We start from the raw sequence: 115,343 nt of genomic DNA, 5'->3' as shown, positions 1-115,343 counted from the left end.
AAATGCCTTTGTGCAGGTTTTTTCTTTTTAAACAAAAAGGAAAACGGTTGAAAAATTATTGCTAGATTTTTAAAACAATGTTACATTAATGTTACAAAAAGATTTCTGGAGGTAACGAAAAATGAAAAAAATTGCTTTGTTCAGTATGTTAACGTTCAGTGTATTGTCTTTAAGTCTAGCAGGATGTGGAAACAAAAAAACAGCAAGCACAAATGATTCTAAGCCAAAGCAAGAAACAAAGAAAGCCACGCAGAAATCCTCTAGTCAACAAGAAATGAAAAATAGTCATTCGTCTGTCGCGGGTCAAAATTCTAATGTGGCAGGGGAAAATCCGTCAGAAAATGTCACGCAGCCTTCTGCAGGAACTGATGAAACGAATGAAGTCCCTCAAAACCAAGCACCTGATACAAACATTACAATTACCAATGTTGTTTTCAATCCTGAAAGAAATGAAATTAATGGTACTACATTACCTAATGCAACCATTACAGCAACGGTAGTCGGTGATGCTTCTGCACAAGCAGGTGTTTTTTATTCGGATGCCAATGGCAATTTTACAGTAATTAGTCCCAGAGCGGGAGCGACTACTCAATTAATCGCAACCGTTGATCAACGGAATAGTGCACCTGTCCAAATTGATATTCCAAGTTCAGGACAAGAAGCAGCGCTTTCTTTTAGCAATATTACGATTGATCCGAAACAAGGGACAATTTCTGGTAAAACAGCACCTAATGCAACTATTTTAGTGTCACGTGCAGATGATGCGCGGGTGATTTTAGCAAGTTTTACTGCGGATGCCCAAGGGAATTTCACAGCCAGTAATTTAGTTCCCGGCACAAAAAATCGCTTAGACGTTACGTTAAATGGAGAAATAGGGACACCTTACTTGTTTGATTTACCAAATTAAAATAGAAGAGAAGTGATCAAAGCCACCAACGCTAGTTAGCGTTGGTGGCTTTGATGGGTTAAGCTTCTTCTTTTTTATGATTGCGGATATGTAAATAGATGGTATTTTTTGAAATACCTAATCGATCGGCAATCTTTATGACAGAATCTTTGAGATTAAAAATTCCTTGATCATATAAACGAATAACAATTTCTTTATTTTGATTCAAATGTGATACATTTGGATCGCTGTCTACTGCTTGTTTTACTTTTGTCAGTGAAGTAGTGATTAATTCGTCAATATTGTCAGAAAAATGTTCAGAATTTTTAAGCTCTTGGGACATATCATTTTGTTGTCCTGAAGGTAATAAGTCTTGCAAGTAATCAATTAATGGCATTTCTAAATGCATATTGATACAGATCAATCCAATAATACGATCATTTTCACCGATAACTGGAATGGTGGAAGATTTTAAAATAACCCCTTTTTGATTTTTATTGTAGTAGGGTTTCACAGCGTAATCATGTTCCGACTCTACTTGACTTAACATTTTTAATGCCATATCAGTAATGGGGGCACCTTCCTTGCGGTTACTGAAATGGCCATTGATGACTTTGATAGCTGAACTTTCCAAATTTTCTAAACTATGAAGAATGACTTCATGGGTACTACCAAAGAAGTTCCCTAATCCATCAAGCATTAAGGCATGTGAATGTAAGATTTGTTTATCTACTTCACTTAAACGTAAATATGACTCCAAGTGATATCCTCCCCTACACTGAAATTAATTTTAGTGTAATACTTTTTTAATGGAAAAGCAATAAGATTCTTTACGTTAAAAAAATACATTGACTAAACTTTTGTTTAGTCGTATACTCTGAATGTGGAATGAAATTTTTGTTACTCATTGTACTTTAGTTCATCGGAATGCTCGTTCATTCTTTCACTTGTTGAGCAATAAAAATTTTATTCAGGAGTACCATCCGTTATAAAAAAATATAGTTGGAGGCAAAGAAATGAAAACGTTATCAGGAATCTTGATGTTAGTCTTAGTTTTATGTGGCATGTCCCTATTCTCTTTTAAAGCACCGCGAGGGAAAAAATCTTTAAGTGCTTTGTCTGGTGCAGCTTGTGCCACCTTTCTACCAGAGGCATTTTTGCGGTATGCAGTAGGCGGCGTTTTTCATTTATATTATGTGTCGCAAATTGGTGAAACTATGGGTAGTCTAGGTGGTTTAGCAGCTGGAGCTCTTGTGCCGCTGGCTTTCGGGATTAGTCCAGTTTTTTCAATTATTTTAGGTCTGTCATTGATTAAAGTCAGCTTGTTACCAGCTTTTATTACCGCGTATCTTTTATCTTTTGTTGTTGAGCAGATGCAAAAACGTATTCCAGAAGGGATTGACTTATTAGTCGTTATTTTAGTCATTCCAGTCGCAGCCTCGTTAGTTGCTGGTTTTATTCAACCTGTTGTATTAGGTATCCTAGAAGTTATTGGGGGTACGATTTTAAGTGCAGTAGATGGCAATCCATATGTGATGGGCGCAATTTTAGGTGCTATTATCCCGATTGTTGGTATGACACCGTTAAGTTCAATGGTTTTAACTGCCTTGATTGGTTTGACTGGTGTACCAATGGCTGTCGGTGCGTTGACTTGTTACGGCAGTTCCATTGTCAATGCGGCGCTATTTAAAAAGTTAAAACTAGGCACAGCTTCAACCCCGTTAGCTGTGGCAATTGAGCCATTAACACAAGTCGATATCATCAGCTCAAATCCAATACCTATTTATGCAACGAATTTATTTTCAGGAATGGTTAGTGGTATTGTAGTGACTTTCTTTGGCTTAAAAGTACCTGTGACAGGAATGGCAACGCCGTGGGCTGGTTTACTTGTGACATTAGGTAACAATGCCATTCAAACGACTTTACTAGCAGTAGCGATTATCACAGTGGTCAGTCTGATGTTTGGATTTTTAGGTGCGCTGGTCTTTAAACGTTACAGAATTGAAGCGGTGGATAATACACCAGAATTTGAAGGAACGACGGAAGTAACCAGTGAAAAAGAAAAAGAAGCAGTAAAAACCAAAGGAGGAGTTACGTATGAACACAGCTATGGCCATCAATAAACCTAAAAAAGTGAACAAAGTAATGAACTACAAAAGTTGTTTTGACATTATCGGTCCTATTATGATTGGTCCTTCTAGTTCGCATACAGCTGGGGCCTTAGCAATTGGCTTAGCGGCAAGAAAGTTATTCGGCGGAACGCCAGAAAAAATTGTGATTAAATACTATGAATCTTTTGCAGACACGCATAAAGGACATGGGACTGATTTTGCAATTATTGGCGGAATTCTTGGACTAGCAGCAGATGATGCCAACGTAACACAATCCATTGAACTTGCGGAAGAACAAGGAATCGAGATTCAATTTTTAGAAATGAGTGAAGAAAGTCCAGTGAAGCATGCTAATACAGCATGTGTGACACTCAGTGATGCAGCGCACGAAATTCATTTAACAGGAATTTCTGTAGGTGGCGGCACTATCGAGGTGAAATACATTGAATTAGATGGTTTCAATGTTCAACTACATGGTCCTTTACCTATTTTGTTAGTCATTAATCAAGACGAGCAGGCGATGCAAGCTTTTAAAGATACGTTACAAAAAAATAATATTCAAGTGAATGCGGTGTCTCGTTATGTGGAAGGGAATCAAATTTTATTCATCTTTGACTTAGATTCGGCACCAATTTCCTCGGTGAAAGAACAACTGTTTTCACTAGATGACACATCGAAAATAATCTTATTATGATAGGAGTTTGACATATGTACCTTTCGATTGAAGAATTTATCGATAAAGCTGAAAAAACAGGAAAAAAAATCTCTGATTTGATGATTGAGCAAGAAATGGAGCGTAGCCAAAAAAGCTATGAAGAAATTTGGACACAGATGGGTCAAAATTTGGATGTCATGGATGCTGCTGTCAAACGCTCGCAAGAAGGAGCGGGCGTTTTTTCTCCTACTGGGTTAACGGGCGGTGATGCGGCTCGTTTAAAAAAATACCGCGCAGCTGGCAAAACGTTATCAGGTGATTTAATGATGTCTGCAGTTCAAGCCGCACTAGGTACTAATGAAGTCAATGCAGCAATGGGCGTTGTTTGCGCAACGCCAACCGCTGGTGCAAGTGGCACCTTACCAGGGGTTTTAACAGCGATTAAAAATACCTTGAATTTAACGCGTGATCAACAAATTCGTTTCTTGTTTACCAGTTCTTTATTTGGAATGGTCACAGCCAACAATGCGATGATTGCTGGTGCTGTTGGTGGATGTCAAGCCGAAGTAGGCAGTGCTTCAGCGATGGCCGCCGCTGCAGCTGTTGAAGCGGCTGGCGGAACACCACGCCAATCTTCTGAAGCTTTTGCTATGGCTTTAGGGAATTTATTAGGTTTAGTTTGTGACCCAGTGGCTGGGTTAGTCGAAATTCCTTGTGTCAAACGAAATACAGTAGGTGCAGGCAATGCGTTAATCGCTGCAGATATGGCTTTAGCTGGAATTGTAAATAAAATACCAGCAGATGAAGTGGTGGAAGCCATGAATAAAGTCGGCCGTCAATTACCACGAGAATTGAGAGAAACGGGTTTAGGTGGCTTAGCTGGCACAGCGACTGGCCAACGAATGAAGAATGAAATTTTTGAAAAAGTAAAATTCACCATTGTTTAAAATTTAATCATGAAGAGGGAAATAAGATGCTGGATATGAAAAAAATTCGCCAAAATGTAGAAGTGGTACAGAAAAAGTTAAAAACACGTGGTGTGGACGAGGAAGTTTTATTACGCTTTTTGGCTTTAGATGAAGAACGGAGAGCGTTACTTGTTAAAGTTGAAGAACTGAAAAAACACCGTAATCAGGTATCAGGAGAAATTGCACAATTAAAGCGTGCACAAAAAGATGCTTCACAACAGTTGCTAAATATGCAAGAAGTTAGCGAGCAAATTAAAGTTTTAGACCAAGAAGTTGTTCATTTGCAAGAACAATGCACAGCCATTGCAGAACGTTTGCCTAACTTACCTCATGAGAGCGTGCCTGTTGGCGCAGACGAAGCCGCCAACGTAGAAGTTCGGCGGTGGAGTACGCCGAAAACTTTTTCATTTGAACCGAAACCACATTGGGAAATCGGTGAAGCCTTAGGAATTTTAGATTTTGAAAGAGGCGCGAAAGTATCTGGTAGCCGTTTTCTTTATTACAAAGACTTAGGGGCTCGTTTAGAACGAGCGGTCTATAATTTTATGTTAGATCAACATGTTAATGAACATGGGTATACCGAGGTGATTCCTCCTTATTTGGTCAATAGTAAAGCAATGTTTGGCACTGGTCAGTTTCCTAAGTTCAAAGAAGATGTCTTCCAAGTTGCAGAAAGTGATTTGACGCTGATCCCCACAGCGGAAGTCCCATTAACTAACTACTATAATAATGAAATTTTAGATGCGCAAGAGTTACCGATTTATTTTACTGCTTTAAGTCCTTCTTTTCGCTCGGAAGCGGGTAGTGCAGGTCGTGATACCCGAGGATTAATTCGTTTACACCAGTTCCATAAAGTAGAAATGGTTAAATTTAGTGATGCAGAACACTCCTATGAAGAATTAGAAAAAATGACCAACAATGCTGGAGACATTTTAGAAAAATTGGGCCTCCCTTATCGAGTGATTACTCTTTCGACAGGTGACATGGGCTTCTCGGCAGCGAAAACCTATGATTTAGAAGTTTGGATTCCGGCACAGAAAACGTATCGAGAAATTAGTTCTTGTTCAAACTGTGAAGACTTCCAAGCACGTCGGGCGTTGATTCGTTATCGTGATAAAACAGGTCATGTTCAATATGCCCATACTCTTAATGGGTCAGGACTTGCTGTTGGTCGAACAGTGGCTGCCATTTTGGAAAATTATCAAAATGAAGATGGCACCGTAACGATTCCAGAAGTTCTACGTCCTTATATGGGCGGTTTAACGAAAATAGATTAAAAAGAGGTCGGGATAGAAGTGTTTAACTCCGAGAAATAAGAAGGAATTTCCGAAAATTGTTCTATGATTTTTGGATAATTTCGGCTTATTTCCGAAGGAGTTGCTTCTATTCCCGCCGTTTATCAGTTTTTGAGCGTGGAGCAAAAATCCAAAGTGATTTTTGTCCCACGCTATTTTTAATTCGTTAAACCCGTTAACCAATGCCCAATTTCTTGAAAAACTGTTGCTTTTTCCGTTTCTAATAAAATTTCATGACGCAATGTGGGAAATAGTCGTAACGTCACGTGCTGAAAACCTGCATGCTTTAATTGCTTTTGAATTTTTGCTGGCCCCTTGCTGAAATCACCAACTGGGTCTTCAGCGCCACTAATGATTAAAATAGGCAATTCTTTTGGGATCGCTTGGTACCAATTCCTTTGATTGGCTCGTTTAACAAGCGAAAAAAGGGTAGCAAAACCATTATTGGTAAATACGAAGCCCATTAATGGGTCATTTTCATAGTCAGCCACATTGGCTTGATTTTTAGAAAGCCAATTAAAGGAACTTGCTTCAGGAAATTTTTTGCTAAAAGAACCAAATGCCAGCTTATCAATGAACGGAGCTGGTTTTTTCGGCTGTTTCTCGGCCATTTTTTTAATAAAAGGCAATGCGGCGGTTAAAGGTAACGGACTTGTGCCAGTGCCCATGAAAATGACTCCTTGCATAGTCACAGGATAGTCTTGCAGATAGTTGCGCAAGGCGAAAGACCCCATGCTGTGACCCATCATAAAATAGGGCAATTGTGGATAGCGATTCACAGCCCATTGTTTCACTTGATGAATATCTGTAACGACATTTTCAGGCCCTTGTTCTCCAAAAAAACCATAGATCGGTGCGCTTGGTTGTACAGATTCGCCATGACCTAGATGATCATGCCCAATTACGGCAAACCCTAATTGATTTAAAAAACGAGCAAATTCATCATAACGTTGGATATGCTCTGCCATGCCGTGAATCAATTGAACTACGGCTTTGGGTGAAGGACAGGGCCAATGACGTACATTGAGCTGAGTTTGTTGATCGTTTGAAGTGAGTATGAATTGTTCAGTCATAAGAAACCCTTTCTTTGCTTTTTGATTATTATACAAAAAAAAGACGGTGTTCAAAAGAAAAACTCATGAGAAAACGCCTCAGCTTTCACTGAGACGCCTTTTTTTATTTATCTTTAATAAAAATAGCAATGATGTCAAAAAATAGTCGATTTTACTAAGTGACGAATTATGGGTGGTACAAATACTGCTGGAAATAGTTGTTAACTTCAAGGGCATCTTCTTTATTTTTTGAAAGAATTAAGATGGTATCATCCCCAGCGATGCAGCCCAAGATATGAGGGTTGTGGATACGTATGCGATCAATTAAAACCCCAATGGCTTGCCCGTTGCCAGGTAAGACGGTTAAAAGATTTGTGAACTCTATTTGTGTTAAAGAAACACCAGTTTCAATAATAATGTCAACAAGACGTTCTTCATCTGTTTTATATTTTGGACGAAGGGCAGAATTATTCAAGATACGATAATAGGCTTCTCCTTGACCATTGTCTACTTTGTTTAAATTCAGCTCACGAATGTCACGAGAAATAGTTGCTTGTGTGGTGTGAATATTTTCTTTTTCCAATAATGCTAGTAATTCACTTTGTGTATGGATTTCATTTTCTGTGACCAATCGCTTAATCATCGTTTGGCGTTTTAATCGGTTCATTACTTTCCTCCAGTTCAGTTAATCATGCAAAAAAACATCATTGCTGTTATTTAAAACGGTGCCAGTAATTCCCTAAAATCACTGTACAACGTTTTACTAAATTGTGCAAGTCTCACTTTTTTAAATGCGAAATATCCGACAAAATCAATGAGAACCTTTTAGCTAAACGACCCTTTTTCTATTCTAATAAGAGAGATTCTGCTAGTATTGCTTTGTAAATGTCTGGAGGAAGGGTGTTATTTGTGAATAAGCAAACACGCCAAAGTTTGATTAAAGAAATCATTCAAACAACTGTAATTCATAGTCAAAATGAGTTGTTAAGAGAATTAAAAAAGCGCGAGATAAATGTCGCACAAGCAACGATTTCAAGGGATTTATGGGAATTAAAAGTCGTCAAAGCATTAGATGATTCTGGCGAGATGCGGTTAACGATTTTTGAACAATTCACTTCTTTAGAAGAACGAAAAAAAGAACAGTTGATACAAGCAATTCGTGAGGTAGTGACCAAAGTTGAACGTGTCGCCTTTTTACTAGTGGTTCATACATTACCAGACAACGCAACATTGTTTTCAGCTGTACTTGATGAAGTGTCTTTGTGTGAAAAGAAATGTTCTGTCGCTGGCTTCGACACTGTTATTATTGTTTCATCATCCGAGGAAAAAGCACAAGAACTAGAGCAGTATTTTCAACAATTTATTCAGCCAACACTTTTGTCAAAAAGTAACGCATAAAAGTAAGGGAACCAGAAGTCGTTTTGACTTCTGGCTCCCTTACTTTTACCTCTATAAGATTATAACTTTATGAAATGCATGGAGAAATAATTTTTTTTGAATAAATGCATTTTTTTTTATTTAATTATGCATTATTTTTTTAGAATATCTATGAAAGCGCATTCTTTTAGGTTGAAAATATGCATAAGAAAGAATACCGTTGTATATTTGGTATTTTGTTTGGCAAATGGCTCACGTCCTAGGTTAATCAGATCTGTTATTCTGTGTTTGTAATTAAGTTGAGGAGGTTATTTCACATGAGTCATCCAATTAATGTATTTTCTGAAATCGGGAAATTGAAAACAGTGATGTTACATCGTCCAGGTAAGGAATTAGAAAATTTAATGCCAGATTATCTGGAGAGATTGTTGTTTGATGATATTCCGTTTTTAGAAAAAGCACAAGCAGAACATGATGCATTTGCAGAGTTGTTACGATCAAAAGATATCGAAGTGGTCTATTTAGAGGACTTAGCTGCTGAAGCGTTGATTAATGAAGAGGTCCGCCGACAATTTATTGACCAATTCTTAGAAGAAGCCAATATTCGCAGCGAATCAGCAAAAGAAAAAGTTAGAGAGTTAATGTTAGAAATTGACGACAACGAAGAACTGATTCAAAAAGCGATTGCAGGCATTCAAAAACAAGAATTACCTAAATATGAGCAAGAATTTTTAACAGATATGGTTGAAGCGGATTATCCATTCATTATTGATCCAATGCCTAACTTATACTTCACACGTGATAACTTTGCGACAATGGGGCACGGGATTTCTTTAAATCATATGTATTCAGTAACTCGACAACGGGAAACCATTTTTGGGCAATACATTTTTGATTATCATCCTCGTTTTGCTGGAAAAGAGGTTCCTAGAGTCTATGATCGTTCAGAATCAACCAGAATTGAAGGTGGCGATGAATTAATTCTTTCAAAAGAAGTAGTGGCCATTGGGATTTCTCAAAGAACGGACGCCGCGTCAATTGAAAAAATTGCGAGAAATATTTTTGAACAAAAATTAGGGTTCAAAAATATCTTGGCTTTTGATATCGGTGAACATCGTAAATTCATGCATTTAGATACCGTTTTTACCATGATTGACTATGATAAATTTACGATTCATCCAGAAATCGAAGGCGGCTTGGTTGTTTACTCGATCACTGAAAAAGCAGATGGAGACATCCAAATTACAAAAGAAAAAGATACATTAGATAACATTTTATGCAAATACTTGCATTTAGACAATGTTCAACTAATCCGTTGCGGCGCTGGAAATTTAACAGCAGCAGCCCGTGAACAATGGAACGACGGTTCAAATACATTAGCAATTGCCCCTGGGGAAGTTGTTGTTTACGATCGGAATACGATTACGAATAAAGCGCTAGAAGAAGCAGGCGTGAAATTGAATTACATTCCAGGAAGTGAACTAGTACGTGGCCGTGGTGGCCCTCGTTGTATGAGCATGCCACTTTACCGTGAAGATCTTTAAAAAAACACCCAAAAATAGGAGGAATCATCATGAATTCAGTATTTCAAGGACGTAGTTTATTAGCAGAAAAAGATTTTACAAGAGCAGAATTAGAGTATTTGGTAGACTTCAGTATTCACTTAAAAGAATTGAAGAAAAAAGGGATTCCACATCACTATTTAGAAGGAAAAAATATCGCTCTTTTATTTGAAAAAACTTCGACACGGACACGCTCTGCATTCACGACAGCAGCGATTGATTTAGGGGCACATCCTGAGTATTTAGGCGCCAACGATATTCAATTAGGTAAAAAAGAATCTGTTGAAGATACAGCGATTGTTTTAGGTAGTATGTTTGACGGGATTGAGTTCCGTGGGTTTAGTCAAGAAGTAGTGGAAGATTTAGCGAAATATTCTGGTGTTCCTGTTTGGAATGGTTTAACGGATCAATGGCATCCAACACAAATGATTGCGGACTTTATGACAGTGAAAGAAAACTTTGGTCGTTTAGAAGGAATCACTTTAGTATACGTCGGCGATGGCCGTAATAACATGGCAAACAGCTTGTTAGTGACAGGTGCTATTTTAGGCGTAAATGTTCGCATTTGTGCACCAAAAGAATTGTTCCCTTCTGATGAAGTCGTTAATTACGCAAAAGAATTTGCGAAAGAATCTGGTGCAGAATTAATGATTACAGACGACGTTGCTAAAGGTGTTAAAGGAGCCAACGTGTTATATACAGACGTTTGGGTGTCCATGGGTGAAGAAGATAAATTTGAAGAACGTGTCAATCTGTTGAAACCTTATCAAATTAATATGGCTATGTTAGAAAAAACCGAAAATATGGATGGCGATTTAATCGTATTACACTGTTTGCCAGCCTTTCATGATACGAAAACACAATACGGTGAAATGGTTGCTGAAAAATTCGGCATTACTGAAATGGAAATCACGGATGAAGTCTTCCGCAGTAAATATGGTCGTCAATTTGAAGAAGCAGAAAACAGAATGCATTCTATTAAAGCAATCATGGCAGCTACTTTAGGCAACTTATTCATTCCTCGTGTGTAGGAAGCAACTGAAAAAACATTGAAAAAAGAATAGTCGTTTCGCCCTTTAAGAGATTCTTTTGAAGGGCGGCCTATTCTTTATTATGATAGGAAAGAAGGATTTGTAATGGGGAAAAAAATGGTCGTTGCACTAGGCGGAAATGCCATCCTTTCAAATGATGCTAGCGCACACGCACAACAGCAAGCATTAGTTCAAACATCTGCCTATTTAGTTCATTTAATTAAACAAGGGCATCGGTTGATTGTTTCACATGGCAATGGTCCACAAGTCGGAAATCTATTATTGCAACAACAAGCAGCTGATTCTGAAAAAAATCCAGCAATGCCGCTAGATACGTGTGTTGCTATGACACAAGGAAGTATCGGCTACTGGTTGTCCAATGCGCTTAATCAAGAATTAAACAAAGCAGGAATCAAGAAACAAGTGGCTACTGTTTTAACACAGGTGGTCGTAGATCCAGCAGATGAGGCATTCAAAAATCCAACAAAACCGATCGGTCCATTTTTAACAGAAGCTGAAGCCAAAGAAGCAATGCAAGCAGGTGCTATTTTTAAAGAAGATGCAGGACGTGGCTGGCGCAAAGTCGTTCCAAGTCCTAAGCCAATTGACATCCACGAGGCTGAGACTATTAATACCTTAATAAAAAATGATATAATTACCATTTCATGTGGTGGTGGCGGCATCCCTGTCGTAGGACAAGAATTAAAAGGTGTCGAAGCAGTAATCGATAAAGATTTTGCTTCTGAAAAACTAGCAGAATTAGTGGATGCGGATGCACTAGTTATTTTAACTGGCGTGGATTATGTGTGCATTAATTATGGCAAACCAGATGAAAAACAATTAACCAATGTCACTGTAGCAGAGTTGGAAGAATACAAACAAGCGGGTCATTTTGCACCAGGTAGTATGTTACCGAAAATTGAAGCCGCTATTCAGTTTGTAGAAAGCCAGCCCAATAAACAAGCAATTATCACTTCTTTGGAAAACTTAGGAAGTATGAGCGGCGATGAAATCGTAGGAACGGTTGTGACAAAATAAAGTATAGTATTTAGGAGAATTAAGATGATGATAGAGAAAATAATCACTAAAAATAATCAAGATTTTCAATACTTTTCTGAATCAGAACTAACAGAATTGCGCAACGAGAGTTTCGTTCGCTCCTATAAAAAAGGCCAAGTCCTTTTTTATCCAGGTGATCCGAGAAATCATTTAATTTTATTGGTTTCAGGTGTCATTAAAATTGAAAAAAATGATCGCAGTGGTAATTTTTCCTATCTGCATTTTATGAAAAAGCAGGCTCTTTTTCCGAGAATCGGACTGTTTCAAGATGAGGTTCATTACGACTCCGCGATTGCCTATACGGATATTGAGGTTGTGTTTGTGCCAGTTAAACTGTTTGAGCGTTTTCTCCAAAATAATCCCCAGCAATTGATTCATTGGATTCAAGAACAATCGGTCCTTTTAAAAGAAAGCATGATCAAAATCCAAAAAGGAACAACCAATGATGCATGTGAACGGATTGTGACATCACTGGCGATGTTATTAAATGATTTAGGAGAACGAATTGACAACAGAGAACGCGTTGCAATTGCTTGTCCAATTACCATTAATGACATTGCACGGATGAGTGGAACCACGCGGGAAACAGCAAGCAGTGTTATGAAAAAATTAGTCCAAATGAACCGTATTAGCTACAGTCATAAATTCTTAACTTTTCTAGATACGCCATTCTTTATTGATCGATTGAGTAATTAATCATAGAGAAGGGAGATACAGGAAAGTAGGTTCCTGTATAAAAGGATATGGCAGAAAAAAAGAAGAAAAACAAAAAACAGCTTTCGTCTTTTAGTATTTTATTTATTATTTTAATTGTTTTAGGTATCGTAACGGTCTTGCTAAATGGCCAGCCATTTACCCCAAGAGAAATTGATGGCAAAATGGTTGACCACGTGGTAGGGGCAAAATTATCGGATATTATCATGGCTCCATTCAACGGGTTTAAAGATGCCATTGAAATTAATATTTTTATTTTAGTACTCGGTGGCTTTTTAAATATTGTGACACAAACTGGGGCTCTTGAAGCAGGCATTCAATCAGTCGTTAAAAAGTTAAAAGGGAACGAATTGAAAATCATTCCGATTTTAATGATTTTATTTTCTATTGGTGGTTCGACTTATGGAATGGCAGAAGAAACAATTCCTTTTTATGGTTTATTGAGTGCTACCATGGTCGCCGCTGGGTTTGATACGTTTGTCGCAGTGGGTACTGTGCTATTGGGTGCAGGATCAGGTGTTATCGGTTCAACGGTTAACCCTTTCTCCACAGGGGTAGCGATGGATGCGTTACGAGGTATTGGCATTCAGCCGAATACAGGAATTATTTTAATTGTCGGTGCTATTTTGTGGGCGGCCTCTACCAGCTATTCTATTTTCATTGTGATGCGTTATGCGAAAAAAGTGAAGGCTGACAAAGGTTCAACAATTTTATCTTTACAAGAACAAGAGGATATGGAAAAAACGTATGGACAAGCAGCGTCGAAAGAAATGCCATTTACGAATCGTCATAAAAAAATCTTAATGGTATTCGCTTTCTGTTTTGTCATTATGATTGTTTCCTTAATTCCATGGAACGACTTTGGAGTGACGATTTTCAAAGGCTGGACGTCTGTTTTAACAGGCAACAGTTTCGGTGACTGGTACTTTGGCGACTTAGCGATGTGGTTCTTCCTTTTAGGTATCATTGCTGCCTTGATTGGTCGCTTTACTGAAAAAGAAACCATTGAAGCATTTATCGACGGTGCCAAAGATATGTTATCCGTTGTTTTAATTATCGTAGTTGCTCGCGGGGCATCTGTTTTGATGTCTAAAACGTATTTAGATTCATTTATCCTTGATAAAGCGGCAGGCTTATTACAAGGACTCTCCCCAGTCTTATTTGTCATCGGTGCCTTTGTTTTATACTTAGGTTTATCTTTCCTAATTCCTTCAACTTCTGGTTTAGCGTACGTTTCTATTCCTGTAATGGGTGCGTTAGCTAAAAACATTGGTTTAAGTCCAGAAGTGATGGTTATGATTTTTGCTTCAGGTTGTGGCTTGATTAATTTGATCACGCCAACATCTGGTGTCGTAATGGGTGGTTTGGAAATTTCCAAAGTTCAATATGCCACTTGGACAAAATTCATGGCCAAACCAATGATTGTCTTAGGCTTAATTAACCTAATTATCTTAATTGGCGCGATGTTACTCTTTAGCTAATCAAAAATTTTTTATGTTAGGGCTTCGGCTTTCGGAAAAAAGAAGAAGCAATGAAACAACAGCGACTACCTAAAAGTAGTCGCTGTTGTTTCATTTTGATAGTTGTTGAATTAACAATTTTGCGACAGCGCGGACAGAAAAAGGATTTTGCCCAGTGATTATACGGCCATCTTGATACGCAAATTCTTTATAGGGGCGTTTCTTCGCAAAAGTAGCACCATGTTCTTTGGCAATTGTTTCGTTTAAGAAAGGAACAATTGCTTTTTTCATGGCTAAAATTTCTTCTGCAGTAGTGAAGCCAGTAATGGTTTTATCTGCAATCAAATAATTTCCTGACGCATCTTTGACATTTAAAAGACCAGCAATTCCGTGACAAACAGAAGTTAGGTATTTGCCCTGTTCGTAAAGGCTACGAGTGATTGCTTGCAACTGAGGATTATCAGGAAAGTCCCACATAACGCCATGGCCTCCTGTAAAGTAAATTGCTGCGTATTCATCTGGCTCAATTTCTTCAAGAGAGAGGGAATGTGCTAGCGCTCGTTCTTGAAAATCAGCACTTTCATAAACTGCCATAATGGAGGAATCTACATATTTCATACTCCGGGGATCCAAAGGGACATAGCCTCCTTGGGGACTAACATAGTCAACTGAAAATCCTGCTTTGGTTACTTCTTCCACGAACTCCGTGGCTTCACCTAGCCAGAGGCCCGTTGGTTCTTCGGTGCCGTGATAACGGGAGATGTTTGTGAGGACCACGAGAATTTTTTTCATGCTTGCTTCCTCCCTGGCATAATCGACGTAATGTGGGTCAATAGTTGTTGGAGTTGCTCAATTTTGGTGGTATCGTGAGAAAGTGAGTAATAATTTTTAGTTCCTTCACTGCGACAATCAATTAATTTGGCTTGTTTCAAAATTTTTAAGTGGTGAGAAACAGCGGGTCGTGAGAGCTGTGTCGCCTCTGTTAACTCAGTGACACGACGGCCAACACAGGCCTGGTCTTCTAACAGTGCAATAATAATTGCTTGGCGCTTTTCATCACCCAATGCGATTAAAAAATCACTAAGCGCAGTAAATTCTGTTTGAATTTCTTCTAATTCTTTCATATTCTTTCGCCTCTTTGGTTCGTATTTTTAAACGATTAAACCATTTTTCGTGTTTTTTGTCAATAAAATACGCTGAGGGCTGAAACTTGACGTGGATCCCATTCTTCGTTAAGATACTAATTGATTAAAGGTTTAAACTTTTAAACCGATAGAAGGGATAGAAAGAGAGGAAAGATTCAATGATGAAAGCCGCTTTAATTCATAAATACGGACAAAAAGAATTAGCAATCGAGGAGGTGCCCTTACCCACCATTCATGACAACGATGTTTTGGTCAAAATTATCGCTGCCAGTATCAACCCGATTGATTTAAAAACAAAAGATGGCAAAGTAAAGATGCTTTTAAATTATCAAATGCCACTGATTTTAGGCAGTGATTTTGCTGGGATTGTTGTCTCTGTTGGAAAAAAAGTTCAAAATTTTAGGCTGGGCGATGCAGTTTACGGGCGAGTACCCAAAAATCGCGTGGGAACTTTTGCTGAATATATTGCAGTGGATCAAGCGGCTGTAGCTATGAAGCCGAAAAATTTAACGTTTGAAGAAGCTGCGGCCATTCCGTTAGTCGGTTTGACAAGTTATCAAGCGCTACATGATATTATGAATGTGCAGCCAGGCCAGAAAGTCCTGATTCAAGCAGGTTCAGGAGGGATTGGAACCATTGCGATTCAATTAGCAAAACTAGCGGGCGCTTACGTTGCCACCACCACGAGTAGTAGAAATAAAGAATGGGTTCAAGCGTTGGGAGCAGATGAAGTGATTGACTATCGGACACAAAATTTTGAAGAAGTTTTATCAGACTACGATTATGTGTTTGATACAATGGGGGGGACAATCTTAGAAAAAGCTTTCTCAGTGGTTAAACCTCAGGGAAAAGTCGTTACATTGTCAGGCATTCCCAACGAACGTTTTGCTAAAGAGTATGGCTTGCCGCTTTGGAAACAATGGGCCTTTAAAATAGCTACTCGCAAGATTCATCGATTGGAGCAAGCCACAGATGTTAGTTATCATTTTTTGTTTATGCGTCCAGATGGCGAGCAATTAGCTTTACTCACTGAGTTCATTGAACAGGGAAAATTACAGCCGATAATTGACCGAGTCGTTCCTTTTAGCCAAATTCAAGAAGCGGTGGATTATTCACTGACAGGACGAGCACAAGGGAAAATTGTTGTGAAAATCGCCGATGTTAATCACGACTAAGTAAAGGAAACTTGCAAGAAAAATAGGCCCATTTTTCTTGCAAGTCTCAAAGTTTACATTTAAACGCCGCCTAACGAAAGTGATTTTAGGCGGGAAAAGATTTTTATAGAAAATCCTCATTTTTCCAGTTTCTATTTTGCAAATTCGTTATTTTTTGTTATTCTATTGATGATTGTGTATGCGCTTTCTTTTTAGGTAGATACACAAAAATGAACGGAGTGCAGAAAGGAATGGTGTTCAAAGTGGGGAACAATTTATCGACAAGAAAAGGAGAAAACAGAGAAACAATTGTCAGTTGGCTGGGTCTTTCGTTATTGGTTGGCTTGGCGTTTATCTTATTTAGTCTGTTTCATCAACCAATGATCAGCCAAGCCAATGAGCCGACCCAAGAGAAACATTTTATGGTTTATTATCGGGCTTGGCGTGACAAAACGATGCAAGGAGTTAATACAACATTGCCAGATGAAAATTGGCTAACGATGCACGATATTCCTTATGGTATTGACATTGTGAATGTCTTTAGTTATGTGCCAAAAGGACAAGAAGCACTTGCACAGCCATTTTATGATACGTTAAAAAATGAGTATGCGCCAGCACTGCATGCACGAGGTGTTCGTTTAGTTCGAGGGATTGATTACAGCGAGCTATTAAAAGTTCCTTATGCAGGAACAACGCCTACAGAAGCAGAATTTGATGCTTATGCGAAAGAGTTGTTAACCAAATTTGTCGATGATTTAGGAATTGATGGGTTAGATATTGACATGGAAACTCGTCCAAGTGAAAAAGATATTGTTCTATCTAATGGTGTCATTCGTGCATTATCAAAATACATTGGACCGAAGTCGGGAACGGATCGTCCATTTTTGTATGATACCAATGCAGAATATTTACCACCTTTACAAGATGTCAGTGACTGTTTCGATTTTCTCGCGTATCAACAGTATGGTAGCGATGACCAACGCACGCAACGAGCATTAAATAATTTAAGTCCGGTTCTCAATGGGGAACGATTTGTTCCAGGATTAACTTTCCCAGAAGAGCAAGATCGCAATCGCTGGTATGACACAAAAGAGCCGTATATGGAAAGTAACATGTATAAAGTAGCTCGTTATTCTTATGAAAATAATTTAGGGGGCATGTTCCTCTATGCCTTAGATCGCGATGGTCGCACCTATAATGAAGACGATTTAAATCAGATAAAACCTTCTAATTTACTTTGGACAAAAACGGCCATTGCAGAGAGTAAAGGCGTTTCTCTTGGAGAAATGCAAGCGGCTGCGCAACACTATTTAAAACGAATTAGCTACGCCAACACAGACCTTGAAGCACAAAATAAAGCCGCAGAAGCAGTGACACAAGCAACAACGCTTTATGATGTGAATAAAGCTATTTTAGGTGGCGATTATGGCCAAGGGATTTCAAACACCTATGATGCTGAATTAGAAAAAGGCCTGTTAGCCATTGACTTAACCACTTTATATCGTGCGTTAGATCAAGCAGTTACAGCCATTGAAAAGGCAGAAAGCTATACACCAGAAACGATTCAAGCATTACAAACAACAAAAGAGACAGTCGCAACAGAACTTGCGGGAAAAACGTATACAGCCGCGCAAGTGACTACTTGGCAAACGGAGGTCCAAACAGCTTTGGATAATTTAAAAGAGAAACAAACACAACCTTTAAAAAGTGTCTTTTCCATTGATGCGGGAAGAAAATATTTTTCCGTGGAGCAACTGGAAGAATTAGTGGCCAAAGCCAGTCAAAATGGGTACACAGATGTCCAATTAATTTTAGGAAATGATGGCTTACGGTTTATTTTGGATGATATGTCGGTCAATGTGAATGGTAAAAAATACAACCACAACCGGGTTTCAAAAGCAATCCAACGAGGCAACAACGCATATTACAATGATCCTAATGGCAACGCGCTAACACAAAAAGAAATGGATCGGTTGTTGGCTTTTGCGAAAGCGCGCAACATCAACATCATTCCCGTGATTAACAGTCCAGGACATATGGATGCCTTGTTAGTGGCTATGGAAAAACTAGCGATTAAAAATCCCGCTTTTGATGGCTCAAAACGAACAGTAGATTTAGGGAACCAAAAGGCAGTGAATTTCACAAAGGCGATTATCAGTAAGTACGTGGCTTATTTTTCCGCGCATAGTGAAATTTTCAATTTTGGTGGCGATGAGTATGCAAATGATGTCGACACAGGCGGTTGGGCGAAACTGCAATCTTCTGGGCGCTACAAGGATTTTGTCGCTTATGCGAATGATTTAGCTAAAATAATTAAAGATGCGGGCATGCAGCCAATGAGCTTCAATGATGGCATTTATTACAACAGCGACGATTCTTTCGGTACATTTGACCCAGAGATTATTATTTCTTATTGGACAGCCGGTTGGAGCGGATATGACGTAGCCAAACCTGAGTACTTTGTTCAAAAAGGACACAAAATTTTTAATACCAATGATGCGTGGTATTGGGTAGCTGGCAATGTTGATTCTGGCATTTATCAATATGATGATGCTTTAGCAAATATGTCGAAAAAAGCATTTACAGATGTGCCAGCAGGTAGCCCAAATCTTCCAATTATTGGAAGTATTCAATGTGTTTGGTATGATGACCCTCGTCGTGACTATGATTTTGAACGAATTTATACGCTAATGGATACGTTCTCGGAAAATTATCGTGAGTATATGGTGGTTAAATAAAACTAGTTAAAGCTAACGAGTTATCTATAAAGACTGATCCTGGGACAAAACCTGATAAACGGCGGGAACAGAACCAACTCCTTCGGAAATAAGCCGAAATTCTCCAAAAATTAAAGAGCAATTTTCGGAAATTTCTTCTTATTTCTCGGAGCTAAACGGTTCTTTCCCGACCTCAGCCTTCTTTAACGGAAGAAGATTTGTTTGAGGGCCAACAATCAATTTAGGAATGCCTTATTGAAATGTTCCTGTTCTTATTGTAGACTGAAAGAAGTGGTGGTGGAAAGCTATCACCATTAATAGAAAAGCAGGAAAATAAAAAGGAGCTTGTTGGAAGTTTAATGCTTGAAAATGTAAGCGGAATCATTTTGTTGGAATGCTAAAAAAGGGAGTAGAGTTATGAGTAATGAAAATATCGTCTTAGCAAGAAATACAGAGCGTGCACCAAAGCATCCTCTCGCAACCCAAACAGTCGCATTTTCCCACTATAATCATTTGTCAGCACAGTTACCTGTTGAGCCAACCTCTGGACAATTGGTAGAAGGTGGCATTCGGGCCCAAGCGACACAATGTTTGAAAAATATCCAAGCGGTTGTTGAAAGTATCAACCATGTGATGAGTGACATTGTCAGAATGACCATTTTTGTCAAAGATATGCGGGATGCTGCCGCAGTTGAGGAGGTCTATGCGGCCTTTTTTACCCATTATTATCCAGCTAAAACAGTGGTCGCCGTCGCAGATTTGCCGTTAGGCGCTTCTGTTCAAATGGAGGCACTTGTTTCAAATGGGGAAGGAACTATCCCTAATGCACCTCAAGCTGGGGATTTAATTAAATTAACAAATCAGACTGTTCAGGCACCAATTGATGCTCTAGCTAGTCAAACGGTCGCGTTTTCTCACTATAACAATCTGTCTGCACAATTGCCTATAGATCCTCAAACGGGCAGAGTTGTGGCTGGCTGTGTTAAAACGCAAACAAAACAATGTTTGAAAAACATAAAAGCCATTTTAACCAGTATTGATGTGCCTTTTGATGATATTGTGAAGGTCAATATTTATTTAAAAGATTTATCTAAGCTAGAAGCTGTCAATCAAGTATATGCCGCTTTTTTACCAGATTCAGGAATTGCGCGTACGGTCAATTACATGCCAGCACGAACAGTGATTGCTGTTGCTGATTTACCAATGGGCGCAGCGGTGCAAGTAGAAGCGGTGGTTTCTCATGGGGATGGTACGCCACCACAAGCGATTGAAGATCGACATGGATTAATTATTGAAGCAAATAATACAGATCACGCACCGAAGTGTCCATTTTCGACACAAACTGTTGCTTTTTCTCATTACAACCATCTATCAGCTCAGCTACCATTGGACCCTAAAACAAATGCGTTAGTCGCTGGCGGAATCAAGGAACAAACGACGCAATGTTTAGAAAACATCAAAGCGATTATTGAAAGTGTGGATCACAGCTTAGCTGATCTGGTGAAAGTGAATATTTTTGTGAAAGAGATTGAAGAGCTGGCGGTAGTAGATGACGTCTACCAAACGTACTTCCCTGAAGGCATGCCTGCCAGAAGAGTGATTGGCGTGACGGATTTATCAAAAGGTGCCCAGATTCAAATCGAAGCGATTGCTGGAAACGCAGAAGGTACGCCACCAATTGGCTAAACAGTAGAAGAAACAAACGTCAGCTGGCTTCTGAAGCCAGCTGACGTTTTTAGTATCTAGATAAATCAGTAAAGTAAGCTAGTTGCCATTTTTGTGTTTTTTTGGCGGTTTGATTAAGGTTTTGGCACCAAGAAGGATAAAAACGGGCCGCCATTTTGCCTTTTTGCTGATGCGTTTTGAGAATTTTTTGTTGGATTAAACATTCTTTTGGCGGAAGAAAGAGACCTTGCTTTTCTTGATCAGCAATGACAATTGCTAACATTTCAGGGGCTTCCGTAGCATCAAAGGCTTCGTTCTGATTTTGTTGATTTTTTTCCCAGAAGGCTACAAAATAGCCTTCTTTTTTCGGCGTTTTTTTGGCTAAGCGACTGCGGATAAGCTGTTGCGATTCATTAACTTGGCATAAAAAGCCTTCATATTCGGCATTTTGTTTTTCTTCGGAAAGCAGGGTGATCGTGCCCACTGCTTTTTCAAGTATTGGCAATGAATTCATAGGGAATGTCCTTTCTTTTCGTTTAACGTCGGTAAGAGTTCTTGAATAATGGTTAATCCTTTCGCCAATACCTCGAGCTGATTGGAGGCTAAGGAAATTCGTAAAAAAGCATCTGGCTGATTTTGCACAGTAAAGCGGCTCGAGTGAAAAAGACGTACCCCATTTTGGAGAAATTCTTGTTCAATTTGCGGCGCCGTTTTTTCGGTAGAAAGGGGAATAGTTCGGTAGTACGGCAAAGGATTGCTAGGTCTAGCTAACCCAAAAATGGTATCAAATAAGTCATTGGCTTGTTTTGTTAAAGCCAATTTTTCTATCACTAATTCTTCTGCAACTGGTGAGCGTAAGACTTGGGTGACAATTTCAGCATCAAAGCCAGAAGTTTTAACGTTAATATTAAAAATCGCACGCTCTATTTCTTGGCGAAGAAGCGGAGGGAAAACAAGGTACGCAATGCGTAAGCCTGTGCAGACAAATTTTGTCATCCCCGCTAAGTAAATCGTTTGTTGAGGTAAGAGTTCTTGAAACGTTGGTAAAACTGCTTGCTGTGCATAAGTTGTTAAAAAAGAATGAATGTCATCTTCAATTACCCATAAGTGTTCTTGCTGAATGATTTCAGCTAAAGTCATTCGGCGGGCGCTAGACATTTGGAAACCAATCGGGTTATTACATGCGGGCATTAAGAAAATACCATGTATTTTTTTCTTTTTGCATTCTTGCAGTAAATGCTCTGGGTCCATCCCCTCGGAATCATAGCCAATCGGGACGATTTCTAAATGATAAAGCTGGGCGAGTTCAATAAAATTTGAATACGTGTATCGATCTACGGCAATCCGCTGACCTGGAGAAAAAGCGGCGGCTAACGTCACGGCCAGCCCATTCTGGACACCAGATACAATGGCAACTTCTTCGGCATTGGTCCGAACGCCTTGTGTCTGAAGCCATTCGGCAGCGGTTGCTTGTTGAAAGTGCGTACCTAAAGGATCGCGATAATTTAGCAAACTGTTAAGGGCCGCATTTTTACTAACGGATTCAATAAAAGGTAAAATCCGCTGATTACACATATCAAAGGAACTAACCAGCCCTAAATCAATTAGATGGTCCGCTACTTGGTTGGTAGAGATTGTAATTGAGTGAAACGCGTTGGGAGAAACGAAAGTGCCGCTACCGATGTTGGTATAAAGTAAGCCTTTTTCCATAGCGTGTTTATAGGCTTGACCAATCGTCGTGAAATTCAGATCCAAGTAATCAGCTAATTCTCTTTGCGAAGGCAATTTCACATTTTTTTGAAGCGCACCAGATAAGATATCCGCTTCTAATTGTTGAACCAATGATTGGTAATAAGGTCTTGTTAAACGTTCTTTAACAGGGCGCCATGACAACGCATAGTTCTCATAGGAATTAATCGGCATGTGGGGAACTTCCTTTCTATAAAATTGTATTCCATACAATTATAGCATTGAGTGTATTGTTTGTCTGGTTTATGATAGCGCAAAGGGAGGAATTCAGATGGACATTATTTCTTATGAGAGGGTTATTCAACAATTGTCGTTTTCCGAAGCAATTCAAGTGATGAAACGTTGCTTTGCAGAGTTGCAAAAAGGAAAAATTTCGCAAAGTGAGCGCCATGTAGAGGTTTTACCAGATGAGAAAAATCAAAATCTTTTTGCATTAATGCCTGCTTACTTAGGAAAAAATCGCTTTTTTGGGGCAAAAATCATTACAGCTTTTCCAGAAAATCCACAAAAAAATTTGGCCTCACATCTTGGTCAAATTTTATTGTTTGATAGTTCTACTGGAAGACCAGTTGCGATGATGGACGCCAATGCGATTACGTGGCTTCGCACAGCAGCTGTTTCTGCTTTGGCAACCGATTATTTAGCAGCTCCAAAGGCAAAAAGTATCGCTTTGATTGGTGCAGGTCAACAAGCTTCGTCTCATCTCGCAGCGCTACAAAGCGTTCGGGCGATTGAAAAGGTTTTTATATATGACCGCACAGCAGAACGCGCACGAAAATTAATCGCTAAGCAACAGCACAATTACCCCGAATGTACCTTTATTGGTTGTTCTTCTGTCCAAGAAGCCGTCCAGGAAGCGGAAATTATCTGTACACTAACTTCCAGTCAGGACGCATTTTTAGAAGAAAAAGACGTTTTGCCGAATGCCCATATCAATGCGATTGGCACATTCACGCCGACTTCCAGAGAATTAACAAGCGACCTTGTTAAAAACAGTCAAGTGTTTGTAGATGAGTACGCGGCTGCATTAAAAGAAAGTGGGGATCTTTTAATTCCGATTTCAGAAGGTGCCTTTTCAGCTGAAAAAATTGTAGGTTCTCTCGGCGAATTAGTGACTGGCAAAGTTAAACTAAAGGCGGAGCAGAAAGACCGCACGATTTTTGATGCGGTTGGCTTAGCAGTTGAGGATTTATGTTGCGCGGAATACATTTATCAAAAAATACAAGGAGAGAATTAAAATGAGTTATTCCTATTATATTGTCGATGCTTTTGCGGAGGAAGTTTTTAAAGGCAATCCCGCAGTTGTTTATGTTTTGGAAAAATGGTTGCCAGAAGCGGTGATGCAAAACATTGCGATTGAAAATAATTTGTCAGAGACTGCTTTTACAGTCAAAGTGGGACAAAGTTACGCCCTGCGCTGGTTTACGCCGGAACGAGAAATCGATCTCTGTGGACATGCTACATTAGCGACGGCTTTTGTGTTATTTAACTATTATTCCGTTGCGGAAGAAACACTCCATTTTACTAGTCAAAGTGGACCGCTCGCAGTGACCAAAAAAGAGGAATACTATTATCTAGATTTTCCTTATATCCTACCGGAAAGGATTCCAATTTTGCCAGAGTATGAAGTCGCTTTAGGCGCGAAAATTTATGAAGCTTATTTAGGCCGCGATTTATTTTTTGTCTTAAAAAACGAAGAGACAGTGGCAAAAATCACACCAGATTTTTCTGCATTAAAAGCATTGGATTTAGGAGTAGGAGTCATTGTAACGGCACCAGGAGACTCGGTGGATTTTGTTTCACGGACTTTTTTCCCGAAACTAAGAATTAACGAAGATCCAGTTTGTGGTTCTGCGCACGCCAATTTAATTCCTTATTGGGGAAAACGGCTCAATCAAACGACCCTTTCGGCCTATCAAGTGTCCCCAAGAGGCGGCTTTTTAACTTGTGAAGTGAAAGAAGATCGAGTCATTATTGGTGGTACTGCTAAACTATTTGCAAAAGGGGAAGCTTACTTGCCTGTATAAAAGTACACCGACCGCTAGCAATTCGTCGTTAGCGATCGGTGTACTTTTTAAATAGAATAGTTGCGAGAAACAAAGGGGACTTCTTCACCATTTTCGAGCTTATTTAGATACAAAGCTAACATGAAAAAGTAACCTGAGAGTAAGTTGACTACATCATACAGCTGCGGATCAATTTTTTTACCACCATAGTCCATGCGATAAAGTAAACGAACAATATCTTTGGCTTTGGCTCTTAAAATGTGTGCATAAGAGGAACAGATTGTGCCCATCGGTAAAACAAAAGGACGATTTTCTTCGTATGTCAGTTCATTCATAGCATTGACACGTTCCAAAAGCCAGGCTATTTCTTCCTCTGTGACTGTTAATTTTGTTCGGGTCGTTGGATTGACATGGTAGATTAACTCGCAAATTTTGGCTAGTTCTTCTGTTAGTGCAGGCTGTTCAGGGACGTCTAATTGTTGCACATATCCTCGTAGAAGACCTGTCATCGAGGCCAATTCATCAGTCATTAATTCAAAATCACATCGTAAATCTTCTGGTTTAGAAGATAGATACGGGTATGCTTCATACGGACTGCGGTACATTTTTTCCATTCAATTTCCCTACTTTCTAAAAATAAAAAGCCCTCAAAAAGAATGCACGAAAGCCAATCTTTTTGAGCGCCGTTGCTCGACTGTTCACAGTACACCATTGTACTTGCTAAGGTAATCATAGCCAAGAGTGAAGGGAGAGTCAAGGGGGAATCAAGGTTGGAGAAAGAAAATGAAGCTAAGAATTACCAAAAGTAAACCAATCAATAAACTGACAAGACCAGAGATTTGACCTAATCGTTGTTGGGTAGAAGAAGGTTGATCGGTAACAGTGAGCAAACTTGAGAAAAAGTTCATTTTTTTCACGAGTATTAAATACGCAACAATAAGCAAAAGAATAACCGAAAAAAGGTACGAAAGGGGCTCAGAAATAAATTTTTGGGCACGAAGTAAAAAAATTCCTATGAAGAGGACAACAAAACCATACTTAAGAAAAGTTTCTTTTGACATGTTGAAATCGCTTCCTTTTAATTGATGAATTTTATTAATAGTCACTATTCTTATGATTAAATTATAGGACTTTGAGGGCGGTGGAGCAAAGGAAAAATGGAGAATGGTGGGAGGAAAGTGTGATAATGCAAAAGCAAACCCGCTAGAAAACCTATTTTATAGGTTTTCTAGCGGGTTGATTGTTATTCCCACTCCACAGTTGCAGGTGGTTTTGAAGTAATATCGTACACGATACGGTTTACATGTGCAACTTCGTTCACGATGCGCACAGAGATTTTTTGTAAAACATCCCAAGGGATACGGGCAAAGTCAGCGGTCATGCCGTCGATAGAAGTCACAGCACGGATACCGACTGTGTAATCGTAGGTACGGCCATCGCCCATAACACCTACTGAGCGGATGCCAGGTAAGACAGTAAAGTACTGCCAAATGTCACGATCTAAGCCAGATGCTGCGATTTCTTCACGTAGGATAGCATCTGAATCACGAACGATTTGTAATTTATCTTCTGTAATTTCACCAAGCACACGAATACCTAATCCTGGTCCTGGGAATGGTTGGCGCCAAACGATTGCATCAGGCATGCCAAGTTCAGTTCCTAAGGCACGAACTTCGTCTTTGAATAATGTATTTAAAGGTTCAATTAATTCAAATTGCATGTCTTCAGGAAGACCACCAACGTTGTGATGTGATTTAATTGTTTGCGCGGTTTCTGTACCAGATTCGATGACGTCTGTGTAAAGAGTTCCTTGTGCTAGGAATGAAACGCCTTCTTCCCCGGCAAGTTTAGTTGCTTCGTCATCAAAAACATACACAAATTCGTTACCGATGATTTTACGTTTTTGTTCAGGGTCAGAAACGCCTGCTAATTTGCTTAAGAAGCGTTCTTTTGCATCTACTTTAATAATGTTTAAGCCAAATTTACCGCCTAAACTTTCCATTACTTGTTCCGCTTCACCTTTACGTAATAATCCATGGTCAACGAAGATACAAGTTAATTGGTCGCCAATAGCTTTTTGTAAAAGCACGCCGACAACACTTGAGTCAACGCCACCTGATAAACCAAGTAAGACTTTTTTATCGCCTACTTGTTCACGGATTTTAGCGACTTCCATATCGATGAAGTTTTCCATGCTCCAGTCACCAGTACAGCCACACACATCAAAAGCAAAGTGACGTAATAAGTCGTTACCATATTCTGAATGACGAACTTCTGGGTGAAATTGTACGCCGTAGAATTTGCGGTTGGCATCTTCGATAGAAGCGATTGGACAATCATTGCTTGTCCCAACTTTTTCGAATCCAGGAGCGATTTCTGTTACTAAATCACCGTGGCTCATCCAAACGGTTTGTTTCGCAGGTGTTCCTTGGAATAAGGTCGCATCACCAAGGATTTCTAATTCTGCTTTTCCGTATTCACGGTTTGCGGCAGGTTCTACTTTTCCGCCTAAGTTATGAGTCATTAATTGCATACCGTAGCAGATGCCAAGAATGGGAATTCCTAACTCATAAATTTCTGGATCAATGCTAAAAGCATCTTTGTCATACACGCTGTTTGGTCCACCTGAGAAGATGATTCCTTTAGGCGCGATTTTGCGAATTTCTTCTGCCGTAGTTCGGTGGCTTAATAACTCAGAGAATACGCCAAATTCACGAATACGACGAGTAATCAATTGGTTAAACTGACTACCAAAGTCTAAAACAATAATTTTTTCGACAGATGTCAAATCGGCAACGTTAGTCACGTCTATTACCCCTTATCCATTTAAATTTATCTAAAGAAAAGGCGGTTAAAAAGTGGTCAGCACCAAGAATTAAGAAAGGATTTTCAAAAATTATTTTACGATTTTTAGAAAATTTTGGCTTAATTCCGCAGGGGCTACTTTTAAACAGCCGAGAATCAGGCGGTTAAAAAGTGGTTCACTTTTGTTCCGTACTCTTCTTTGTCTAGCTATACTTATTAAAACATTTTACTCCTTGAAAGTCATGCATTCTGCTGAAAATTTTCAAGGATATTTCTACAAAAGATACAGGATATTTCTTAGCTCGTCAACCCTTAATATTTACGTAGATAGATTTGGTCAATCAAATGATTTTCCGTTTTATGCAAAATAATGTCCGCACGTCCGCGCGTTGGCAAGATATATTCCTCCAAGTTCGGCAAGTTCACGGTTTTCCAAACATTCCGTGCCATGGCGAAAGCATCTTCTCGTTTGCCAATTGCATATTGGTAATAATAATTATTAGGATCTAAGAAAGCCGTATCTAATAAGGCCCCAAAACGTTCTAGGTACCATTTTTCAATTAAGGCTGGATCGGCATCCACAAAAATAGAAAAATCAAAAAAATCACTCACATAAATTTGTTGATTGGCGGGTAACTGTAATGTGTTAATGCCTTCAACAATCAAAATATCTGGTTGTTGAATCAACTCATATTCGCCTTCGATAACATCGTAGACACTGTGAGAATAGACAGGTGCTTTAATTTCGTCTTTGCCGCTTTTGACTTCGTTTAAGAAATTAATTAGCTTCTCCATGTCATAACTTTCAGGAAACCCTTTTCGGTCCATAATTCCTTGTTCTTCTAACACTTTATTGGGATACAAAAATCCATCCGTTGTAATGAGTTGAACGTTTCTTCGTTTAAACGTTCGGGCCAGAATTCTTTGCAAAAGACGAGCGGTGGTGCTTTTACCAACGGCGACACTGCCGGCAATTCCAATGATGAATGGTGGTACAGAGACATATTCATGTAGGAATAATCCTTTGCTAAGTGTTAGCGATTCAAATTCTTTCATATATAAATGAATAAGATGCGTTAAGGGTACATAAATTTCTTGTACATCTTTTAGTGAAATTTGGTCGTTCACACTTTTAATGTTATCCAATTCTGCTTCGGTTAACGGTGCTTTGCCGTCATGATAAAACCCATGCCATTCTTCTCTGGAAATTGGGTAGTAATTCATTTTATCGTCCATTGTTCCTCCACCAAACCCTGTTCAATCTTTGTACATTTTACCATAATTTCACAAGGGAAACACAGGATTTTACAAAAGAATTCCCTTCTTCGCCAATTTATGATGAAAATGGTATCATGAAAAGAGAAAACTGTTAGAAAAGAGGGGAAAAGCCATGAGAAAAATTGTATTATTTGGTGATAGCATTACTGCTGGTTATTTAGACGAAGCCGTCTCACCTGTTCTTGTTGACTTAGTGAAACGGGATATTGCTGCGATGGGTCTAGAAGAAGTGGCCGTCATTAATGCTGGAATGCCTGGCGATACAACAGAGGATGGTTTAAAACGATTAAATAAAGAAGTACTAATTGAGAAACCTGATGAAGTGGTGATTTTCTTTGGCGCCAATGATGCGTCACTGGATCGAAATATAACAGTAGCCACGTTTAGAGAAAACCTTGAAACAATGATTCACGAAATTGGTTCAGAAAAGGTGATTTTAATTACGCCACCATATGCGGATAGTGGCAGACGTCCAGAACGGCCACAAACGCGTATCAAGGAATTGGTCAAGGTTGCACAAGAAGTCGGAGCGGCACATAACCTGCCAGTTATTGATTTGTATAAAGCGATGACTGTTTATCCTGGAACGGATGAATTTTTACAAGCGGATGGTTTGCATTTTTCACAAGTGGGCTATGAATTATTAGGTGCCTTGATTGTTCGAGAAATAAAAGGTAGACTAAAACCAAAACAAGCATAGATAGGAAGAACAAAATGGCGAATCATTATTATACAGAAAATCCAGAATTAGCACATGATTTAGAAAGCTGGTCTTTTCCATTACGTGGTCGGACCTTTCAGTTTACGACCGATAGCGGGGTCTTCTCAAGAGGAACAGTGGATTATGGTTCTCGTGTGTTGATTGATGCCTTTGAATGGGAAAATTTACCAGCAGGCCGTTTGTTAGATGTTGGTTGTGGCTATGGACCAATTGGGTTGTCCTTAGCAGCGGCGACTGGTCGACTGGTGGAAATGGTGGATGTCAACCAACGGGCAGTTGGGCTAGCTCAAATGAACGCCCAACGTAACCAAATTACTACTGTGGATATCCATTCTTCCAATGTGTATGAAACCTTAAACGAAACGACCTACGCGGCGATTGTTAGCAATCCGCCCATTCGTGCAGGCAAAAAAGTTGTCCATGGCATTTTAACAGGGGCTTTTCCGTTGTTGAAAGTTGGTGGCACACTAACGGTGGTTATTCAAAAGAAACAAGGTGCACCTAGTGCAGAAAAGAAAATGGCTGAAGTATTTGGCAATGTTGAAATTGTGACAAAAGACAAAGGCTACTATATTTTACGAAGTGTTAAAGAAGCAGAGTAAAAAAGAACCTCCACTTTAGTGGAGGTTCTTTTTTAGAATAGATACGCTTGATCAATTTTTTGGTTCAACAGTTTTTTTTCGTCTGGCGACAAAAAAGCACCTGCAAGCGCATTTTTAGTGAGTTGCTTCATTTCGTCATAACTTAATTGATACCAAGTGGCCAATTTCATGAATTCTTTCGTTAACGTAGTATCTGAAACAGTGCGATTATCGGTATTGATGCAGACGGCTAAGCCAGCCTCTATAAATTGTTGAAAAGGGTATTCAGCCAATGTTTTGACGGTGCCTGTTTGGAAGTTGCTAGTTGGACACATTTCTAAAAGAACCTTTTTTTCTTTTAAGAGCGCCAAATATTCGGGTGTATCTTTCAAAGCAATACCGTGGCCAATCCGAGTGGCACCTAAAGTGACAGCATCAGCGACATTTTTGCCACAGCCGCATTCCCCAGCGTGGAGTGTTAGTGGAATTGACAATTGGTTGGCTAAAGCTAATACGTCTTCAAATGTGTATGGAGGGAAATCGACTTCATTGCCAGCTAAATCAAAGCCGACAACGCCTGTCTCTCTGAAATCATGCGCTAAGTGAACGATTTTTTCTATGGCTTGTTGTTGGTCATGCCGCATGCCGCATAACAGTGCATTGCTTTTTACACCAAAATCTTCTTCGCCTTGTTTTAAGCCAGTTAAAACAGCGGTCACGATTTCAGGTAACCGTAAGCCTTTTTCTGTATGTTGCGAAGGCGCAAAACGCACCTCTATGTAAGCCACGCCATCTTCGGCAGCTTGGCTAATCACGTCATACGCCGCTGCTTGCAAAGCTTCGGCCGTTTGTAGACAGGTTAGCACGAAGTCGAACCGAGTTAAATAATCATTCAAATCGGTGCATTTTTCAGGGGCAACCACTAACTCTTTCAAGGCTTGTTCGTCTTGGGGTAATGGAATGTTTTGTTTTTCAGCAATGGTGCGTAAAGTGGTTGGTCGAATCGACCCATCTAAGTGACAGTGCAGCTCGATTTTTGGTAATTGACGGACACGGGATTCTTCCATGAAAAAAATAGCCTCCATTTTCTTTTGTTTTTTAATCTTTTTAGTCTATTTCTTTTGTCTTTTTTTTGTTAAAATGTAAAAGATTCGATAAGTATTTTGAAGACTGTAACACGTCTACAAATGTCTGTCAATGCAAAAGGAGACGTTGGGAGGGGCGCGATGAAACTAACGATTAAAGAAATTGCTGATATGGCTGGTGTTTCTGTCACAACCGTCTCACAAATTCTGAATAATAAAGGGAGTCGTTTCAGTGAAAAAACCCGCAACAAGGTGTTGGCGGTAGTCGCTGAAAATCATTACAAACCAGATTACTTTGCTTCGAATGTAATCAACCGTCATTCCAAAACCATTGGTATGATTGTGCCAGATGTGACGGATTTCTTTTTCTCAAAAGTGATTGAAGGTGTGGAAACATATTTAAATTCGTTAGGCTACATGATTTTGTTATGCAATTCAAAGCATGATTCCGAGCAAGCGATGCAATATGTTAGCGAGTTGATTCATCGGTCGGTGGATGGCATTATTTTTGCCACGCCGAATGTTTTGCCAGAAAATCATATTTTAAAAGACCGACGAGAACATCCGATTCCTGTCATTCTTGTCGATCGTGGGATTAATCCACGAGATAGTGGACGATTAATCGTTAAAGAGTACGAAGGTGCTTATCAAGCGGTCCATCATTTGATTCAACAAGGGCATCAGCATATTGGCATGTTGCGTGAAAGTGCCGGCTATTATCGTTTGACGGAACGAGTGACGGCGTATCAGCATGCGTTACAGGACAATAATTTACCTTTTCGTCCGCATTATGTTTGTGCTGGGGAATTGAACTTGCATGGCGGCTATGCTGCGGCGAAAGAAGTTTTGAAAAATGAAGAAATCACAGCAATTTTTTGTGGCAATGATGAAATGGCGATGGGAGCTTATCAAGCCATTGAAGAAGCGGGCAAGAAAATTCCTGACGATATTTCGGTGGTTGGTTTTGATGGCTTGGAAATTTCCGAATATTTGGTGCCGAGTTTAACAACCGTCTATCAGCCGAGTTTTGATATTGGCTATTATGCAGCAAAATTTTTGGTGGAAGCTATTGCAGATCCAACAGGGAAAGTTCCAAATAAAGTTTTTGATGCGACGTTTATTGCTAGAAAAAGCACAAAACCGATTTAAAAAACAGCTTAGAAATAGAACGTTCGTGTTGTTTGCGTTTTCACAAGAAAAAAATAATAGTAAACTGGTTTACTAAATGGTTTAAAGCTGAACGATTTTGTTGTATAATACATTATCGGGAAATCGGAGGGAACGAATTCATGAGAATGGTAGACATTATTGAAAAGAAACGTGACGGGCATCAACTAACAAGCGAAGAAATTCAATTTATTATCAACGGATACACAGATGGTTCAATTCCAGATTATCAGGTAAGTGCCTTTTTAATGGCTGTTTTTTACCAAGATATGACAGACGAAGAAATTACACAAATGACGTTAGCAATGGTCCATTCAGGCGAAATTGTGGATCTTTCTTCTATAAAAGGAATCAAAGTCGACAAGCATTCTACAGGTGGCGTAGGCGACACTACGACGCTTATTTTAGCGCCGTTAGTTGCTAGTGTCGGGGTCAATGTAGCAAAAATGTCTGGTCGTGGCTTAGGCTACACGGGCGGTACGTTGGATAAATTAGAAGCGATTCCTGGTTTTAAAGTTGAATTGACAGAAGAACGTTTTATTCAATTGGTGAACGATACAAAAGTGGCAGTGATTGGTCAGTCAGGTGATCTAGCACCAGCAGACAAAAAACTTTATGCGTTACGTGATGTGACCGCCACTGTTGACTCAATTCCATTAATTGCAAGTTCCATTATGAGTAAAAAAATTGCCGCAGGGGCAGATGCGATTGTCTTAGACGTGACTACTGGTGAAGGGGCCTTTATGAAAGACCTAGCAAGTGCTCGTCGATTAGCGGAAACAATGGTTCGCATTGGAAAACTGGCAAATCGCCAAACGATGGCAGTAATTTCAGACATGTCACAACCTTTAGGGGAGGCCATCGGAAATAGTTTAGAAATCGTTGAAGCAATCGAGACCTTGCAAGGAAATGGGCCAGAAGATTTAGTGGAGATGTGCTATGTCTTAGGAAGTCAGATGGTCGTTTTAGCTAAAAAAGCCGAGACGTTAGACGAAGCACGGGCTTTATTAGAAGAAGCATTAACAAGCGGTCGAGCGCTCGCAAAATTTAAAGAAATGATTGAAAATCAAGGCGGCGACAGTTCCGTTGTTGACCAGCCAGAAAAATTATTAACCGCAACTTATCAATTTGATTTACCTGCCAAAGAAACAGGCGTGGTACAAAAAATCGTTGCCAATGAAATTGGCGTTGCCGCAATGTTGCTGGGCGCTGGTCGTGCTACGAAAGAAGATACGATTGATTTTGCAGTTGGCTTGAAACTTCACAAAAAAGTAGGGAGCCCAGTTGAAAAAGGCGAATCATTACTAACCATTTATGCCAATCGTGAAGACGTGACAGAAGTCGAACAATTGCTTTATAAAAACATTGAAATTGGACCAACCGGCGAAGAGCCTATTTTGATTCACGATATTATTACGGAATAAAACAAAAAGAAAAGAGGAATTCTCATCATGGAATTAAACCGCATGATTGACCACACTATTTTGAAACCAGAAGCGACAGAAGCCGCTGTCCAAAAAATTATTGACGAAGCTAAGGAGTACAACTTTTTCTCTGTATGTATCAATCCTTGTTGGGTCGCTTTTGCTAGCGAGCAATTAGCAGATACCGACGTCGCTGTGTGTACCGTTATTGGCTTTCCTTTGGGGGCAAATACACCAGAAGTTAAAGCATACGAAGCAGCTGATGCGATTAAAAATGGTGCGAATGAAGTGGATATGGTGATTAATATTGGTGCATTAAAATCACAACAATACGATTACGTACGTCAAGACATTCAAGGCGTAGTAGATGCAGCCAAAGGAAAAGCGTTAGTCAAAGTGATTATTGAAACAGCATTATTAACAGACGAAGAAAAAGTTAAAGCTTGTGAATTAGCCAAAGAAGCAGGTGCCGATTTCGTTAAAACATCTACTGGCTTCTCAACAGGCGGCGCTAAAGTAGCAGACATTCGTTTAATGCGTGAGACAGTTGGTCCTGACATGGGCGTTAAGGCTTCTGGTGGCGTGCATAATGCAGAAGAAGCGTTAGCAATGATTGAAGCGGGGGCAACACGCATCGGTGCAAGTACGGGTGTAGCAATTGTTTCTGGCGCAACTGGCGAAGGGTATTAATTCGTATTTCAAATTAAACGAAGGTGTGGCGAAAAAGATGACAGTAAAACAAGAATGGCTTGATTGTGCCGTAGAAGCATTGGCACACGCCTATGTACCGTATTCTAATTTTCCTGTGGGCGCTTGCTTAGTGACTGCAGACGGGAAAATGTATCAAGGAGTCAACATTGAAAATGCCTCCTTTGGTTTAACAAATTGTGCAGAAAGAACGGCGATTTTTAAAGCCATTTCAGAAGATGAACGGACCTTCCAACATTTAGTTGTAGCAGGTAATACAGAGGCACCCATTTCTCCATGTGGCGCTTGTCGTCAAGTAATGGCTGAATTCTTTGATCCACAAATGCCGGTCACGCTAGTTGGTAAAGATGGCGCGACTAAAACAATGACAGTTGAGGCATTATTGCCCTATTCATTTACAGATAAAGATTTTTAAAAAAAGGACATAAGGTTTCGTTGGGCTCAAAGTAGATTTCAATAGCATAAATGCGAATGAAATAATAGATAAAATAGTAGGGGGCTTTTCGGAAAGTGAAACAAGCAAAATTTTTAGGTCTAGGATTGGCAGCAGTTGCCTTAACCATTGGGTTAGCTGCATGTGGCGGCAATAGCAAAAAGAACGCCAACACAAAAGGTGATCCACAACATAGTGTCGTAATGGTCACAGATACAGCCGGCATTGATGACAAATCTTTTAACCAATCTGCGTGGGAAGGAATGCAAGAGTGGGGCAAAGAGCACAAACTTCCAGAAGGACCTCAAGGGTATGCGTATATTCAATCAAATGAAGCATCTGATTATACATCAAACATTGACCAAGCCATTTCAAGTCAATTTAAAACGATTTTTGGCATTGGGTATTTACTAAAAAATGCAGTAGTAGATGCAGCGGACGCCAACCCAGAAACGAATTTCGTTCTAATCGACGATACAGTTAATGGGAAAAACAACGTCGCTTCTGCAACATTTAGAGATAATGAATCTGCGTATTTAGCAGGTGTGGCAGCAGCTAACACTACGAAAACCAACAAAGTAGGATTTATTGGCGGGGTTGAAGGACCCGTTATTGGCCGTTTCCAAGCTGGTTTTGAAAAAGGTGTAGCAGACGCTGGCAAAAAATTAGGCAAAGATATTCAAATTACGTCTACTTATGCAGGGACATTTGCAGACGCTTCAAAAGGACGGGCCTTAGCTTCTTCTATGTATCAAGCAGGTGCCGACATTATTTATCACGCAGCGGCGACTACAGGACAAGGAATCTTCCAAGAAGCCAAAGCGCTAAATGAAACAGGTTCAAAAGATAAAGTTTGGGTGATTGGTGTTGACCGTGACCAAAACGAAGACGGTAAATATACAACCAAAGATGGCAAGGATGATAACTTAACGTTAGCTTCAACCATAAAAGGTGTAAATATTGCTGTGAAAAAAATCTCTGATCTTGCATTAGAAGATAAATTCCCTGGCGGCGAACAATTAACTTATGGATTGAAAGATGGCGGTGTTGATTTAACAACAGAAGCCCTAAGCGATCAAGCCAAAACGGCAGTTAAAGAAGCCAAAGAACAAATCATCTCTGGTGACGTAAAAGTCCCAGACCAACCTTAGAAACAACTTAGTTGTTTAAATACATTAAACTATTTTTAGGAGGCTTTACAGAAATGAAAAAAGCAAAATTATTCGGTTTTAGTTTGATTGCATTAGGTTTATCAGTTTCACTTGCAGCATGTGGTGGTGGCAAAGGAAAAACCGCTGAAAGCGGCGGTGGCAAAGGGGATGCAGCGCATAGTGCTGTAATCATTACAGATACAGGCGGCGTGGATGACAAGTCGTTCAACCAATCTTCTTGGGAAGGATTGCAAGCTTGGGGTAAAGAACATGATTTACCAGAAGGTTCAAAAGGGTATGCATATATTCAATCGAATGATGCAGCTGACTATACAACAAATATTGACCAAGCGGTATCAAGTAAATTCAACACAATCTTTGGTATTGGCTACTTGCTAAAAGATGCAATTTCTTCTGCAGCAGATGCCAACCCTGATACAAACTTTGTTTTAATCGATGATCAAATCGATGGCAAAAAGAATGTCGTTTCTGCAACATTTAGAGATAATGAAGCAGCTTACTTAGCCGGTGTTGCTGCTGCAAACGAAACAAAAACGAACAAAGTCGGTTTTGTTGGTGGTGAAGAAGGGGTCGTAATTGACCGTTTCCAAGCTGGTTTTGAAAAAGGTGTGGCTGATGCTGCGAAAGAATTAGGTAAAGAAATTACTGTTGATACAAAATATGCGGCTTCATTTGCTGATCCTGCCAAAGGGAAAGCTTTAGCTGCTGCAATGTATCAAAACGGCGTTGATATCATCTTCCATGCTTCTGGTGCGACTGGACAAGGGGTCTTCCAAGAAGCAAAAGACTTGAATGAATCAGGTTCTGGCGACAAAGTTTGGGTAATCGGTGTTGACCGCGATCAAGATGCTGATGGCAAGTACAAAACAAAAGACGGCAAAGAAGACAACTTCACGTTAACTTCAACGCTTAAAGGTGTCGGCACAGCGGTTCAAGATATTGCCAACCGTGCGTTAGAAGACAAATTCCCTGGTGGCGAACATTTAGTTTATGGATTAAAAGATGGTGGCGTTGACTTAACAGACGGCTATTTAAACGACAAAACAAAAGAAGCTGTTAAAACAGCAAAAGATAAAGTAATCTCAGGTGACGTAAAAGTCCCAGAAAAACCAGAATAATTTAAGCTCCTAAATGAAAAAAGAATGGCTCATTATTGTTCCTTCTAAAAATAAAGTGGTCCTTGGCAGCGACGGCTGCCAAGGAAACCCTTTATGATGTTTGGATTTTTAACTAAATAGTTGAGGTTCTTCAACTACTTAGTTAAGGGTCAAAATTACCCTCTAAAGTATTGCCAATATAATTTTGTTAGGAAGTGAATAGACCTTGTCTCAAGAAGAAAACGTAATTGAGATGCGTAAAATCACCAAAGAATTTGGGACGTTCAAAGCCAACGACCAAATTGATTTACAAGTAAAACCTGGTGAAATCCACGCACTGCTAGGTGAAAATGGTGCAGGCAAGTCGACCTTGATGAATATCTTATCAGGGCTATTGGAACCGACCTCAGGTGAGATTTATATGAATGGCGAAAAAGTCAACATTACAAGTCCTACTGCAGCCAATCGTTTAGGAATCGGAATGGTCCATCAGCATTTTATGTTAGTTGAAGCCTTTACTGTGACTGAAAATATTATCTTAGGTAGTGAACCTACCCATGGCGGTATTTTAGACCGGAAAAAAGCGAAAAAAGAGATTGAAGAAGTGTCTAAGCAATACGGGTTGGATGTAAATCCCAATGCCTATATTCGCGATATTTCTGTAGGTATGCAACAACGGGTTGAAATTTTAAAGACCTTATATCGTGGTGCGAACGTTTTAATTTTTGACGAACCAACCGCAGTATTAACGCCACAAGAAATTGATGAATTAATGATTATTTTGAAAGAACTAACCGATGAAGGCAAATCGATCATTTTAATTACACATAAGTTAGATGAAATTAAAAAAGTAGCAGACCGTTGTACGGTCATTCGCCGGGGGCAAAGTATTGGCACCGTCAATGTGAAAGATGTTTCTTCGCAACAGTTAGCCGATATGATGGTGGGTCGTTCTGTTTCCTTCAAAACAGAGAAAAAACCAGCGCAACCGAAAGAAACAATTTTATCAATTAAAGATTTAGTAGTGAAAGAAAGCCGCGGCTTAGATGCAGTGAAAAATCTTAGCTTAGATGTCCGAGCAGGGGAAGTTGTTGGAATTGCGGGGATTGATGGCAATGGACAAACAGAATTAATCCAAGCCTTAGCAGGATTAACCAAAGTCGAAAACGGGTCCATTCATTTGAATGAAAAAGAGATTACTAATCGCAAACCTCGGGAAATTACGGAAATGGGTGTCGCCCACGTTCCTGAAGACCGACATAAATATGGCTTAGTATTAGAGATGACATTGGCTGAAAATATTGGCCTACAAACGTATTACCAAAAACCATACAGTTCAACAGGTATTTTAAACTATCGAATGATTAACAAACACGCCCGTGAATTAATTGAAGAATATGATGTACGGACTCCTAATGAATTAGTACCAGCTCGGGCGCTTTCAGGTGGGAATCAGCAAAAAGCGATTATTGCCCGAGAAGTTGACCGCGATCCAGATTTGTTGATTGTTTCTCAACCAACACGCGGTTTAGATGTCGGAGCTATTGAATACATTCATCGTCGACTAATTGAACAAAGAGATAAAAATAAAGCTGTTTTATTAGTAAGTTTTGAATTAGATGAAATTTTAAATGTTTCTGATCGTATCGCTGTTATTCATGCGGGGGAAATCGTCGGAATTGTTGATCCGAAAGAAACGACAGAAAATGAATTGGGCTTGTTAATGGCTGGCTACTCATTGGAAGAAGCCCGTGCTGAGTTATCAAAAGTAGAGGCAGGTGAAACTGTTGAATAATCGTTCTGAAAAAATAAGAAATATTTTAGTCCCTGTGTTATCTGTTATTATGGGTTTCCTCTTAGGGGCAATTATTATGGTTATCTTTGGCTATGACCCAGTGGCTGGGTATCAAGCGATGTTTGAAACAGCTTTCCAAGGAAAGAAAAGTATTGGTGAGATTTTTGTCACCGCAGCACCGTTGATTTTTACCGCTTTAGGATTCTCAGTGGCTAATTCGGCTGGATTCTTTAATATCGGGCTTTCTGGACAAGCCTTATGTGGTTGGGTGGCTAGTATTTGGGTCGCTTTATCCATGCCTGATGCACCCCGGATGATTGCGTTGCCGGTGGCGATTATTGTTGGGGCAGTTGCAGGAGCTTTAGCAGCAGCTATTCCAGGTTTCTTGCGTGCCTATTTTGGGACGAGTGAAGTTATTGTTACGATTATGTTGAATTATATTTTATTGTACACAGGAAATCATATTGCTAATAATGTCATGAAACCAAGTATTATGGCGAACAAAGGGATCACCAAAATGATTGGTGCGAATGCATCATTACGCTCACCGTTTTTAACAAGTATCAGTGATGGCTCTCGTTTGAACATCGGCATTTTCTTGGCCTTCATTTTCCTTATTCTTGTGTGGTTCTTGATGAAAAAAACAACGCTTGGTTTTGAAATTCGGTCGGTGGGGTTAAACCCATTTGCTTCTGAATATGCTGGAATGAGCAGCAAGCGAACGATTATTTTATCCATGATGATTTCAGGAACGCTGGCTGGTTTAGGTGGTGCGGTCCAAGGATTGGGGACTTTCCAAAACTTCTTTATTCAAAACACATCGTTGAGCATTGGGTTCGATGGTATGGCTGTGTCTCTATTAGGAGCAGGTAGCTCAATCGGGATTTTACTTTCCGCATTACTGTTTGGAATGTTAAAACTTGGTGGACAAGGAATGCCGTTGATAGCTGGTGTACCAACCGAATTAGTTGATGTTGTTATTGCAGCAATTATTTTCTTTGTGGGAATTAGTTATTTAATTCGTTTCTTGTTAGCAAAAGCGTCTGGTAGTAAAAAAGAAGTAGCGATTGTAGAAACAATTGAAGCGGCGCCAGACAAAAACAATCAAGAGGGGGGAGACATCTAATGGATTTAGCAACAATTTCCTCAATCATCACGCAAACATTAGTGTATGCAACTCCGCTCATCTTGACAGCATTAGGCGGAACGTTCTCAGAACGAAGTGGTGTGGTTAACGTTGGTTTGGAAGGTATTATGGTAATGGGCGCTTTCAGTTCGGTCGTTTTTAACTTGACGTTTGCTGATACATTTGGCGCGGCGACACCATGGATTGCTTGTTTAGTAGGAGGCGTTGTCGGGATTGTCTTTTCTCTCTTACATGCCGTTGCAACTATTAACTTACGAGCAGATCATATTATCAGTGGTACTGTCATTAACTTGATGGCACCGGCGCTAGGGGTTTTCCTAGTAAAAGTTATTTATCAAAAAGGACAAACAGATATGATTACACAATCATTTGGCTATTTTTCTTTCCCAGGATTGTCAAAAATTCCAGTGATTGGTGAACTATTCTTTGCAAAAACCTCTTTGCCAGCTTTCGTAGCAATTTTGATTGCGATTTTAGCTTGGTTTGTCATTTATAAAACACGTTTTGGCTTACGGTTACGTTCTGTGGGAGAACATCCACAAGCGGCAGATACATTGGGAATTAATGTCTACTTAATGCGTTATTCTGGCGTCTTGCTATCCGGCTTCTTAGGCGGTATGGGCGGAGCTGTCTTTGCTCAAAGTATTGCGGGTCGTTTTGGGATTACCACAATTGCAGGACAAGGGTTTATTTCAATGGCCGCAATGATCTTTGGTAAATGGAATCCACTTGGGGCAATGGGCGCAGCCTTATTCTTTGGCTTTGCACAAAACTTGAGTATTGCTGGGGAAAACCTACCAATTATTTCAGAAATTCCAAAAGTTTATCTACAAGCAGCACCATACGTATTAACCATTTTAGTCCTAGTTGTGTTCTTCGGAAAATCATCGGGACCAAAAGCGAACGGGAAAAATTACGTCAAAACGAAATAAGAAAAGAAATGGGCCCTCCGTCAAAGCGACGGGGGGCCATTTCTTTTCTTAGGATAATCAGTTGAACACAAGCGGCATTAGGTACTGCTTCACTGCAAAAAAGCGAGTTGATAAAGGTAACTTTTCTTTTGGCTGTTTTTTACAATTCGAAGGAAGTGTCGAAATTTTGAAAAAAACCAAACAGGTCTAGCAGCTTTTTTTCAAAAATCGTTGGTTTTTCTGCTATACTTTTGTTTGTAGTAAGCATAGGAAAAGTGGAGGACGTTCAATGAATAAAACACGTGTAGAAGCATTTAGTGATGCAGTCATTGCCATAATCATGACCATCATGATTTTAGAAATTAAAACCCCTCAAGTGGGTGTTTTGGCAGGTTTGATAGAAAATATCCCATATTTTTTATCGTTTATTGTCAGTTTTATTTTTATCTGTATCGCATGGTACAATCATCATTACATAATGTCCGTAACTCATTGGTTTTCTAAAAAAGCGTTTTGGGCAAATAATTTTTGGTTATTCTCCATGGCCTTCATTCCGGTAGCAACTGCTTGGGTGAGTGAATTTTGGTGGATGCGGGCACCTGTTTATTTTTATCTTGTTGTGTATACGGTTTGGGATTTTGCCTACTTCTTGCTAACAAGGATCATTTATGAAGACAATGTAGTGAAAGATCCACAAGGTGCAGCTAAGTTAAGAAAATCGAAATCTTATAGTAAGGCAACAAAAATCATTCATCTTTGTCTTTTCGCAATCGGATATATCGGTATTTATTTTTATCCGCCCATTGGCATTGGTGTGATTTTATCAGAAGCGGTTATCTGGTATTTAAATGTGCCAAAAGAGGGAGACCGCTTGGAGTGTTAAAAGTTTTGATTGTATAAAGAGTCGTGTTCTTTTTAAAGAGCAGGCTATTCGAAAAAAACAATAAAAAAGTTTCCTAATTACGGTGGGAGACTTTTTTTCTTTCAGTTTTTAAGCCCTGCTAAAATCGAAGGAATCAGTGAAAATTTTAATGCTCTTTCAGGCAATAATAGCGGATTCATGGTATAATTGAAGAGCTGAGAATAAATAGATTATTCTGTTTGATTCTCGAGACTATTTAAAAGGCTAGCGTAAAATAATTGTCATTCTTGACGTATTTACGACCTTAGAGGAGGAAGCAAGTGTGTTTAAACGTGTTCATTTAATCGTACTAGATTCAGTCGGTATTGGTGAAGCACCAGATGCTGAAAAATTTGGAGATGTCGGCAGTGATACACTGGGTCATATTGCCAAAGAAGCGGGACTAACCATTCCTCATTTAGAAAAACTTGGATTGGGAACTATTGCTCCTTTAACAGGTGTCAAAGCAGTGGCAGACCACGATGGCTATGCCACCAAATTAGAAGAAATTTCTGTTGGAAAAGATACTATGACCGGTCACTGGGAAATTATGGGCTTGAACATCAAAAAACCTTTTCGGGTATTCCCAAACGGATTTCCTGAAGAATTGCTGAAACAAATTGAAGATTTTTCTGGGCGAAAAGTTGTTTGTAACAAACCATATAGCGGGACAGCGGTCATTGATGATTATGGCGAACATCAAATGAAAACTGGGGATCTAATCGTTTATACTTCAGCAGACCCTGTTTTACAAATTGCGGCGCATGAAGACATTATTCCATTAGAAGAATTGTATAAAATTTGTCAATATGTTCGTGACATTACGAAAGACGAACCTTATATGATTGGTCGGATTATCGCTCGCCCGTATGTTGGTGAACCAGGTAATTTCACTCGAACCAGTAACCGTCATGACTATGCTCTAGATCCTTTTGGCCATACTGTTTTAGATTCGTTGAAAGAAAACGGCAATGATGTGATCGCTGTTGGGAAAATTAACGACATCTTTAATGGACAAGGAATTACTGAAGCTATCCGCACGAAGAGCAATATGGATGGGGTGGATCAATTATTAACGGTCATGAACAAAGATTTTACAGGTTTAAGTTTTACTAACTTAGTGGATTTCGATGCGCTGTATGGCCACCGTCGTGATGTAAAGGGCTATGCAAAAGCCATCGAAGATTTTGATGGTCGTTTGCCAGAGATTATGGCAGCTATGGCCGAAGATGATTTGCTTTTAATTACAGCAGATCACGGGAATGACCCAACTTTCCCAGGAACAGACCACACACGTGAATATGTGCCTTTATTGGCTTATAGTAAAAAAATGACAAAACAAGGCAGCTTGCCACAAGGATTTTATTCAGATATTTCAGCAACGATTGCTGAAAACTTTGAAGTTCCTGCAACGGAAAACGGTCAAAGCTTTTTAAATCAATTACAATAATTCGAGGAGGCAACACATGACAACGTTAACGAACCATTTAAACGAAACAACTGAGTTTTTGAAAGAAAAAGGGGTGCAACAAGCAGACTTCGGTCTAATCTTAGGTTCTGGGTTAGGTGAATTAGCTAATGAAATAACCGATGCGATTGCTATTCCTTTCTCTGAAATTCCCCATTTTTCTGTTTCAACAGTCGTTGGACATGCTGGACAATTAGTTTACGGAACGCTTTCTGGAAAAAAAGTTTTGGCGATGCAAGGACGTTTTCATTATTATGAAGGACATTCGATGCAAACGGTCACTTATCCCGTTCGTGTGATGGCTGCTTTAGGCATTCATTCAATGATTGTAACCAACGCAGCTGGTGGCGTAAATGAAACATATACACCGGGGAATTTGATGTTAATCAATGACCACATTAATTTTACAGGCGATAATCCGTTAATTGGTGAAAATGATGAAGAAATCGGGCCGCGTTTTCCAGATATGAGTCATGCTTACACGCAAGAATATCGGGAAGTGGCAAAAAAAGTAGCTGCGGAACAAAATATTGATTTAAAAGAAGGCGTGTATATGGGCTTTTCTGGCCCGACATATGAAACGCCTGCAGAAATTCGGATGTCACGGACGATGGGTGCAGATGCAGTTGGCATGTCAACTGTTTCGGAGGTCATTGTAGCTGTGCATAGTGGCATGAAAGTACTAGGCATCTCTTGTATTACGAATTTAGCAGCTGGTATGCAAAGTAGCTTAAATCATGCAGAAGTAGTTGAAACAACTGAACGCGTTAAAGGACAATTCAAAGAGTTAGTGAAAGCAACACTAGCAGCTTTATAAAAAAGGAGTAAACCAGAATGAGTGTGCATATCGAAGCAAAACCAGGTGAAATTGCCGATAAAATTTTACTACCAGGGGATCCCCTCCGAGCAAAATATATTGCGGAAACTTTTTTGGAGAATCCTGTCTGCTATAATCAAGTTCGTGGGATGTTAGGTTACACAGGAACATATAAGGGACAGCGTGTTTCGGTCCAAGGAACAGGGATGGGGATGCCTTCAGCAGGTATTTATGCCCATGAGTTAATTAACTCTTACGATGTGAAGAAGTTAATTCGTGTTGGTACGTGTGGTTCTATTTCAGAAAAAGTCAACGTTCGTGAATTAGTTATCGCACAAGCAGCAGCGACACCTTCTTCCGCGATTCGCAATGATTTTCCTAAATATGATTTTCCACAAATTGCGAGCTTCGACCTTTTACTCAAATCTTACGAAATTGCTAAAGCAAAAGGCTTTACTACCCATGTTGGTAACGTATTGTCAGATGATGTTTTTTACAAAGATAGCTTAGATGATGTCTTTCGTTTAGGTCGATACGGGGTATTAGCGATTGAAATGGAAGCGGCAATGTTATATTATTTAGCAGCAAAATTTGATGTAGAAGCATTGGCGATTATGACGGTGAGTGATAGCTTGGTGACAGGCGAAGAAACAACGGCAGAAGAACGCCAAACGACGTTTAATGAAATGATTGAAGTTGGTTTAGAAACGGCAATTGCTAATTAAAAAAATGCTTGGATGATTATTTTCATCCAAGCATTTTTTTGATTTAAGAGCGCTTTTTTTACATCTTCAACAATTTGAGTATTCGCAATAGGTCCGTTGTATAACCAACTACTTTTTTTATCATAGGTATGAACTTGGTTATTTTTCACAGCAGGTAAGTTCTTCCAAATTGCTTCTTGGAAAAGAGGTGCTGATTCATCGCTGTTTACAAGGAAAATGTGGTCTGCGTCAAGCTCAGCTAATTTTTCTAAAGAAACTTGATTCCAATCCGCAGTAGCATTTTTAGAAATTTCTTCCACTAATTTTGGAACTTGGAGGCCTAAGTCCTGATAGAGCACGGTTCCGCTTGAGCGATTATCGCTAACCATAAAGACTTGGTTGTTGGTTACCCATAAGACTGCCGCAGATTTGCCAGCATCCTTTTTGCCGAGGTCTTCTTGGACGCCTTTGGTTAAGGTATCATAATCTTCTAACACTTTTTTCGCTTGTTCTTTTTTATCTAAAACAGTGGCAATATCTTCCAATTGATCACGCCAGGTGACATTTTCGCCGTTTTTGACTACATAAGTTGGCGCAATTTTACTGTATTCTTTGTATTTACCGCCTTCAACTAGAGCAGATGAACTGATTAATAATAAGTCAGGTTCAAATTTTAGAACCGCTTCATATGGCAAGTCATAGGAAATAGTGGGGACATCTTTCAATTCTTTCGCTAAATAATCTTGAATGCTGCCTTGTCCAACTGTCCATTGTGCCACTGGTTTTTCTCCTAATGCAACTAGATAATCTTCTAAATAACTCGCAATAATCCGTTTGGGTTTCGCGGGGACGGTTACTTTATTGCCTAAGGTATCTGTTACTTCATGTGTTTTGTCAGCGTTGTTGGCTTCTTTATTCGTATTACCACAAGCTGCGAGTAAGAATGAACCAAGAAGAAGGGTTGTACCAATTAGGACCGTCTTTTTTAAAAGTTTCATTGTGTAACTCCTTTATTTTTAGTTGATAACGATTCTCATTATCAGTTAAAAACGACCGTTTGTCAATCATCGCTTGCTTTTTTGAGCAAATAAGTTGCATTTTTTAGATAATTCGTTTTTTTGATTGGAAGAAACATTGCTTTTTAAGGAAGGGTCTTTTATAATCAAGGAACAATGAGTGAGAACGATTCTCAATAAATGTAAAATAACGACAGAAAAATTAAAGAGGAATGGTTATGAATTATTTAGAGGCAGAGGACTTAACTACAGGATATGGTCGTCAAGTGATTAGTGAAGCGCTGAACTGTTCATTTGAAGCGGGAACTATTACAAGTATTATTGGACCAAATGGTTGTGGCAAATCGACCTTGTTAAAAACACTTGCGCGTATTTTGCCAGCTGAGAAAGGCAAGGTGTTCATTAAGAACCAAGAACTTCAACATTTTTCTTCAAAAGAAGTGGCGCAAGAACTAGCGATCTTATCACAAACGCCAGAAAATACAATCGATTTATCTGTTTTTGACCTCGTCTCTTTCGGGCGGTATCCATATCAATCGGGCTGGAAAAGTGTCACCACAGAAGATCAAGAGTACATACAATGGGCATTAGAATTAACAGGCTTAACTGAATTAGCTAGAGAGTCTGTGGCGATTTTATCAGGTGGACAACGTCAACGGGTTTGGATTGCTATGGCGCTAGTGCAGGATACAGATATTTTAATTTTAGATGAACCGACCACCTATTTGGATCCAGCGCATCAGCTAGAAATTTTAAATGTGTTAAAACGAATTAATCAAGAACATCAGAAAACTATCGTGATGACGATTCATGATATTAATTTAGCTTCTCGTTTTTCTGATCGCGTGATTGCGATGAAAGAGGGAAAGATTATCAATGAGGGAACACCGCAAGAAGTGATTACTGTTACTGGCTTAGCAGATGTTTTCGCTATTCAAGCAGAAATTAGTTATCATAGTCAGACACAGCGGCCACTAGTGCTTTCTTATGAGTTGATGGAAATGGAGCTGGATGGATGAAAGGCATAAGCGGATTTTATAGACACCAATGGCAAGTGTTACTTGTCTGTCTTTTTTTGCTAATTGGGACAATGCTTCTGTCATTGATGTTTGGTGCGACGTCGGTTTCGATTCAAACGATTATTGAATCATTTACGCACTTCGATGCGACCAATCAAGCGCATCAAGTCATCCAAACGGTTCGGTTGCCGCGGATTTTAGGGGCCGCTTTTGTGGGGGCAAGTTTAGCAGTGAGTGGGGCGTTAGCGCAAGGGATTACGCAAAACCCATTGGCAGATTCTGGCTTGCTGGGTATCAATGCTGGGGCTGGCTTGGGCTTAGCGCTTGTTTTTGCTTTCCTCCCTCAGGCAAGTTATTGGTGGCTTTTAGTTGTTTCTTTTCTTGGTGCCGGCGTGAGTGTGGCACTGATTTATTATCTTTCTAATCATTCAATTCGAGGAGCAAGCCCCATGCGTCTGACCTTAGTGGGAGCTGGTATTAGTGCCCTTTTTTTATCATTTAGTCAATTCTTAGCCATTCAGTTCAATTTGAGTCAAGAGTTAACGTTTTGGTTTCTTGGCGGTGTCAGCGTTATTTCTTGGGCACAATTAAAAATAGTCGTTCCTATCTTTCTGGGCGCATTTGCATTAGCAGTTCTGATTAGTCCGTCGGTGACTATTTTACGGTTTGGCGATGATGCAACAATTGGTTTGGGGCGAAATCCGCAGCGTATTCGGTTGTTTGCCAGTATAACGATTTTGCTTTTATCAGGATTGTCTGTGGCGCTGGTTGGCTCGGTCAGTTTTGTTGGTTTGGTGGTGCCTCATGTGATGCGAACAGTTTCTGGAGAAAATTACCGGCGCTTGATTCCGTTCTCGGCGTTAGGCGGTGCGCTCCTCGTTTTGGTGGCAGATTTAATCGCTCGAATGGTGAATCCGCCTTTTGAAACACCATTTGGGATTATCACGGCCTTAATTGGCATCCCATTCTTTCTTTATTTATTTCGTAAAGGAGGGCAACTAGGATGACACAGAAAAAAGTGTCCCGTTGGGTGGCTATCTTAATAGTTGGGATTATCCTAACTGCTTGTATCAGTTTAACGCAAGGGGAATTATCTGTTTCCTTCATGGATTTAAAAGCCCTTCTTTTGGGACAGGGAAGTCAGGCCAAACAACTGTTAGTTTGGGATTTTCGGTTACCACGGATTGTGCTTGCGGTCCTAGCGGGCGCAGCTTTAGGCTTAAGCGGCGCTATTCTTCAAGGGATTACTCGGAATCCGTTAGCAGATACTGGGATTTTAGGCATTAATGCGGGTGCTGGTTTGGCAGTGATTTTGTTTATTAGTTTTGTTGAGACGACAAGTATCACGACGTTTGCACTTCCGCTCGTGGCCTTAGTTGGCGGCTTGCTAGCGGCTGTTGGGATTTTGGTAATTGCGTATCATCATCGTTTAGGATTGACGCCAGTTCGAATGGTCTTAGCGGGTGTCATTTTGAGTACGGGTATTTCAGCACTCACCTTATTAATTACATCAAAAATTGACACTGAAAAGTACCGTTTTGTTACAATGTGGCAAGCAGGCAGTATCTGGGGCAGTAATTGGTTCTTTGTGGGCGCTTTGTTGCCTTGGCTAGTCATCGGGTTCTTTTTTGCGATGAAGCGTCATCGTCTGTTGGATATTTTACAATTGGGGGACGAAACAGCTATTTCTGTAGGTATTGCTGTGAAAAAAGAACGAATCGTTTCGTTGCTGTTAGCGGTGATGTTGGCGGCATCAGCGATTTCCGTTACAGGGGGAATTAATTTTTTAGGTTTACTTGCGCCACATATTGCTCGCAAATGTGGTTTTACGCAACAAAAACAGGTATTGCCATTGGCGGCGTTGTTTGGGAGTTTACTTTTATTGGTTAGTGATACGATTGGTCGGCTATTGCCTGGCAATGGAGAAATGCCTGCAGGGATTATTGTTGCGATCATCGGTGCGCCTTATTTTCTTTATTTGTTAATCAAAACAAGCGATTCGTTATAAAAAAGAATCAAAAGCTGGGTCAATCGGTCGTTGTGAAAGCAACTGTCATTTGCTCGGCTTTTTTATTGGCGGATTTTTGAAAAAATAGTATGATAAATGCGTAAGAGCATTGAATGGAGGATGAAAGAATGGAAAACTTTAATTTTTATGTACCAACAGACATCCGTTTTGGGAAAGATCGTTTAGACGAATTACCTGCTGTGTTAGATCAATTTGGCAAAAATGTCTTACTTGTTTATGGTGGCGGTAGTATCAAACGTAATGGCTTGTACCAACAAATTACTGATTTGGCCCAAAAAAACGGGCATACACTGATTGAGTTGAGCGGTGTCGAACCAAACCCGCGCATTGAAACCGTTAGAAAAGGAATTGAGTTGTGTAAAGAAAACCAAGTCGATGTTATTTTAGCAGTTGGCGGTGGTTCAACCATTGACTGTTCCAAAGCAATAGCTGCGGGCTTTTATTCGGAAGAAGATATCTGGACAGTCATTGCAGCCAGAAAAGGGTATACTGGTCCTGCTTTACCAATCGTGACCATCTTGACTTTAGCAGCAACAGGTAGTGAAATGAACGCAGGTGCTGTCATTTCTAACTTAGAAACCAATCAAAAATTAGGCTTTGGTGGTCCGAATATGATTCCAAAAGTTTCGTTCTTGGATCCAACGAATACTTTTACGGTTCCTCAAAATCAAACAGCAGCTGGCTCAGCGGATATTTTCAGTCATTTGATTGAAAACTATTTTAGTATTTCGACAGGCACGGACGTCCAAGATTTTGTGTCAGAAGGCTTAATGCGAACGGTTATCAAAAATTGTCCTATTGCTTTAGAAAATCCAGAAGATTATGATGCACGTGCTAATTTAATGTGGGCAAGTAGTTTAGCCTTAAATGGGTTAACAGGGCGCGGCAAACAAGGTGTTTGGTCTTGTCACCCAATGGAACATGAATTAAGTGCGTTTTATGACATTACGCATGGGATTGGCTTAGCAATTTTAACGCCTCGTTGGATGAATTACGTTTTGTCTGAACAAACCGTAGGCAAGTTTGCACAGTTTGCTCGAAATGTTTGGGGAATAGTCGAACAAGAGGAGGAAGTAGCAGCGAAAAAAGGTATTCAAGCATTGTATGATTACTTTGTGGCTTGTGGCATTCCAATGACATTACCAGAAGTTGGCATCGAAGCAGATAAATTTGAAGAAATGGCACAACAAGCTGTGGCCCATAGTGCAATTGCCGAAAAGGCTTATGTACCATTGGATGTAGCGGACATAGTAGCGATTTATAAAGATTGTTTAACCGAAAGTCAATTTATTTAATCCATAAAAAAGCGGTTTGCCTTGGCAAACCGCTTTTGTTAATAAGAAACAAGTTCTTATAAGTAGTATTTTTCTTTCACAGTTAAATCATCGTTTAATTCATAAACTAATGGTTTACCTGTTGGGATTTCAAGATCCATAATATCTTCATCAGAAATGCCTTCGATGTGTTTAGCTAAAGCACGTAATGAATTACCATGAGCCGCTACTAAGACAGTTTTGTTGTCTTTTAAAGCTGGCGCAATTTCATCTTGCCAGAATGGTAATGCACGTTCCAAAGTAACTTTCAAGTTTTCGCCACCAGGAATATCGCGTTGGTCTAACATTGCATAACGACGGTCGTTTGCTGCAGAACCTTCATCTGTTGCTTCCATTAATGGAGGAAGAGTATCGTAAGAACGACGCCAGATGTGGACTTGTTCGTCTCCGTATTTTTCAGCAGTTTCTTTTTTGTTTAGTCCTTGTAATTTACCATAGTGACGTTCGTTTAAGCGCCAAGATTTGATTTGAGGTACCCATAATTGATCTGAGTATTCTAGTAAATAGTTACAAGTTTTGATGGCACGAGTTAAAACAGAAGTATAAGCAACGTCGAATTCGATGCCTGCTTCTTTAATTTTACGGCCGCCTTCTTTTGCTTCTTCAACACCTTCAGGTGCTAAATCTACGTCAGCCCATCCAGTAAATTGGTTTAAGGCATTCCATTCGCTAAGTCCATGACGAGAAAAAACTAATTTTGGCATGTATAAGCTCTCCTTTGAGTTTAGTTTTCTGAAAATAAGATTTCCACGTTTATTGTACACCGTTTTGCGCAAGATTTCCAATGGAAAATAGTAAAAAAACGTGAAAGTTGCTGAAAAATCAGAGTGAAATCGAATCAAAAAAGAAGCCCCATCTGAAGGACTTCTTTTTTATTCTTAGGAATACAGCCGCTCGACATCTGTCTCAGGTAAATTGATGTACTTATAACAAGTGCCCACCGAAACGCCGCATTTATTAGAAATAAATTGGATTGTTTCTTTGTTTTCGTAATATAATGCACGGATTTTGCGGACGGTGCGTCCATCGATTTTTGGACGTCCACCTACTTTTCCGTTTTCACGAGCTTTGTGGAGCCCGACGAGTGTTCGTTCTTTAATTAGTGCACATTCCATAGCAGATAAGCTCTCCATTAATTGGAAATAGGCTTCACCTGTTGGAAGGTGAGTATCAATTCCTTCTGAAATGCTGACAAAATCAACTTGTTTTTCCTTTAACATTTTCATAAAGTCTGTTAATTGGCGGGTTGTTTTACCTAAATGGTGCAATTTACAAACAATAAGTGTATCCCCAGCAGAAAGAAGTTTTTCGACTTCGTCTAAGACACTGATCTCCGCTTGAGGATCAAATGTCTCTTGGAAAATATCATCACAACCAAACGATTGGAGAGTGGTTAGTTGATTTTTTAAATCGTCTTCAATAATAGTTGTGCGTGCATAACCAATTCGTTTCATATATTATCCTTCCTATATAAATAATCTTTTTTCACACATTCTTAACGTGCGGGAACATGTAAGGTTTTCGGTCCATCTTCATAACCGACGATTACCATAGAAACCATATTTAAAAATAAGCCGTGTTCAACGACGCCAACCAAGTTGTCTAAATAAGAACCTAAAGCTTCTGGATCTGTAATTTTTTCTAAATGTAAATCGATGATATGGTGGCCTCCATCTGTTATTAATGTTTCGCCAGCAGCGTTTAAACGAAGTGTTGGGTGATAGCCTTTTTCTTCAAATAAATGCACTAGTTGGCGGCTGCCATAAGGAACAACCTCAACTGGAAGTGGGAAAGCCCCTAAATCGTCCACCATTTTTGATTTATCCACAATCCAAATACATTTCTTTGAATAAGTGGCCACAATTTTTTCAAAAAGTAAGGCAGCGCCACCGCCTTTGATTCCTTGAAAATCAGCGCTGATTTCATCGGCGCCATCAATCGTAAGATCCACATACGGAACCTCATCAATACCCTTTAAAGGAATGCCCAAGGCTAAGGCTTGTTTCTCTGTTTCTTTTGAAGTAGTAACCCCCACGATTGACAATCCTTCTTCTTTTACGCGACGACCAATTTCGTCTACCATAAATTTTGCTGTTGAGCCAGTACCCAAACCGACAATCATGCCGTCTTCTACATATTTTGCAGCTTCGATTCCTACCATTTGTTTCAGATTCATCGCTGTTTTCCGCCCCCTTCAATAGTCAAAGATATTGTACCGTTATTTAACTAAAAAAGATAGAAAGTTTTTGAAAAAGTCATAAAAATTTTTAAAGGAAAAGTGCATTTAAATAGAAGGAAAAGCTTTTTTACGAAAGGCGAAAGAAGAGGGTTGACAGCTGATACTTATCGTGGTATCCTAACAAAGGTGCTTTATCTACAGGTTCCTTATAGGGACGTGCTGACTGTCTATCAAAGCATATTTGATAAAGAGTGCAGAGATTGCATTATTTTTTATCGCGAAAAAAGAACCACCTGGATGTGTGGAACTAGAAGCGAAGTAAGGAAGGAGGAGAACAAGGAATGCCTACAATTAACCAATTAGTACGTAAACCTCGTAAATCTAAAGTAGAAAAATCTGATTCACCAGCCTTAAACAAAGGATATAACAGTTTTAAGAAAACTCAAACAAACGTTAACTCTCCGCAAAAACGTGGAGTTTGTACACGTGTGGGTACGATGACACCTAAAAAACCGAACTCAGCTTTACGTAAATATGCCCGTGTTCGTTTGTCAAACTTAATCGAAGTTACAGCTTATATCCCAGGTATCGGTCACAACTTACAAGAACACAGCGTGGTATTATTACGTGGTGGACGTGTAAAAGACTTACCAGGGGTACGTTACCATATCGTTCGTGGTGCGCTTGATACTGCCGGTGTTAACGACCGTAAACAAAGCCGCTCTAAATACGGTACAAAACGTCCTAAAGCTTAATTATAATAAGACAATAACAACTTGAAAAATCATATTTCGGAAGGAGGAGTTACGGATGCCTCGTAAAGGTCCTGTTGCAAAACGTGATGTTTTACCAGATCCAATTTATAACTCAAAATTAGTAACTCGCTTAATCAACCGTGTAATGGTTGACGGTAAACGCGGGATTGCTGCTAACATTATCTATAATTCATTTGATATCATCAAAGAATCTACAGGTAACGATCCATTGGAAGTTTTTGAACAAGCAATGAAAAACGTTATGCCTGTTCTTGAAGTTAAAGCACGTCGTGTTGGGGGTTCTAACTACCAAGTACCAGTTGAAGTTCGTCCAGAACGTCGTACAACTTTAGGTTTACGTTGGGTAGTTAACTACGCACGTCTACGTGGTGAACACACAATGGAAGAACGTCTAGCGAAAGAAATCATGGATGCTGCTAACAACACTGGCGCTTCTGTTAAAAAACGCGAAGACACACACAAAATGGCAGACGCAAACCGCGCATTTGCTCATTATCGTTGGTAAGATCCTCTCTGTCTGTCGCGTAAAGTGGCAGCAGAAAGTCAATTTACAATCGATTTAAATAAAGAGAGGAGTAAACATACAAAATGGCAAGAGAATTTTCACTTGAAAAAACTCGTAACATTGGTATCATGGCCCACGTTGATGCTGGTAAAACAACAACAACTGAGCGTATCTTGTACTACACTGGTAAAATCCATAAAATCGGTGAAACCCATGAAGGTGCTTCACAAATGGACTGGATGGAACAAGAACAAGAACGTGGTATCACGATTACATCCGCTGCGACAACTGCACAGTGGAAAGGCTACCGTGTAAATATCATCGATACTCCAGGACACGTGGACTTCACAATTGAAGTACAACGTTCTCTACGCGTATTAGATGGTGCGGTAACAGTTCTTGACTCTCAATCAGGTGTAGAACCTCAAACAGAAACTGTTTGGCGTCAAGCGACTGAATATAAAGTTCCTCGTATTGTATTCTGTAACAAAATGGATAAAATCGGTGCGGACTTCTTCTATTCAGTAGAATCATTACATGATCGTTTACAAGCAAACGCTCATCCAATTCAAATTCCAATCGGAGCTGAAGAAGACTTCACTGGAATCATTGACTTGATTAAAATGAAAGCTGAAATCTACACAAATGATTTGGGAACAGATATTCAAGAAACTGATATTCCTGAAGATTATTTAGAAAAAGCGCAAGAATGGCGCGAAAAATTAGTTGAAGCTGTTGCTGAAACTGACGAAGACTTAATGATGAAATATCTTGAAGGTGAAGAAATCACTGAAGAAGAATTAGTCGCTGGTATCCGTCAAGCAACAATCAACGTTGAGTTCTTCCCTGTATTAGCTGGTTCAGCATTCAAGAATAAAGGGGTTCAATTAATGTTGGACGCTGTTCTTGATTACTTACCATCTCCATTAGATATCGATGCTATCAAAGGGATCGATACTAAAACAGACGAAGAAACAACTCGTCCAGCTGATGACGAAGCACCTTTCGCTTCATTAGCATTTAAAGTTATGACTGACCCATTCGTAGGTCGTTTAACTTTCTTCCGTGTTTATTCTGGTGTCCTTGAAAGTGGTTCATACGTATTGAACGCTTCAAAAGGCAAAAAAGAACGTATCGGTCGTATCCTACAAATGCACGCCAACACTCGTCAAGAAATTGACAAAGTGTACTCTGGTGATATCGCTGCTGCTGTTGGTCTAAAAGACACAACAACTGGTGATACATTATGTGCATTAGATGCACCAGTTATTCTTGAATCTATTGAATTCCCTGACCCAGTTATCCAAGTCGCTGTTGAACCTAAATCAAAAGCTGACCAAGATAAAATGGGCGTGGCTCTACAAAAACTTGCTGAAGAAGATCCATCATTCCGCGTTGAAACAAACGTTGAAACTGGTGAAACAGTTATCTCTGGTATGGGTGAATTGCACTTAGACGTTTTAGTAGACCGTATGAAACGTGAATTCAAAGTTGAAGCTAACGTAGGTGCTCCTCAAGTATCTTACCGCGAAACATTCCGTGCTGCGACTAAAGCAGAAGGTAAATTCGTTCGTCAGTCTGGTGGTAAAGGACAATACGGTCACGTATGGGTTGAATTTACACCAAATGAAGAAGGTAAAGGCTTCGAGTTTGAAAACGCAATTGTCGGTGGTGTGGTTCCTCGTGAATACATCCCAGCAGTTGAAAAAGGGTTAGAAGACTCTATGAACAACGGTGTTCTTGCTGGTTATCCATTAGTTGATATCAAAGCAAAACTTTACGATGGTTCATACCACGATGTCGATTCAAATGAAACGGCCTTCCGTGTAGCTGCTTCTATGGCATTGAAAGCTGCGGCTAAAAATGCAAACCCAGTTATTTTAGAACCAATGATGAAAGTTACAATTACTGTTCCTGAAGATTACTTAGGTGATATCATGGGACACGTAACAAGTCGTCGTGGACGTGTTGAAGGTATGGAAGCACACGGTAACTCTCAAATCGTTAATGCGATGGTACCTTTAGCTGAAATGTTTGGTTATGCTACAACATTACGTTCAGCAACACAAGGACGCGGTACATTTATGATGGTATTTGACCACTATGAAGACGTACCTAAGTCTGTTCAAGAAGAAATCATCAAGAAAAACGGCGGCAACGCATAATTTTCCTTGAGAATAAAAGGTTTGTTTTTAGAACTATCCTTTTTTCAAGATTTCGTGTAAAATAGCTTATGATGATCAGACGATTTTTAGTAGCGTCTATCACATATAAAACAAACAATAAAATTTATATTTTTAGGAGGAACATTCAAAATGGCAAAAGAAAAATTTGACCGTTCTAAATCCCATGTTAACATTGGTACTATCGGACACGTTGACCATGGTAAAACTACATTAACAGCTGCAATTGCTACTGTATTATCAAAACACGGTGGCGGGGAAGCACAAAGCTACGATTCTATCGATAACGCTCCAGAAGAAAAAGAACGTGGAATCACAATCAACACTTCTCATATCGAATATGAAACTGAAACTCGTCACTATGCACACGTTGACTGCCCAGGACACGCGGACTACGTTAAAAACATGATCACTGGTGCTGCTCAAATGGACGGAGCTATCTTAGTAGTTTCTGCTGCTGATGGTCCTATGCCTCAAACACGTGAACATATCTTATTATCACGTAACGTTGGTGTACCATACATCGTTGTATTCTTAAACAAAATGGATATGGTTGATGACGAAGAATTATTAGAATTAGTAGAAATGGAAGTTCGTGACTTATTATCAGAATACGATTTCCCAGGCGATGATGTTCCAGTTATCGCAGGTTCTGCTTTGAAAGCTTTAGAAGGCGACGAGTCTTATGAAGAAAAAATCTTAGAATTAATGGCTGCAGTTGACGAATATATCCCAACTCCAGAACGTGATACTGACAAACCATTCATGATGCCAGTCGAAGACGTATTCTCAATCACTGGACGTGGTACTGTTGCTACAGGCCGTGTTGAACGTGGTGAAGTTCGCGTTGGTGACGAAGTTGAAATCGTTGGTATTAAAGACGAAACATCTAAAACAACTGTTACAGGTGTTGAAATGTTCCGTAAATTATTAGACTACGCTGAAGCAGGCGACAACATCGGTGCTTTATTACGTGGTGTAGCACGTGAAGATATCGAACGTGGACAAGTATTAGCTAAACCAGCTACAATCACTCCACACACAAAATTCAAAGCTGAAGTATACGTATTATCAAAAGAAGAAGGCGGACGTCACACTCCATTCTTCACTAACTACCGTCCTCAATTCTACTTCCGTACAACAGACGTTACTGGTGTTGTAGAATTGCCAGAAGGTACTGAAATGGTAATGCCTGGTGATAACGTTGCTATGGACGTTGAATTAATTCACCCAATCGCTATCGAAGACGGAACTCGTTTCTCTATTCGTGAAGGCGGACGTACTGTAGGTTCAGGCGTTGTTACTGAAATCGTTAAATAATTAACTTTTTAACTATAGCTTTAACCAGCGTAAAAAACTGGGGTATTCGGACGTAAGGCCAGAGAATTTATTCTCTGGTCTTTTTTTGTTTAGAAATTGGCTGGCTAAAAAATAAGCCAATTGGCTGTTTTAGCAGACTTGTTTCTTCCGTATACTTGGAGAAAAAGGTTAGGTGATTTAATGGAAAAAGTATTGACGATTGCAGGCTCCGATTCAACTGGAGGGGCAGGGATTCAAGCAGATTTAAAAACATTTGAAGAGTATGGAGTTTTTGGATTTTCAAGTTTAACCTCGATTGTGACGATGGATCCTACGACAGGCTGGTCACATGAAGTAACTGAATTGCCAGAAACGCTCTTAGAAAAACAATTGATTTCGGTTTTTGCAGGCGGTCCAGTAGCGGCCTTGAAAACAGGGATGATGGGCAATGAACAAAATATTAAAATGGCTAGCAAATACATTAAACAAGAAAAAATTCAAAAAGTCGTGATTGACCCAGTCATTGCTTGTAAGGGAACGGCACAAATTCTGCAACCCAAAAGTGTGGAAGGCCTAAAAAACGATTTACTGCCATTAGCATTAGTTGCTACGCCTAATTTAATTGAAGCGGGCATCTTATCTGGTTTAGGCGAAATTTCTTCCGTGGCGGAGATGGAAGAAGCGGCAAAACGAATTGTACAAATGGGAGCCAAACATGTCGTGGTTAAAGGGGGACATCGCTTAGCTGGTGAAAAAGCACTGGACTTGTTTTACGATGGTCACACCGCGCATCTTTTGGAAAATGAATTATATCCTACTGATTATAATCATGGTGCAGGTTGTACTTTTTCAGCGGCGATCACAGCTGGTTTGGCGAAAGGTTATTCGGTGTTAGAAGCAGTAACGTTAGCAAAAAAATTTGTAGCAGCGGCGATTAAACACGGTATTCAAGTTAATCCTTATGTGGGGCACGTGTGGCATGGTGCATACACCCATGCGGAACAACGGATGCGTAAGGAAGCATAATGTTTAGAACTAGAGGAGTCTGTCAAGGACTGGCTCTAGTTTTTTTGTGATAAAGAATAACAATAGTAGGTATTACGTTAAAAGAATGTTCAAATTTTTAAAAGAGGAGTAGAATAGAACTGTAATTGCAAAAAAGAAGCGGAACATAGAAGGGATGTTAACTTTTCTGTGCTTCAGTTTAGAACGGACTGTGGTGTTTGTTTTGACGAACTATCGGAAAGCGACTTCTTTTTGTTTTGGCTTCAAATGGTATTTAATGGAGGGAATGCAATGTTAGAAAAAGAAACGTACAGTCAACTGTTTAAATGGTCTTTTTCAAAAAAGACACAAGTCACATACTGGGATGGTACCGTCAAAGAGTATGGGCAAGGGTCGGGGGATCCGGTTTTTAAAATTGTATTCAATGAAAAAATTCCTGTGAAGGATTTACTGAATAACGCTTCGTTAACTTTAGGGGAAGCCTACATGGATCGCAAAATTGAAATCGAAGGCGATATCCAAGCGCTGATTTATGATGTGTATAACCAAAAGGATAGCTTTTTACACAATGCTAAATTTATTAAATGGCTTCCTAAAGAAAGTCATTCAAAAAAACGTTCGCAAGAGGATATTCACAGCCATTACGATCTAGGAAATGATTTTTACAAAAAATGGCTTGACCAAACAATGACGTATTCATGTGCTTATTTTAAAACGCCTGAAGATACATTAGAACAAGCGCAAGTGAATAAAGTTCATCATATTTTAGATAAATTGTTTATCAAAGAGGGCGACACTTTACTGGATATTGGCTGCGGCTGGGGCACGTTAATTTTAACTGTGGTGAAAGAATATGGAGCCAAAGCAACTGGGATTACATTAAGTGAAGAGCAATTTCATCATATTCGCCATATTATAGAAAAAGAAGGTCTACAAGATCGAATGACTGTCAAATTGATGGATTATCGTGATTTAAAAGGAGAGTCTTTTGACCATATTACGAGTGTCGGGATGTTTGAACATGTCGGTGCGGAAAATCTACATGAATATTTTGATGTCGTTCAGCGGAATTTAGCGCCTAAAGGTACGGCGTTGATTCATGGGATCAGTCGCCAACAAGGTGGGGCTAAAAATGCTTGGATTAATCGTTATATTTTCCCAGGTGGCTATATTCCTGGTGTCACTGAGCTAGTCGGCCATATGACAGAAAACGACTTGCAAGTGATTGACTTGGAAAGTTTGCGCAGAGATTATCAATTGACGCTGGAACATTGGACAAAAAACTTCCATAATATAGAAGCAGAAATTGTTGACGAAAAAGGCGAGCGCTTCTATCGAATGTGGGACTTATATTTGCAAGCATGTGCAGCCTCATTCCAAGCAAGCAATATTGATGTTATTCAATATTTATTGGTTCATCCAGATAACAATGATATTCCAATGCGCCGGATTGGTTAATAGAATAAAAAAGAAAGAATTTGAGATTCTGGTAAAAAAAAGAATCTCAAATTCTTTTTTTATAAAAATAGAATGAAAAGAATTGAAAAACAAAACAAATGCTTTTCAAAACAAGAAAAAATTCTTTCAAAAAAACGCAGAAAATCCTTGCTAACACTATCCTTTCATAGTATAATCAAAAAGGTGCTGTTTACAGGAGTGTAAAAAGCATTGGTAGATCAACGATTTGATTTGCCGGCTGTGAAGCGAGAGGTTGCGACACGCTCGGACGCTTTGCCATGAACGAGCATGCCGGATAAATTTTCGTGGAGCTATGTCTACTTTTAAAATAGGCGAAGGAGGGAACAAGATGGCAAAACAAAAAATTCGTATCCGTTTAAAAGCGTATGAACACCGTATTTTAGATCAATCAGCGGATAAAATTGTGGAAACAGCAAAAAGAACTGGAGCTGACGTATCAGGTCCGATTCCATTACCAACAGAACGCTCACTTTACACAGTTATTCGTGCGACTCATAAATACAAAGATTCTCGCGAACAATTCGAAATGCGTACTCACAAACGTCTAATTGACATTGTGAACCCAACACCAAAAACAGTTGACGCTCTAATGAAGCTTGACTTACCGTCTGGTGTTAATATTGAAATCAAACTATAAAATTAAGATGGAGGTGTACTCATGACCAAAGGAATCTTAGGGAAAAAAGTGGGAATGACACAAATCTTTACTGAGTCTGGTGAATTAATTCCAGTAACAGTAGTTGAAGCTACGCCAAACGTAGTTTTACAAGTAAAAACTGTTGAAACTGACGGATACGAAGCTATCCAAGTTGGTTACCAAGACAAACGTGAAGTTTTATCAAACAAACCTGCGAAAGGTCATGTTGCAAAAGCAAACACGGCTCCTAAGCGCTTCATTAAAGAATTCAAGAATGTTGAGCTAGGAGAATATGAAGTAGGTAAAGAAATCAAAGTAGATGTTTTCCAAGCAGGAGACGTTGTTGATGTTACAGGTACTACGAAAGGTAAAGGATTCCAAGGGGCAATCAAACGTCACGGCCAAAGCCGCGGACCTATGTCTCATGGTTCTCGTTATCACCGTCGTCCTGGGTCAATGGGTCCAGTAGCGCCTAACCGTGTATTTAAAAATAAACGACTAGCCGGCCGTATGGGTGGCGACCGCGTAACAATTCAAAACCTTGAAGTTGTTAAAGTGGACGTAGAAAGAAATGTTATCTTAATCAAAGGAAACATTCCTGGAGCGAAAAAATCTTTAATCACAATCAAATCAGCTGTGAAAGCTAAATAAGTGTAGGGAAAGGAGGAACTAAGGAATGCCGAATGTAGCATTATTCAAACAAGATGGAACTCAAAACGGTGAAATCACTTTAAATGAAGAAATCTTCGGAATCGAACCTAATGAAAGTGTTGTCTATGATGCAATCATCATGCAACGTGCTTCATTAAGACAAGGAACACACGCAGTTAAAAACCGTAGCGCTGTTCGTGGCGGTGGCCGCAAACCATGGCGTCAAAAAGGAACTGGTCGTGCTCGTCAAGGTTCAATCCGTTCACCACAATGGCGTGGAGGTGGCGTAGTCTTTGGACCAACACCGCGTTCATACAGCTACAAACTTCCTAAAAAAGTTCGTCGCTTAGCAATGAAATCTGTATTATCAGACAAAGTTGCTGAAAATAACTTGGTAGCAGTAGAAGGTTTAAGCTTCGATGCACCAAAAACAAAAGAATTCAAACAAGTTCTTGCTAACTTGTCTATCGATACTAAAGTATTAGTTGTTTTAGAAAATGGTAACGACTTTGCAGCTTTATCAGCTCGTAACTTACCAAACGTTTCTGTAGTAACTTCTGATAACGTTAGTGTGTTAGATGTTGTGTCAGCTAACAAAGTCTTGGCAACACAAACAGCTCTTACTCAAATTGAGGAGGTGCTTGCATAATGGAATTACTAGACGTAATCAAACGCCCAGTGATCACTGAAAAATCCATGTTAGCTATGGACGAAAAGAAATATACTTTCGAAGTGGACACTCGCGCAAACAAAACTTTAGTAAAACAAGCTGTTGAATCAGCATTCGATGTTAAAGTAGCAAACGTAAACATCTTAAACGTGCGTCCAAAATTCAAACGCATGGGTAAATATGCAGGTTATACAAAAAAACGTCGCAAAGCGATCGTTACATTAACTGAAGATTCAAAAGAAATTCAATTATTCGAAGCTGCTGAATAAGCAGTCCTGAACAATATCAACGTAGGAGGGAAATAAGACGTGGCGATTAAAAAGTACAAACCTACCACAAATGGCCGTCGTAACATGACAAGTTCTGATTTCGCTGAAATCACAACTTCAACACCAGAAAAATCATTGTTACAGCCATTAAAAAACAATGCCGGTCGTAACAACAACGGTCGCATTACGGTTCGTCACCAAGGTGGCGGTCACAAACGTCAATACCGTGTGATTGACTTCAAACGTAATAAAGATAACGTCGCAGCGGTTGTTAAAACGATCGAGTACGATCCAAACCGTTCTGCTAACATCGCGTTAGTTCATTACGAAGACGGGGTTAAGGCATACATCTTAGCACCAAAAGGATTAGAAGTAGGCATGCGCCTAGTATCTGGTCCAGAAGCAGATATTAAAGTAGGTAACGCATTACCATTGGAAAACATTCCAGTTGGTACAGTTATCCACAACATTGAAATGAAACCTGGTAAAGGTGGACAATTAATCCGTTCGGCTGGAACAAGCGCGCAAGTACTTGGTAAAGAAGGCAAATACGTATTAATCCGCTTAAACTCTGGCGAAGTTCGTATGATCTTAGCAACTTGCCGTGCAACAATCGGTTCAGTTGGTAACGAACAACACGAATTAATCAACATTGGTAAAGCTGGCCGCTCTCGTTGGATGCGTAAACGCCCAACTGTTCGTGGTAGCGTAATGAACCCTAACGATCACCCACACGGTGGTGGTGAAGGTAAAACACCAATTGGACGTAAAGCGCCAGTATCTCCATGGGGTCAACCAGCAATTGGATACAAAACACGTAATAAAAAAGCTAAATCAGACAAACTTATCGTTCGTCGTCGTACTAAATAATTTTTTTGACCATGTGTCGTACATTTTGAGAGGAGGTTCACCATGGGTCGTAGTTTAAAAAAAGGACCTTTCGTCGATGATCATTTGATGAAAAAGGTCGAAGCACAACAAGGTGCCGAAAAGAAAAAAGTAATTAAAACTTGGTCTCGCCGCTCTACAATTTTTCCATCATTCGTAGGTTTCACAATCGCTGTATATGATGGACGGAAACATGTCCCTGTTTACATTCAAGAAGACATGGTAGGACATAAATTAGGTGAATTTGCACCAACTAGAACTTATCGTGGCCACGTTGCTGACGATAAAAAAACTAAACGCTAATTTTGAGGGGAGGATATGCAAATGTCAGAACAAATTACATCAGCTAAAGCAACTGCAAAAACAGTTCGCACTTCACCTCGTAAAGCACGTTTAGTAATCGATCTTATCAGAGGGAAAAGCGTTGCGGATGCAATTTCAATCTTGAAATTCACACCGAACAAGTCTGCTGGAATCATTGAAAAAGTTTTAATGTCAGCAGTTGCTAACGCAGAAAACAACTTTGACTTAGACGTTGAAAGCTTAGTCGTATCTGAAGCATTTGTTAACGAAGGACCAACAATGAAACGTTTCCGTCCTCGTGCAAAAGGTTCAGCTTCACCAATCAACAAACGTACTAGTCACATCACAGTAGTTGTAACAGAGAAATAAGTCTCATGAAATAGACTGTTTTCTTTATGAAAACAGAGCTTAAACATTTAAGAGGAGGGACAATCAGTGGGTCAAAAAGTACATCCAATTGGAATGCGTGTAGGCATCATCCGCGACTGGGATGCGAAATGGTATGCTGAAAAAGAGTATGCTGAATTCTTACACGAAGATTTAAGAATCCGTAAATTTATCGCAACAAAACTTGCTGATGCTGCTGTATCTACAATTGAAATCGAACGCGCTGCAAACCGTGTTAACATTTCAATTCACACAGCTAAACCAGGTATGGTTATCGGTAAAGGCGGATCTGAAGTCGAAAACCTAAGAAAAGAATTAAACAAATTAACTGGCAAACGAGTTCACATCAACATCGTTGAAATCAAAAAACCAGATTTAGATGCAAAATTAGTAGGCGAAGGAATTGCACGTCAATTAGAAAACCGTGTTGCTTTCCGTCGTGCTCAAAAACAAGCCATCCAACGCGCAATGCGTGCTGGCGCTAAAGGAATCAAAACTCAAGTATCAGGTCGTCTAAACGGTGCGGATATCGCTCGTTCAGAAGGATACTCAGAAGGAACTGTACCACTTCACACATTACGTGCGGACATTGATTACGCATGGGAAGAAGCGGACACTACTTACGGAAAACTAGGAGTTAAAGTGTGGATCTATCGTGGAGAAATTCTTCCAACGAAAAAAAACACTGAGAAAGGAGGGAAATAATCATGTTAGTACCTAAACGTGTAAAACACCGTCGTGAATTCCGCGGAAAAATGCGCGGTGAAGCTAAAGGCGGAAAAGAAGTAGCATTTGGTGAATGGGGTTTACAAGCAACTGAATCTCACTGGATTACTAACCGTCAAATCGAAGCAGCCCGTATTGCAATGACTCGTTACATGAAACGTGGCGGGAAAGTATGGATTAAAATTTTCCCTCACAAGTCTTACACAAGTAAAGCTATCGGCGTACGTATGGGTAAAGGTAAAGGGGCACCAGAAGGCTGGGTATCACCAGTTAAACGTGGTAAAATCATGTTTGAAATCGCAGGCGTTCCTGAAGAAGTAGCTCGTGAAGCTCTTCGTCTTGCATCTCACAAATTGCCGGTAAAAACTAAGATCGTAAAACGTGAGGAAATGGGTGGTGAATCGAATGAAGGTTAAAGAAATCAGAGAATTAACCACTGCCGAAATGCTAGATAAAGAAAAACAATTAAAAGAAGAATTGTTCAACTTAAGATTCCAATTAGCAACAGGTCAATTAGAAAACACTGCACGTATTAAAGAAGTACGTCAATCGATTGCACGCATCAAAACAGTATTGCGTGAACAAGCTAACTAATAGTGGAAGGAGGCCAAACGCGTATGACTGAAGAAAGAAATCAACGTAAAGTTTACCAAGGTCGCGTGGTATCAGACAAAATGGATAAAACAATCACAGTTGTCGTTGAAACAAAGAAAAACCACCCTATCTATGGCAAACGTATGAAATATTCTAAAAAATATAAAGCGCATGATGAAAACAACACAGCGAAAGTTGGAGACATCGTAAAAATCATGGAAACTCGTCCATTATCAGCTACAAAACGTTTCCGTTTACTAGAGGTAGTCGAAGAAGCAGTTATTATCTAATAAAACGAGAATTTCCTAATAGATTGAAGCACAAAATCTGAAAGGGGGATACACATCGTGATCCAACAAGAAAGTCGTTTAAGAGTCGCTGACAATTCTGGCGCACGTGAAATTTTAACGATCAAAGTCCTAGGCGGATCTGGTCGTAAAACTGCTAACATCGGTGACGTTATTGTTGCTACTGTCAAACAAGCAACGCCAGGTGGGGTTGTTAAAAAAGGTGAAGTAGTTAAAGCCGTTATCGTTCGTACAAAATCTGGCGCTCGTCGTGCTGACGGTTCTTACATCAAATTTGATGAAAATGCTGCGGTAATTATCCGTGACGATAAAAGCCCACGCGGAACACGTATCTTCGGACCAGTTGCACGTGAATTACGTGAAAACAACTTCATGAAGATCGTTTCTCTAGCACCAGAAGTATTATAATCTCGAGCCCACGTTAAAGGAGGTGCGAAACAGTAATGTTTGTTAAAAAAGGCGATAAAGTAAAAGTTATCACTGGTAAAGATAAAAACAAAGAAGGCGTTGTCTTAGCAGCGTTTCCTAAACAAGATAAAGTTATCGTTGAAGGTGTCAACGTCGTTAAAAAACACCAAAAACCAAACCAAGCAGCCCCACAAGGTGGAATCCTTGAAGTGGAAGCGCCAATTCATGTTTCTAATGTAATGGTGATTGATCCTTCAAACGGAGAAGCTACTAAAGTTGCGTTTAAAGAAGTCGACGGCAAAAAAGTCCGCGTTTCTAAAAAAACAGGTGAAGTTTTAGATAAATAAAAATTGCGGAAGGAGGGCTTACTGAATGAACCGCCTGAAAGAAAAATATATTAAAGAAGTAACACCATCATTGGTGGAAAAATTTAATTACAGCTCAGTTATGCAAACACCTAAAGTTGATAAAATCGTTATCAACATGGGTGTGGGTGATGCAGTATCAAATGCTAAAAACTTAGACAAAGCTGTTGAAGAATTAGCATTAATCACTGGTCAAAAACCACTTATCACAAAAGCTAAAAAATCTATCGCTGGATTCCGTTTACGTGAAGGAATGCCAATCGGTGCGAAAGTAACGCTACGCGGCGAAAGAATGTACGAATTTTTAGATAAATTAGTAACAGTTTCTTTACCTCGTGTACGTGACTTCCACGGTGTCAGCAAAAAAGCTTTCGATGGTCGTGGTAACTATACTTTAGGTATTAAAGAACAATTAATCTTCCCAGAAGTTGATTATGATTTAGTAGATAAAGTACGCGGTATGGACATCGTAATTGTTACAACAGCGAACACTGACGAAGAGTCTCGCGAATTGTTGGCACAATTAGGTATGCCATTCCAAAAATAATATAAGGAGGCGAACTACGTGGCTAAAAAATCAATGATTGCTAAAAACAAACGTCCTGCTAAACATTCAACACAAGCTTATACTCGTTGTGAACGTTGTGGACGTCCACATTCAGTTTATCGTAAATTTCATCTTTGCCGTATTTGCTTCCGCGAACTTGCCTATAAAGGTCAAATTCCCGGCGTGAAGAAAGCTAGCTGGTAAACAAGTAAACTCGCATAAAGGAGGTAAATAGTTCAATGGTCATGACAGATCCAATTGCAGATTTTCTAACTCGCATTCGTAATGCGAACATGGTTAAACATGAAACTTTAGAAGTACCTGCTTCAAAAATCAAACGTGATATCGCAGAAATCCTGAAACGTGAAGGATTTATCCGCGACGTAGAATACATCGAAGATGACAAACAAGGCGTAATCCGTGTTTTCCTAAAATATGGTAAAAACGAAGAACGTGTTATCACAAACTTAAAACGTATTTCTAAACCAGGTTTACGTGCATACGTAAAAGCTGACGAAGTACCAAAAGTATTAAACGGTCTAGGAATTGCAATCATCTCTACATCAGAGGGTGTAATTACTGACAAAGAAGCTAGAGCGAAAAATATCGGCGGCGAAGTAATCGCCTACGTATGGTAATTCTAAAAAATACACAAGGAGGTGTCTCTAAGTGAGCCGTATTGGTAATAAAGTTGTTGTTCTTCCTGCTGGTGTTGAAATCAAGCAAGACGGAAACAACATTACAGTTAAAGGACCTAAAGGTGAATTAACACGCGAATTTTCTTCTGATATCAAAATGAACATCGAAGGAAACGAAGTGACATTCACTCGTCCAAACGATTCAAAAGAAATGAAAACAATCCACGGAACAACTCGTGCAAACTTCAACAACATGGTTGTTGGTGTTTCTGAAGGTTTCCAAAAAGCACTTGAACTTATCGGGGTCGGATACCGTGCCCAAGTACAAGGCAACAAATTAACTTTAAACGTTGGTTATTCTCATCCTGTCGAAATGACAGCACCAGAAGGCGTAACATTTGAAGTACCTGCGAACACACAAGTTATCGTTAAAGGCATCAACAAAGAAGTTGTTGGTGAATTAGCTGCTAACATCCGTGGCGTTCGTCCTCCAGAACCTTATAAAGGCAAAGGGATTCGCTATGTTGGTGAATTTGTACGCCGTAAAGAAGGTAAAACTGGTAAATAATAACAGCTGTGTAGAAAACAGAAGTCAACAACAAGCAACTGTCATTTTATGGGATTTTTCCAATAAAATGCTTTTGTCTTGTCTGCCAGCTTCTCTTTTCCGTAATCTGCTGACTGCTTGAAATATTAGTAGTAAACATTAAATCAAAGAGGTGAAAATTGTGATTACAAAACCAGATAAAAACAAAACACGTCAAAAGAGACATCGTCGTGTACGTAACAAAATCTCTGGTACTGCTGAGTGCCCACGCTTGAACATTTTCCGTTCTAACAAAAACATCTACGCGCAAGTCATTGATGACGTAGCGGGTGTGACGCTAGCAAGTGCCTCTGCCTTGGATAAAGAAATTTCAGGTGGAACAAAAACAGAAACAGCTGCAGCTGTTGGTAAACTAGTTGCTGAACGTGCCGCTGAAAAAGGCATCAAAAAAGTAGTCTTCGACCGTGGTGGATACCTTTACCATGGCCGCGTGCAAGCTTTAGCTGAAGCTGCTCGTGAAAATGGACTAGAATTTTAGGAGAAGGAGGAACACCATTCATGGTTTATATTGATCCAAAACATTTGGAATTAGAAGACCGCGTTGTAGCGATCAACCGTGTAACAAAAGTTGTTAAAGGTGGACGTCGTTTACGTTTCGCAGCTTTAGTTGTTGTCGGTGACAAAAACGGACACGTTGGTTTCGGTACTGGTAAAGCACAAGAAGTACCTGAAGCTATCCGTAAAGCAATCGAAGACGCGAAGAAAAACTTAGTTGAAGTGCCTATGGTTGGTTCTACTATCCCGCACGAAGTAATTGGCGTATTCGGTGGCGGCCGTATCCTTATGAAACCTGCAGTAGAAGGTTCTGGGGTAGCTGCTGGTGGACCAGTTCGTGCCGTATTGGAATTAGCTGGTGTAGCAGATATTACATCTAAATCACTAGGTTCAAACACACCTATTAACGTTGTTCGCGCAACTGTTGAAGGTCTAAAACAATTAAAACGTGCCGAAGAAGTGGCAGCACTTCGCGGTAAATCTGTAGAAGAAATTATCGGTTAAGGAGGACAAAAATAATGGCTGAATTAAAAATTACTTTAAAACGCAGTGTTATCGGACGTCCTCAAAACCAACGTGCTACAGTTAAAGCGTTAGGTTTAGGTAAAGTGAATAGTACTGTTACAAAACCTGCCAATGAAGCAATCAAAGGTATGGTTAACACTATTTCACATTTAGTGGACGTAGAAGAAGTTTAAGATTTATAGATTTGTAATAGAAGATTGCTTAAGGAGGTGCCAAACCTATGAAACTTCATGAATTAAAACCTGCTGAGGGCTCACGCCAAGTACGTAACCGTGTTGGACGTGGTACTTCATCTGGTAATGGTAAAACAGCTGGCCGTGGACAAAAAGGGCAAAAAGCCCGTTCAGGCGGTGGTGTTCGTTTAGGATTTGAAGGGGGTCAAACTCCATTATTCCGTCGTTTACCAAAACGTGGGTTTACAAACATTAATCGTAAAGATTACGCTGTTGTGAACTTAGATACTTTAAACCGTTTTGAAGATGGAACAGAAGTAACTCCTGTTGTCCTAAAAGAAGCAGGAATCGTTAAAAACGAAAAAGCGGGAATCAAAGTTCTTGCAGATGGTGAGTTAACGAAAAAATTAACTGTGAAAGCAGCTAAATTCTCGAAATCAGCACAAGAAGCTATCGAAGCTGCTGGTGGTTCAATCGAGGTGATCTAATTGTTCAAGCTATTAAAGAACGCCTTTAAAGTCAAAGACATTAGATCAAAAATCTTATTTACAGTTTTAATCTTGTTTGTATTTCGCCTAGGTGCGCACATTACTGTGCCCGGGGTGAATGCAAAGGGATTGTCTGATTTAAGTAGCTTACCCTTTTTGAATATGTTGAATATGGTGAGTGGTAGTGCCATGCAAAACTTCTCTATCTTCTCGATGGGGGTTTCGCCATACATTACAGCCTCTATTATTATTCAACTATTGCAAATGGATATTGTACCTAGATTTGTAGAATGGTCAAAACAAGGGGAAGTTGGGCGTAAGAAATTAAATCAAGCAACAAGATATCTAACGATTGTCTTGGGTGTGGCTCAGTCAATGGGGATCACTGCTGGTTTTAATAGCTTAAGTCAAACTGGGATTGTCAACAATCCAACCTTAGGTACCTTTGTGATGATTGCAGTTATTTTAACTGCTGGGACGATGTTTGTGACTTGGATGGGTGAACAAATTACAGAAAAAGGAATCGGAAATGGTGTTTCAATGATTATCTTTGCCGGGATTATTTCTCGTTTGCCAGGAGCAGTCAAAGAAATCTATGAAGATTACTTCGTCAATATCGAGTCTTCTCGTATTTGGCAATCTGTTATTTTCATTGCAATCTTAGTTATTGCTATTTTGGTGATTGTTACAGTCGTAACGTTCTTCCAACAAGCAGAACGTAAGATTCCAATCCAATATACAAAACGTGTTTCTGGTGCACCAACAAGTAGTTATTTACCGTTAAAAGTAAATGCTGCTGGGGTTATTCCAGTTATCTTTGCCAGCTCGTTAATTGCAACACCAAATGCCATTTTACAAGCTTTCTCATCAAAATTCGCTGGTGAAAATTGGTATGACATTATGACAAAAATCTTCAGTTATAACACAGTTCCAGGGGCAATCATCTATACTGTCCTAATCGTTGCGTTTACGTTCTTCTATGCATTTGTTCAAGTAAACCCTGAGAAATTAGCGGAAAACTTACAAAAACAAGGAAGCTACATTCCAAGCGTGCGACCAGGTAAAGGTACAGAAGAATATGTATCTGGCGTGTTAATGAGATTAAGTGTTGTCGGCTCAATTTTCCTAGGACTTGTTGCTTTACTTCCAATCATTGCGCAAATGGTTTGGAACTTACCTCAATCAATCGGTTTAGGTGGAACAAGTTTACTAATCGTTATCGGGGTTGCATTAGAAACAACGAAACAATTAGAAGGATTAATGATGAAACGTCAATATGTCGGCTTTATCAATAAGTAAGAATCGAGTGTTGAGGTTTTACCTCAGCACCATTCTCACATATGGCTAGCTTCATAAGCCGGTCTTTAAAATTAGGAGGAGAATATATGAACCTCATTTTAATGGGATTACCTGGAGCAGGTAAAGGCACCCAAGCAGAAAAAATCATTGATACGTATGGCATTCCACATATTTCTACTGGAGATATGTTCCGTGCAGCAATGAAAAATGAAACTGCCTTGGGCCTAGAAGCGAAATCTTATATCGATAAAGGTGAACTGGTTCCTGACGAAGTAACAAACGGAATTGTTAAAGAACGCCTTGCTGAACCAGATACAGACAAAGGATTCCTATTAGATGGTTTCCCACGTACACTGGATCAAGCAAAAGCATTAGATACAATGCTTAAAGAATTAAACAAAAAAATTGATGCTGTCATTGACATCCATGTAGAAGAAGATGTATTAATCGAGCGTTTAGCTGGACGATTCATCTGTCGCACATGTGGCGCAACGTATCATAAATTATTCAACCCGCCAAAAGTTGAAGGCACTTGTGATCGCTGTGGCGGACATGAATTCTACCAAAGAGAAGATGATAAGCCCGAAACGGTTAAAAATCGTTTGGCAGTCAACATTGAAAGTAGCGCACCAATCTTAGCTTTCTATAAAGAACAAGGCTTGATGCATACAATCGATGGCAATCGCGAAATCGATACTGTTTTTTCTGATGTGAAAAAAATCATTGACGAAAACTAATTTCCAATTGCCCGCAGTTTAACCCTGTTGTTGTATTCAGTTTCTCTTGCCAAAACATAACTAAATATGGTAGAATATATCAGTCCGACTTCTACAGTTTTGTGACATCAAAATGAATAACGAAGTTAGTTGAGAATTTCTAGGTGGGAGCTGGAGTTTCCGCCGTTTTATCGTGTGAAAACGCGAAACAAGTACAAGGAGGTACTGTGCGTGGCAAAAGAAGATATGATTGAAGTCGAAGGTACAGTCGTCGAAACTTTGCCGAATGCAATGTTTAAAGTCGAACTAGAAAATGGACACCAAGTTCTTGCTACTGTTTCAGGTAAAATCCGTATGCACTACATCCGTATCTTACCTGGTGACAAAGTAACAGTTGAATTATCACCGTATGATTTAACGCGTGGCCGTATTACTTATCGCTTTAAATAATTGTACTCCGTAAAACCACAGGAGGTATTATCATGAAAGTAAGACCATCAGTAAAACCAATGTGTGAACATTGTAAAGTAATTCGCCGTAAAGGACGTGTTATGGTTATTTGCCCAGCAAATCCAAAACATAAACAACGTCAAGGATAATTAGGAGGTGTAACGAATAATGGCTCGTATTGCAGGAGTAGACATCCCTCGTGACAAACGTGTAGTAGTTTCTCTTACTTACATTTATGGTATTGGTAACACTACAGCTAAAAAAGTTTTAGCAAACGTTGGCGTATCTGAAGATGTTCGTGTACGTGATTTAACAAACGAACAAACAGATGCGATTCGTGCGGAAATTGATAAGTTAAAAGTTGAAGGGGATCTTCGTCGTGAAGTGAACTTAAACATCAAACGCTTGATGGAAATCGGTTCATACCGTGGAATCCGTCACCGTCGTGGATTACCAACTCGTGGACAAAACACGAAAAATAATGCACGTACTCGTAAAGGCCCTACTAAAACAGTAGCAGGCAAGAAAAAATAATTCCTAAGTGAAGGAGGTTAGAACTTCATGGCAGCAAAAAAAGTTAGTCGTAAACGCCGTGTCAAAAAGAATATAGAATCAGGTGTAGCACATATCCATTCTACATTCAACAATACAATCGTAATGATTACTGATACACATGGTAATGCATTAGCATGGTCATCAGCAGGATCATTAGGCTTTAAAGGAAGCAAAAAATCAACTCCTTTTGCCGCTCAAATGGCTGCAGAAGCCGCAACTAAAGTGGCAATGGAACATGGACTTAAAACTGTAGACGTAACAGTTAAAGGACCTGGTTCTGGACGTGAAGCAGCAATTCGTTCATTACAAGCAACAGGTTTAGAAGTGACTGCAATTCGTGACGTGACTCCAGTTCCTCATAATGGATGCCGCCCTCCAAAACGCCGTCGTGTTTAATGAGCGCCACTCATTCTGAGTTTGAATTAGGAACGTCATTGAACAAGACACTTTTCGTTTTGAAAGGGGTATAGATAAGAATGATTGAATTTGAAAAACCAAGAATCGAAAAAATTGATGAAAATAGAGATTATGGTAAGTTCGTCGTTGAACCATTAGAACGCGGTTACGGAACTACTTTAGGTAACTCTCTACGTCGTATTTTATTGTCTTCTTTACCAGGAGCTGCAATTACGAATATTCAAATCGATGGTGTTTTACACGAATTCTCAACCATTCCAGGTGTACGAGAAGACGTAACACAAATTATTTTGAATATTAAAGGCTTAGCATTGAAATTATATGCTGAAGAAGAGAAAACCCTTGAGATCGATATTACAGGACCCGCTACCGTGACTGCCGGCGATATTATCGTGGACAGTGATGTTGAGATCCTAAATAAAGATTTAGTTATCTGTAGTGTTGCTGAAGGAGCTACTTTCCATGCTCGCTTAACAGTGAAACCTGGTCGTGGCTATGTTCAAGCAGACGAAAACAAAAAAGAAGATATGCCAATCGGTGTACTTCCAGTTGATTCCATCTACACACCCGTTCGTCGTGTTAACTACCAAGTAGAAAATACACGTGTTGGTCGTCGTGATGATTTCGACAAATTAACAATGGAAATATGGACAGATGGTTCAATCATTCCTCAAGAAGCACTAAGTTTAGCTGCGAAAATCATGACTGAGCATTTAGATATCTTTGTAAACCTTACTGACGAAGCGAAAAACGCTGAAATCATGGTGGAAAAAGAAGAAACTCAAAAAGAGAAAATGCTAGAAATGACGATTGAAGAACTTGATTTATCAGTTCGTTCATATAACTGTTTAAAACGTGCAGGCATTAATACTGTACAAGAACTTACAAACAAATCTGAACCAGAAATGATCAAAGTACGTAATTTAGGTCGTAAATCTCTTGAAGAAGTAAAACTTAAATTGCATGATCTAGGATTAGGATTACGTAAGGACGATTAAGACTTTTACGAAGTTTCCAGTCCTGCTTAACAGCAGTGGCTCGTGAGAACAGAAACGAAGGAGGGAACCCAACGTGAGTTACCGTAAATTAGGACGCACATCAAGCCAACGTAAAGCTATGCTACGTGATATTACAACTGATTTAATCATCAACGAACGCATCGTAACTACTGAAGCTCGTGCGAAAGAAGTACGTTCAACTGTAGAAAAAATGATTACTTTAGGTAAACGTGGAGATCTTCATGCACGTCGTCAAGCAGCTACTTTCGTTCGTAATGAAGTTGCTAGTGTTCGTGAAGAAGATGAGTCTATCGTTGTTGAATCAGCTTTACAAAAGCTATTTAACGATTTAGGACCTCGTTTCGCGGAACGCCAAGGTGGTTACACTCGTATCTTGAAGACAGAACCAAGACGCGGCGATGCAGCACCAATGGTAGTTATCGAATTTGTTAAATAATTAATAAACCGATCACTTTATAGATGTTTCTTTTAGAGTGTTATGATGTTGGAGGCGACTCCGAGTCTAGCTCTGCTTTCCCTGCTAAAGATGGCTTTAGTAGGGGAGCACTCATCATATAAAGGTGATTTTTTTTTGCTTTGGGAAAACGCTGTTTTCTCAAAGCTTTTTTGTTTCTTAAAAGCATTGCAGAAGCTTTTCCGGTTTGTTATACTGGTTATTAATTGGAATTTTCAGATAATTAAACATCTGAGTTAGTAGAAGGGGGAATTATATGTCGCAAATGTTTGCTTTTTCGTTGCTGATGGTTATTTTATACATTGGTGATGTAGTTTCTATCAAAACAAAAGCTTGGGTTCCATCTGTTTTTGTTTGTGGTGTTTTATTTATTCTTGGTTATTGGACTATTTTTCCACAAAATATTGTGGAAGTGGCAGGGATTCCTACAGTGGTTGCCACTTTATTAATGTATCTGTTGATTACTAATATGGGCACTCTGCTCTCTGTTAAAGAATTGGTTAATCAATGGAAAACGATTGTGATTGCTTTGTCAGGTATTCTGGGCATTATTGCCTTGTTATTAGCTGTAGGGACTTTTGTTTTTGACTTAAAAACAGTTTTAGTTGCAATCCCGCCGTTAGTAGGAGGTTTAGTTTCTTCATTAGTAATGTCAGAAGCGGCTCAATCAGCTGGTTTAGCCTCACTTTCGGTTTTGGCAATTTTAATTTATGTCATTCAAGGGTTTGCAGGTTATCCCTTAACTTCAATTGTTCTAAAAAAAGAAGGAAAGCGGAAGCTTCAAGAATATCGAGCAGGGACATGGCAGCCGGTTCATGAACAAGAGGGGCAAGAAACAGGAGCAGAACCAGATGTGCCTAAACTATTTGAAAAAGTACCCAAACGATATCATACAGATTATTCACGAATTTTACGTTTAGCCTTAGTTGCCACACTCGCTTATTATGTTTCTGTGTGGACGGCACCGTTTGTGACGATTAGTCCTTTTGTGCTGTGTTTATGTTTTGGCGTGATTGCAACGTCTTTAGGCTTTTTAGAAAAGCAACCATTACAGAAAGCAAATAGCTTTGGTTTTGCGATTTTAGGGTTAATGCTTTTTGTCTTTGATGGCTTAAAACAAGCCACACCTGAAATGTTGATGGATTTATTTTTACCAATGATTGGGATTATTGTGATTGGTGTTATCGGGATGTACATCTTTTCAGCAATTGTTGGTCGTGTATTAGGTGTGAGTAAAGAGATGGCATTCGCTGTTTCGTTGACAGCTTTATATGGCTTTCCAGCCGATTATATTATTACGAATGAAGTGATTCAATCATTGACAGAAGATGAACAAGAACAGGCGGCTTTAACGAGCCATTTAATGCCACCGATGTTAGTGGCAGGTTTCGTAACAGTCACCATTGTTTCGGTTATTTTAGCGGGTATTTTTTCAAGTATTTTATTAAGTTTGTAGAAACGGGGCGTAAGTATGAAAAAAATCAAAGCACTGATCAAGCAGCATGCACAAGAAATGATTGCTTTTCGACGGGATTTACACCAACATCCAGAATTACAATTTGAAGAATTTCGAACGACAGAAAAAGTTGCGGCAGTTCTTGATCAATTGGGAATTACTTATCGCAAAACAGAACCGACGGGTTTAATTGCTGAAATTGTGGGCGGCAAACCAGGCCGAGTGGTTGCGCTGCGGGCGGATATGGATGCCTTACCTGTACAGGAATTAAATGAAGATTTAGCTTATAAATCTTTAGAAGCTGGCAAGATGCATGCATGTGGGCATGATTCCCATACCGCGATGTTAGTAACAGCAGCTAAAGTATTAAAAGAAATCCAAGAAGAACTTCAGGGAACAGTAAGGTTAATTTTTCAACCATCTGAAGAAAATGCGCAAGGTGCTAAAGCAATGGTTGCGCAAGGCGCAATGACCGGTGTTGATGATGTATTTGGCTTACATATCTGGTCACAAATGCCTGTAGGAACCGCTTCGTGTCGAGTGGGCTCAAGTTTCGCATCCGCAGATATTTTTTCTGTTGATTTTAAAGGACGTGGTGGCCATGGTGCCATGCCAAACGCTTGTATTGATGCGGCAGTCATAGCTTCTTCTTTCGTGATGAATCTGCAAACGATTGTTTCTCGGGAGACAGATCCTTTAGATCCAGTAGTTGTCACGATTGGACGGATGGATGTGGGGACCCGTTTTAATGTGATTGCTGAGAATGCACGTTTAGAAGGAACGGTTCGTTGCTTTAGTGTAGCAACGCGTAATCGAGTAGAACAGGCGCTGCAACGCTATGCGGAACAAACAGCCGCTATTTACGGTGGGACGGCTTCGTTAGATTATCAATATGGAACGTTGCCAGTGATTAATGATGAGCAAGATGCCTTGTTTGCCCAAACACTAATTAAGGAAAATTTTGGTGAAGCGGCCTTAAGACAAGAAGAGCCGACAACCGGTGGTGAAGACTTCAGTTATTATACTGAACATGCTTCTGGTTGTTTTGCCTTAGTGGGAAGTGGTAATCCAGAGAAAGATACGGAATGGGCACATCACCATGGTCGTTTCAATATTGATGAAGATGCGATGGCAATGGGTGCTGAGTTATATGCCCAATATGCGTTTGAATATTTGAAGACGCATTTTTAAAAGAAAATCAGTAACTTCTTGTTTTATGAGAACAAGAAGTTATTTTTATGAAAAATAGACCTGTCAAGACAGATAAGAGCTCCCATAATGACCGTTCTTTTGGTATAATAAAAAATAGTGTGAAGAATCAGAACAGATGATTGAAAAAACGCTACTTTTTTGGTAGTGTTAGAAAGAATAAATAGATTGAGGGAGTACGCGATGCAACCAATCATTGAACTAAATAATATCCAATTTAATTATCAACCAGAAGATGCTTCTCCCGCTTTAAAAGATGTGTCTTTTTCCATTCAACAAGGCGAATGGGTCGCTATTATTGGCCATAATGGTTCTGGTAAATCAACGTTAGCCAAAACGATCAATGGGCTGTTACTGCCAGCTGCTGGGACTATCAAAGTTGGCGGCAAAGAATTAAATGAAGCAAACGTCTGGGATATCCGGCGTATGGTAGGAATGGTCTTTCAGAATCCAGATAACCAATTTGTCGGTTCAACAGTCGAAGACGATGTGGCTTTTGGTTTAGAAAATCAAGGTATTCCGCGTGATGAAATGGTCGAACGTGTCCACGATGCCTTAGAACGGGTTCGTATGTTAGATTTTGCCAAGCGAGAACCTGCTCGGCTATCTGGTGGCCAAAAACAACGAGTAGCTATCGCTGGTGTGGTTGCTTTGCGACCAGATATTATTATTTTAGACGAAGCGACAAGTATGTTAGATCCAGAAGGTCGTGCAGAAGTAATTGCTACCATTCAAAAGATTAAAGAGGAAAGCAATTTAACAGTTATTTCTATTACCCACGATATTGATGAAGCGGCTAATGCGAATCGTATTTTAGTGATGCGCCAAGGACAATTGACAAACGAAGGAACACCAGAAAAGATTTTTTCTGCAGGAGAAGCGCTTGTTGAAATGGGCTTGGATTTACCGTTTCCTGAAAAATTAAAAGTAGCTTTGAAAGAGCGTGGCGTTGTTGTGCCCACGAATTATTTAACAGAAGAAGGGATGGTGGATTGGTTATGGACATCCGTTTTAAACAAGTAGATTTTACTTACCAACCCAATACTCCTTTTGAGCAACGGGCATTATTCGATATTAATTTAACGATTCAAGACGGCTCTTATACAGCGATTGTCGGACATACTGGCAGTGGCAAATCAACGCTATTGCAACATTTAAATGCTTTGGTGAAACCAACTAAAGGCCAAGTGACAATTGGAGAGCGTGTGATTACGCCAGAAACTGATAATAAGAATTTAAAACCAATTCGTAAAAAAGTTGGGATCGTTTTTCAATTTCCAGAAGCACAATTGTTTGAAGAAACAGTGGAGCGAGACATCGCTTTCGGACCGAAAAATTTTGGTGTTTCAGACGAAGAAGCGAAAAAATTAGCTAAGAAAATGCTTGATTTAGTCGGCTTAGATGAAAAATACTTACAACATTCTCCGTTTGAGTTATCAGGTGGTCAAATGCGCCGTGTCGCAATTGCTGGTGTGCTAGCGATGGAACCAGAAGTCTTAGTATTAGACGAACCGACCGCTGGTTTGGATCCTAAGGGTCGTAAAGAAATGATGGAGATGTTTAGTCGTCTGCATAAGGAACATAATATGACCATCGTTTTAGTGACACATTTGATGGATGATGTGGCTAATTACGCAGATCATGTGATTGTTTTAGAAAAAGGACAAATCGTCCGAGCGGGAGCACCACAAGAAGTGTTTCAAGAGACACAATGGTTGAAAGAAAAACAATTAGGCGTGCCAACTGCAGCCGAATTTGCTGAAAAATTAGTGGCAAAAGGCTTTTCTTTTGAGCAATTACCATTAACGGCCGATCAATTAGCCGATCAGCTTCTGAAAAAAATGCAGGAAGCAGGTGAGGCAAAATGATGAATAAATTGATTTTTGGGCGCTATATTCCAGGTGATTCTTTTATCCATCGTTTAGATCCGCGCGCAAAATTATTAGCTAGTTTTTATTTTATTGGAATTATCTTTTTAGCAAATAATTGGCAGAGTTATGTTTTAATAGCAGCCTTTACTGCTTTTGCTATTTCATTATCAAAAATCAGTGCCCGCTTCTTTATCCGCGGTGTTCGGCCATTATTATGGCTAATTCTGTTTACTGTGGCTCTTCAAACCTTGTTTACACAAGGGGGCGAAGTGTACTTTCAGTGGGGAATTATTTCCATTACCCAGTTTGGTGTGACGAATGGGCTATTTATTTTCTGTCGTTTTGTTTTAATTATTTTCATGTCAACGTTATTAACTTTAACGACGGCACCATTAGAGTTATCAGATGCGATTGAATATTTGCTACGTCCACTTCGTGTGGTGAAATTTCCAGTTCATGAAGTTTCATTGATGTTATCAATTGCCTTACGTTTTGTCCCAACATTAATGGATGAAACGGAAAAGATTATGAATGCCCAACGTGCCCGTGGTGTTGATTTTGGTGAAGGAAACTTACTTCAAAAAATGAAAGCTATTGTTCCACTTTTAATTCCGCTTTTCGTAAGTAGTTTTAATCGTGCGGAAGACTTAGCGACTGCCATGGAAGCAAGAGGTTATCAAGGTGGCGAAGGACGGACAAAATACCGCATTCTTCATTGGCACCTACGAGATACAATAGTAATGTTTGGCTTTGTCTTGTTAACCATTGGCTTATTTGTATTAAGAACTTAGAAAAGGTGAAGAAAAATTATGCCCCGCTATAAAGCAATCATTGCCTATGATGGCACTCATTTTCATGGCTTTCAAAAGCAGCCTAATGAGCGTACCGTTCAAGAAGAAATAGAAAAAACGTTAGCACGCATGAATAACGGACACTCCGTGACGGTTTTTGGTTCAGGACGAACAGATGCAGGTGTTCATGCAATGGGCCAAGTGATTCACTTTGATTATCCGCAGGAACGTCCGTTGGAAAAAATGCGCTTTGCGTTAGACACACAAACACCAGAAGACATTGCTGTGCGCAGCGTGGAACGTGTTTCAGAAGACTTTCATGCACGTTATCACGTGATCGAAAAAACCTATCAATTTAAAGTGGATATTGGCAAACCGCGAAGTCCATTTCGACGTTTTTATGCTAGTTATTTTCCGTATCCCATTGATCTCGAAAAAATCCAACAAGCTTTGCCTGATTTATTAGGCACCCATGATTTTACCTCTTTCTGTGCCTCAGGAAGTTCGGTAGAAGATAAAGTCCGAACCATTCATGAAGCCAGTGTTCATGTCAATGAAACGGGGGATGAATTAACATTCACTTTTCGGGGCGATGGTTTCTTGTACAAAATGATTCGGATTTTAGTTGGTACGCTATTGAAAATCGGCAATGGGCGGCTGGAACCAACCGCGATTCCAGCAATTATCGCAGCCAAAGATCGAAATTTAGCAGGTCCGACTGCTCATCCAGAAGGATTGTATTTAGCAGAAGTGAAATATGAAAACTAAAAAGACGTAGACCTTACAAGAAAAGGTCTGCGTCTTTTTAGTTGCAAAATTTAGATGTATTTAACAGCTGTTCCGTAAGCCACGACAGATTGCATGTCTGTGCCAATTGTGCCAGAATCAAAACGCATCATCACAACGGCATCTGCACCTAATTTAGAGGCTTCTGCTTTTAAACGTTCGATTGCTTGGTCGCGTGCTTCTCGTTGCATATCAGTGTAACCTTTGATTTCACCGCCAACTACGCTTTTTAGTCCAGCACCTAAATCTTTAAACATATTTTTAGAACGTGTGGTTAACCCGAAAACTTCTCCAATAATTTCATATTCTTGACCGCTAATTCTCTCGGTTGTTGTAACTAACATGGGCAATTTCCTCCAGTACTTGTTGGTAACTTCAATTTACCATAGTCAAGAGTTTGGTACAACGAATATACATAAAAACGACACTAGAAAAGATGCGCTTCCGCATTTCTTCTAGTGTCGTTTTGGTAAGAATTAATCAAGAATAGGATCTTTTTTAGAAATCATGACCCAAACCCAACTAATTAGAAAAGCAACCGTTGCTGGAACGACCCAGCCCATGCCAATAGTGAACAATGGTAAGTATTGGCCGGCTTTTTCTAAAAGCGTTGTTACAAACGCCGTATCTTTGATAAAGGCAGGCGCGCTATTTAATGCATCTAAAACAGCAGCAATCAATGTGATATAGGTCGTTGCTTGATAGACTTCCCGTCGATGTTTGAAAATAGGACTGATGATTACCAAAAGCATTAAAGTAATCGCCAATGGATAAAGGAACATCAAGACTGGAACGGCAAATTGAATGATGTTGGTTAAGCCGACATTTGCAAAAATAGCTGGTAAAATAACAACAATTGCCAAGAATTTTTGATAGGAAACTTTCGGAAACATTTCTTCAAAAGTCTCAGAAAAGGCTGTGCTTAAGCCGATACCGGTTTTTAAACAAGCAAGAACTACGATAAAAGCCAGTAAAATACTCCCTGGTAGGCCTAAATAGTAATTAGCAATTTGGGCTAAGGCAATCCCGCCGTTTTCACTGATTGGAAAAGCCCCGATACTCATTGTTCCCATATAAGCAAGTAAGGTATAGATAATCCCCATCAATACAACACTGAAAGCACCTGATTTAATCATTCCTTTAGCGATATCTCCTGGTTTTTCGACGCCCATATTTCGTAAAGTGGAAACGACAACAATCCCAAAAGCTAATGAAGCTAAAGCATCCAACGTATTATAACCTTCTGTAAATCCTTTAAAAAAAGGACTTGAAATATAATTTTCACCAACAGCGGCACTGGCCACATGACCTAATGGTTTTACAAAGGCTAAAACAATCAAAATTCCTAGCAATGCTAAAAATAACGGATTTAAAAATTTACCCACATAATCTAAGATTTTACTTGGCTTTCTAGAGAAGAGCCAAACGGCTAAGAAAAATAATGCGGAAAAACCAGCAAGAACCAGCCATTGCAAGTCTTTAGGAACAAATGGTGCAAGACCAATCTCAAAAGAAGTAGTTGCTAACCTTGGTAAAGCAAAGAAAGGACCAATCGTTAAATATAATAGTAAGGTAAAAATAAGAGCATAACGACGATTAATCCGAGAAGCTAAGTCAAAAACACCTGAACTTTTAGAAACACCCATAGCAATCACACCAAGAAAAGGTAAGCCAATTCCAGTGGCTAAGAAGCCCAAGTTTGCTAAAAAGACGGAAGCCCCCGCTTCTTGTCCCATATGTACAGGGAAAATTAAATTTCCAGCACCGAAAAACAAACCGAATAACATTGAACCAACGTATAGATAATCACGCCAAACTAACTTTTTTTGCATAGATTCACACTCCTTAATATTGTCTTATTATTTAAAATAACAGAAGAAGAAACAGAGAGCAACCAGTTTTTATAGAAAACATTGGTTTTCTTATTTTTCTATGAAATAAGCATACTGATAATCATCACAATAGTGTCCATTTATATAAAATTCTTCTTTAAAATGTGCTTCCTGCACAAAACCATGTTTTTCATAGAATCGAATGGCTTCTTGATTGGTAGCCATTACTCGCAAACTCAGCTTATGAATCCCGCTTATCTGGGCCATCTCTTTGACATACGACAACAAAGAACCACCAATCCCTTGGCCCTGGAAATCTGGCGAAACGCCAATACTTAGTAGCCATTGCTTTTGATGAGCTGCTAACGAAGTGGGCGGATGGACTTCAATAAATCCAGCAAGTTGTTGTCCGCTGATGGCAACGAAAATCGTTTCATCTTTCATTTTTTCTTGATATGCCGCAAGCGAGAGTGGTTGTATCTCGGCAGGGGTATTCTCTTTTGTCCAAATGATTTGGTCCAAGGCATGTAATGCGGGCCAATCTGCTTCGGCAACTAAGCGAATAGTGAGTGAGGTAGACAAGATAATAGTGCTCCTTTTTCTGAAATTTTAAAATATAAAAAGACTATAGCATTTATTGTCTGAAAATTCAAATACTTTTAAAACGAAAAGAAAAATGGCTGCACCTTTTCGATAAAATCAAAATATGCTACCATAGCTACCAGAGGATAGATGGTAAAAAAGAATCTATCTAAATGGAGGGTATGTTTGTGAAAAAAATGGCAGTATATTGTGGCGCTAGTCTGGGAAATGAGCCAATCTATCAGCAAGCTGCAGTAGCGTTAGCCGCTTGGATGAAAGAAAATCACTATGATCTAGTTTATGGCGGTGGCAATGTTGGTCTAATGGGTACAGTGGCTGATACGCTTTTGGCAGAAGGTGGAGAGGTAATTGGTGTCATGCCCACTTTTTTAATGGAACGAGAGATTGCACATAATGGCATTACAAAGATGCATACAGTCAGTGATATGCATGCGCGTAAGAAAAAGATGATTGAATTGGCAGATGTGTATTTAGCTTTACCCGGTGGTCCCGGCACACTCGAAGAAATTAGCGAGGTGATCTCTTGGGGCCGAGTCGGTGAACATATGAATCCTTGTATTTTATACAACGTGAATGGTTACTATGATTTACTAGCTGCTTTTTTTGATAAAATGGTAGAAACTAATTTCTTAACAGCGGCGGATCGAGCTAAAATTTTCATTTCAGATTCCTTAGAAGAAATTGGTGCATTTATTGATTCCTATGAACCGCCAATGATTCGTCAATACAAAAAATAACAAAAGAGGCAGTCACTCTAACCAGAATGACTGCCTCTTTTTTACTAGTTTTTCGTTAAAATCCGATGTAAGAACTCTTTTGTCCGAGCTTCTTTTGGATGGACAAAAATATCTTCAGCGGTCCCTTCTTCAGCAATGACACCTTTATCCATGAAAATAACACGATCGGATACGTCCCGCGCAAATTCCATTTCATGTGTTACAATCACCATTGTTAGCCCTGTATGGGCAAGATTTTTCATCGTTTTTAGCACTTCGCCAACCATTTCAGGATCCAATGCAGAAGTTGGTTCATCGAAAAGTAAAACATCTGGATCCATTGATAATGCTCGAGCAATGGCTACCCGTTGCTTTTGTCCACCAGATAATTGAGCAGGTTTGGCATCAATAAAACGAGCCATGCCAACTTTTTCTAAATTTTCTAAGGCAATTTTTTTGGCTTCTTCTTTGTTTCTTTTTAGGACAGTCATCTGACCAGAAGTACAGTTTTCTAAGACATTCATGTTATTAAATAAATTGAATGATTGGAAAACCATACCTAAATGGGTCCGATATTTGGGCAAACTATAACCACGTTCTAAAACATTTTTACCATTATAGATGATTTTGCCATCTGTTGGTTTTTCTAACAAATTGATACAACGTAGTAACGTTGATTTACCAGAACCAGAAGAACCGATAATGGTGACAACTTCTCCTTTGTTGACGTTCATATTGATATCTTTTAATACTTCGTTTTCGCCAAAGCTTTTTCGTAAATGTTCAATTTCAATAATTGCACTCATCTGTTTGCCTCCTAGCTTTCTTTTCCTTCTTCAGTTAATTCTTCTACTTTAACGTAAGCAGAAGGGCCATCCATTTTACGTTCCACAACACGTAAGATTCGTGTGATCACAAAAGTCATTACCAAGTACATGATGCCGACAATTGTAAAGGTTTGGAAGAACTGGAAGTTTGCGCCAGAAGCAGCATTCCCTTGGAAGAATAAATCTGCGACACCGATAACACTTAACACGGCTGTATCTTTGATATTAATGACAAATTCATTCCCTGTTGCAGGTAAAATATTACGTAATACTTGGGGAATAACGACTTTACGCATTGTTTGTCCATGGGTCATCCCAATCGCTTGTGCTGCCTCGAATTGTCCTTTATCCACTGCGAAAATACCTCCGCGAACAATTTCAGACATATAGGCACCAGTATTCACAGAAACGATAAATAATGCGGCCACTGTTCGGTCTAAAGAGATGCCAAAAGCTAGAGCTAAACCATAGAAAATAACCATTGCTTGAACCATCATTGGTGTACCACGGAAAACTTCAATATAAATAGAAAGAATTAAATTTCCTAATTTTTGGAAGAAACGAGCGACTGGGTTTTCAGAATCTGGAATTGTACGGAAGACACCAATTAGTAAACCAAGGGTTGTTCCGACGACCGTCCCGATTAACGCGATAAATAGCGTTAAACCAGCACCACGTAAAAACATGTCGCCATATTGATTCCAAATATTTTTGAAATCGTTAATAAGTCCTGTTTTTTGTTCATCACTATCTGTTGCTGCAGGTTGATCCTTGATTGCTTGGTCCATAATTTTTGTCCGTTCATCTTGAGAAATACCTGCTAAAATTTTGTTTACTTTTTCAATGTCTGGATCGCCTTTACGCATGCCGACTGCTACTTGTGAGTCTTCAGCGCTAGCATCAAAGCCATTTTCTTTTGGAAATTCTAACATTTTTAATTCTTTATTGACACTAGTTGCTGTTATGCCTTCAGGGCGTTCACTAACATACCCATCAATCATGCCAGAAGCAAGTGCTGTTCGCATAGCTGAAAAGTTATCCATTGCTTGCTGTTTATTGACATTTGGAATTTGATCAATTAATCCGTAGTGGAATGTATTTAGTTGAGCCGTAATTTTAGCATCAGCTAAATCTTTCAAGCTTTTTGCATTAGCGTATTTGCCATCTTTTTTTACAATTACGACAAATTGTGATTCATAATAAGGGTTTGTAAAAGCAATTTCTTTTTTTCGTTCAGCGGTTGGGCTCATTCCGGCGATAATGGCATCAATTTTTCCAGATTGTAAGGCGGGCGCCAAGCCATCCCATTTGGTTTGGACGATTACTAATTTACGACCTAAACCATCGGCAATTTTTTTAGAAATTTGAACATCATAGCCGCCTGCATAAGAGTTGCCTTGAATAGGCACTGCGCCATGTGCGTCATTTTTCTGTGACCAGTTAAAAGGGGCGTAGCCAGCTTCCATGCCGACACGAAATTCACCATTTTCCTCCGCCGAAGCGTTGGTTGTCATGCCAAGTAACGAAAATAGCGTGACAAGTAGTAGACTGAATGAAAAAACTTTTTTGTTCATCTTTTTCTCTCCTTTAAATTTCTTGTCTGATTGATCGTTTTGTCTTTTTTCAATCAACAAGCTTTGATAATCAGCTGAGCAAAAGCGATTCTGTCTTTTTAAAGGAGAATACTTCTGTCACAACCTATTTTTGAATACAAAAAAACAACCAAACAGATGTAAGGTTGCTAGGTAATGTCGAAAAAAATTCCTCAACGAAACATAGCACAACTTAGCATCACTACTAAGACAGTCCGCAAGCTCTTAACTTACGTCCCAACACACAACAGAAGAGGCTCCGTTATGCATTTCGGCGATTGATCCTAAACTTGCTTCCCAGCGTCCTCTCACTCCACAAGCGTAATAAAAACCGCGACCTCTACCTCTTTTTTGAGGCACTATTCAGTTATTAAATTCAGTTATTAATTTTAGGATAAATCCAGAAGAAAGTCAATATGTTCCAGCAAAGGAATTTATCAAGAGGACACAAACACCATGAAATTAGCGTAACATTAAGTAAAAGAAAAAGATAATAAAAGAGAAGAATCGTTTTGAGATGAGCGATTTTACACTGTTAATTAAGCGTTTACAAGGTTGGTGTAGTGTGTTAAGTTGAAGATAGCAAAAGTTGTTTGAATATTCAGTGAATAACAAAGTACGTAGAGTTAGAAAAACATGTCCTATAGATATACATAAAAGAGATAAGTAAACCGTTCAACGAATAATTGAAGCAAATGTGAAGACGGGGGAAAAAAAGGTGCAGAAAAAAATTACAACAGAGTATTTAGCAAATGCAATTGATATGATTAAAAGGAAGGTTCAAACAAACAGTAAAAATGTGAAATTAGAAAGTCAAGGAAAAAAGGCTTAGAGACAGCTTTTGTAGGTGGACTTTCTGAAGAATATCAGGAAGTGAAGATAGCTTAACATAGAAGTTTTAAAAAATTAGTGTACATAAAAAGAAAGGAGGGGAGTCAGTGAAAAAAAGAAAATGGTGGCTAAGTACCTTAGCTGCTGCAGTACTAATCATAATAGGAATTGGAGGGAAACAATACATGGATAAAAAAGCAATAGAAAAAGATTACCAACAAGGGATCGATTTGATTCAAAAATATGTATCGAACTATTTGGTAGAAAACTATGAAGGTATTGAGAAGATTGAGTGGCAAGGCGTTGGTGTAGAGTGGCGGAATGCAAAAGGATATGGGACTTCGCTGTTGGGGAATTATGTGGATAGTGATGTGAAAGTGTATGTTTCGGAAGATAAATACTTTATGCCTTACTTTCGATTGGCTGATGAAGCAGATTATGATTATGAGTTGGAAAAATATGTTGTACTAGATTCATTAAATTCTAAAAATATAGATATTGTTATTGAAGCAGAATTAAAAAATACGATAAATAAATTAAGTCAGAATGAAAATAAAATTTTTGACAAATTTAAAAAAGCTACTAAAGGAAGTCCAAATGCAAAAGTAGTTTATAACATAGAAATTCACGAATTAATTTATTAGGAGGTAAAAGATTTTGACAAAGGAAATTACAACAGAAGAATTGGCAAAGGCAATTGATGCTATTAAAAAGACAGTTCAAAAAGAAACTGACACTGTGACTTTAGATATTCAAAGACGAAAAACAGACTATCAAATCATCCACAAAGCCGCCAGCACCCAATCCAGCCAACTAAATGCCATGGCCATCGCGCCTTTAGATGATCAAGGCAAACCTGACTGTAACAACATCGCTGTCGTGTACGCTGGTACCAATTCCTTTGGGGATGAAGGTAAAAAAGGCTTTGAAACAGCTGGAACAGCTTTTGTAGGTGGAATTTCTGAAGAATATCAGGAAGCCAGAATATCTTAACATAGAAGTTTTAAAAAATTAGTGTACATAAAAAAGAAAGGAGGAAAGCCAGTGAAAACAAGAAAATGGTGGCTAAGTACCTTAGCTGCTGTAGTACTAATAATAGGAATTGGAGGGAAACAATACATGGATAAAAAAGCAATAGAAAAGGATTACCAACAAGGAATCGATTTAATTCAAAAATATGTGTCAAACTATTTGGTGGAAAACTACGAAGGCATTGAGAAGATCGAATGGCAAGGCGTTGGCGTGGAATGGCGGAATGCAAAAGGGTATGGGACTTCGCTGTTGGGGAATTATGTGGATAGTGACGTGAAAGTGTATGTTTCGGAAGACAAATATTTTATGTCAGATTTTCGCTTAAGTGAAAAAGGAGAATACAAGGACGAATTGAAAAAGTATGTTTTATCAAAAACATTAAATCCTGAAAATACAGATGGTACTATTGAGGTAGGGCTAGAGAATGCAGTCTATGGTTTGAGTCAAGAAGAAAAAAAAGTTTTTGAAAAATTTAAGAAGTCCGATAAAGGTAGTCCAAACGCAAAAGTAGTTTATGACATAGAAATTCACGAATTAATTTATTAGGAGGTGAAGAAATTTGACTAATGAAATTACAACAGAAGATTTAGCAAAATCGATTGATATAACTAAGAAGAAGGTTCAAACAAAAGGGAAAATAATTGAATTAGAAATTCAAGGGGAATTAAAAAAATTCAAAATCATCCACAAAGCCGCCAGCACCCAATCCAGCCAACTAAACGCCATGGCCATCGCCCCTTTAGATGACCAAGGTAAACCTGACTATAACAACGTCGCTGTCGTGTACGCTGGTACCAATTCCTTTGGTGATGAAGGTAAAAAAGGCTTTGAGACAGCTGGAACAGCTTTTGTAGGTGGGCTTTCTGAAGAATATCAGGAAGCTGAAAAATTTTTAAAACAAACGCAGCAAAAAATTGCCTCGCAAAACGGCACAATTACCGATGTTGCAGGCTTTAGTCAATCAGGTGGCTACATGATGAAAATGGCAGGGAAATACGGGCAAGAAATGGGCTTCCGTACCACCAGTTTTGATGATTGGGGCCGCAATCAATTTGAACGTTTAACGACGAGTGAAAAACAGTGGCTACAAGAAAATCCAGAATTTTTGATTCGCTACCAAAATGATTCATGGGCAGCACTGTCAGGACGTGATAGTAAATATGGCACGATTTCTTCGATTTCAGGGGTTGGTGAACATAATACTTTAGCCAACTATTTTGACGGGGACGACTTGGATTTGGATCGTTTAGCCAAAGATGGCATTTTCGCACCGAATATGACTTTGGAGCAAGTCAAGTTAGCAGCGAAAGTCTGGGCAAAGAAAAATGGCGACTGGGATCCCACCACAAATAATGAAGCCGAAGCGAAAAAACGAGTGCAGGAGTACTTAGAACTCTATGGCGAATTTGCGCAAACGAATGCGAATTTGGAAAAATTAAAATCTGGTACTGATAAAGCTATTCGTTCTTTACATACAAAAATTGCCAGTGCTTCTGGCGGTCAAAAAATCAAGTTACGAGCAGACTTGGCATTACAGGTAGCTAATCAGGCTAGGACAATCGGTGAAGAAGCGGAGAAATTGCTGAAACAAAGCCAGCAAGACACAGAACAAGCGTTAGCAGAAATTTCCAAGGAAATTTTAACAAGTGCCAATGAAATTAGACAATATTTGTCTTATTCTGAGGTCCAAGCAATGATTGCACCCTATGAAAAAAGTCGTTTGTGGAACGAGGCACAGGCCAGTCACAATCGGAAACAAGTTCAACAATATAATCAAAAACTGATGACGTTTAGTGAAAAGTTAACAACTGCGGCTAAAAATATTCAAGAATACGATCGCCAAACAGGGAATCAGTTATTTGCACAGAAATGAAAGGATGTCGCACATGGATGAACTGGAAAGAGAACTTCAATTGGAATTAGAACGCGTACAAAAGATACAAGAACGCCAAGCCATTCAAGCTGTGATTACAGCAAAACAAACCAGAATCGCAACCATCAAACAAACCTCCACACATACAATCAAGAAACTTTCAGAATTGATGAGCAAACAATCAAAAACTACGTTGCCTTCTTCCTTAAAAGGTGCGTTCCAAGGGCAAGTGGCGGACGCAGCGAGCCATTATTTGAAAACGATTCCTGACGCAAATTTAAAAACACCAGCAAAAGGAGGTTAGGAGATGACACCGGAAGAAAAACGCCGCAGTTACCAGATGATTGAAGACAACTATTATCAAGAAAAGCGCAAAATCAATCAACAACAGCAACATGTTTCCGCTGAAATCCAGCGATTTAGACAACAAACGAACCAACTAGTAGACAAGGTGGCTTATTTTACTAGAAATGATACTTGGGACAAACGAATGTTTCATCATCAAATAGCCACCAGTTTAGATGAAGTGAAACGAACAGAAAATCGGTTTGTTTCAATCCTAGAAGAAACAGAACAAACCCTGCGAAAAAATTATCGAAAAGAGATTGAGAAATTGGAAGAAATGGCAAGAATGGATTTGTAAGGGATTGGTAAATAAGGATTGACAGGATTTTTTTTGAAGAAATAAGAATATCAGTGCGTAATTAGTGTCTTAAAAAAACCTTGAATTCATATGAATTCAAGGTTTTTTAAACAATCACTTAAGCTTTGACAGCTTTTGGTTCACGACCTAAAATAGCTTGAAGAACAGTCAATACACCTAAAGAAGCTAAAATTGTATAAATTAGACTTGAGTAAGTTAAGATACCGAAATCCCAAGTTTTGTAAACTAATAAAACAATTGCTAAGGCGATAATAGCGATAACGTTGAAGAACGCAAAAGCCCAAAGATTTCCGTTTTCTTTACGAGAAAGATAAAAAACAGAGAACCAAATGCTTAAAACGCCCCAAGCGATGCAGGCAATAATTGCAGCCCAATAAATAATAAATGCGACCATTGTTGTTTCACCTCACTTTTACTCATGCATATTTTACCACGAGTTGAGAAATTTGTCACAAACTCTTTCAAGATAAATCAATATATAGGTAAGAAGTTTTCAAAAAGTGGAAAAACTTTTGGTGCTAATGTTAAAATACGTTATAATATAGAAGATTAGGAGCTGAATCGATATGCAAGATATCACGCAAGCTGAGGCAATTCATTGGTTGGCAACCCAACAAAAAATCACATTTTTAACAGGTGCGGGTATCTCGACAGCCTCAGGTGTGCCAGATTATCGTTCCTTAAAAGGTGTCTATCAAGGAATCCAGCAACCGGAATACTTATTGAGCCGGACTTGCTTAAAAACAGAGCCAGAAAAGTTTTATCAATTCGTTAAAACGCTCTATCATCCAGACGCACAACCTAATATCATTCACCAGAAAATGGCCCAATTAGAGCAAATGAAACGGGGAAAAATTGTTTCACAAAATATTGATGGGCTTCATCGAAAAGCAGGTAGCCAAGAAGTGGTGGACTTTCACGGTAATTTATATGAATGTTATTGCCAAACTTGTGGTGCAACGGTTCCTTGGCAAGACTATTTGCTTAGTGATCGGCACGCAGACTGTCATGGACAAATCCGTCCAGCTATTACTTTGTATGAAGAAGGATTATCCGAAGAGGCAATCGAAAAAGCCATTCAGGCCGTTGCTTCTGCCGACTTAATCGTGATTGTCGGCACGAGTTTTCAAGTGCATCCATTTTGCGATTTGATTCATTATAAACAACCAACGGCAGCTATTTTAGCCATTAATCAAACGCCGCTATTTTTACAACAACCTTATTATTTTTTAGAAGCGAAAGCCGAAACGATATTTGCAGAATTAACGATAAAGGAGTAACGGAATGGAAGAATTTAAATCAGAAAAAGAAAAAATGATCGCAGGTGCACTATATTTTGCCTCAGATCCTGAATTAGTGGCTGATCGCAAAAAAGCCCGTGAACAAATGGCGTTAATTAACCAACAACCAGACACTTATATTCGTCGTCAATTAATAGAAGAAACATTTGGAAAAGTGGGTGTCGGGACGTACATCGAACCGATGATTCAATTTGATTATGGCTACAACATTTCTGTGGGAAAAAATTTCTATGCCAATTTTAATAACGTTTTTTTAGATGTTTGTCCAATCGAAATTGGCGATAACTGTATGTTTGGTCCCAATGTGCAACTCTATACAGCCGAGCATCCATTACAAGCGGCCAAGCGTAATAGTGGAATGGAATCAGGGAAACGAATTATCATTGGCAACAATGTTTGGATTGGCGGTGGAGCGATTGTCCTTCCTGGCGTAACATTAGGCGATAATGTAGTGGTAGCAGCAGGCGCTGTTGTGACCAAATCGTTCCCAGAAAACTGTGTGATCGCAGGTAATCCAGCACGGATAATTAAAGAATTGACTGAAGATGACGCCCCAACAACTTCTTTAGAACAACAACGAGCAAAGATTAACCAAATCGATAAGGAACTGGTCCGTTTATTAGAACAGCGGATGGACGTCGTCGCAGAGATTGCTGCAGTGAAAAAGAAAGCAGGTCATGCGGTTTTTGATTCTAAAAGAGAACAACAAGTATTAGAAACTATTCTGAATCATGTTGAAAATGCCGAGTATGAAGAAACATTATCTGAGACTTTCCAGGGGATTATGGACGCCTCTAAACGTTTCCAAGAAAAACATTTAGGAGAGTGAGGCGAAGGTCGTGGATGGAGAAATCAGAAGAAGAGAGATTGTTAAAAGATTAAGAGAGACCGAAAAGCCAATTAGTGCCACTCGTTTTGCAAAAGCTTTTGATGTCAGCAGACAAATTATTGTAGGAGATGTCGCTCTATTACGGGCGACAGGGGTCGAAATTGTCGCAACAGCTCGAGGGTATATGTTGGAACAACCTTTAGAAGGAATTGAGCGGAAAATTGCTTGTCAACATACGCCTGAACAAACGAGAGAAGAATTGTCAGTCATTGTTGCCAAAGGTGGAGAAGTGGTAGATGTGAGTATTGCACATCCGCTTTATGGGGAATTAATCGGCAGTTTGCGCATTCAATCAGAGAAAGATATTGATAAATTTATGGACAAGTATCAAAAAGAGCATGCTACATTACTATCAGTTTTAACAGGAGGCGTCCATCTGCATACTATTCGCTGTGCAGACGAAGAAACTTTCCAAGAAATCAAAGAGGCACTTCGAAAAAAAAGTATTTTGTTTGAAGGATAACGAGAAAAAGAGAGGACATTGATGTTTATTCAAGCCCTTTCTTTTTTTTCTTAGAAAATTACCAAAAAAAGATAGAAGAATTTGTGAATTTTCTTCTATTTTTTTAACTTTTTGCTAGAAATTTTTTATGAAACAGTATACTATTAAAAAAGGAGCCATTTAAACAATAACTATGTCAATTATTATGTTGGTACATAAAAATAAATGGAGAAAAATAAAAAAGGAGAATGAGTATGAAAAAACAATTTGCCCTGTTCTCTACCTTATTACTTTTAGGTTCATCAATGCCAGTAGGTGCATTTGCAGAAGGTAATAACTTGGTAGCTGAAAATAGTTCTGTTGCAGAAACAACCGCAGAAGCAACAACTGCTGAAGACACTGAAACGACAGCAACTAGTGAAACAACAGAAGCGACAGAAGAATCAACAACTGAAACAGAAAGTTCAACCGAATCAAGTGAATCTACAACCACGGAGTCCACGGAAACGTCAGGAACCGAAACGACAGATTCCACAACGGATTCAACATCCACAAGTACGACAGAATCGACTACTGACTCCACCTCAACGAGTACAACAGAGTCAACCACAGATTCTACGTCAACAAGTACAACTGAATCAAGTACCACGCCGACGACCACACCAAGTTCTTCTAAAGAACAGCCAAAACCTGGCACGAGTACTTCTGAATCAAAACAGCCGGCGAAACCAGTGACACCAACAGCGCCAGCTGAAAAACCAGTAGAACAACCAGCAGCGTCAACACCGCAGCCCGAAATAGTCCCACCAGTTACAAATGAAACGGTTGGGTTAGTGGAAGACGATGAGACGTTTACGGTCAGCAAAACGAAGAAGACAGAAGAGTTTATTCAAGAAATCGGGGAATCTGCTCGGAAAGTGGCCAAGGACAAAAACTTATATGCTAGTGTGATGATTGCTCAAGCAATTTTAGAAAGTGGCAGCGGCAATAGTAAATTAAGCCAGAAACCAAACTACAATTTGTTTGGTATTAAAGGCGATTACAAAGGTCAATCTGTTTCTTTTATTACCTATGAAGACAATGGTTTCGGTAACCTATACACAGTAGAAGCAAAATTCCGTCAATATCCAACGTATAAAGAATCAATGGAAGATTATGCGAAATTATTGAAAAATGGTTTAGATTCCAATAAAGATTTCTATCATGGTGTCTGGAAAACGGAAGCCAAATCATACAAAGAAGCGACACGTTTCCTAACAGGAAAATACGCAACGGACAAAGATTACCATAAGAAATTAAATGCGTTAATTAAAACATACGATTTAACTTATTATGATAAAGAAAAAGCAACCGTTGAACCAATGGAATCAAATTTCCCAGCCTATAATGGCAAAAACTATGACACCTTTAATAGTTATGCTTGGGGCAACTGTACACAATATGTCTACAACCGTATTACGCAATTAGGTAAACGTGTGGACTTAACAATGGGGAATGGTCAAGATTGGGGCGAAACAGGTCGTGCACGCGGGTACAAAGTAAGTCGTACACCAAAAGCAGGTGCAGCGGTTTCCTTCCCAGCTGGCGTTTTAGGCGCAGACAATACTTATGGTCATGTCGCATTTGTGGAAAAAGTCTTTAAAGATGGTAGCATCTTAATTTCTGAAATGAACGTGAAGGGATTAAACGTTGTTTCGACACGTACAATCTCAGCTGATGAAACACATTTAATGAACTATATCGTTCCAAAAGATAAATAAAAAAATCAGCTCTTTGTCAATAAGAACGGATGAGTTGGAAAAATCAAAGCTAGCACTGAAGAAGCAATTTTAATTCTTCAGTGCTAGCTTTTTTTGTGGCAAAAGTTCTCTCCAATAAAGTTTAATACATTCAGTTATTGCCAGGAGGCTTGAGGTCGGGATGAGTTAGCAACAGTCGCTGATAGCTATATTTTTTTTAGGTAGAATTATTTACTTTTAGGTGGAAGATGTCTTATAATTGTAAGCGGATACAAAAATAAAAAAAGAGGTGGGTAAATGAGTAAAAAAGAAATAAATCAAGTAGTTGCCAGTAGCTATCAATTGTATATTAATGGAGAGTGGACAACAGGTAGTGGTAACAAAATGATTGCTAGTTACAATCCTAGTAATGGTGAAAAATTAGCAGAATTTGTAGATGCCACAAATGCAGATGTGGATCGAGCTGTAGAAGCAGCTCAAGAAGCGTTTCAGACATGGAAAGATGTTGACGTTGTAACAAGAAGCAATCTTTTATTGAAAATTGCTGATTTGATTGAAGAAAATCAAGAACATTTGGCTATGGTGGAGACTTTAGATAATGGAAAACCGCTTCGGGAAACGCAATCGATTGATGTCCCTGCCAGTGCAGACCATTTTCGGTATTTTGCTAGTGTGATTCGTGGAGAAGAAGGATCTGTCAAAGAATTTGATAAGGATACGTTATCCATTGTTGTGAAAGAACCCATCGGTGTTGTGGGTCAAATTATTCCGTGGAATTTCCCCTTATTAATGGGTGCTTGGAAATTAGCACCAGCGTTGGCAGCAGGTAACACGGTTGTGATTCATCCGTCCTCGAGCACATCATTAAGTCTGTTGGAATTGTTTAAAATTTTTGATCAAGTCTTGCCGAAAGGAGTAGTGAATTTAATCACCGGTCGTGGTTCTGATTCAGGAAATTATATGTTGGCACATCCAGGGTTTGATAAGCTAGCTTTTACAGGCTCAACAGAGGTGGGGTACACTGTCGCTAAAGCGGCGGCCGACCGCCTAATTCCAGCCACTTTAGAACTTGGCGGAAAATCAGCCAACATTATTTTTGAAGATGCCAATTGGGAACGTGCATTAGAAGGCGTGCAGTTAGGGATTTTATTCAATCAAGGGCAAGTTTGTTGTGCTGGGTCTCGTGTGTTCGTTCAGTCAGGTATTTATGATCAATTTGTAGAAGCTTTAAAGGAAAAGTTTGAACAAGTGAACGTTGGTTTCCCGTGGGAAAAAGATGTTGAAATGGGCGCTCAGATCAATGAGCATCAATTGGAAGAAATTTTAAAATATGTCGAAATTGGTGTGAAGGAAGGAGCTACACTGATTACTGGTGGGCAACGTTTAACAGAAAATGGGCTAGACAAGGGGGCGTTTTTAGCACCTACGTTATTAGCGAATGGTACGAATACAATGTGTGTGGCCCAAGAAGAAATCTTTGGTCCTGTTGCAACAGTGATTAAATTTGAAACGGAAGAAGAAGTCATTCGTTTAGCTAATGATTCTGAATATGGTCTAGGTGGTGCGGTCTTTTCTCAAGATATCAATGTGGCATTACGGGTTGCTCGTGGTGTACGGACAGGTCGGATGTGGGTCAACACATACAATCAATTGCCTGCGGGCGCGCCATTTGGCGGTTATAAAAAATCAGGAATTGGTCGAGAAACGCATAAATCAATGCTAGATGCTTATACGCAAATGAAAAATATTTACATTGTGACAAAAGAAGAAGCAGATGGACTGTATTAAGTAGTGTAGTGAATTTTAGATAACAAACTTATTTTTGGTTATTGTTATTTTTCGAGCTAAACAAAACAATAATTTTTTTTAAAAGTTGAGTGATGAGTAAAGTAAAACAGATTAAAAGTAAAGCCTGGTGCAAAAATCACTTTGGATTTTTGTACCAGGCTTTAAAGCGGAGTAACAATAGTGTTCACTCTTGGTTGTTTTTAATTTTCGACTATTATAGAAGGAGTTACTTTGCTTCTTCTGCTTCAAATTTAGCAAAAGCTGTTTCAATAACTTCTTTTAATGCAGAAGCAGAAGCTTCCATTTTTTCTTGTTCAGCATCTGTTAATGGAATTTCAATGACTTGTTTAACTCCTTGGCGGTTGATGATCGCTGGTGCACCGATATAAATATCGTTTTGACCATATTCACCTTCTAAATAAACAGATAATGGTAACACAGAGTTTTCATCGTTTAGGATAGCTTTAGTGATACGCGCTAGTGCAACCGCGATTCCATAGAAAGTAGCTCCTTTTTTCTCGATGATTGTGTAAGCAGCGTCGCGTACGTTGAAGAATAAATTAACCATTGCTTCTTCATCGACGTCAGGATTATTTTTCACCCATTCGTAAATTTGTAAGCCAGCGACATTCGCATGTGACCAAACTGGGAATTCTGTATCTCCGTGTTCCCCTAAGATGTAGGCATGGACATTTCGTGCATCAACATCAACTAATTCGGCAATTGCTTGACGGAAACGAGCAGAATCTAGTGAAGTTCCTGAACCGATTACTCGTTCTTTCGGGAAGCCAGAGAATTTCCAAGTTGAATAAGTCAAAATGTCGACTGGGTTTGCGGCAACTAAGAAGATACCGTTGAAACCAGAATCAACAATTGTTGTAACGATTTCTTTATTAATTTTCAAGTTTTTATGAACTAAGTCTAAACGAGTTTCGCCTGGTTTTTGAGGCGCACCAGCTGTTAAGACAACTAAGTCTGCATCATGGCAATCGTCATAAGTAGCAGCATAGATTTTTTTAGGAGAAGTAAATGCTAATGCGTGAGATAAGTCCAACGCGTCTCCTTCAGTTTTTGGTACATTAATATCAATAATCCCAACTTCTTGAGCAATATTCTGAGTTACTAAAGCAAAGGCATAGCTAGAACCTACGGCACCGTCCCCGACTAAAATTACTTTTTGGTGATCTTTATTCCCTGCGGCTGCAGTCATGTGTACCATTCCTTCCTCTACATTCTTTTTCGTGAGCAACGAGTTTTTATTTCCTGTTGCTAAAGTGATAGTAACATGGTTTGTAAAAAATGTCACGAACTTTGATTGTAAAAATGATACAGTTTTCAGACCTGTTTCAAAATGGTAGCTCTTACATGTGCGTAATTTCACTATCTTGCGCATATTTAAATTTCTAAAAAATTTTTTTACATCTTTCTTAATCTTCAAAGACTGCGAGTTTTTTTATTTCTATGGTATAATGAATAAAACTGGGTAGCGCATACGCTTCCCAGCCATTTTGTGTTGGCAAGCTTATAATCCAAGGAGAATGAAAGATGAAAGTAATCGTAGGACTGGGAAATCCCGGTAGTAAATACAAAGAAACAAAACACAACATTGGCTTTATTACGCTAGATGAAATTGCGTATCGGCAAAATGTTTCGTTTAATAATAGTAATTTTGAAGCAGATATTGCAGAGTTTTTTATAGGGACTGAGAAAGTATTGTTAGTGAAACCATTAACATTTATGAATGAATCAGGTCGCTCTGTTGGGCCGCTGTTGACCTACTTTGGGGTAGATGAGGAAGACTTGATTGTTATTTATGATGACTTAGACTTAGAGGTCGGTAAAATTCGTTTACGGCAAAAAGGTAGTGCTGGCGGCCACAATGGGATAAAAAGTCTGATTGCCCATTTAGGAACTAATGTCTTTCCTAGAATTAAAATTGGCATTGGTCGGCCCTCAAAAAATGATACAGTTATCCACCATGTACTAAGTACTTTTCCCAAAGAAACACACGAAGAGATGTTACTTGCTGTAAAAAAAGCAGCCGATGCCGCTTTATATGCATGCGAAGGACATACGTTTGTTGAAACAATGAATCAATTTAATGGAAAATAGCAGAAAGGAGGGCCCTTGTTTGAATATTATCGAACGAATTAGCCAAACAGAAATTGCTAAATCATGGCGCAGTCAACTAATGACAACAGGAACGCGCCAACTAATTACTGGGTTATCAGGCTCTGCTAAAACATTACTGATGGCAGGCGCTTTACAAAAGACGCATCAAAAAATTGTTATTGCGGTCCCAAACCTATACTATGCCAATCAATTAGTAGATGATTTTTTAAATATTTTACCTTCAGAACAAGTTCATCTATTTCCAGTAGATGAAGTGTTATCCGCCGAAATGGCCTTTTCTTCACCAGAAGCGCGCGCAGATCGAGTGAGTGCGTTAAATTTCCTGATGACAGCGAATGCAGGAATCGTGGTCGTACCAGTAGCTGGACTACGAAAATATTTGCCAACGAAAGAAACGTGGCAAAATGCGCAACTTCATTGGGAAATCGGGACAGAAGTAGAACCTGAAATCCTCGCGCAACGCTTAGTGTTAATGGGCTATGAACGCCAATCGATGGTCGGAAAGCCTGGCGAATTTAGTATTCGCGGAAGCATTGTTGATGTCTATCCGCTAAATGCCGAATACCCTGTTCGGGTGGAACTGTTTGATGTTGAAATTGACTCAATCCGTTATTTTGAAGCGGATACTCAACGCTCATTAGAAAATCTTGAAGAAGTAACGATTTCACCAATGACTGATTTAGTATTCTCAAAGGCAGATATGAATCATGGCATGACGAGGTTACAAGATGCTCTAGAAAAACGTTTAGCGACAGCTAAAGATCAAACGGAGACCGATTTTTTAGAAGAATATTTTGGTCAGTTGCTGTCTTCTTGGGAACAAGGGATTCCTACAGAAAATGCTCACTATTATACAGATTTTCTGTACCAACAAAAAACTACTCTGTTAGATTATTTACCAGAAAATAGTTTGCTTTTTGTGGATGATTATTCTCGTATGATGGAAACGGAGCGAGAAATCGCTAGAGAGGAAGCGGAATGGCAAACCCTGAAAATTGAAGAAATGCGCGTGTTTTCTGAACAAACTTTTGGCGTAGACTTTCATGATCAATTGCGAAAAACTGCACGAAATACGACCTTCTTTTCACTTTTTCAAAAAGGAATGGGGAATCTTCGTTTCCAAGAAGTCCATAATTTCCAATATCGTTCAATGCAACAATTCTTCGGTCAAATGCCGTTGCTAAAAGCGGAAGTGGACCGTTGGCAAAAGCAAAACCAAACGGTTGTTGTTTTTGTTCCTACGAAAGAACGGATTCAAAAAGTCGAAGAGCTATTCCAGGACTTTGACATACCTAGCGTAGTAAGCAATTGGGATCAGCTGTTAGATGGACATGTCCAAATTGTTCAAGGGGCATTACAAACAGGGTTTGAATTACCTAAAAACAAGCTCGTGGCGATTACGGAAAAAGAAATTTTTCATACAACGACCAAAAAACGGGCACGTCGTCAAACAATCTCTAATGCGGAACGTTTGAAAAGTTATAGCGACTTAAAAACGGGCGATTATGTCGTTCATGCGAATCACGGGATTGGTAAATATATTGGTATGGAAACCTTAGAAGTTGATGGGGTCCATCAAGATTACATGACTATCTTGTACCAAAATGATGACAAGTTATTTATTCCAGTAACACAATTGAACTTGATTCAAAAGTTCGTTGCTTCCGAGTCTAAAACGCCGAAAATTAACAAGCTAGGCGGCAGTGAATGGACGAAAACTAAACGAAAAGTTGCTTCGAAAATTGAAGATATCGCGGATGATTTAATCTTACTTTATGCGACAAGAGAATCGGAAAAAGGTTATGCTTTTCCGCCAGATGATGCGTATCAAAAAGAATTTGAAGAGGCTTTTCCGTATTCTGAAACAGATGATCAATTACGTAGTGCTGCCGAAATTAAACACGACATGGAAAAATCTCGACCAATGGATCGTTTGTTAGTTGGCGATGTAGGGTTTGGTAAAACAGAAGTGGCTTTACGAGCGGCTTTCAAAGCTGTTAGCAACAATAAACAGGTCGCCTTTTTAGTGCCAACAACTATTTTAGCGCAACAACATTACGAAACGATTCAAGAGCGGTTTGAGGGCTTTCCTGTAGAAATTGGTTTATTAAGTCGTTTCCGCACGAAAAAACAGCAAAATGAAACAATTGAAAAAATTAAACATGGCCAAGTAGATATTGTGATTGGTACCCATCGTTTATTGTCGCAAGATATTAATTTTAGTGATTTAGGCTTGTTGATTATTGATGAGGAACAACGGTTTGGAGTGAAACATAAAGAACGACTAAAACAATTGCGTTCACAAGTGGATGTCTTGACGTTAACAGCAACGCCAATCCCAAGGACCCTTCATATGTCAATGTTAGGTGTCCGTGATTTATCCGTCATCGAAACCCCACCAGAGAATCGTTATCCGATCCAAACGTATGTCATGGAAAATAATCCTGGGGCGATTCGGGAAGCGATTGAGCGAGAAATGGCCCGAGATGGCCAAGTCTTTTATTTATACAATCGAGTAGATACGATTGAACGAAAAGTTGAAGAGTTACAAGCACTAGTTCCAGATGCACGAATTGCGTATGCACATGGTCAAATGACAGAAGTACAACTGGAGAATACTTTGTTTGATTTTATTGAAGGACAATATGATATATTAGTCACTACAACGATTATTGAAACAGGAGTAGATATTCCTAATGCTAATACCTTGTTTGTAGAAAATGCGGACTACATGGGCTTATCTACGTTGTATCAATTACGTGGTCGTGTGGGGCGTAGCAATCGAGTGGCCTATGCTTATTTTATGTACGAACAGCAAAAAATCCTAAACGAAGTTAGTGAGAAACGTTTAGAAGCAATTAAAGACTTTACGGAATTAGGTTCTGGGTTCAAAATTGCGATGCGTGACCTTTCCATTCGAGGGGCCGGAAACCTTCTTGGTGCCCAACAACATGGCTTCATTGATTCGGTTGGGTTTGATATGTACTCACAGATGTTATCTGAGGCAGTTGCTCGTAAACAAGGAAAAAATATCCAAGACCAAAAAACGTCTGTTGAGATTGATTTGGGCATTGATGCTTATATTCCAGGAACGTATATTACAGACGAACGACAAAAAATTGAAATTTATAAACGGATTCGTCAATTAGAAAATATGGATATGTACGAAGAATTAGAAGCGGACTTGTTAGACCGCTTTGGAGAGTATCCTGACGAAGTGGCGCATTTATTAACCACTGGCCGTATCAAAATGGATGGCGACCGTGCCTTGTTAGAAAGTATTCGTAAACGCGACCAAAAAGTCAAGTTTGTGTTAAGTAAAATTGGCACAAAAACATACTCTGTGGAGCAGTTGTTTGAAGCGTTATCGGCAACCAGCTTAAAAGCGGATCTAGCAGTTGAGAAAGAACAAATGACTATTTCCTTGAAGTTGCCGAAAGATTGTAAAGAAGCTGTTTGGATTCAAGAAATTGCTACTTTTACAACCGCATTGCGACAAGAAAAATACAAACATTCGCAAGAAACGGATTCCCTTTAAAAGGAGGCCTAGAAGATGGCACAAAAAGAAATGCAACGAATGATGCAAGGTGCCGTTGTGTTAACCATTGCTTCCTTCATTGCAAAAGTGTTGAGTGCGTTTTATCGCGTTCCTTTTCAGAACTTTGTAGGGGATGAAGGATTTTACGTGTATCAGCAAGTTTATCCAATCTATGGGATTGCGATGACATTAGCATTGTCAGGCTTACCGCAATTTATTTCCAAAATTGTTGCTGAACAACCAGATATTCGGAGTCAAAAACAAGTGTTGCGCCAACTATATCCCTATGTGTTATGGTTAGCGATTGCTTGTTGGGCCTTCTTTTTCTTTGGTAGTCAAGAAATTGCTATTAGTATGGGGGATGCTGCACTCCAACCATTAATGGAAGTTGTTTCCTTTACCTTTTTACTCGTTCCAATTCTTTCTTTCTATCGTGGGAATTTTCAAGGTCATTTGTTGATGGTGCCTAGTGGTATTTCACAGGTGATGGAACAGTTTGTGCGTGTCGGGGTTATTCTAGTAGCTGCGTTGTCCTATCATTACTTTGGTGGCTCCATTTACCAAACGGGGACGGTGGCCATGAGTGGTGCGTTGGCTGGCGGTGTCTTAGCGGTACTTGTCTTATGGTACTACAATCGAAAAATTCTTAGTGGAAGTACGGAATACTTGCATCAATGGAAGATTATGCCTCAAACCACAGGACTATTTAAACGTTTAATGATTGAGGGTGGTTTGGTCTCTTTATATAGTGCTTTTCTGATTCTATTTCAATTAATTGATTCCTTTAAAGTAAAAAATGCCCTCATGCTTTTCGGGCTCTCTGATTTAGCTGCGAAAGTTGACAAAGGGGTCTATGATAGAGGACAACCACTAGTTCAATTAGGATTGGTAATTGCTTTAGCTTTAAGCTCGACCTTTTTACCAGGTTTGACAAAATATTTTATGAAAAAAGACCGTCAACAATTTTTACAAGTTGCAAAAATCTTTTTGCGTCTTACCACAACCTTGGCATCGGCGGCTTCGATTGGTCTGATGATGTTATTGCCGTACATGAACTTTACGCTTTTTAAAGATTATAAAGGCAACGATGTTTTAGGGGTGTATGTTTTATCCATCGCTTTTATGGCCATTATTCAGGCCTACCAAAGTATTGAACAAAGTCGCAATCGTTTTAAAGGTCCTTTAGTGGCAGCTGGTGTGGGCTTATTAGTGAAATTACTGACAACGGGCTTTTTCACCATTCGTTGGGGAACATTAGGTGCTAGTTGGTCTACTATTCTTGGGTTACTAGCGACGTTATTCGTTTTAGTCCGACAATCGGATGCAGCGATTAATTGTTTTGTTCGAGAACGAAACTTTTTGAAAAAACTGTTGCTTAGTTTAGCAATCATGATGCTGTCATTACTGGTCTATCAAGGAATTATCTCCATCTTGTTCCAAGGTGTGCATCACCGAAGTCAAGCGTTTTTCGTTACAGTTTTAGGTGTTGCAGTGGGTGGTACAGTTTTTATTAGCACCATCATTAAGGTAGAATTATTTACGATACGTGAATGGTTAAGTTTACCGTATGGCGCAAAAATTTTACGGATGAGACAAAAAAATAAAAGAGGTGAATGTGATGCGGTTAGATAAATTTTTAAAAGTTTCTCGCATTATTAAAAGAAGAACAGTTGCCAAAGAAGTCGCTGATAAAGGTCGGATTCAAATCAACGGAGTCTTAGCCAAATCTTCTAGTACTGTGAAGATTGGTGACCTTGTCAAAATTCAATTTGGGAACAGAATTTTAGAAGTAGAAGTCCTGCAACTAAATGACTCTACGAAAAAAGAAGATGCCACAAAAATGTATGAAATAAAATCAGAAACACGTGTCTCTGAAGAATAAACAGGTGAGGATGGAGCGCTTGGCAAGTTCATTGAAAAGATGAATATTCCAAGCGCTTCATCCTTTCAGCGTTTTAATGAAACAGACGCGCCGCTTTTGAAAAAAATTAATAAATCAACCGCTGTTATTTCAAAAGCAAAGAATATTTTAGAAAAAAGCTTGATTTTCTTTAACTTCTCTGAAATTAACATTAGACAAGGTTCTTAGATGTTGGTATAATAAAACGGACAATCCAAAGCGAGTGGAGCGAGACGATGGGAAAGAATGAAAAAAACTCGAAGAAAGTTGCGGCATTGGAAAATGACTACACGAAAGAACAGTATGTCGAATTCCAAAAACAACAGAAACAATTGATTTTTAGACGCAGACGCTTGGCAGCGATTTTTCTCGTGGCCTTCATTATTTTTGCCTTTTCTGGCATCCAATTGATGAAAGATTATCATCGCTTAGGTGCTTTCAAACAAGAACGAGCAGATGCAATTGCTGAATCCGTAGCAGTTGATAAGAAGGTCAAGGATCTAAAAAAAGACGTTGCTTTGTTAAAAGATGATGATTATGTGGCAAAATTAGCACGTAGCCGTTTCCTTCTCTCAAAAGAAGGCGAACAGATTTATCCCACACCAGAACAAATGAAAAAAACACAGACTTCTGGAGCGGAAGAAAGCAAGAGCAGTTCAGAAAAAAATAGTCAATCACAGTCTTCAACTGAAACAACTAAGTCTTCAGCTGAATAAACTGCAATTATAATTAGGGAAAAAATAGGAGGAACAATTTTTTTATGTCAATCGAAGTAGGAGCTAAATTGCCAGGAAAAGTGTCAGGGATTACTAACTTTGGTGCATTTATTGATTTAGGAGAAGGAAAAACTGGGTTAGTACACATCAGTGAAGTGTCTAATGGATTCGTTAAAGATATTCATGATGTATTAACAGTAGGTGACGAAGTAACAGTGAAAGTAACCTCAGTTGGTGACGACGGCAAAATTGGCTTATCGATCCGTAAAGCACAAGAGCCAGCAGAAGGGCAACAACCAAAACGTGAATTTCAACGTCGTGAAAACAATTATGAGAATCGTGACCGTAATCCACGCGCAGGGGGCAAAAAGCCTTTCAATAAACCACAAGCAAATAACAATAACAATAAACAAGATTTTGACTCATTGATGAGCTCTTTCTTGAAAGATAGTGATGATCGTTTATCTTCATTAAAACGTAATACTGAAGGCAAACGTGGCGGACGTGGCGGACGTCGCGGCTAAGCACAAACAAATAGGGGGACTGGGGATAACGAATGGGTTATTTCTCGGTTCCTCTTTTATTCTAAGGAAGAAAGAAGGGCGAACAATGTTTTGGCAGTTTTATAAACGAGGAAAAGAACAAGGATTTTGGCAACCGCATCAAACAATCGTGGTCGCCGTTTCTGGTGGTGTAGACTCCATGGCCCTTTTGACGTTAATGGAACAGGTGGCAGAAAAAGAACAATTACAATTGGTTGTTGCACACGTCAATCATCAATTGCGAGAAGCGTCGGCACAGGAAGCGCAATATCTCGCTACCTATTGTCAGCAGCGAGAGCTAACGTATTATGAAACACGTTGGGAAGACCCTGAAAAGCAACGGAATTTAGAAGCAAAAGCGCGCACATTTCGTTATGAATTTTTTAAAGAAGTCATGGAAATTGAAGGTGCGGCGGTCTTAATGACGGCACATCATCTAGACGATCAAGCGGAAACGATTTTAATGAAACTGATTCGAGGAACTAATTTTTCCCATTCCGCGGGCATTAAAGAGAGACGTCCTTTTGCGACAGGGGAATTGATTCGTCCGTTACTCATTTATCCAAAAGAAGAATTGTATCAATTTGCACAGCGCCAAGCATTCGTTTATTTTGAGGACGAAACGAACCAAACCAATGAATATTTGAGAAATCGGCTCCGTAATCAGGTTTTGCCGCTATTAAAGCAGGAAAATCCGCAATTCTTAGATCAGATTGCTTCTTTTAGTAATGAACAACGTTTTGCCCAAGAATTTATTCAAGAACAAATTGAGCCTCAATTATCTGAAGCCGTAGAACCGACCAAACAAGGATGGCGCATTCCTTTGAAGAGATTATTAAAAGAAACGCTTGCGTACCAGCACTTCTTTTTAACCGCGTTTTTCCAAAAAACATTAGTGCCATTAGGGGTTTCGTTAAACCAACGCCAGATGACACAAATTTTAAAAGTTTTGAATGATGAACGGCAACCGCAAGGCTCGGTTATGTTAGAACAGCAATGGCAACTAGCTAAAAGTTATGATTGGCTATGCTTAGAACAAAAACAGGCTGCACAGCGAGAAGAAGTTACACATTTATTAGTACCTGGTGCGGGGATTTATTTATCGGAAACCGAGTGGCTAGGATTAATTGCGACAGACAAACCGTTTCCTCTTCCTGAAGAGATTAATCAATGGGCGGGCCAGTTGTTGGCAATCCCGTTGACCACAGCCACACCTTTGACCGTTCGTCATCGCCAAAGTGGTGATCGGATTACATTAAAACCAGGGTTTACGAAAAAATTAAGCAGAGTTTTTATTGATCAAAAAGTGCCAAATGAAGCGAGAGAGAGTGCTTGGGTCATTACGGATGAGCAAGAGGAAATCATTTGGGTACCAAAATTTGCAAATTCCTATTTGAGTATTCCTTTAGAAACTGATAAAATACACTACAGACTCCTTTTTAAGACAAAGGAGTAATGCTGAAAGGAGCGCACTATGATAGAAAAAGATATTGAGAAAGTCCTAATCTCCAAAGAAGAAATTCTTGCGAAGTCTGCAGAGCTTGGCAAGCAACTGACAGAAGAATATCAAGGGAAAAATCCTTTAGTGGTCGGTATTTTAAAAGGTGCAGTACCATTTATGGCTGATTTGACTCGTGAAATCAATACTTATTTAGAATTGGACTTTATGGATGTATCTAGCTACGGCAACGCGACAGTTTCTTCAGGCGAAGTAAAAATTGTCAAAGACTTGGACACAAATGTCGAAGGTAGACATATTTTAATCGTAGAAGATATCATCGATAGTGGTCGTACATTAGCGTATTTAGTAGATTTGTTTAGATACCGTAAAGCTGCATCTGTGAAAATTGTTACCTTATTAGATAAACCAGAAGGCCGTGTGGTAGACATTAAAGCTGACTACGTAGGGTTTGATGTGCCCAATGAGTTTGTGGTCGGTTACGGATTAGACTATGCAGAAACGTACCGCAACTTGCCTTATATTGGCGTTTTAAAACCTGAAGTTTACGAATCAAATTAATATCTATCAAGGAATTAATTGTGTTACAATGTAAAGGTCAGGATTGATAAAAGAATAACATGAATTGTAATGATGAGCATAAGGAGGACAGGCATGAACAAAAAGAATAATGGCATGAAAAATGGTTTATACTACGTCTTAGTAGTACTTGCCATGGTCATGGTTGTCTATTTCATTTTTGGAAATAACAACCAACAATCGCCAGACATCGATTACTCAACCTTCCAACAACAATTGGAAGACGGAAAAGTCAAAGACATGACCATTCAACCAACCAATGGGGTTTACCGGATTGAAGGTCAGTATAAAGAAAAACAAGAAGTGAAAGACACAGGTGGTCTGTCATTGTGGGGCTCAACGCAAGCGTCGTCAAAAGGCTTCACAACAACCGTTTTACCTAGTGATACAACCTTAGCTGGCATTCAAGATGCGGCACAAAATAACAAGGTGAAGCTAGTTGTCAAAGAACAATCAACAAGTGGCGCTTGGTTGTCATTGTTGTTTAGTTTCTTACCATTAGTGATTATTTTCTTCTTCTTCTACATGATGATGAGCCAACAAGGCGGTGGCGGTGGCGGCGGTGGCCGTGTGATGAACTTCGGTAAATCAAAAGCCAAAGAAGCCGATAAAAAAGCTAACCGTGTCCGCTTCTCAGATGTAGCTGGTGCGGAAGAAGAAAAACAAGAATTAGTTGAAGTAGTGGAATTCTTAAAAGATCCACGTCGTTTCGCTGAATTAGGCGCACGGATTCCTGCGGGCGTACTATTAGAGGGACCTCCAGGGACTGGTAAAACGTTACTTGCTAAAGCTGTAGCAGGTGAAGCAGGTGTGCCATTTTACTCAATCTCAGGTTCAGATTTCGTTGAAATGTTTGTCGGGGTCGGTGCTAGCCGTGTCCGGGATTTATTTGAAACAGCGAAGAAAAACGCACCTGCGATTATCTTTATCGATGAAATCGATGCAGTTGGTCGTCAACGTGGTGCTGGTATGGGTGGCGGACACGACGAACGTGAACAAACCCTTAACCAATTATTAGTTGAGATGGATGGTTTTGATGGCAATGAAGGAGTTATCGTAATTGCTGCAACGAACCGTTCAGACGTGTTAGACCCAGCGTTGTTACGTCCAGGTCGTTTTGACCGCCAAATCTTGGTAGGACGTCCAGATGTCAAAGGTCGTGAAGCGATTTTACGTGTTCATGCGAAAAACAAACCGTTAGCTGATGACGTTGATTTGAAAGTTGTTGCACAACAAACACCAGGTTTTGCTGGTGCTGATTTAGAAAATGTCTTAAACGAAGCAGCCTTAGTTGCCGCTCGTCGTAACAAGAAAAAAATTGATGCTTCTGATGTGGATGAAGCCGAAGACCGCGTAATTGCTGGTCCAGCTAAAAAAGATCGCGTGATTAATAAAAAAGAACGCGAAATGGTGGCTTACCATGAAGCGGGACACACAATCGTTGGTTTAGTCTTAAGCCGTGCCCGTGTTGTCCATAAAGTAACAATTATCCCTCGTGGTCGCGCAGGCGGTTATATGATTGCTTTACCAAAAGAAGATCAATTCTTAATGACTAAAGAAGATATGTTTGAACAAATCGTTGGCTTACTTGGTGGACGTACAGCAGAAGAAATTATCTTTGGCGTTCAATCAACAGGGGCTTCAAATGACTTTGAACAAGCAACAGGGATTGCCCGTAGCATGGTAACTGAATATGGAATGAGCGACAAATTAGGACCTGTTCAATATGAAGGAAACCATCAAGTCTTTGTCGGTCGTGATTATGGTCAAACAAAAGCTTACTCAGAACAAGTGGCGTTTGAAATCGATCAGGAAGTTCGTCGTATCTTAATGGATGCTCATACGAAAGCGCATGAAATTATCGAAGCGCACCGTGAACAACATAAACTAATCGCTGAAAAACTATTAGAATATGAAACATTAGATGCAAAAGCAATCAAATCATTATTTGAAACAGGTAAAATGCCTGAAGGTACTGACAGCGACTATCCTAGTGAAAAAGAAGCGCAAACATTCGAAGAAGCAAAACGTGCTTTAGAAGAAAAAGAAGCGCAAAAACAAGTTGAAGAAAAGCAAGACTTTGAAGAAGCGAAAAAAGAATTACATGATGAAGCAGAAGAAGTCAAAGTAGAAAGCGAACAAACAGAAAAAGAAGTCCAATCTGAAGAGAAAAAAGATTCAGATTCCAATTCTGAATATGATCGCAATAACTACGAAGATCGTTATAAATAACCAATTAGTAGAAGGTGCAGTATTTGTCGAGTTGACGAATACTGCACCTTCTATAATATTAAGATATTCTATAGAAGGAAGATTATTTGGTTGAAAAAACACCTGATTCCTAGTATTATCTGACTAATGGACAAAAAAGCACCAAGAGAAGAGGAAAAAGAATGGAAGATTATTTGGTAAAAGCCCTTTGTTATAAAGGTTCAATTCGAGCATATGCCATCAGTGCCACTGAAACTGTTAGCGAAGCGCAAAGAAGACATGATACATGGAGTTCTTCTACCGCAGCGTTAGGGCGCACATTGATTGGAGCCCTTTTACTAGGAGCGACTTTAAAAGGTGACGATAAATTAACTGTAAAAGTACAAGGAAATGGCCCAGCTGGCGCTATTATTGTCGATAGTAATGGCCGTGGAGAAACAAAAGGCTACATTAAAAATCCACATGTCAGCTTAAAGTTGAATGCAACAGGTAAAATTGATGTACGTGGCGCTGTCGGTAACGAAGGGATTTTCACAGTCATTAAAGATTTAGGATTAAAAGAAACCTTTTCTGGACAAACACCTATTGTTTCTGGTGAAATCGGTGAAGACTTTACATATTTTATGGCGGTCTCTGAACAAGTTCCTTCAGCTATCGGTTTAGGTGTATTGGTGGACACGGATGAATCTGTGAAAGCAGCCGGTGGTTTTATGATTCAAGTAATGCCAGGTGCCGATGAAAGTACCATTGATTTTATTGAACAGCGTCTAGCGGAAGTGCCACCAATTTCACAATTACTAGAAAATGGAGAAACACCTGAACAAGTCTTGTATCGCTTGTTGGGAGAAGACGAAGTAGAAATTTTAGAAAAAATGCCTGTACAATTTAAATGTGACTGTTCCAAAGAAAAATTTGCGACCGCTTTGATTGCTGTTGGGATCGATGAATTAAATGCGATGATCGATGAAGATCATGGAGCAGAAGCAGTTTGTCAATTCTGTAACAATAAATATCACTATAGTGAAGAAGAATTAATTGAACTTCGCGATGAAGCGATTCGCAATACGAAACAAAAGTAGGAGGAAAGACTATGTGGAAAATTGGAGACGTTGAAATCCCCAACCGTGTTGTCGTAGCTCCGATGGCGGGTATTAGTAACGCCGCTTTTCGTGTGACTGTAAAAGAATTTGGCGCAGGATTAGTCGTTTGTGAAATGATTAGTGACAAAGGAATTAAATTAAGAAACAAAAAAACCTTAGAAATGCTATATATTGATGAGCGAGAATATCCTTTAAGTGTACAAATTTTTGGTGGAGATAAAGAAACATTAGTGGAAGCTGCTAAGTTTGTGGAAGAAAATACGCAAGCGGCGATTATTGATATTAACATGGGTTGCCCTGTCAATAAAATAATTAAAGCTGAAGCTGGTGCGAAATGGTTGCTGGATCCGAATAAAGTGCATGAGATGGTTCACGCAGTCTCTTCGGCAGTTTCTTTGCCTGTCACTGTAAAAATGCGAACAGGCTGGGATGAAGATCATCTATATGCTGTAGACAACGCTTTGGCTGCCGAACAAGCAGGCGCTTCGGCAATTGCTATGCATGGTCGGACACGTGTCCAAATGTACGAAGGGACAGCCAACTGGGACGTTTTAAAGGAAGTGAAAAAGCATTTAACCATTCCTTTTATGGGAAATGGAGATGTCAAAACGCCTGAAGATGCTAAACGCATGTTAGAATATGTTGGAGCGGATGGTGTGATGATTGGTCGAGCTGCTTTGGGCAATCCTTGGATGATTCAACGGACGAAAGAATACTTGGAAACGGGCGAATTGATGCCTGAGCCTTCACCAGCTGAAAAAATTAACATTGCAAAAGTTCATTTACAACGATTAGTGGATTTAAAAGGTGAAAAAATTGCGGTCCGTGAGTTTCGCCAACATGCTTCTTACTATCTAAAAGGAATTTCGCGAGCAGCCAAAGTGAAAGTTGCGATTAACCAAGTTGAAACACAACAAGCAGTTGTCGATTTACTTGATGCCTTTGTAGAGAAGATTTCCAAAGTTGCTGTAACTACTATAGAAGAATAAAAAATTCAAGCCGAAAGTAAAATTCGGCTTGCTTTTTTTCGAATTACTGTGGCATTATTAGGATAGGTTAAAATCAAGAATGGAGGAACAACAGTGGCAGAAGAACAACAAGCGCATTTAGAGGATTTAAATGATCAAATGCTCGTGCGCCGCGAAAAAATGGAAGCTTTACGTGAAGAAGGGATTGATCCTTTCGGTAAACGTTTCGATCGCACTCATAATTCAGCAGAACTTCATGAACAATATGATAATCATACAAAAGAAGAACTTAGTGAAATGAATACAGAAGTCAGCGTTGCTGGACGTATGATGACAAAACGTGGTAAAGGAAAAGCTGGTTTCGCCCATTTGCAAGACCGTGAAGGCCAAATTCAAATTTATGTTCGGAAGGACCAAGTTGGAGACGAAGCCTATGAACTATTTAAACATGCTGACTTAGGCGACTTCTTTGGTGTGACAGGTCAAATAATGAAAACCAATACGGGGGAAGTTACTGTTAAAGCTCAAACAATTACGTTATTAACTAAAGCTTTGCGTCCATTGCCAGATAAATACCATGGATTAACGAATGTGGAACAACGTTATCGTCAACGCTATTTGGATTTAATCAGTAACAAAGAAAGCTTTGATCGTTTCATGAAACGCAGTCAAATTATTAGCGAAATCCGTCGTTATCTAGATGGCAATGGCTATGTCGAAGTAGAAACGCCTGTCTTGCATAACGAAGCAGGAGGAGCTGCTGCTCGTCCATTTATCACACACCATAATGCATTAGATATGGACTTATACTTACGCATTGCCCTAGAGTTACATTTAAAACGTTTAATTGTCGGTGGCATGGAAAAAGTATATGAAATTGGTCGTGTCTTCCGTAATGAAGGAATCGATACCACTCATAACCCAGAATTTACAATGCTAGAAGCTTATACCGCTTATACTGATTATCAAGATGTGATGGATTTAACAGAGGGAATTATTCGTAATGCTGCGGAAAAAGTCTTAGGAACTACTGATATCACGTACGATGGTCAAGCGGTTGACTTAGGAAGTCCTTTCAAACGTCTACACATGGTAGATGCGGTCAAAGAACAAACGGGCGTAGATTTTTGGCAAGAGATGACGATAGAAGAAGCCCGTGCGTTGGCTAAAGAACATAATGTTGAAATTACAGATGCCATGACAGTCGGTCATATCATTAATGAATTTTTCGAAACATTTGTAGAAGATACGTTGCAACAACCAACATTTATTTATGGTCACCCAGTAGCTGTTTCACCATTAGCGAAGAAAAATCCAGAAGATGGTCGTTTCACTGACCGCTTTGAACTGTTTATTATCGGAAAAGAGTTTGCTAATGCATTTACAGAATTAAATGATCCAATTGACCAACGTGAACGTTTTGAAGAACAAGAAAAAGAACGGGAACAAGGAAATGATGAAGCACACGGAGTAGATGAAGATTTCATCGAAGCCTTAGAATATGGCTTACCACCAACCGGAGGATTAGGTATTGGGATTGATCGACTAGTTATGTTATTAACTGATGCACAATCAATTCGTGATGTCTTGCTATTCCCAACAATGAGATAAAAAAAGATGCCTTAAGGGCATCTTTTTTTTGTATTCGCAAAAAATTAAATAAAAAAAGAATAGAAAAACAATTGAAACCAATTCTTTTTTTCTAAAAAAATCGAAGATGGGTAATAAAAAGAATGGGTAATCTGATAAAAAAACGAACTTTATCTAATCGGATAAGAAAGAATAATCGGTATTGAAAAAAAGTTTAAAAAAAGTGAAAATAATGATTGACCAATGCTTGAAATCTTGGTATATTATTACATGTCGCAAGGCGAGTCACACAGCTGAGCGATTCAGAAATCAATAATTAAATAACAATTCTTGATTTCAAATCTCTCGAAAAAAGTTTGAAAAAACAACAAAAAAGTTGTTGACAAATAACAAGCGAGATGATAAGATATAGAAGTTGTCACAACAGACAACAACAACCGAGCAAAACAACTTAAAAAAACTTTTTTAAAAAAGTTCTTGACATTCAAACGAAAGTTTGTTATGATATAAAAGTTGCTGCGAGGTAACGTAGACCTTTGAAAACTGAACAAAGAATAGACGAACCAAATGTGTAGGGCGTCTTGATTCAATTCAAGACAACAAACATTTTTAACAAGCAAGCAATATGCTAGCAAACAAATTGAGCTTAACAATCGTAAGATTGTTCTAACTTTTATTATGAGAGTTTGATCCTGGCTCAGGACGAACGCTGGCGGCGTGCCTAATACATGCAAGTCGAACGCTTCTTTCCTCCCGAGTGCTTGCACTCAATTGGAAAGAGGAGTGGCGGACGGGTGAGTAACACGTGGGTAACCTACCCATCAGAGGGGGATAACACTTGGAAACAGGTGCTAATACCGCATAACAGTTTATGCCGCATGGCATAAGAGTGAAAGGCGCTTTCGGGTGTCGCTGATGGATGGACCCGCGGTGCATTAGCTAGTTGGTGAGGTAACGGCTCACCAAGGCCACGATGCATAGCCGACCTGAGAGGGTGATCGGCCACACTGGGACTGAGACACGGCCCAGACTCCTACGGGAGGCAGCAGTAGGGAATCTTCGGCAATGGACGAAAGTCTGACCGAGCAACGCCGCGTGAGTGAAGAAGGTTTTCGGATCGTAAAACTCTGTTGTTAGAGAAGAACAAGGACGTTAGTAACTGAACGTCCCCTGACGGTATCTAACCAGAAAGCCACGGCTAACTACGTGCCAGCAGCCGCGGTAATACGTAGGTGGCAAGCGTTGTCCGGATTTATTGGGCGTAAAGCGAGCGCAGGCGGTTTCTTAAGTCTGATGTGAAAGCCCCCGGCTCAACCGGGGAGGGTCATTGGAAACTGGGAGACTTGAGTGCAGAAGAGGAGAGTGGAATTCCATGTGTAGCGGTGAAATGCGTAGATATATGGAGGAACACCAGTGGCGAAGGCGGCTCTCTGGTCTGTAACTGACGCTGAGGCTCGAAAGCGTGGGGAGCAAACAGGATTAGATACCCTGGTAGTCCACGCCGTAAACGATGAGTGCTAAGTGTTGGAGGGTTTCCGCCCTTCAGTGCTGCAGCAAACGCATTAAGCACTCCGCCTGGGGAGTACGACCGCAAGGTTGAAACTCAAAGGAATTGACGGGGGCCCGCACAAGCGGTGGAGCATGTGGTTTAATTCGAAGCAACGCGAAGAACCTTACCAGGTCTTGACATCCTTTGACCACTCTAGAGATAGAGCTTTCCCTTCGGGGACAAAGTGACAGGTGGTGCATGGTTGTCGTCAGCTCGTGTCGTGAGATGTTGGGTTAAGTCCCGCAACGAGCGCAACCCTTATTGTTAGTTGCCATCATTTAGTTGGGCACTCTAGCGAGACTGCCGGTGACAAACCGGAGGAAGGTGGGGATGACGTCAAATCATCATGCCCCTTATGACCTGGGCTACACACGTGCTACAATGGGAAGTACAACGAGTCGCTAGACCGCGAGGTCATGCAAATCTCTTAAAGCTTCTCTCAGTTCGGATTGCAGGCTGCAACTCGCCTGCATGAAGCCGGAATCGCTAGTAATCGCGGATCAGCACGCCGCGGTGAATACGTTCCCGGGCCTTGTACACACCGCCCGTCACACCACGAGAGTTTGTAACACCCGAAGTCGGT

The 115,343-nt window shown here is 39.5% G+C and carries 124 protein-coding genes, 1 rRNA gene and 1 riboswitch (1 of these 126 only partly in view); of the genes, 102 read left to right on the top strand and 23 right to left on the bottom strand.

Annotated features, from left to right (window positions below; genetic code table 11):
* The first annotated feature begins 121 nt into the window (after positions 1-121).
* Positions 122-907, top strand: a complete 786-nt coding sequence (locus tag AB1I62_RS13695; RefSeq protein ID WP_104859472.1) for a hypothetical protein — start codon at positions 122-124, stop codon at positions 905-907.
* A 58-nt stretch (positions 908-965) separates the two neighbouring features.
* Here AB1I62_RS13695 and AB1I62_RS13690 read toward each other — a convergent pair whose 3' ends face one another.
* Entirely contained in the window at positions 966-1,586 is a 621-nt protein-coding gene (locus AB1I62_RS13690) for a PAS domain-containing protein (RefSeq protein ID WP_164978402.1), read from the bottom strand.
* Between the two features lie 316 nt (positions 1,587-1,902).
* Between AB1I62_RS13690 and AB1I62_RS13685 the strand changes: the two genes are divergently transcribed.
* The 4 genes from AB1I62_RS13685 to serS are packed head-to-tail and all read left to right on the top strand — an operon-like array spanning position 1,903 to position 5,897.
* Positions 1,903-3,009 (top strand): PTS sugar transporter subunit IIC, encoded by a 1,107-nt coding sequence (locus tag AB1I62_RS13685; RefSeq protein ID WP_104859470.1) that lies wholly within the window; start codon positions 1,903-1,905, stop codon positions 3,007-3,009.
* On the top strand, positions 2,996-3,691 hold the full coding sequence (gene sdaAB, locus AB1I62_RS13680; protein ID WP_025189275.1) for an L-serine ammonia-lyase, iron-sulfur-dependent subunit beta: 696 nt from the start codon (positions 2,996-2,998) through the stop codon (positions 3,689-3,691). Before AB1I62_RS13685 ends, sdaAB begins: the two co-directional genes overlap by 14 nt.
* Before the next feature lie 14 nt (positions 3,692-3,705).
* Positions 3,706-4,599 (top strand): L-serine ammonia-lyase, iron-sulfur-dependent, subunit alpha, encoded by an 894-nt coding sequence (sdaAA, locus tag AB1I62_RS13675; RefSeq protein ID WP_002356122.1) that lies wholly within the window; start codon positions 3,706-3,708, stop codon positions 4,597-4,599.
* A 26-nt stretch (positions 4,600-4,625) separates the two neighbouring features.
* The gene (serS, locus tag AB1I62_RS13670) at positions 4,626-5,897 is read left to right on the top strand and encodes a serine--tRNA ligase (protein WP_002392581.1); all 1,272 of its coding nucleotides are present in this window, start codon (positions 4,626-4,628) and stop codon (positions 5,895-5,897) included.
* A gap of 176 nt (positions 5,898-6,073) precedes the next feature.
* Here the strand turns inward: serS and AB1I62_RS13665 are convergent, their stop codons facing one another.
* Both AB1I62_RS13665 and AB1I62_RS13660 read right to left on the bottom strand, forming a co-directional pair.
* The gene (locus AB1I62_RS13665; protein WP_174104824.1) at positions 6,074-7,024 is read right to left on the bottom strand and encodes an alpha/beta hydrolase; all 951 of its coding nucleotides are present in this window, start codon (positions 7,022-7,024) and stop codon (positions 6,074-6,076) included.
* 130 nt (positions 7,025-7,154) lie between these two features.
* Positions 7,155-7,634, bottom strand: a complete 480-nt coding sequence (locus AB1I62_RS13660; RefSeq protein ID WP_002356125.1) for an arginine repressor — start codon at positions 7,632-7,634, stop codon at positions 7,155-7,157.
* Between the two features lie 218 nt (positions 7,635-7,852).
* Here AB1I62_RS13660 and AB1I62_RS13655 point away from each other — a divergent pair, with 218 nt between their 5' ends.
* From AB1I62_RS13655 to AB1I62_RS13630, 6 genes are all read left to right on the top strand, one after another.
* Positions 7,853-8,365 carry an arginine repressor gene (locus AB1I62_RS13655; protein ID WP_164978399.1) on the top strand — a complete coding sequence of 171 codons (513 nt, stop codon included), beginning with the start codon at positions 7,853-7,855 and terminating at the stop codon, positions 8,363-8,365.
* Positions 8,366-8,661: 296 nt separating this feature from the next.
* Complete coding sequence (gene arcA, locus AB1I62_RS13650; RefSeq protein WP_002356129.1) at positions 8,662-9,888, top strand: arginine deiminase; 1,227 nt, start codon at positions 8,662-8,664, stop codon at positions 9,886-9,888.
* Between the two features lie 26 nt (positions 9,889-9,914).
* Complete coding sequence (gene argF / locus AB1I62_RS13645; protein ID WP_160747730.1) at positions 9,915-10,937, top strand: ornithine carbamoyltransferase; 1,023 nt, start codon at positions 9,915-9,917, stop codon at positions 10,935-10,937.
* Between the two features lie 105 nt (positions 10,938-11,042).
* Positions 11,043-11,975 carry a carbamate kinase gene (gene arcC / locus AB1I62_RS13640; RefSeq protein WP_002356132.1) on the top strand — a complete coding sequence of 311 codons (933 nt, stop codon included), beginning with the start codon at positions 11,043-11,045 and terminating at the stop codon, positions 11,973-11,975.
* Between the two features lie 24 nt (positions 11,976-11,999).
* On the top strand, positions 12,000-12,692 hold the full coding sequence (locus AB1I62_RS13635) for a Crp/Fnr family transcriptional regulator (RefSeq protein ID WP_002363490.1): 693 nt from the start codon (positions 12,000-12,002) through the stop codon (positions 12,690-12,692).
* Positions 12,693-12,739: 47 nt separating this feature from the next.
* The gene (locus AB1I62_RS13630; protein WP_002356134.1) at positions 12,740-14,191 is read left to right on the top strand and encodes a YfcC family protein; all 1,452 of its coding nucleotides are present in this window, start codon (positions 12,740-12,742) and stop codon (positions 14,189-14,191) included.
* A gap of 90 nt (positions 14,192-14,281) precedes the next feature.
* Here AB1I62_RS13630 and AB1I62_RS13625 read toward each other — a convergent pair whose 3' ends face one another.
* Complete coding sequence (locus AB1I62_RS13625) at positions 14,282-14,962, bottom strand: type 1 glutamine amidotransferase domain-containing protein (RefSeq protein ID WP_077932689.1); 681 nt, start codon at positions 14,960-14,962, stop codon at positions 14,282-14,284.
* A complete protein-coding gene (locus AB1I62_RS13620) occupies positions 14,959-15,294 on the bottom strand; it encodes a metalloregulator ArsR/SmtB family transcription factor (RefSeq protein ID WP_002356136.1) in 336 nt (111 codons plus the stop codon). The genes AB1I62_RS13625 and AB1I62_RS13620 overlap by 4 nt, the downstream gene beginning before the upstream one ends.
* 179 nt (positions 15,295-15,473) lie before the next feature.
* Between AB1I62_RS13620 and AB1I62_RS13615 the strand changes: the two genes are divergently transcribed.
* From AB1I62_RS13615 to AB1I62_RS13605, 3 genes are all read left to right on the top strand, one after another.
* Entirely contained in the window at positions 15,474-16,490 is a 1,017-nt protein-coding gene (locus tag AB1I62_RS13615) for an NADP-dependent oxidoreductase (protein ID WP_002391757.1), read from the top strand.
* A 209-nt stretch (positions 16,491-16,699) separates the two neighbouring features.
* The gene (locus AB1I62_RS13610) at positions 16,700-19,207 is read left to right on the top strand and encodes a family 20 glycosylhydrolase (RefSeq protein WP_104859631.1); all 2,508 of its coding nucleotides are present in this window, start codon (positions 16,700-16,702) and stop codon (positions 19,205-19,207) included.
* A gap of 396 nt (positions 19,208-19,603) precedes the next feature.
* Positions 19,604-20,872 carry a RidA family protein gene (locus AB1I62_RS13605; RefSeq protein WP_104859630.1) on the top strand — a complete coding sequence of 423 codons (1,269 nt, stop codon included), beginning with the start codon at positions 19,604-19,606 and terminating at the stop codon, positions 20,870-20,872.
* A gap of 49 nt (positions 20,873-20,921) precedes the next feature.
* Here the strand turns inward: AB1I62_RS13605 and AB1I62_RS13600 are convergent, their stop codons facing one another.
* Together AB1I62_RS13600 and AB1I62_RS13595 are read right to left on the bottom strand one after the other, a co-directional pair.
* Complete coding sequence (locus AB1I62_RS13600) at positions 20,922-21,365, bottom strand: MepB family protein (RefSeq protein ID WP_367019345.1); 444 nt, start codon at positions 21,363-21,365, stop codon at positions 20,922-20,924.
* On the bottom strand, positions 21,362-22,774 hold the full coding sequence (locus tag AB1I62_RS13595; protein WP_002396155.1) for a PLP-dependent aminotransferase family protein: 1,413 nt from the start codon (positions 22,772-22,774) through the stop codon (positions 21,362-21,364). Before AB1I62_RS13595 ends, AB1I62_RS13600 begins: the two co-directional genes overlap by 4 nt.
* 97 nt (positions 22,775-22,871) lie before the next feature.
* On the opposite strand from AB1I62_RS13595, the gene AB1I62_RS13590 reads away from it, so the two are divergent.
* Positions 22,872-23,837, top strand: a complete 966-nt coding sequence (locus AB1I62_RS13590) for an ornithine cyclodeaminase family protein (RefSeq protein WP_104859628.1) — start codon at positions 22,872-22,874, stop codon at positions 23,835-23,837.
* 1 nt (position 23,838) lies between these two features.
* Positions 23,839-24,627: a PhzF family phenazine biosynthesis protein gene (locus AB1I62_RS13585; RefSeq protein WP_104859627.1), complete on the top strand. Its 789-nt coding sequence runs from the start codon at positions 23,839-23,841 to the stop codon at positions 24,625-24,627.
* A 47-nt stretch (positions 24,628-24,674) separates the two neighbouring features.
* On the opposite strand, the gene AB1I62_RS13580 is transcribed toward AB1I62_RS13585, so the two are convergent.
* The 4 genes from AB1I62_RS13580 to coaA all read right to left on the bottom strand — a co-directional run bounded on the left by AB1I62_RS13580 (position 24,675) and on the right by coaA (position 28,647).
* The gene (locus tag AB1I62_RS13580; RefSeq protein ID WP_010816962.1) at positions 24,675-25,220 is read right to left on the bottom strand and encodes an ATP--cob(I)alamin adenosyltransferase; all 546 of its coding nucleotides are present in this window, start codon (positions 25,218-25,220) and stop codon (positions 24,675-24,677) included.
* A gap of 150 nt (positions 25,221-25,370) precedes the next feature.
* Complete coding sequence (locus AB1I62_RS13575; RefSeq protein ID WP_164978400.1) at positions 25,371-25,712, bottom strand: hypothetical protein; 342 nt, start codon at positions 25,710-25,712, stop codon at positions 25,371-25,373.
* A 137-nt stretch (positions 25,713-25,849) separates the two neighbouring features.
* Positions 25,850-27,412, bottom strand: coding sequence for a glutamine-hydrolyzing GMP synthase (gene guaA, locus AB1I62_RS13570; protein ID WP_104859625.1), 1,563 nt, complete (start codon positions 27,410-27,412; stop codon positions 25,850-25,852).
* A 311-nt stretch (positions 27,413-27,723) separates the two neighbouring features.
* Complete coding sequence (coaA, locus tag AB1I62_RS13565; protein WP_002356160.1) at positions 27,724-28,647, bottom strand: type I pantothenate kinase; 924 nt, start codon at positions 28,645-28,647, stop codon at positions 27,724-27,726.
* Positions 28,648-28,801: 154 nt separating this feature from the next.
* Here coaA and AB1I62_RS13560 point away from each other — a divergent pair, with 154 nt between their 5' ends.
* Positions 28,802-29,389 carry an SGNH/GDSL hydrolase family protein gene (locus AB1I62_RS13560; protein ID WP_002356161.1) on the top strand — a complete coding sequence of 196 codons (588 nt, stop codon included), beginning with the start codon at positions 28,802-28,804 and terminating at the stop codon, positions 29,387-29,389.
* A gap of 14 nt (positions 29,390-29,403) precedes the next feature.
* A complete protein-coding gene (locus tag AB1I62_RS13555) occupies positions 29,404-30,012 on the top strand; it encodes a class I SAM-dependent methyltransferase (RefSeq protein ID WP_002356162.1) in 609 nt (202 codons plus the stop codon).
* 32 nt (positions 30,013-30,044) lie between these two features.
* On the opposite strand, the gene add is transcribed toward AB1I62_RS13555, so the two are convergent.
* On the bottom strand, positions 30,045-31,076 hold the full coding sequence (gene add / locus AB1I62_RS13550; RefSeq protein WP_002356163.1) for an adenosine deaminase: 1,032 nt from the start codon (positions 31,074-31,076) through the stop codon (positions 30,045-30,047).
* Between the two features lie 141 nt (positions 31,077-31,217).
* On the opposite strand from add, the gene AB1I62_RS13545 reads away from it, so the two are divergent.
* From AB1I62_RS13545 to deoD, 13 genes are all read left to right on the top strand, one after another.
* Positions 31,218-32,225: a substrate-binding domain-containing protein gene (locus tag AB1I62_RS13545; RefSeq protein ID WP_002356164.1), complete on the top strand. Its 1,008-nt coding sequence runs from the start codon at positions 31,218-31,220 to the stop codon at positions 32,223-32,225.
* 140 nt (positions 32,226-32,365) lie between these two features.
* Complete coding sequence (locus tag AB1I62_RS13540; RefSeq protein ID WP_074653886.1) at positions 32,366-33,667, top strand: pyrimidine-nucleoside phosphorylase; 1,302 nt, start codon at positions 32,366-32,368, stop codon at positions 33,665-33,667.
* Positions 33,668-33,694: 27 nt separating this feature from the next.
* Positions 33,695-34,357: a deoxyribose-phosphate aldolase gene (gene deoC, locus AB1I62_RS13535; protein ID WP_002356166.1), complete on the top strand. Its 663-nt coding sequence runs from the start codon at positions 33,695-33,697 to the stop codon at positions 34,355-34,357.
* The gene (locus AB1I62_RS13530; protein WP_002387503.1) at positions 34,326-34,790 is read left to right on the top strand and encodes a cytidine deaminase; all 465 of its coding nucleotides are present in this window, start codon (positions 34,326-34,328) and stop codon (positions 34,788-34,790) included. Before deoC ends, AB1I62_RS13530 begins: the two co-directional genes overlap by 32 nt.
* A 95-nt stretch (positions 34,791-34,885) precedes the next feature.
* Positions 34,886-35,959 (top strand): BMP family protein, encoded by a 1,074-nt coding sequence (locus AB1I62_RS13525; RefSeq protein ID WP_048738116.1) that lies wholly within the window; start codon positions 34,886-34,888, stop codon positions 35,957-35,959.
* Positions 35,960-36,012: 53 nt separating this feature from the next.
* Entirely contained in the window at positions 36,013-37,098 is a 1,086-nt protein-coding gene (locus AB1I62_RS13520; RefSeq protein ID WP_002356169.1) for a BMP family protein, read from the top strand.
* Between the two features lie 205 nt (positions 37,099-37,303).
* Positions 37,304-38,872: an ABC transporter ATP-binding protein gene (locus tag AB1I62_RS13515; RefSeq protein WP_002381361.1), complete on the top strand. Its 1,569-nt coding sequence runs from the start codon at positions 37,304-37,306 to the stop codon at positions 38,870-38,872.
* The gene (locus AB1I62_RS13510; protein ID WP_002356171.1) at positions 38,865-39,998 is read left to right on the top strand and encodes an ABC transporter permease; all 1,134 of its coding nucleotides are present in this window, start codon (positions 38,865-38,867) and stop codon (positions 39,996-39,998) included. Before AB1I62_RS13515 ends, AB1I62_RS13510 begins: the two co-directional genes overlap by 8 nt.
* On the top strand, positions 39,998-40,951 hold the full coding sequence (locus AB1I62_RS13505; RefSeq protein ID WP_002356172.1) for an ABC transporter permease: 954 nt from the start codon (positions 39,998-40,000) through the stop codon (positions 40,949-40,951). The genes AB1I62_RS13510 and AB1I62_RS13505 overlap by 1 nt, the downstream gene beginning before the upstream one ends.
* A 268-nt stretch (positions 40,952-41,219) precedes the next feature.
* Positions 41,220-41,813 carry a TMEM175 family protein gene (locus AB1I62_RS13500; RefSeq protein WP_002367631.1) on the top strand — a complete coding sequence of 198 codons (594 nt, stop codon included), beginning with the start codon at positions 41,220-41,222 and terminating at the stop codon, positions 41,811-41,813.
* A gap of 301 nt (positions 41,814-42,114) precedes the next feature.
* Positions 42,115-43,281 carry a phosphopentomutase gene (gene deoB / locus AB1I62_RS13495; protein ID WP_002356179.1) on the top strand — a complete coding sequence of 389 codons (1,167 nt, stop codon included), beginning with the start codon at positions 42,115-42,117 and terminating at the stop codon, positions 43,279-43,281.
* A gap of 16 nt (positions 43,282-43,297) precedes the next feature.
* On the top strand, positions 43,298-44,116 hold the full coding sequence (locus AB1I62_RS13490; RefSeq protein ID WP_002356180.1) for a purine-nucleoside phosphorylase: 819 nt from the start codon (positions 43,298-43,300) through the stop codon (positions 44,114-44,116).
* A 17-nt stretch (positions 44,117-44,133) separates the two neighbouring features.
* The gene (gene deoD / locus AB1I62_RS13485) at positions 44,134-44,841 is read left to right on the top strand and encodes a purine-nucleoside phosphorylase (protein WP_002359338.1); all 708 of its coding nucleotides are present in this window, start codon (positions 44,134-44,136) and stop codon (positions 44,839-44,841) included.
* Here deoD and AB1I62_RS13480 read toward each other — a convergent pair.
* Entirely contained in the window at positions 44,838-45,818 is a 981-nt protein-coding gene (locus AB1I62_RS13480; RefSeq protein WP_367019342.1) for an iron-hydroxamate ABC transporter substrate-binding protein, read from the bottom strand. The two genes, deoD and AB1I62_RS13480, sit on opposite strands and share 4 nt — an antisense overlap.
* A gap of 230 nt (positions 45,819-46,048) precedes the next feature.
* Here AB1I62_RS13480 and AB1I62_RS13475 point away from each other — a divergent pair, with 230 nt between their 5' ends.
* The 4 genes from AB1I62_RS13475 (at position 46,049) to AB1I62_RS13460 (ending at position 50,179) form a co-directional block, all read left to right on the top strand.
* Positions 46,049-46,855, top strand: a complete 807-nt coding sequence (locus AB1I62_RS13475) for an ABC transporter ATP-binding protein (protein WP_002356183.1) — start codon at positions 46,049-46,051, stop codon at positions 46,853-46,855.
* Positions 46,852-47,862 carry an iron ABC transporter permease gene (locus AB1I62_RS13470; RefSeq protein WP_002388739.1) on the top strand — a complete coding sequence of 337 codons (1,011 nt, stop codon included), beginning with the start codon at positions 46,852-46,854 and terminating at the stop codon, positions 47,860-47,862. The genes AB1I62_RS13475 and AB1I62_RS13470 overlap by 4 nt, the downstream gene beginning before the upstream one ends.
* Entirely contained in the window at positions 47,859-48,863 is a 1,005-nt protein-coding gene (locus tag AB1I62_RS13465; protein WP_002392918.1) for an iron ABC transporter permease, read from the top strand. The genes AB1I62_RS13470 and AB1I62_RS13465 overlap by 4 nt, the downstream gene beginning before the upstream one ends.
* Before the next feature lie 113 nt (positions 48,864-48,976).
* Entirely contained in the window at positions 48,977-50,179 is a 1,203-nt protein-coding gene (locus tag AB1I62_RS13460) for an iron-containing alcohol dehydrogenase (RefSeq protein WP_002386357.1), read from the top strand.
* Between the two features lie 56 nt (positions 50,180-50,235).
* On the opposite strand, the gene gpmA is transcribed toward AB1I62_RS13460, so the two are convergent.
* The 3 genes from gpmA to rpiA form a co-directional block, all read right to left on the bottom strand.
* Positions 50,236-50,922 carry a 2,3-diphosphoglycerate-dependent phosphoglycerate mutase gene (gpmA, locus tag AB1I62_RS13455; protein WP_002359343.1) on the bottom strand — a complete coding sequence of 229 codons (687 nt, stop codon included), beginning with the start codon at positions 50,920-50,922 and terminating at the stop codon, positions 50,236-50,238.
* Between the two features lie 174 nt (positions 50,923-51,096).
* The gene (locus tag AB1I62_RS13450; RefSeq protein ID WP_002356188.1) at positions 51,097-51,672 is read right to left on the bottom strand and encodes a recombinase family protein; all 576 of its coding nucleotides are present in this window, start codon (positions 51,670-51,672) and stop codon (positions 51,097-51,099) included.
* A gap of 41 nt (positions 51,673-51,713) precedes the next feature.
* Entirely contained in the window at positions 51,714-52,394 is a 681-nt protein-coding gene (gene rpiA / locus AB1I62_RS13445) for a ribose-5-phosphate isomerase RpiA (RefSeq protein ID WP_010709139.1), read from the bottom strand.
* Positions 52,395-52,738: 344 nt separating this feature from the next.
* Between rpiA and rpsL the strand changes: the two genes are divergently transcribed.
* The 42 genes from rpsL (at position 52,739) to truA (ending at position 80,328) form a co-directional block, all read left to right on the top strand.
* On the top strand, positions 52,739-53,152 hold the full coding sequence (rpsL, locus tag AB1I62_RS13440) for a 30S ribosomal protein S12 (protein WP_002356190.1): 414 nt from the start codon (positions 52,739-52,741) through the stop codon (positions 53,150-53,152).
* 55 nt (positions 53,153-53,207) lie between these two features.
* A complete protein-coding gene (rpsG, locus tag AB1I62_RS13435) occupies positions 53,208-53,678 on the top strand; it encodes a 30S ribosomal protein S7 (RefSeq protein WP_002356191.1) in 471 nt (156 codons plus the stop codon).
* 83 nt (positions 53,679-53,761) lie between these two features.
* A complete protein-coding gene (gene fusA / locus AB1I62_RS13430; protein ID WP_002356192.1) occupies positions 53,762-55,843 on the top strand; it encodes an elongation factor G in 2,082 nt (693 codons plus the stop codon).
* Positions 55,844-55,993: 150 nt separating this feature from the next.
* Positions 55,994-57,181: an elongation factor Tu gene (gene tuf / locus AB1I62_RS13425; protein WP_002356194.1), complete on the top strand. Its 1,188-nt coding sequence runs from the start codon at positions 55,994-55,996 to the stop codon at positions 57,179-57,181.
* 180 nt (positions 57,182-57,361) lie between these two features.
* Positions 57,362-58,186: a bifunctional hydroxymethylpyrimidine kinase/phosphomethylpyrimidine kinase gene (thiD, locus tag AB1I62_RS13420; RefSeq protein WP_048738118.1), complete on the top strand. Its 825-nt coding sequence runs from the start codon at positions 57,362-57,364 to the stop codon at positions 58,184-58,186.
* Between the two features lie 270 nt (positions 58,187-58,456).
* On the top strand, positions 58,457-59,623 hold the full coding sequence (locus tag AB1I62_RS13415) for a cyclopropane-fatty-acyl-phospholipid synthase family protein (protein WP_048738121.1): 1,167 nt from the start codon (positions 58,457-58,459) through the stop codon (positions 59,621-59,623).
* A 349-nt stretch (positions 59,624-59,972) separates the two neighbouring features.
* The gene (gene rpsJ / locus AB1I62_RS13410) at positions 59,973-60,281 is read left to right on the top strand and encodes a 30S ribosomal protein S10 (protein WP_002389727.1); all 309 of its coding nucleotides are present in this window, start codon (positions 59,973-59,975) and stop codon (positions 60,279-60,281) included.
* Positions 60,282-60,302: 21 nt separating this feature from the next.
* Positions 60,303-60,932: a 50S ribosomal protein L3 gene (gene rplC / locus AB1I62_RS13405; protein ID WP_002356199.1), complete on the top strand. Its 630-nt coding sequence runs from the start codon at positions 60,303-60,305 to the stop codon at positions 60,930-60,932.
* Positions 60,933-60,957: 25 nt separating this feature from the next.
* Entirely contained in the window at positions 60,958-61,581 is a 624-nt protein-coding gene (rplD, locus tag AB1I62_RS13400; protein WP_002356200.1) for a 50S ribosomal protein L4, read from the top strand.
* Positions 61,581-61,871, top strand: a complete 291-nt coding sequence (locus tag AB1I62_RS13395; RefSeq protein ID WP_002356203.1) for a 50S ribosomal protein L23 — start codon at positions 61,581-61,583, stop codon at positions 61,869-61,871. Before rplD ends, AB1I62_RS13395 begins: the two co-directional genes overlap by 1 nt.
* Positions 61,872-61,910: 39 nt before the next feature.
* On the top strand, positions 61,911-62,741 hold the full coding sequence (rplB, locus tag AB1I62_RS13390) for a 50S ribosomal protein L2 (RefSeq protein ID WP_002356204.1): 831 nt from the start codon (positions 61,911-61,913) through the stop codon (positions 62,739-62,741).
* A 42-nt stretch (positions 62,742-62,783) separates the two neighbouring features.
* Positions 62,784-63,062: a 30S ribosomal protein S19 gene (rpsS, locus tag AB1I62_RS13385; protein ID WP_002356205.1), complete on the top strand. Its 279-nt coding sequence runs from the start codon at positions 62,784-62,786 to the stop codon at positions 63,060-63,062.
* A 21-nt stretch (positions 63,063-63,083) separates the two neighbouring features.
* Positions 63,084-63,431, top strand: a complete 348-nt coding sequence (gene rplV / locus AB1I62_RS13380) for a 50S ribosomal protein L22 (RefSeq protein WP_002356206.1) — start codon at positions 63,084-63,086, stop codon at positions 63,429-63,431.
* Between the two features lie 66 nt (positions 63,432-63,497).
* Entirely contained in the window at positions 63,498-64,154 is a 657-nt protein-coding gene (gene rpsC, locus AB1I62_RS13375) for a 30S ribosomal protein S3 (protein WP_002356207.1), read from the top strand.
* 2 nt (positions 64,155-64,156) lie between these two features.
* Positions 64,157-64,591: a 50S ribosomal protein L16 gene (gene rplP / locus AB1I62_RS13370; RefSeq protein ID WP_002356208.1), complete on the top strand. Its 435-nt coding sequence runs from the start codon at positions 64,157-64,159 to the stop codon at positions 64,589-64,591.
* Positions 64,581-64,769 (top strand): 50S ribosomal protein L29, encoded by a 189-nt coding sequence (gene rpmC, locus AB1I62_RS13365; RefSeq protein WP_002383858.1) that lies wholly within the window; start codon positions 64,581-64,583, stop codon positions 64,767-64,769. The genes rplP and rpmC overlap by 11 nt, the downstream gene beginning before the upstream one ends.
* A 23-nt stretch (positions 64,770-64,792) precedes the next feature.
* Positions 64,793-65,059 carry a 30S ribosomal protein S17 gene (gene rpsQ, locus AB1I62_RS13360; RefSeq protein WP_002359348.1) on the top strand — a complete coding sequence of 89 codons (267 nt, stop codon included), beginning with the start codon at positions 64,793-64,795 and terminating at the stop codon, positions 65,057-65,059.
* 57 nt (positions 65,060-65,116) lie between these two features.
* The gene (rplN, locus tag AB1I62_RS13355) at positions 65,117-65,485 is read left to right on the top strand and encodes a 50S ribosomal protein L14 (RefSeq protein ID WP_002356211.1); all 369 of its coding nucleotides are present in this window, start codon (positions 65,117-65,119) and stop codon (positions 65,483-65,485) included.
* Positions 65,486-65,520: 35 nt separating this feature from the next.
* The gene (rplX, locus tag AB1I62_RS13350; protein ID WP_002356212.1) at positions 65,521-65,832 is read left to right on the top strand and encodes a 50S ribosomal protein L24; all 312 of its coding nucleotides are present in this window, start codon (positions 65,521-65,523) and stop codon (positions 65,830-65,832) included.
* A 25-nt stretch (positions 65,833-65,857) separates the two neighbouring features.
* Positions 65,858-66,397, top strand: a complete 540-nt coding sequence (rplE, locus tag AB1I62_RS13345; RefSeq protein ID WP_002356213.1) for a 50S ribosomal protein L5 — start codon at positions 65,858-65,860, stop codon at positions 66,395-66,397.
* Positions 66,398-66,415: 18 nt separating this feature from the next.
* Positions 66,416-66,601: a type Z 30S ribosomal protein S14 gene (locus tag AB1I62_RS13340; RefSeq protein ID WP_002356214.1), complete on the top strand. Its 186-nt coding sequence runs from the start codon at positions 66,416-66,418 to the stop codon at positions 66,599-66,601.
* A gap of 35 nt (positions 66,602-66,636) precedes the next feature.
* Positions 66,637-67,035 carry a 30S ribosomal protein S8 gene (gene rpsH / locus AB1I62_RS13335; RefSeq protein ID WP_002356215.1) on the top strand — a complete coding sequence of 133 codons (399 nt, stop codon included), beginning with the start codon at positions 66,637-66,639 and terminating at the stop codon, positions 67,033-67,035.
* Between the two features lie 31 nt (positions 67,036-67,066).
* Entirely contained in the window at positions 67,067-67,603 is a 537-nt protein-coding gene (rplF, locus tag AB1I62_RS13330) for a 50S ribosomal protein L6 (protein ID WP_002356217.1), read from the top strand.
* Between the two features lie 160 nt (positions 67,604-67,763).
* Positions 67,764-68,120 carry a 50S ribosomal protein L18 gene (rplR, locus tag AB1I62_RS13325; protein WP_002356218.1) on the top strand — a complete coding sequence of 119 codons (357 nt, stop codon included), beginning with the start codon at positions 67,764-67,766 and terminating at the stop codon, positions 68,118-68,120.
* Positions 68,121-68,140: 20 nt separating this feature from the next.
* Positions 68,141-68,641 (top strand): 30S ribosomal protein S5, encoded by a 501-nt coding sequence (gene rpsE / locus AB1I62_RS13320; protein WP_002356219.1) that lies wholly within the window; start codon positions 68,141-68,143, stop codon positions 68,639-68,641.
* A 14-nt stretch (positions 68,642-68,655) separates the two neighbouring features.
* Positions 68,656-68,835, top strand: coding sequence for a 50S ribosomal protein L30 (gene rpmD / locus AB1I62_RS13315; RefSeq protein ID WP_002356220.1), 180 nt, complete (start codon positions 68,656-68,658; stop codon positions 68,833-68,835).
* Positions 68,836-68,882: 47 nt separating this feature from the next.
* On the top strand, positions 68,883-69,323 hold the full coding sequence (gene rplO / locus AB1I62_RS13310) for a 50S ribosomal protein L15 (RefSeq protein WP_002356221.1): 441 nt from the start codon (positions 68,883-68,885) through the stop codon (positions 69,321-69,323).
* Positions 69,324-70,622, top strand: coding sequence for a preprotein translocase subunit SecY (secY, locus tag AB1I62_RS13305; RefSeq protein ID WP_002359350.1), 1,299 nt, complete (start codon positions 69,324-69,326; stop codon positions 70,620-70,622).
* Positions 70,623-70,708: 86 nt separating this feature from the next.
* Positions 70,709-71,359, top strand: a complete 651-nt coding sequence (locus AB1I62_RS13300; protein ID WP_002356223.1) for an adenylate kinase — start codon at positions 70,709-70,711, stop codon at positions 71,357-71,359.
* 210 nt (positions 71,360-71,569) lie between these two features.
* Positions 71,570-71,788, top strand: a complete 219-nt coding sequence (infA, locus tag AB1I62_RS13295) for a translation initiation factor IF-1 (RefSeq protein ID WP_002356224.1) — start codon at positions 71,570-71,572, stop codon at positions 71,786-71,788.
* 32 nt (positions 71,789-71,820) lie between these two features.
* A complete protein-coding gene (gene rpmJ / locus AB1I62_RS13290) occupies positions 71,821-71,937 on the top strand; it encodes a 50S ribosomal protein L36 (protein ID WP_002288710.1) in 117 nt (38 codons plus the stop codon).
* Positions 71,938-71,956: 19 nt separating this feature from the next.
* Positions 71,957-72,322 (top strand): 30S ribosomal protein S13, encoded by a 366-nt coding sequence (gene rpsM / locus AB1I62_RS13285; protein ID WP_002356225.1) that lies wholly within the window; start codon positions 71,957-71,959, stop codon positions 72,320-72,322.
* 27 nt (positions 72,323-72,349) lie between these two features.
* Positions 72,350-72,739, top strand: coding sequence for a 30S ribosomal protein S11 (rpsK, locus tag AB1I62_RS13280; protein WP_002356226.1), 390 nt, complete (start codon positions 72,350-72,352; stop codon positions 72,737-72,739).
* Between the two features lie 80 nt (positions 72,740-72,819).
* Positions 72,820-73,758 carry a DNA-directed RNA polymerase subunit alpha gene (locus tag AB1I62_RS13275; RefSeq protein WP_002356227.1) on the top strand — a complete coding sequence of 313 codons (939 nt, stop codon included), beginning with the start codon at positions 72,820-72,822 and terminating at the stop codon, positions 73,756-73,758.
* Between the two features lie 73 nt (positions 73,759-73,831).
* Positions 73,832-74,215, top strand: a complete 384-nt coding sequence (gene rplQ, locus AB1I62_RS13270) for a 50S ribosomal protein L17 (RefSeq protein ID WP_002356228.1) — start codon at positions 73,832-73,834, stop codon at positions 74,213-74,215.
* 45 nt (positions 74,216-74,260) lie between these two features.
* Positions 74,261-74,473 (top strand): hypothetical protein, encoded by a 213-nt coding sequence (locus AB1I62_RS13265; protein WP_048738125.1) that lies wholly within the window; start codon positions 74,261-74,263, stop codon positions 74,471-74,473.
* Positions 74,474-74,489: 16 nt separating this feature from the next.
* On the top strand, positions 74,490-75,689 hold the full coding sequence (locus tag AB1I62_RS13260; protein WP_048738127.1) for a DUF819 family protein: 1,200 nt from the start codon (positions 74,490-74,492) through the stop codon (positions 75,687-75,689).
* Positions 75,690-75,704: 15 nt separating this feature from the next.
* Positions 75,705-76,880 (top strand): M20 family metallopeptidase, encoded by a 1,176-nt coding sequence (locus tag AB1I62_RS13255; protein WP_002396130.1) that lies wholly within the window; start codon positions 75,705-75,707, stop codon positions 76,878-76,880.
* Positions 76,881-77,081: 201 nt separating this feature from the next.
* Positions 77,082-77,921, top strand: a complete 840-nt coding sequence (locus AB1I62_RS13250; RefSeq protein ID WP_002359354.1) for an energy-coupling factor ABC transporter ATP-binding protein — start codon at positions 77,082-77,084, stop codon at positions 77,919-77,921.
* Positions 77,897-78,766, top strand: a complete 870-nt coding sequence (locus AB1I62_RS13245; protein WP_002381364.1) for an energy-coupling factor ABC transporter ATP-binding protein — start codon at positions 77,897-77,899, stop codon at positions 78,764-78,766. The genes AB1I62_RS13250 and AB1I62_RS13245 overlap by 25 nt, the downstream gene beginning before the upstream one ends.
* Positions 78,763-79,560, top strand: coding sequence for an energy-coupling factor transporter transmembrane protein EcfT (locus tag AB1I62_RS13240; protein ID WP_002373841.1), 798 nt, complete (start codon positions 78,763-78,765; stop codon positions 79,558-79,560). Before AB1I62_RS13245 ends, AB1I62_RS13240 begins: the two co-directional genes overlap by 4 nt.
* 18 nt (positions 79,561-79,578) lie before the next feature.
* Entirely contained in the window at positions 79,579-80,328 is a 750-nt protein-coding gene (truA, locus tag AB1I62_RS13235) for a tRNA pseudouridine(38-40) synthase TruA (protein WP_002356237.1), read from the top strand.
* Positions 80,329-80,378: 50 nt separating this feature from the next.
* On the opposite strand, the gene AB1I62_RS13230 is transcribed toward truA, so the two are convergent.
* From AB1I62_RS13230 to AB1I62_RS13220, 3 genes are all read right to left on the bottom strand, one after another.
* The gene (locus AB1I62_RS13230; protein WP_002381365.1) at positions 80,379-80,690 is read right to left on the bottom strand and encodes a heavy metal-binding domain-containing protein; all 312 of its coding nucleotides are present in this window, start codon (positions 80,688-80,690) and stop codon (positions 80,379-80,381) included.
* 132 nt (positions 80,691-80,822) lie between these two features.
* Positions 80,823-82,178 (bottom strand): branched-chain amino acid transport system II carrier protein, encoded by a 1,356-nt coding sequence (gene brnQ / locus AB1I62_RS13225; protein WP_002361550.1) that lies wholly within the window; start codon positions 82,176-82,178, stop codon positions 80,823-80,825.
* Positions 82,179-82,268: 90 nt separating this feature from the next.
* A complete protein-coding gene (locus AB1I62_RS13220) occupies positions 82,269-82,760 on the bottom strand; it encodes a GNAT family N-acetyltransferase (protein WP_048738132.1) in 492 nt (163 codons plus the stop codon).
* A gap of 173 nt (positions 82,761-82,933) precedes the next feature.
* Here AB1I62_RS13220 and AB1I62_RS13215 point away from each other — a divergent pair, with 173 nt between their 5' ends.
* Positions 82,934-83,518, top strand: coding sequence for a TIGR00730 family Rossman fold protein (locus tag AB1I62_RS13215; RefSeq protein WP_002394583.1), 585 nt, complete (start codon positions 82,934-82,936; stop codon positions 83,516-83,518).
* A 44-nt stretch (positions 83,519-83,562) separates the two neighbouring features.
* Here the strand turns inward: AB1I62_RS13215 and AB1I62_RS13210 are convergent, their stop codons facing one another.
* Complete coding sequence (locus AB1I62_RS13210) at positions 83,563-84,303, bottom strand: amino acid ABC transporter ATP-binding protein (RefSeq protein WP_002356242.1); 741 nt, start codon at positions 84,301-84,303, stop codon at positions 83,563-83,565.
* Between the two features lie 11 nt (positions 84,304-84,314).
* Positions 84,315-85,898, bottom strand: coding sequence for an ABC transporter substrate-binding protein/permease (locus AB1I62_RS13205; RefSeq protein WP_002381368.1), 1,584 nt, complete (start codon positions 85,896-85,898; stop codon positions 84,315-84,317).
* A gap of 194 nt (positions 85,899-86,092) precedes the next feature.
* Positions 86,093-86,267: riboswitch (Lysine riboswitch) on the bottom strand.
* Positions 86,268-86,854: 587 nt separating this feature from the next.
* On the opposite strand from AB1I62_RS13205, the gene AB1I62_RS13200 reads away from it, so the two are divergent.
* From AB1I62_RS13200 to AB1I62_RS13175, 6 genes are read left to right on the top strand one after another with little or no spacing between them, the layout of a single operon-like run.
* Entirely contained in the window at positions 86,855-87,391 is a 537-nt protein-coding gene (locus AB1I62_RS13200; protein ID WP_048738134.1) for a hypothetical protein, read from the top strand.
* 13 nt (positions 87,392-87,404) lie between these two features.
* Positions 87,405-87,740, top strand: coding sequence for a hypothetical protein (locus AB1I62_RS13195; protein ID WP_048738136.1), 336 nt, complete (start codon positions 87,405-87,407; stop codon positions 87,738-87,740).
* Positions 87,741-87,791: 51 nt separating this feature from the next.
* Positions 87,792-88,325 carry a hypothetical protein gene (locus AB1I62_RS13190; protein ID WP_048738138.1) on the top strand — a complete coding sequence of 178 codons (534 nt, stop codon included), beginning with the start codon at positions 87,792-87,794 and terminating at the stop codon, positions 88,323-88,325.
* Between the two features lie 13 nt (positions 88,326-88,338).
* A complete protein-coding gene (locus tag AB1I62_RS13185) occupies positions 88,339-89,652 on the top strand; it encodes a hypothetical protein (RefSeq protein ID WP_048738140.1) in 1,314 nt (437 codons plus the stop codon).
* Positions 89,653-89,665: 13 nt separating this feature from the next.
* On the top strand, positions 89,666-89,956 hold the full coding sequence (locus AB1I62_RS13180) for a hypothetical protein (protein WP_002400826.1): 291 nt from the start codon (positions 89,666-89,668) through the stop codon (positions 89,954-89,956).
* Positions 89,957-89,959: 3 nt separating this feature from the next.
* On the top strand, positions 89,960-90,295 hold the full coding sequence (locus AB1I62_RS13175) for a hypothetical protein (RefSeq protein WP_048738142.1): 336 nt from the start codon (positions 89,960-89,962) through the stop codon (positions 90,293-90,295).
* 118 nt (positions 90,296-90,413) lie between these two features.
* Here the strand turns inward: AB1I62_RS13175 and AB1I62_RS13170 are convergent, their stop codons facing one another.
* Complete coding sequence (locus tag AB1I62_RS13170) at positions 90,414-90,710, bottom strand: hypothetical protein (RefSeq protein WP_002356244.1); 297 nt, start codon at positions 90,708-90,710, stop codon at positions 90,414-90,416.
* A 172-nt stretch (positions 90,711-90,882) separates the two neighbouring features.
* Between AB1I62_RS13170 and AB1I62_RS13165 the strand changes: the two genes are divergently transcribed.
* The 5 genes from AB1I62_RS13165 (at position 90,883) to AB1I62_RS13145 (ending at position 96,475) form a co-directional block, all read left to right on the top strand.
* Positions 90,883-91,596: an NAD-dependent protein deacylase gene (locus AB1I62_RS13165; protein ID WP_002390258.1), complete on the top strand. Its 714-nt coding sequence runs from the start codon at positions 90,883-90,885 to the stop codon at positions 91,594-91,596.
* A 4-nt stretch (positions 91,597-91,600) separates the two neighbouring features.
* Positions 91,601-92,446 carry a chorismate mutase gene (locus AB1I62_RS13160; RefSeq protein WP_048738143.1) on the top strand — a complete coding sequence of 282 codons (846 nt, stop codon included), beginning with the start codon at positions 91,601-91,603 and terminating at the stop codon, positions 92,444-92,446.
* 10 nt (positions 92,447-92,456) lie between these two features.
* A complete protein-coding gene (locus AB1I62_RS13155; protein WP_002356248.1) occupies positions 92,457-92,969 on the top strand; it encodes a transcription repressor NadR in 513 nt (170 codons plus the stop codon).
* A 227-nt stretch (positions 92,970-93,196) separates the two neighbouring features.
* Positions 93,197-94,708 (top strand): glucosaminidase domain-containing protein, encoded by a 1,512-nt coding sequence (locus AB1I62_RS13150; protein ID WP_025190311.1) that lies wholly within the window; start codon positions 93,197-93,199, stop codon positions 94,706-94,708.
* Between the two features lie 276 nt (positions 94,709-94,984).
* Positions 94,985-96,475 carry an aldehyde dehydrogenase family protein gene (locus tag AB1I62_RS13145; protein ID WP_002361555.1) on the top strand — a complete coding sequence of 497 codons (1,491 nt, stop codon included), beginning with the start codon at positions 94,985-94,987 and terminating at the stop codon, positions 96,473-96,475.
* A gap of 226 nt (positions 96,476-96,701) precedes the next feature.
* Here the strand turns inward: AB1I62_RS13145 and AB1I62_RS13140 are convergent, their stop codons facing one another.
* A complete protein-coding gene (locus AB1I62_RS13140) occupies positions 96,702-97,685 on the bottom strand; it encodes an L-lactate dehydrogenase (protein ID WP_002356251.1) in 984 nt (327 codons plus the stop codon).
* 335 nt (positions 97,686-98,020) lie between these two features.
* Between AB1I62_RS13140 and pth the strand changes: the two genes are divergently transcribed.
* From pth to AB1I62_RS13075, 13 genes are all read left to right on the top strand, one after another.
* The gene (gene pth / locus AB1I62_RS13135) at positions 98,021-98,587 is read left to right on the top strand and encodes an aminoacyl-tRNA hydrolase (RefSeq protein WP_002361556.1); all 567 of its coding nucleotides are present in this window, start codon (positions 98,021-98,023) and stop codon (positions 98,585-98,587) included.
* Positions 98,588-98,666: 79 nt separating this feature from the next.
* On the top strand, positions 98,667-102,146 hold the full coding sequence (mfd, locus tag AB1I62_RS13130) for a transcription-repair coupling factor (protein WP_277600774.1): 3,480 nt from the start codon (positions 98,667-98,669) through the stop codon (positions 102,144-102,146).
* 15 nt (positions 102,147-102,161) lie between these two features.
* Entirely contained in the window at positions 102,162-103,778 is a 1,617-nt protein-coding gene (locus tag AB1I62_RS13125; protein ID WP_367019335.1) for a polysaccharide biosynthesis protein, read from the top strand.
* Entirely contained in the window at positions 103,765-104,028 is a 264-nt protein-coding gene (locus AB1I62_RS13120) for an RNA-binding S4 domain-containing protein (RefSeq protein WP_002356255.1), read from the top strand. Before AB1I62_RS13125 ends, AB1I62_RS13120 begins: the two co-directional genes overlap by 14 nt.
* A 254-nt stretch (positions 104,029-104,282) precedes the next feature.
* Entirely contained in the window at positions 104,283-104,762 is a 480-nt protein-coding gene (locus tag AB1I62_RS13115; protein WP_002356257.1) for a septum formation initiator family protein, read from the top strand.
* A gap of 44 nt (positions 104,763-104,806) precedes the next feature.
* Positions 104,807-105,286, top strand: a complete 480-nt coding sequence (locus tag AB1I62_RS13110; protein ID WP_002356258.1) for a S1 domain-containing RNA-binding protein — start codon at positions 104,807-104,809, stop codon at positions 105,284-105,286.
* Between the two features lie 85 nt (positions 105,287-105,371).
* The gene (gene tilS, locus AB1I62_RS13105; RefSeq protein ID WP_002364514.1) at positions 105,372-106,760 is read left to right on the top strand and encodes a tRNA lysidine(34) synthetase TilS; all 1,389 of its coding nucleotides are present in this window, start codon (positions 105,372-105,374) and stop codon (positions 106,758-106,760) included.
* Between the two features lie 18 nt (positions 106,761-106,778).
* A complete protein-coding gene (gene hpt, locus AB1I62_RS13100; protein WP_002356260.1) occupies positions 106,779-107,324 on the top strand; it encodes a hypoxanthine phosphoribosyltransferase in 546 nt (181 codons plus the stop codon).
* A gap of 93 nt (positions 107,325-107,417) precedes the next feature.
* On the top strand, positions 107,418-109,574 hold the full coding sequence (gene ftsH, locus AB1I62_RS13095; RefSeq protein ID WP_002364513.1) for an ATP-dependent zinc metalloprotease FtsH: 2,157 nt from the start codon (positions 107,418-107,420) through the stop codon (positions 109,572-109,574).
* Between the two features lie 161 nt (positions 109,575-109,735).
* On the top strand, positions 109,736-110,632 hold the full coding sequence (hslO, locus tag AB1I62_RS13090; RefSeq protein ID WP_002359370.1) for an Hsp33 family molecular chaperone HslO: 897 nt from the start codon (positions 109,736-109,738) through the stop codon (positions 110,630-110,632).
* Positions 110,633-110,643: 11 nt separating this feature from the next.
* On the top strand, positions 110,644-111,642 hold the full coding sequence (gene dusB / locus AB1I62_RS13085; protein ID WP_002356263.1) for a tRNA dihydrouridine synthase DusB: 999 nt from the start codon (positions 110,644-110,646) through the stop codon (positions 111,640-111,642).
* Between the two features lie 93 nt (positions 111,643-111,735).
* A complete protein-coding gene (gene lysS, locus AB1I62_RS13080) occupies positions 111,736-113,232 on the top strand; it encodes a lysine--tRNA ligase (RefSeq protein ID WP_002356264.1) in 1,497 nt (498 codons plus the stop codon).
* Between the two features lie 653 nt (positions 113,233-113,885).
* A 16S ribosomal RNA gene (locus tag AB1I62_RS13075) occupies positions 113,886-115,343 on the top strand (it continues 103 nt past the right edge of the window).

Source organism: Enterococcus sp. AN402 (genome assembly GCF_040719405.1).
Taxonomy (GTDB): Bacteria; Bacillota; Bacilli; order Lactobacillales; family Enterococcaceae; genus Enterococcus; species Enterococcus faecalis.
Note: the sequence above shows the minus strand (reverse complement) of the source record. Positions and strands in the feature narration are given on the sequence as shown.

What these genes read in the sequence shown, in the direction of transcription:
- AB1I62_RS13695 (WP_104859472.1), top strand. Translation starts at nt 122, where the DNA reads ATGAAAAAAATTGCTTTGTTCAGTATGTTAACGTTCAGTGTATTGTCT.
- AB1I62_RS13690 (WP_164978402.1), bottom strand. Translation starts at nt 1,586, where the DNA reads ATGCTTGATGGATTAGGGAACTTCTTTGGTAGTACCCATGAAGTCATT.
- AB1I62_RS13685 (WP_104859470.1), top strand. Translation starts at nt 1,903, where the DNA reads ATGAAAACGTTATCAGGAATCTTGATGTTAGTCTTAGTTTTATGTGGC.
- sdaAB (WP_025189275.1), top strand. Translation starts at nt 2,996, where the DNA reads ATGGCCATCAATAAACCTAAAAAAGTGAACAAAGTAATGAACTACAAA.
- sdaAA (WP_002356122.1), top strand. Translation starts at nt 3,706, where the DNA reads ATGTACCTTTCGATTGAAGAATTTATCGATAAAGCTGAAAAAACAGGA.
- serS (WP_002392581.1), top strand. Translation starts at nt 4,626, where the DNA reads ATGCTGGATATGAAAAAAATTCGCCAAAATGTAGAAGTGGTACAGAAA.
- AB1I62_RS13660 (WP_002356125.1), bottom strand. Translation starts at nt 7,634, where the DNA reads ATGAACCGATTAAAACGCCAAACGATGATTAAGCGATTGGTCACAGAA.
- AB1I62_RS13655 (WP_164978399.1), top strand. Translation starts at nt 7,853, where the DNA reads ATGTCTGGAGGAAGGGTGTTATTTGTGAATAAGCAAACACGCCAAAGT.
- arcA (WP_002356129.1), top strand. Translation starts at nt 8,662, where the DNA reads ATGAGTCATCCAATTAATGTATTTTCTGAAATCGGGAAATTGAAAACA.
- arcC (WP_002356132.1), top strand. Translation starts at nt 11,043, where the DNA reads ATGGGGAAAAAAATGGTCGTTGCACTAGGCGGAAATGCCATCCTTTCA.
- AB1I62_RS13635 (WP_002363490.1), top strand. Translation starts at nt 12,000, where the DNA reads ATGATGATAGAGAAAATAATCACTAAAAATAATCAAGATTTTCAATAC.
- AB1I62_RS13630 (WP_002356134.1), top strand. Translation starts at nt 12,740, where the DNA reads ATGGCAGAAAAAAAGAAGAAAAACAAAAAACAGCTTTCGTCTTTTAGT.
- AB1I62_RS13625 (WP_077932689.1), bottom strand. Translation starts at nt 14,962, where the DNA reads ATGAAAAAAATTCTCGTGGTCCTCACAAACATCTCCCGTTATCACGGC.
- AB1I62_RS13620 (WP_002356136.1), bottom strand. Translation starts at nt 15,294, where the DNA reads ATGAAAGAATTAGAAGAAATTCAAACAGAATTTACTGCGCTTAGTGAT.
- AB1I62_RS13615 (WP_002391757.1), top strand. Translation starts at nt 15,474, where the DNA reads ATGATGAAAGCCGCTTTAATTCATAAATACGGACAAAAAGAATTAGCA.
- AB1I62_RS13610 (WP_104859631.1), top strand. Translation starts at nt 16,700, where the DNA reads ATGAACGGAGTGCAGAAAGGAATGGTGTTCAAAGTGGGGAACAATTTA.
- AB1I62_RS13605 (WP_104859630.1), top strand. Translation starts at nt 19,604, where the DNA reads ATGAGTAATGAAAATATCGTCTTAGCAAGAAATACAGAGCGTGCACCA.
- AB1I62_RS13600 (WP_367019345.1), bottom strand. Translation starts at nt 21,365, where the DNA reads ATGAATTCATTGCCAATACTTGAAAAAGCAGTGGGCACGATCACCCTG.
- AB1I62_RS13595 (WP_002396155.1), bottom strand. Translation starts at nt 22,774, where the DNA reads ATGCCGATTAATTCCTATGAGAACTATGCGTTGTCATGGCGCCCTGTT.
- AB1I62_RS13590 (WP_104859628.1), top strand. Translation starts at nt 22,872, where the DNA reads ATGGACATTATTTCTTATGAGAGGGTTATTCAACAATTGTCGTTTTCC.
- AB1I62_RS13585 (WP_104859627.1), top strand. Translation starts at nt 23,839, where the DNA reads ATGAGTTATTCCTATTATATTGTCGATGCTTTTGCGGAGGAAGTTTTT.
- AB1I62_RS13580 (WP_010816962.1), bottom strand. Translation starts at nt 25,220, where the DNA reads ATGGAAAAAATGTACCGCAGTCCGTATGAAGCATACCCGTATCTATCT.
- coaA (WP_002356160.1), bottom strand. Translation starts at nt 28,647, where the DNA reads ATGGACGATAAAATGAATTACTACCCAATTTCCAGAGAAGAATGGCAT.
- AB1I62_RS13560 (WP_002356161.1), top strand. Translation starts at nt 28,802, where the DNA reads ATGAGAAAAATTGTATTATTTGGTGATAGCATTACTGCTGGTTATTTA.
- AB1I62_RS13555 (WP_002356162.1), top strand. Translation starts at nt 29,404, where the DNA reads ATGGCGAATCATTATTATACAGAAAATCCAGAATTAGCACATGATTTA.
- add (WP_002356163.1), bottom strand. Translation starts at nt 31,076, where the DNA reads ATGGAGGCTATTTTTTTCATGGAAGAATCCCGTGTCCGTCAATTACCA.
- AB1I62_RS13545 (WP_002356164.1), top strand. Translation starts at nt 31,218, where the DNA reads ATGAAACTAACGATTAAAGAAATTGCTGATATGGCTGGTGTTTCTGTC.
- AB1I62_RS13540 (WP_074653886.1), top strand. Translation starts at nt 32,366, where the DNA reads ATGAGAATGGTAGACATTATTGAAAAGAAACGTGACGGGCATCAACTA.
- deoC (WP_002356166.1), top strand. Translation starts at nt 33,695, where the DNA reads ATGGAATTAAACCGCATGATTGACCACACTATTTTGAAACCAGAAGCG.
- AB1I62_RS13520 (WP_002356169.1), top strand. Translation starts at nt 36,013, where the DNA reads ATGAAAAAAGCAAAATTATTCGGTTTTAGTTTGATTGCATTAGGTTTA.
- AB1I62_RS13505 (WP_002356172.1), top strand. Translation starts at nt 39,998, where the DNA reads ATGGATTTAGCAACAATTTCCTCAATCATCACGCAAACATTAGTGTAT.
- AB1I62_RS13500 (WP_002367631.1), top strand. Translation starts at nt 41,220, where the DNA reads ATGAATAAAACACGTGTAGAAGCATTTAGTGATGCAGTCATTGCCATA.
- AB1I62_RS13490 (WP_002356180.1), top strand. Translation starts at nt 43,298, where the DNA reads ATGACAACGTTAACGAACCATTTAAACGAAACAACTGAGTTTTTGAAA.
- deoD (WP_002359338.1), top strand. Translation starts at nt 44,134, where the DNA reads ATGAGTGTGCATATCGAAGCAAAACCAGGTGAAATTGCCGATAAAATT.
- AB1I62_RS13480 (WP_367019342.1), bottom strand. Translation starts at nt 45,818, where the DNA reads ATGAAACTTTTAAAAAAGACGGTCCTAATTGGTACAACCCTTCTTCTT.
- AB1I62_RS13475 (WP_002356183.1), top strand. Translation starts at nt 46,049, where the DNA reads ATGGTTATGAATTATTTAGAGGCAGAGGACTTAACTACAGGATATGGT.
- AB1I62_RS13470 (WP_002388739.1), top strand. Translation starts at nt 46,852, where the DNA reads ATGAAAGGCATAAGCGGATTTTATAGACACCAATGGCAAGTGTTACTT.
- AB1I62_RS13465 (WP_002392918.1), top strand. Translation starts at nt 47,859, where the DNA reads ATGACACAGAAAAAAGTGTCCCGTTGGGTGGCTATCTTAATAGTTGGG.
- AB1I62_RS13460 (WP_002386357.1), top strand. Translation starts at nt 48,977, where the DNA reads ATGGAGGATGAAAGAATGGAAAACTTTAATTTTTATGTACCAACAGAC.
- gpmA (WP_002359343.1), bottom strand. Translation starts at nt 50,922, where the DNA reads ATGCCAAAATTAGTTTTTTCTCGTCATGGACTTAGCGAATGGAATGCC.
- AB1I62_RS13450 (WP_002356188.1), bottom strand. Translation starts at nt 51,672, where the DNA reads ATGAAACGAATTGGTTATGCACGCACAACTATTATTGAAGACGATTTA.
- rpiA (WP_010709139.1), bottom strand. Translation starts at nt 52,394, where the DNA reads ATGAATCTGAAACAAATGGTAGGAATCGAAGCTGCAAAATATGTAGAA.
- rpsL (WP_002356190.1), top strand. Translation starts at nt 52,739, where the DNA reads ATGCCTACAATTAACCAATTAGTACGTAAACCTCGTAAATCTAAAGTA.
- rpsG (WP_002356191.1), top strand. Translation starts at nt 53,208, where the DNA reads ATGCCTCGTAAAGGTCCTGTTGCAAAACGTGATGTTTTACCAGATCCA.
- fusA (WP_002356192.1), top strand. Translation starts at nt 53,762, where the DNA reads ATGGCAAGAGAATTTTCACTTGAAAAAACTCGTAACATTGGTATCATG.
- tuf (WP_002356194.1), top strand. Translation starts at nt 55,994, where the DNA reads ATGGCAAAAGAAAAATTTGACCGTTCTAAATCCCATGTTAACATTGGT.
- thiD (WP_048738118.1), top strand. Translation starts at nt 57,362, where the DNA reads ATGGAAAAAGTATTGACGATTGCAGGCTCCGATTCAACTGGAGGGGCA.
- AB1I62_RS13415 (WP_048738121.1), top strand. Translation starts at nt 58,457, where the DNA reads ATGTTAGAAAAAGAAACGTACAGTCAACTGTTTAAATGGTCTTTTTCA.
- rpsJ (WP_002389727.1), top strand. Translation starts at nt 59,973, where the DNA reads ATGGCAAAACAAAAAATTCGTATCCGTTTAAAAGCGTATGAACACCGT.
- rplC (WP_002356199.1), top strand. Translation starts at nt 60,303, where the DNA reads ATGACCAAAGGAATCTTAGGGAAAAAAGTGGGAATGACACAAATCTTT.
- rplD (WP_002356200.1), top strand. Translation starts at nt 60,958, where the DNA reads ATGCCGAATGTAGCATTATTCAAACAAGATGGAACTCAAAACGGTGAA.
- AB1I62_RS13395 (WP_002356203.1), top strand. Translation starts at nt 61,581, where the DNA reads ATGGAATTACTAGACGTAATCAAACGCCCAGTGATCACTGAAAAATCC.
- rpsS (WP_002356205.1), top strand. Translation starts at nt 62,784, where the DNA reads ATGGGTCGTAGTTTAAAAAAAGGACCTTTCGTCGATGATCATTTGATG.
- rplV (WP_002356206.1), top strand. Translation starts at nt 63,084, where the DNA reads ATGTCAGAACAAATTACATCAGCTAAAGCAACTGCAAAAACAGTTCGC.
- rplP (WP_002356208.1), top strand. Translation starts at nt 64,157, where the DNA reads ATGTTAGTACCTAAACGTGTAAAACACCGTCGTGAATTCCGCGGAAAA.
- rpmC (WP_002383858.1), top strand. Translation starts at nt 64,581, where the DNA reads ATGAAGGTTAAAGAAATCAGAGAATTAACCACTGCCGAAATGCTAGAT.
- rpsQ (WP_002359348.1), top strand. Translation starts at nt 64,793, where the DNA reads ATGACTGAAGAAAGAAATCAACGTAAAGTTTACCAAGGTCGCGTGGTA.
- rplX (WP_002356212.1), top strand. Translation starts at nt 65,521, where the DNA reads ATGTTTGTTAAAAAAGGCGATAAAGTAAAAGTTATCACTGGTAAAGAT.
- rplE (WP_002356213.1), top strand. Translation starts at nt 65,858, where the DNA reads ATGAACCGCCTGAAAGAAAAATATATTAAAGAAGTAACACCATCATTG.
- rpsH (WP_002356215.1), top strand. Translation starts at nt 66,637, where the DNA reads ATGGTCATGACAGATCCAATTGCAGATTTTCTAACTCGCATTCGTAAT.
- rpsE (WP_002356219.1), top strand. Translation starts at nt 68,141, where the DNA reads ATGGTTTATATTGATCCAAAACATTTGGAATTAGAAGACCGCGTTGTA.
- rpmD (WP_002356220.1), top strand. Translation starts at nt 68,656, where the DNA reads ATGGCTGAATTAAAAATTACTTTAAAACGCAGTGTTATCGGACGTCCT.
- rplO (WP_002356221.1), top strand. Translation starts at nt 68,883, where the DNA reads ATGAAACTTCATGAATTAAAACCTGCTGAGGGCTCACGCCAAGTACGT.
- AB1I62_RS13300 (WP_002356223.1), top strand. Translation starts at nt 70,709, where the DNA reads ATGAACCTCATTTTAATGGGATTACCTGGAGCAGGTAAAGGCACCCAA.
- rpmJ (WP_002288710.1), top strand. Translation starts at nt 71,821, where the DNA reads ATGAAAGTAAGACCATCAGTAAAACCAATGTGTGAACATTGTAAAGTA.
- rpsM (WP_002356225.1), top strand. Translation starts at nt 71,957, where the DNA reads ATGGCTCGTATTGCAGGAGTAGACATCCCTCGTGACAAACGTGTAGTA.
- rpsK (WP_002356226.1), top strand. Translation starts at nt 72,350, where the DNA reads ATGGCAGCAAAAAAAGTTAGTCGTAAACGCCGTGTCAAAAAGAATATA.
- AB1I62_RS13275 (WP_002356227.1), top strand. Translation starts at nt 72,820, where the DNA reads ATGATTGAATTTGAAAAACCAAGAATCGAAAAAATTGATGAAAATAGA.
- AB1I62_RS13265 (WP_048738125.1), top strand. Translation starts at nt 74,261, where the DNA reads ATGTTGGAGGCGACTCCGAGTCTAGCTCTGCTTTCCCTGCTAAAGATG.
- AB1I62_RS13260 (WP_048738127.1), top strand. Translation starts at nt 74,490, where the DNA reads ATGTCGCAAATGTTTGCTTTTTCGTTGCTGATGGTTATTTTATACATT.
- AB1I62_RS13255 (WP_002396130.1), top strand. Translation starts at nt 75,705, where the DNA reads ATGAAAAAAATCAAAGCACTGATCAAGCAGCATGCACAAGAAATGATT.
- AB1I62_RS13250 (WP_002359354.1), top strand. Translation starts at nt 77,082, where the DNA reads ATGCAACCAATCATTGAACTAAATAATATCCAATTTAATTATCAACCA.
- AB1I62_RS13245 (WP_002381364.1), top strand. Translation starts at nt 77,897, where the DNA reads ATGGACATCCGTTTTAAACAAGTAGATTTTACTTACCAACCCAATACT.
- AB1I62_RS13240 (WP_002373841.1), top strand. Translation starts at nt 78,763, where the DNA reads ATGATGAATAAATTGATTTTTGGGCGCTATATTCCAGGTGATTCTTTT.
- truA (WP_002356237.1), top strand. Translation starts at nt 79,579, where the DNA reads ATGCCCCGCTATAAAGCAATCATTGCCTATGATGGCACTCATTTTCAT.
- AB1I62_RS13230 (WP_002381365.1), bottom strand. Translation starts at nt 80,690, where the DNA reads ATGTTAGTTACAACAACCGAGAGAATTAGCGGTCAAGAATATGAAATT.
- brnQ (WP_002361550.1), bottom strand. Translation starts at nt 82,178, where the DNA reads ATGCAAAAAAAGTTAGTTTGGCGTGATTATCTATACGTTGGTTCAATG.
- AB1I62_RS13215 (WP_002394583.1), top strand. Translation starts at nt 82,934, where the DNA reads ATGGAGGGTATGTTTGTGAAAAAAATGGCAGTATATTGTGGCGCTAGT.
- AB1I62_RS13210 (WP_002356242.1), bottom strand. Translation starts at nt 84,303, where the DNA reads ATGAGTGCAATTATTGAAATTGAACATTTACGAAAAAGCTTTGGCGAA.
- AB1I62_RS13205 (WP_002381368.1), bottom strand. Translation starts at nt 85,898, where the DNA reads ATGAACAAAAAAGTTTTTTCATTCAGTCTACTACTTGTCACGCTATTT.
- AB1I62_RS13180 (WP_002400826.1), top strand. Translation starts at nt 89,666, where the DNA reads ATGGATGAACTGGAAAGAGAACTTCAATTGGAATTAGAACGCGTACAA.
- AB1I62_RS13175 (WP_048738142.1), top strand. Translation starts at nt 89,960, where the DNA reads ATGACACCGGAAGAAAAACGCCGCAGTTACCAGATGATTGAAGACAAC.
- AB1I62_RS13170 (WP_002356244.1), bottom strand. Translation starts at nt 90,710, where the DNA reads ATGGTCGCATTTATTATTTATTGGGCTGCAATTATTGCCTGCATCGCT.
- AB1I62_RS13165 (WP_002390258.1), top strand. Translation starts at nt 90,883, where the DNA reads ATGCAAGATATCACGCAAGCTGAGGCAATTCATTGGTTGGCAACCCAA.
- AB1I62_RS13160 (WP_048738143.1), top strand. Translation starts at nt 91,601, where the DNA reads ATGGAAGAATTTAAATCAGAAAAAGAAAAAATGATCGCAGGTGCACTA.
- AB1I62_RS13150 (WP_025190311.1), top strand. Translation starts at nt 93,197, where the DNA reads ATGAGTATGAAAAAACAATTTGCCCTGTTCTCTACCTTATTACTTTTA.
- AB1I62_RS13145 (WP_002361555.1), top strand. Translation starts at nt 94,985, where the DNA reads ATGAGTAAAAAAGAAATAAATCAAGTAGTTGCCAGTAGCTATCAATTG.
- AB1I62_RS13140 (WP_002356251.1), bottom strand. Translation starts at nt 97,685, where the DNA reads ATGACTGCAGCCGCAGGGAATAAAGATCACCAAAAAGTAATTTTAGTC.
- pth (WP_002361556.1), top strand. Translation starts at nt 98,021, where the DNA reads ATGAAAGTAATCGTAGGACTGGGAAATCCCGGTAGTAAATACAAAGAA.
- mfd (WP_277600774.1), top strand. Translation starts at nt 98,667, where the DNA reads ATGACAACAGGAACGCGCCAACTAATTACTGGGTTATCAGGCTCTGCT.
- AB1I62_RS13125 (WP_367019335.1), top strand. Translation starts at nt 102,162, where the DNA reads ATGGCACAAAAAGAAATGCAACGAATGATGCAAGGTGCCGTTGTGTTA.
- AB1I62_RS13120 (WP_002356255.1), top strand. Translation starts at nt 103,765, where the DNA reads ATGCGGTTAGATAAATTTTTAAAAGTTTCTCGCATTATTAAAAGAAGA.
- AB1I62_RS13115 (WP_002356257.1), top strand. Translation starts at nt 104,283, where the DNA reads ATGGGAAAGAATGAAAAAAACTCGAAGAAAGTTGCGGCATTGGAAAAT.
- AB1I62_RS13110 (WP_002356258.1), top strand. Translation starts at nt 104,807, where the DNA reads ATGTCAATCGAAGTAGGAGCTAAATTGCCAGGAAAAGTGTCAGGGATT.
- tilS (WP_002364514.1), top strand. Translation starts at nt 105,372, where the DNA reads ATGTTTTGGCAGTTTTATAAACGAGGAAAAGAACAAGGATTTTGGCAA.
- hpt (WP_002356260.1), top strand. Translation starts at nt 106,779, where the DNA reads ATGATAGAAAAAGATATTGAGAAAGTCCTAATCTCCAAAGAAGAAATT.
- ftsH (WP_002364513.1), top strand. Translation starts at nt 107,418, where the DNA reads ATGAACAAAAAGAATAATGGCATGAAAAATGGTTTATACTACGTCTTA.
- hslO (WP_002359370.1), top strand. Translation starts at nt 109,736, where the DNA reads ATGGAAGATTATTTGGTAAAAGCCCTTTGTTATAAAGGTTCAATTCGA.
- dusB (WP_002356263.1), top strand. Translation starts at nt 110,644, where the DNA reads ATGTGGAAAATTGGAGACGTTGAAATCCCCAACCGTGTTGTCGTAGCT.